The organism is Comamonas endophytica, assembly GCF_023634805.2.
In the GTDB taxonomy this organism is placed as follows: domain Bacteria; phylum Pseudomonadota; class Gammaproteobacteria; order Burkholderiales; family Burkholderiaceae_C; genus Comamonas; species Comamonas endophytica.
The window spans coordinates 401,692-517,034 of record NZ_CP106881.1 but is presented as its reverse complement, the minus strand read 5'-3'; the positions used below and the strand labels follow the sequence as shown (position 1 = coordinate 517,034).

Genomic DNA, 115,343 nt, shown 5'->3' with positions numbered 1-115,343 from the left:
CTGCCGTGCTGCCGATGAGTGGCAGGGGGCCAGACAAAGTTCCTTGCTGCGGCGCCTGCGCCGCAGCCGTTGCTAGTGCAGGAATTCCTCGATCAGCCCTGCCACGGCCTGTGGCTGGTCGTGGTGCAGCATGTGGCCCGCGTCCTCGATGCGCTGCGTGCGGCAGTCGCGCACGTGCTGCAGGCGCGCGTGATATTCATCGAGCGTGTAGCGGCCCTGGTACCACTGCGCCAGGCTGTCGCCTGCGGCCTCGACGGCCAGCGTCGGCGCGGTGATGGCGGCGTAGATGGCCAGCACCTCCTCCACGCGGAACAGGTACGGGTTGACCACCTTGTGCGCGGCGTCGCCCAGGATGTGCCAGCGCCCCTGCGCATCGGCGGCGGCCCAGTGCTGCGCCAGCCAGCGCGCCTTGTCGGCGTCCAGGCGGCAGTTGGTCCTGCGCAGCCGCTGGGCCACGCCATCGACGCTGTCGTAGGGCTTGAGGTCGAGTTCGCCACGCGCCAGCGCCTGCATTTCATCGAGCCACTGCGCATGGCGCGCGGGCGCCTCGCCGGCCGATGTCTGCGCCAGCCCGAAGCCCTCGAGATTCACCAGGCGCCGGATGCGCGCGGGCCGCACGCCCGCATAGAGCATGGCCACATTGCCGCCCATGCTGTGCCCGACAAGATCGACCGGCCGGCCCGGCGCGTAATGGTCCAGCAACTGGTCCAGGTCCGCGAGGTAGTCGACGAACGGGTAGTGGTCGACCGGCTCCCTGGGCCGCGTCAGGCCGAAGCCGCGCCAGTCGGGTGCGATGACGCTGCGCCCGGCCATGAACGCCGCGGAAAACGCATCGACGACGAACTGGTACGAGGCGCCCACATCCATCCAGCCATGCAAGAGCACCAGCGGCGCGGGCTTCCCGTCGGCTTGCGCACCCTCCCACACGCGCACGTGGTAGTCGATGCCGCGCAGCGGCAGGTGTTCGGAACGGCTGGGGCGTCGGGCGTCGTACATGGGGACATTATTTCCCGCGACCTGTGCGCCGGCAGTCGTGGCAGGGACATCGAGGCCCCCGGGAGTCCTTAAACTGGCGGCTTCCATTCCAAGCTCCCCGGAGAAATGCATGCACAAGGTTCAGTTAGGAAAAAGCGATCTGCAGGTCACGCCCATTTGCCTGGGCACGATGACCTTTGGCGAACAGGTGGATGAAGCCGCGGCGCATGCCATTCTCGACCGCGCGGTGGAACTGGGCATCAATTTCCTCGACACGGCCGAGATGTATGCCGTGCCGGCGCGCGCCGCCACCTACGGCGCGACCGAGACCATCCTCGGCAACTGGTTTGCCAGCCGCCCCGGCATGCGCGATCGGATGGTGCTGGCGAGCAAGGTGGCGGGGCCCTCGCGCGGCATGCCCTGGATCCGCGAGGGCCAGGGCATGACGGCGGCCGATATCGTTGCGTCATGCGAAGCCAGCCTGCGCCGTCTGCAGACCGACGTCATCGACCTCTACCAGATCCACTGGCCCGAACGCCATGTGCCGGCCTTTGGCGCGCTCTACTACGACCCGGCCAGGGAAGTCACGCAGACGCCGATCCGCGAGCAGCTGGAAACCCTGGCTTCCCTGGTGCGCCAGGGCAAGATCCGCAATGTGGGCCTGTCCAATGAAACGCCCTACGGCGTGCACGAGTTCGTGCGCCTGGCCGAGGAGCATGGCCTGCCGCGCGTGGCCAGCATCCAGAACCCGTACTGCCTGCTCAACCGCAGCTTCGACAATGCGCTCGACGAGACCTGCGACCGGCTCGACGTGTCGCTGCTGGCCTATTCGCCCCTGGGCGTGGGCCTGCTCAGCGGCAAGTACGACACGAGCGGCATCACCGGCCCCGATGCGCCCGAAGGCACGCGCCTGTCGTACGAATCGGTGCGCAAGCAGCGCTGGGGCCGGCCCGACGCGCTGGCTGCGGCGCGGCGCTACAACCAGCTCGCGCGCGACCACGGCCTCAGCCCCACGCAGATGGCGCTGGCGTTCTGCTACACCCAGCGCTGCGTGCGCAGCACCATCATCGGCGTGACCTCGCTGGCGCAGCTCGAGGAAGACTGCGCCGTCTGGGGCACGCAGCTGCCGGCCGAATTGCGCGCCGGGATCGACCAGTTGCGCTGGGAAATGCGCGATCCCGCGGTATGAGCAAGAAGTCCGTCCACGTGAGCGAGACCCCCGCCACGCAGCTGCTGCGCGCCCACGGGGTGGCGTTCACCGAACATCCCTACGAGTACCAGGAGCATGGCGGCACGGCGCACAGCGCGGCCAGCCTGGGCCTGGACGAGCACTGCGTGGTCAAGACGCTGGTCATGCAGGACCAGGACGCGAAGCCGCTGATCGTGCTGATGCATGGCGACCGCAAGGTCTCGACCAAGAACCTGGCGCGCCAGATCGGCGCCAAGTCCGTCGAGCCCTGCAAGCCCGAGGTCGCCAACCGGCACAGCGGCTACCTCGTGGGCGGCACCTCGCCCTTCGGCACGCGCCGCGCCATGCCGGTCTACATCGAGCAGAGCATCCTGGAGCTTGCGCGCATCGCCATCAACGGCGGGCGCCGCGGCTTCCTGGTGCAGATCGATCCCCGGGTATGTCTGGATCTGCTCGAAGCCCAGACGGTGAACTGCGCGCTGGCAGAATAGCGGTCGCGCGCGGCGGGTTCCCGCCACGCGCCTGTTTTTTGCCATACCGGCCCCTTGCGGCCAAGGACTCGAATTGAACGCGCTCTATCCCATTCTCGCCACGCTGGCCGCCTACCTGATCGGCTCGCTGTCGTTTGCCGTGATCGTCAGCCGCATCATGGGGCTGAACGACCCGCGCACCTACGGCAGCGGCAACCCGGGCGCGACCAACGTGCTGCGCTCGGGCAGCAAGCCCGCGGCCATCGCCACGCTGGTGCTCGACGCCCTCAAGGGCTGGCTGCCCGTGGCGCTGGTGCACTGGTTCGGCCGGCCCTGGGGCCTGGGCGACGGCACGCTGGCGGCGGTGGGCCTGGCGGCATTCCTCGGCCATCTCTACCCGGTGTTCTTCCGCTTCCAGGGCGGCAAGGGCGTGGCCACGGCACTGGGCGTGCTGCTGGGCATCAGCGGCTGGCTGGGCCTGGCCACCGCGCTGACCTGGGTGATCATCGCTTTCTTCTTCCGCTATTCGTCGCTGGCTTCGCTGGTGTCGGCGGTGTTCGCGCCGCTGTACTACGTGCTGTTCGGCGGCGTGCTCTGGTACGCCGAGGCGCCGGTGACGGCGGCCATCGTCGCCATGGGCCTGCTGCTGATCTGGCGCCACCGTGAAAACATCAAGCGCCTGATGGCCGGCAAGGAGTCGCGCCTGGGCAAGAAGGCTCCGGGCGCGGGCAAGGGCGGCTGAATCAGACCGCGGGCGCCTCGCCCGGCTCCTGTGCGCTCGCGGGCCGCGAGCGGCCGACATAGACCCCGAGCAGCGCCATCGTCTGGGGCGGGATGCGCCGCGCCAGATCCAGGCGCGCCAGCGCCGCGACGATGCGCGGCGCGCCGCGCGCGGTGTCGTGCAGCGCCGGTGTCTTGAAGGGCTGGCCCGTGCCGTCGAGCACGCGCGCCACCAGCGGCTGCAGGGGCCGGCTGCTGCGGCGCAGCACCACGGCGGTGTCCCCGTTGTCCAGCCGCACCAGCGTGCCCGGCGGGCACAGCCCGACGCTGCGCACCAGCGCATAGCCGACCTCATCCTCGGGCGTGGGCTCGCTGCCGACGATGACCCGCACCGAATCGGTGGCGCTGCGCGCGCCGCGCGACTTGCGCGGGCTGAGCATGGCGCCATAGCGGTCGACGCTGGCCAGGATGCGCGCCAGCCGCTCGGCCGCGCCCAGCTGCGCCAGCGGCGCCTTGGCCCGGGCACGCGGGTGGTGCGCGGCCACGGTGTCCAGCCACAGCGGATCGTCGACGAACAGCCGCACCAGCAGCGCCTGGCTCTCGAGCGCATGGCGCTCGATCTGAGCGCGCTGCGCCGCATTCGGCGGCTCGCGCTGCAGCGCCAGCTGGTCCTGCAGCTGCGTCATGCCGATGTTCATGGTGAAGGCCGCGCAGACCAGCGCCTGGCGCTCGTGCGCCGGCAGGCCCAGCGCGGGCGCCAGCACCTCGCACAGCGTGGCCGACACCAGCGCGTGCGAGGCGCTGTAGCCGGCGCTGGACTCGGCCGCGAGCTGGAACACCAGGTACAGCGCGGCGTCGCTGTCGTGCGCCACCAGCTCCTGCAGCCAGTCGGCCAGCTGGCGCAGCCGTGCCTCGAAGTTCTGCACCTGCAGCGGCGCCTCCAGCAGCAGCGACAGCGCCGCTTCGAGCTCCGCCCAGAGCCCACGCAGCTCTTCATGGTGCGCGTCGGCAGCAGGCGCGTTGGCGGCTTGGGGCAGGGCGATGGCTTGCATGTCAGCGCTTTTCCAGCACCATGCGGTCGCCCTGGCGCGTCATCTGGAATCCCGAGAGAAAACTGTTGCCCAGCAGCACGTAGGGCATGGACTGGGGCACGACCACGGCGTCGACGCCGCGCGCCTGCAGCCCGCCCACGCGCACCGAGTCCAGCCGCAGGCGCCAGCCGCGCACCGCGCCATTGGCCGTGCCCAGCTGCACCGTCTCGCCCTGCAGGTAGGTCAGGCCCAGGCGATCCGCCTCGGCGCGGCCGATGGCCACCGCGCTGGCGCCGGTGTCCACCAGGTAGCGCATCGGCCGGCCATTGATCTCGCCTTGCTCGGTGAAATGCCCGCGGCTGTCGGCAAACAGCACCAGCTGCTCGGGCCCTTCGCCCTCGGCTGAGCGCGCCCCGAGCTGCACCGGCGCCTCGCCCAGGCGCAGCTGCTGGCGCCGTCCGGCGATCTCGACCAGCGCCGTGTCGCGCCCGACCTCGAGCACACGCACCGCGCCGCGGCCCTCGCCCGCCGCCAGGCTGCGCGGCGCCGTGCCATCGATCACCAGCAGCGCCTTGCTGCCCAGGATGCCGGTCAGCGCCACGGATTGGGCGCCGGCCAGGAATGGCAGGGTGCACAACCCAAGCATGCAGGCACGGACAAGCGCAGGGCGCATCGCGTATTGCTCAGTCGCGGAAATTGTTGAAGGAAAGGGGCACGTCGTCGATCTCCTTGCGGATCAGCGCCATCGCCGCCTGCAGGTCGTCGCGCTTGGCACCGGTGATGCGCACCTTCTCCTCCTGGATCGCGGCCTGCACCTTGAGCTTGCTTTCCTTCATCAGCTTCTGCAGCTTCTTGGCCAGTTCGGACTCGATGCCGTTGCGCACTTTGACGACCTGCTTGAGCTTGTCGCCGCCGATCTTCTGCGCCTTCTGGATGTCGAGAAAGCGCACGTCGACGTTGCGCTTGGTCAGCTTGTTGCGCAGCAGGTCTTCCACCTGGGTCAGCTGGAAGTCCGCGTCGCCGTACATGGTGATTTCCTTGTCCTTGAGCTCCACGGCCGCCGAGGTGCCCTTGAAGTCGAAGCGGGTGGCGATCTCCTTGGAGGCGTTCTCCACCGCGTTCTTGACTTCCACAAAATCGGCTTCGCAAACGGTGTCAAAGGATGGCATGTGAATTTCTCTTTCCTGAAAGGTGTGGGGCGCGCGGCGGGCGGATGGCGGCAGGGGCGATCGGCCGGTGGCCAGCGGGGTCCGGGGCGCGGTGCGACAATCCATGAGATGTTAGTCGAGAAAAACGTACCCCTGCAGCATTGCAATACCTTTGGCATCGCCGCCCGCGCCCAGGCGCTGGTGCGCGTGCATTCGGAGGATGACCTGCGCGCCTTGCGCGCCGACCCGCTCTGGGGCCGCCAGCCGGTGCTGGTGCTGGGCGGCGGCAGCAACATCGTGCTGACCGGCGATGTCGAGCCGGTCGTGCTGAAGATGGAGATCAAGGGCATGCGCCTGGTGCGCGAGACACCTGCGGCGTGGATCGTCGAGGCCGGCGCCGGCGAGCGCTGGCACGACCTGGTGGCCTTCACGCTCGACCAGGGCCTGCCCGGGCTGGAGAACCTGGCGCTGATTCCCGGCACCGTGGGCGCGGCGCCGGTGCAGAACATCGGCGCCTATGGCGTCGAGCTGCAGGACCGTTTCGAGTCGCTCGATGCCGTCGATCTGGTGACGGGAGAGGGCTTCACGCTCGATGCCGCGCAGTGCGCCTTCGGCTACCGCGACTCGGTCTTCAAGCATGCGCCGGCGGACGCGCGCGGCATGGGCCTGGCGGGCCGCGCCGTCATCACGCGCGTGCGCTTCGCGTTACCGAAGGCCTGGAAACCCGAGATCGGCTACCTGGACATCGAGCGCAAGCGCGCCGAGGCAGGTGTCGAGCAGCCGACGGCGCGCCAGATCTTCGACTGGGTCTGCGAGATCCGCCGCGCCAAGCTGCCCGACCCCGAGGTGCTGGGCAATGCCGGCAGCTTCTTCAAGAATCCGACGGTCACGGCCGAGCAGTGCGCCGACATCATCGCGCGCGAGCCGCGCATCGTGCACTACCCGATGACCGACGGCAGCATCAAGCTGGCCGCGGGCTGGCTGATCGATGCCTGCGGCTGGAAGGGCAAGAGCATGGGCAAGGCCGGGGTCTACGAACGCCAGGCGCTGGTGCTGGTCAACCGCGGCAACCGGCATTCGGACAGCGCCAGCGTCACCGGCGGCGAGGTCATGACGCTGGCGCGCGCCATCCAGACCAGCGTGTACGAGCGCTTCGGTATCCGGCTCGAACCCGAGCCGGTCGTGGTCTGAATCCGGCGGCCCGCGATACATGCGAAAATAGCCCGTCTCCGCACGGCGGGATGTCCGGTCGGCATGGTGCTCCCCGGACAGCGTGGAAATTGCCTCCATAACGAACAGTCACACAGCGGTTTTCCCCGAACAGTGCCCAGCGAGATTCGAACATGTCAAGTTACAACCCTCCTTTTGAAATCCACGTCCACGGCCAGGTGGTGCTCACGGCCCAGACCAGCTTCGAGCAGCTGCAGGAAGCGCTCAAGCCGCTGTGGAGCTACGCCGGCGCGCGCTCGCTGGCCGATGGCGCGACCAGCGTCTATGAAGAAGAGCCGGGTATCCAGTTCGACGCGCGCGAGCATCGCCTGCAGATCTGCTGGACGGTGCGCGGCGACGACGACTTCCGCCAGACGCTCGACGAGATGTGCATGAGCCTCAACGAGCTGTCGGAGCAGGGCGCGGCCATCGAAGTCACGTTCTATGACACCGAGTTCGACGAAGAGGAAGAGGCCGAGGATGCCGAGTCGCGCGACGACTTCCTGATGCTGTTCGTCGGCCCCACGCCCGCGGCCATCATGCAGGTGCAGCGCGACCTGCTGGTGCAGGACGTGGTCAACATGATGGAGCGCCATTTCGACGGCGCCGAGCTCGGCGGCGTGGTCGCCGAGATCGACAAGCTGTTCTCGCTGCGCTTCGATGCGCTGGTGAACTCGCTGGAGATCGGCAAGCCCCCGCGCGGGCCCGGCGGCTCGGGTGGCTCCGGCCACGGCAGCGGCGGCAACCGCCGCCCGCGCCACCTGCACTGATGTCCGCGCGCGCGGCGCGTTCGCCGCAGCCGGGCAGCACGCCCATGGACCTTCCCTATCTGCGCTCCTATCCTGCGCAGCTGCAGGACCAGGTGCGCGCGCTGCTCGCGAGCGGCGGCACCGCCGCGCTGCTGCAGCGCAAATACCCCCAGGCGCATGCGCTGCGCACCGACAAGGCGCTGTACGAATACACCGCCGAACTCAAGGCGCAGCACCTGCGCAAGGGCGCAACGCTGCAGAAGGTCGCCTACGACAGCAAGATCCACGTGGTGCGCAATGCACTCGGGCTGCACACCAGCCGCGCGCTGGTGCAGGGCGGCAAGCTGTCGGCGCGCCACGAGATCCGCGTGGCCGCGATGTTCAAGAACACGCCCGAGGAATTCCTGCGCATGATCGTGGTGCACGAGCTGGCCCACCTGCGCGAGAAGGACCACGACAAAGCCTTCTATCAGCTGTGCTCCCACATGGAGCCGTCCTATCACCAGTACGAGTTCGATGTGCGGCTGTACCTGACCCATCTGGATGCGGGCGGCGCGCGTCTTTGGGGGCCGGCGCCAGCGCCGCAATAGCTCGCCCTTTCCCCTGGATATTGTCTTTGGCGCCGCGCGGTCGCCAGGCGCCGCCGCGCCTGACCGTGCCACCGATCGAAGCTCGGGGCGTGGAATGTCGACCGGTGCCTGCAGGCGATGCAGGCACAGCAGGCGTTTCCATTGCATGCCGGCCATCCCGGGACAAGCAGCGTTGACTTGATGCCGCTCAATAGGTAAAATCTATCATGTTTTGATTCAAATAGATTTATTCGAGGCTACGGACGCCATTCCATGCATGGTGGAAGCCTTGTGACTATAGAGAGCCTCATGATTTCTGTATCCACCCAGACCTTCGCGCCCATTGCGTTCCGGAATATGGCACTGCCAGAGGGCAACGAATTCCCGGCGCTCGCCGTTGCGTTGCAGCAAGATCCGCATCCCGACGACATGCAGCACGACGACTTCAGCGCTGCAGCAAATACCCCATTCCAGCTCACGCCTGCGCATGCAGCGAATGTGGACCAGGTGGATCCTCGGGGGTGGACGCCCTTGATGCATGCAGTGGAGCACCGCCAGCTTGCCGAAGTCGAAGCACTGCTGCACGCCGGAGCCGCCACCGATATCGCCGACCGCCGCGGTCGTACCGCAATTTTTCTGGCGGTGATGGGCGGCGATGTAGGCATCGTCCATGCACTGGTGCAAGCGCAGGCAAACGTCAACGTATTCGACGCAGACGGTGACACACCGCTCATGCTGGCCGCAAAGCGGGGCTACGCCGACATTGCCCTGGCACTGATGCGAGGCGGTGCACATGTGAATGCAAGCAATGATCTGGGGGCGACGCCGCTGATTTTGGCCGCAATGAATGGGCATGTGCGGATGGTGAGCTTGCTCCTCGAAGCTCGCGCCCCTGTCAATGCAGTCACTGTCCATGGTCTCGGCGCGCTGATGGTTGGCGTCCTGAGGAACCATGTGGAGGTGGTGAGTACGCTGGCGCAGCATGGCGCGTTCTTGGGCGCTGTCCCGGGCCAGCGGCCCTCACCGGTGATGTGGGCGGCATTGCACGATCGGCCCGAGATGCTGGCCGCGCTGTTGCGTGCCGGAGCAGATATCACCGCCCATATGCTGGTGGCGGTCCAAGACGGCGAGACCGGCATCGTGAAGGCCTTGCTGCGTGCCAACGCGGATGCCAACGGCGTCGACACCAATGGATACAGCGCATTGATGCTGGCAGCGATTCGGGGCTGCGCCGAGACGGTGAGCGCTTTGGTGGCGGCTGGAGCCTCCTCGAGGCCAATTTGGTGACCGCCATGCAAAGCGGCAGCTTCTTGCTGGTGACCCGCATGGTGCAGGCCGGGGCCCAGGTCAATGGCGACAATGGCAGCGGATTGTCATCGCTGCTGATCGCGGCCAGGCTGGGCCTGGCGGATGTGGTGATCTATCTGCTGGGCCAGGGCGCACGTGCCGACGCCGTCGACGATCACGGCATGACGGCCATCCACCATATGGCCCGAAGCGGCTGCGTCGATGCGGTCAAGGCGTTGCTGAAAGCGGGCAACGATGCCAACGCCGTCGCTGCGCAAGGCATCACGCCGCTCATGCTGGCCGCCCGCTATGGTCAGACCGATGTAGTGCGCCTGCTGGCCCTTGAAGGCGCCGCAGTGGAGGCAGTCGATGGTGCGGGAGACGCTGCAATCGCCTATGCGGCAAAGAACGCCAAAGTGGGTGTCGTCCAGGAACTGGTGAAACTTGGCGCAGATATCAATGCGTGTATGTCGGCAGCCATCGACGAAGGCAGCGATGCGGCCGCCCAAACGCTGCTGCAGGCCGGGGCGTGTGCCGGTGCCGTGCGTGCCGGCGAGACTTTTCTCATGTCTGCGGCGCGGCAGGGTCGTGACGCCATCGTGAAAATGTTGCTGAATGCAGGCGCTGACCGGGATGCGGCTGTCAACGGCTTGACTGCGCTGCTGATGGCGGCGGGCCGGGGGCATGCCGGTGTGGTGCGCGTGCTGTTGCAAGCCGGAGCGAACATCGATGCCGTGGATGGCGAGGGACACAGTGCGCTGATCGTTGCCATGAATGCAGGCCACGTTGGCGTCACGGACCTGCTGGCGGAAGCGGCATATGCGCGCCAGCCCCCGATCCCCCAGGGGCCCGCCTCGGCTGCCGCTGCCGCGGTCCCCGCCGCAGCGCGCCCGGGCGCCGCCGAACAGCGGGCTGCACCAGCCTGGTTGCCAATGCACTTCGGGGCCGATCCGCGCGTCGGGGCCGGCACTTCGACCATGCCGATGGCGGATCAAGCCCCGGCATCGCTGGATGACTGGAACGAATCGCTGCCACCCATCGGCAATTTCGACGAGTACGCCTGGAACCACCACGAGCAGGGCCATGCGCGGGTGCAACGACCGGACTCCGATGCCCGCTATCCCGCATGAGGCAGCCAGGCCGCGCTGTGCGCACACGTGCTTCAGTCCATGGGGTCGTGTCGGCACCGGTCGCCGCAGACGCACCGATCCCGGCAGCGCGCCAGGCGCCGGCCGGTAAATCGATGGACCGTCGTTGGATGGTTACGAATCTGTCCAACCCTTGCTTTTCAACCAAGTCCCATAACCGAGACCCAAAATGTTTTCTGCCTTTCAAATCGGCGCAACATTCCGCGCGGCTGGAGCCACAGATATGCCACGGCCAGCCGGGATTTTTGCCAACCAGATGGCGCTGCCCGTTACTGCGGTCCACGAGGCGGTGATGCATAGGACCCCGATGGCGGTGCATGCATTGTTGCGAGCTGGCGCCGATGTCCATGCCGTCGACAGCCAGGGCTGGACGGCATTGCTGCATGCGGTGGATCTCGGACGTCTGGACATGGTCGAGGTGTTGCTGGAGCACAGTGCGGATGCCAATGCCGTCGATCACACGCGTTTGCCCGTGATCTTTCACGCGGTTTATGTTGGCCGCGCCGATATCGTGCAAGCGCTGTTGTACGCCGGGGCCCAGGTGGATGGCACCGATCGGTACGGCATGACGCCACTGATCGTGGCTGCCTCACGGGGACACGCCGACATCGTTGCCGCCTTGCTGCAAGCCAAAGCGCGCATGCACACAGGCCAGACGCCACTGGTGATGGCGCTGGTAATGGCGGCGCGCCATGGTCATCAGGATGTCGTGGCAATGCTGGCGCGGGCTGGCGCGGATCTCCGATGGCATATGCGCATGAGCATCAACGACGCCGCCAGTTGGCGCGTCATGGCGGGGGCCGAGGCGAACGTGAATGGCGCAGGGGAAAAGGGCGCCAGGGTGTTCATGTTGGCAGCCTGGCATGGTCATGCCGCGCCGGTGGACATGGACGCGGATCTCCAGCCCAGACTGCCGGCCGCGCAGCGCAATGCCGACGTGGCCGCCGTGCGGACGCTGCTGCAGGCTCCTAGAGCGGATGGCAATGCCGTCGCGGCCGATGGCACCGCCGCGCCGATGCAGGCCGCGCTTGCCGGAAACCAGACTGTGGTGGATGCGCAGGGCAGGTCGATGCCCGCGCCAGGGATGGCTTCACTGCGCTCATGATGGCCGCGCGCCTGGGCCATCTCGACATCGCCAAGGCGCTGCTCGCCGCAGGCGCCGGCTTCACTGCGGTCGAGCAAAGCCAGCACTCCGCCGCAATGCTTGCGACCGGAAACGGGCACCTGCCTGTGGTCGAAGCGCTGCGGTGCGCCGGGGCCGATCTCGGTATCGAACTGCAACGGGCGCAAAGATCGGCAATCCCGCCATGATGGAAACCCTGCGTCGCGCCGGTGCGCGGATGAATCCTGTCAACGGCACAGGCTCGACCGCAGCGGGGGGCGCAATCGAGCCTGTGCAGCCTGAGGCCCACCGGCTTGCGCAGGCGGCTGGCGCGGCCGCTGGTGATCCGATGGTTGCCCCGGCCTCGCGGGAGGTGCAAGTGCAGCTCAGCCCGGTGCTTTTCGACGGCGAAAACATTCCGGATGCCGTTGGGGCATTGTGGTCAGAGGAAGCGCTGCTGGTTTCCCGCCGCAACTCTGCGTCCTCGATATCCCCGACGACGCACAGCAATGATCCCATCGGTGGTGTTTTTCTCCGCGAGGATGAGCTGCCGTGCTCCAGTTGGCCGCATGGGGTTCTCTGGGGATGACATGCTTCCTTCGTCCAACTTTGCAGCAATCCAGCCAGCCGGGAACCGCACCCATGGCGCCGGCAGCACAGCCGGTCCCCAGGCCGGCCAAGGCTTCACCCCCGCCGTTTTTCCGCATGACGGGGCGGGGCGCCTCAGCCGATGTCGATATGCGCGCAGGATCCCGCTGGCAGCCCGAGCCAGCGCTGCGCCGCCGCCTGCAGGCTGTTGAGCCCGCCGGTCGCGAACAGCTCGATCCGCGGCGCCAGGCCCTCGGGCGCGAGCAGTCCGGCCTGCTCCAGCAGGCGCCGCACCTGGCGCGCGACGGCGCTGCCGGTGTCGATCAGCGCGATGTCGGGGCCGAGCAGCGCGCGCAGCTCGTCCTTGACGAAGATGTAATGGGTGCAGCCCAGCACCAGGGTGTCGATCTCGCCGGCGTTGCGACCGAAACGGCCCAATGCCGCGGTGTGGCGCGCGCAGTGCGCCCAAAGTGCGCCGTCCTCCAGCCGCGCGGGCGCGGGCTGCTCGGTGGCCTGCTCGATGGCCAGGGCCAGCCCGTCGCAGGCCTGCACCGAAAAGCGCGTGTGCTGCGAATGCTCGGCCAGCAGGCGCGCGAAGCGCGCGCTGCCCACCGTGCCGCGCGTGGCCATCACGCCCACATGGTGCGTCTGGCTGCTTTGCGCCGCGGGCTTGAGCGCGGGCTCGACGCCGATCAGCAGCAGGTCGGGCATCTCGCGGCGCAATTGCTCGACGGCTGCGGCGGTGGCGGTGTTGCAGGCAATGACCAGCGCCTTGATGCCGTATTGCGCGCGCAGGTGGCGCGCGATGGCGCCCGTGCGCTGCTGCACGAAGGCCTCGTCGCGCTCGCCATAGGGTGCGTGGCCGCTGTCTGCGACATAGACCAGCTGCTCCTGCGGCAGCTCGCCGCGCAGCGCCTGCAGGACGCTGAGGCCGCCGATGCCGCTGTCGAAGATGCCGATGGGGAAGTGGTGCATGAGAGAGCGCAGGGAGTGCGGGCCCGGGCGGCCCGCGTGCAAGTATGCCGTGTCCGCAGGCGGCCTGCAGCAGGCCGCCGCGGGCTCAGGCGCCGGCCAGCGCGATGCCCTTGAATTCGCCGGTGGCGATCTTTTCCTTCCAGATCGCCGGGCCGGTGATGTGGGCGCTGGTGCCGCCCGCGTCGACGGCCACCGTGACCGGCATGTCGACCACGTCGAATTCGTAGATCGCTTCCATGCCCAGGTCGGCGAAGCCCACCACCTTGGCGTTCCTGATCGCCTTCGACACCAGGTAGGCGGCGCCGCCCACGGCCATCAGGTAGGCGCTCTGGTGCTGCTTGATGGCCTCGATCGCCACCGGGCCGCGCTCGGCCTTGCCGATCATCGCGATCAGGCCGGTCTTCTCCAGCATCATGTTGGTGAACGAGTCCATGCGCGTGGCCGTGGTCGGGCCGGCCGGGCCCACGGCTTCGCCACCCACCGGATCCACGGGGCCGACGTAGTAGATCACGCGGTTGGTGAAGTCCACGGGCAGGGGTTCGCCCTTGGCCAGCATGTCCTGGATGCGCTTGTGCGCGGCGTCGCGGCCGGTGAGCATCTTGCCGTTGAGCAGCAGGGTGTCGCCGGGCTTCCAGCTCGCGACTTCCTGCTTGGTCAGGTTGTTCAGGTCCACGCGCTTGCTTTTCTGCGTGTCGGGCGCCCAGTCGACCTTGGGCCACAGGTCCAGCGAAGGCGCGTCGAGGTAGACCGGGCCCGAGCCGTCCATCACGAAATGCGCGTGGCGCGTGGCGGCGCAGTTGGGGATCATCGCCACGGGCTTGGAAGCCGCGTGCGTCGGGTACATCTTGATCTTGACGTCGAGCACGGTGGACAGGCCGCCCAGGCCCTGGGCGCCGATGCCGAGGGCATTGACCTTCTCGTAGAGCTCCAGGCGCATCTCCTCCACCTGGTCGAGCTTCTCGCCGCGCTGCGACTTGGCCTGCAGCTCGTACATGTCGAGGTCTTCCATCAGGCTTTCCTTGGCCAGCAGCACGGCCTTCTCGGCGGTGCCGCCGATGCCGATGCCGATCATGCCCGGCGGGCACCAGCCCGCGCCCATCGTGGGGATGGTCTTGAGCACCCAGTCGACGATGCTGTCGCCCGGGTTCATCATGATCATCTTCGACTTGTTCTCCGAGCCGCCGCCCTTGGCCGCAACGGTGATGTCGACCGTGTTGCCGGGCACGATCTGCGTGAAGATCACGGCCGGCGTGTTGTCCTTGGTGTTCTTGCGCGCGAAGTGCGGGTCGGCCACGACGGAGGCGCGCAGCGTGTTGTCGGGGTGGTTGTAGCCGCGGCGCACGCCCTCGTTGATCGCGTCCTCGAGGCCGCCGGTGAAGCCTTCCCAGCGCACGTCCATGCCGATCTTCAGGAAGACGTTGACGATGCCGGTGTCCTGGCAGATCGGGCGGCGGCCGATGGCCGACATCTTCGAGTTGGTGAGGATCTGGGCCATCGCGTCCTTGGCCGCCGGGCTCTGCTCGCGCTCCCAGGCGCGCGCCAGGTGGGCGATGTAGTCGGCGGGGTGGTAGTAGCTGATGTACTGCAGGGCGCCTGCGATCGAATCGATCAGGTCCTGCTGGCGGATCGTGGTGGTCATCGTGGGTTTTCTAGAGAAGGTAACAGCGACAGCAACCCGGGATTATCCCGCGCTTCCTCGCCAAGCGTGGCAAAGCCCGGTAGTCTTCTATAACACTTGGACGCTCGGCACCGCCTTCGGGCACGCGCCACAGAGTGCAACGCCAGCAATCCATTGAGAATGGATATCATTCCCCGGTGGATTTTTTCCTCTCAACCCTCAGGAGACTTGTGGATGACGCAACCGGCTACGCGACAGGAACATGACACTTTCGGCCCCATCGAGGTGCCCGCCGACAGGCTCTGGGGGGCGCAGACGCAGCGCTCGCTGCTCAATTTCGACATCTCCGGCGAGCGCCAGCCGCGCGAGCTGATCCACGCGCTGGCGCTGGTCAAGCGCGTGTCCTCCCAGGTCAACCGCGAACTGGGCCTGCTCGAGGGCGCCAAGTCCGAAGCCATCATCGCGGCGGCCGACGAGGTGGTTGCCGGCCAGCACGAGGGCGAGTTCCCGCTGGTCGTCTGGCAGACGGGCTCGGGCACGCAGACCAACATGAACGTCAACGAGGTGCTGGCCAACCGCGCCAGCGAACTGCTGGGCGGGCAGCGCGGCGAGAGCCGGCTGGTGCATCCGAACGACGACGTCAACAAGAGCCAGTCGAGCAACGACGTGTTCCCCACGGCAATGCATGTCGCGGCCGTGCAGGCGCTGACGCACCAGCTGCTGCCGGCCATCGCCAAGCTGCAGGCCACGCTCGAGGAAAAGGCCAAGGCCTTCGACGGCATCATCAAGATCGGCCGCACCCATCTGCAGGATGCAACGCCGCTGACGCTGGGCCAGGAGTTCTCGGGCTACGCGGCGCAGCTGGCGCATGGCCAGGGCCATGTGCGCGCGGCCATTCCGCACCTGTGCGAGCTGGCGCTGGGCGGCACGGCCGTGGGCACGGGTTTGAATGCGCCGAACGGCTATGCGGGCGCGGTGGCGGCCGAGTTGGCGCAGCTCACGGGCCTGCCGTTCGTGACGGCGCCCAACAAGTTCGAGGCGCTGGCCAGCGTCGATGCGCTGGTGCATGCGCACGGCGCGCTCAAGACCCTGGCCGCGAGCTTGATGAAGATCGCCAACGACGTGCGCTGGCTGGCCAGCGGCCCGCGCAGCGGCATCGGCGAGCTGAGCATTCCCGAGAACGAGCCGGGTTCGTCCATCATGCCGGGCAAGGTCAACCCCACGCAGAGCGAGGCGCTGACCATGCTGGCGGCGCAGGTCATGGGCAACGACGTGGCGATCAACATCGGAGGTGCCTCGGGCAACTTCGAGCTCAACGTGTTCCGCCCGATGGTGATCCACAACTTCCTGCAGAGCGTGCGCCTGCTGTCGGACGGCATGCGCAGCTTCAACGACCACTGCGCCGTGGGCATCACGCCCAACGAGGATCGCATCGCCGAGCTGGTGCAGCGTTCGCTGATGCTGGTCACGGCGCTCAATCCCCACATTGGCTACGACAAGGCCGCCTATATCGCCAAGAAGGCGCACCGCGAAGGCACCAGCCTGCGCGAGGCGGCGGTGGCCAGCGGCCATCTGACGGGCGAGCAGTTCGACGCCTGGGTGGTGCCGTCGCAGATGGTGGGGAATACGGTGGGGTTTCATCAGGGGTGAGGCTGGCTTGGAGGGCTCGTTGAAGGTTGGACGGACCACTTCGTGGAATGACGTCCATGGCTCGACAGGCTCACCACGAACGGTTTTTTCCCGTTGTGAGTGTCCTCACACCGCCATGTCACCGAAGCCGAGGAAAAAAACCGTTCGTCCAGAGCCTGTCGAAGTATGAACGGCCCATCCACAAGAAAAGGGCGAACGGCGATGACGGGCATTGCTTCTGCTAAGGTGCCCCCTTGTTTCCGAAAGACATCCCATGCATTTCCCGCCCCTGCGCATCGCGCTGCTGACCTTCGCCGCGGCCCTTTCGGGCTGCTCCTATGTCAGCGAGATGCGCATGCCCTCGATGCCTTCGCTGCCCAGCTGGATCTCCAGCTCGACACCAGCACCCGTGGCGCCCGCGATGCAGCCAGCCGCACTGCAGCCCACCGACAAGACCGAGACCTGGCGCGGCACCTACCGCCAGCACGGCGATGCAGCGCGTTTCACCGAATGCCGCAGCGGCGCCGAAATGCCGGTGGCGCAGGCCGGCGACAAGGCGCTGCTCGATGCCGCCTATCTTGCCAGCCAGTCGGCGCCCGGCGCGCCGCTGCTGGTGGAAGTGCAGGGCCGCTGGGTGCTGCGCGCCCGCGCGGATGCTCCGCCATCGGCAAAGGAGCAGGAACTGGCGCTGCTGGTCGAGCGCTTTGTCTCGGTCTCAAGCCAAGGCTCGTGCGCAGGTTGGTGAAAGCCTCATGCCCGGCGTTCCAGTCCGGGCAGCCCCATGCCGAAGCGTTGGTTGAGATAGTGGATCGATGACTTGTAGGCCGCATCGGCCCAGCCCGAGCGCTGCGGGTTGTAGCCGTCGCTGACCAGCGCGACGTCCTCGCCCGGCAGCGGCTGCACGGCCCAGCGGAAGATGTCGCGGTTGCTGAAATGGTTACCGGAGCGCAGGTAATACCAGGCGTCGGGCCATTCGCGGAACACGGTCCGGCTGGGCGTGCCGATGTGCACCGGCCGCGTCACGCCGTTGTCGGCAAACAGATGGTTCAGGCCGATGGCGACCTCCCGCTCCAGTGCCTCGAGCGGGCCCTGCGCCAGCCGGGCCCAGAGATCGGCGCAGTCGGTCTGGTCGTTGTAGACCACGCGTATCGCGTTCTGCGTCGAGGCATATTCCTCCAGCGGGATCTCCACCGAGTTGATGCAGTGCCCCGTGGTCCAGGCGCGCCACACATGGCGCCCGTTGGCGGTGACGATGCCGCGCCACCAGGGCTCGCGGTACCACTGGGTGATGGTGGTGACGCGCACTCCGACCAGGGCCTGGAACTCGGCCTGGGCGCGGATGCTTTCGGCAATGCCGCCCTGGACCTGGCCCAACGCCACCGGCGGCAGCGCGATCACCAGCGTGCTGGCGGTGATGGCGCGCCGCGGCGTCTTGATGAGGTAGCCGGCGGGCGATTTGTCGATGGACTGCACGGCCTCGCCCAGATGCAGCTGCACCCCCAGGTCGCGCACGCGCTGCTCCATGCCACGCGTATAGGCCGACATGCCTCCCACCGGGTACAGGCTCTGGCAATGGCCGCTGGGGCAGATCGCGCCGGCATCGTTTTCCTCGTCGAGATAGTCGAGGTAGGCCTTGGCGCTGAGGTCGTATTCGTGATCGGCGCGGAAGCGGTAGGTGCCGTGCAGGAAGGCGCAGCCCTCAGCGCCGATGACCTTCTCGGCATAGGCGCGCAGATTCGGGTAATCGTCCACATGCCGGCGCTCGGGGCCGCGCAGCAGCTTCTCGTAGAGCTGGATCTCGTAGCCGCCGCGGCTGCGGTCCACGTCGAGCCCGGGAAACACGCGGATGAACTCGTCGTTGTTGGTGGCATACATGCCGCGCGTGAAGCCCAGCTCCTCGAGCATTTCGGGCTTCTGCAGGGGAATGCCCAGCTCCTCGGCCAGCTGCGTCAGCACGCTCTGGCCTTCCATGATGCGCCGCGCGCCGAGCTGCACGAAGGGGCCGGCGGCCTGTTCGTCGGATGCGGGAATATCGGACACGCGCCCGCCCAGGCAGGCGTCCTGCTCGAACAGGCACAGGCGCGGCCCGAAGCGTTCGGCCAGGCGCAGTGCCGTATGCAGGCCGGCCACGCCGCCGCCGATGATGGCGATGGCGCAATGCGCGGTGGTGTCGTCAGCGGCCAGCGCTGGCTGCGGCTGGGAAAGTTCTGCCGGGGCGGGCGCCACGGCGGCGGGGGCGTCCACTTCGCCGCCCAACAGAAGATGGCTCATGCCGAACATCCTTTCCTGGAGCTGCGGCAGTGTCTGCGCACCCGGCAGTCCAATCGGGAAAGTGTAGGGCGGCCCCGCGGCCGGGGCGGCGAAGGCTATGCCTGGCGCGAGGTTACTTGCCAGCCGCCGCCGCCTGGGCTTGCGCGATCCAGCCGTCGAAGGTGTCCTGGTGCGCCTCGATCCACCCCGCCACGTGGCGCTCGATGTCGCCCGGCTTGTTCTCGCCTTCGAACATGCGGTTGTTCTCGGCGTTGATGTCGTCGATCGGCAGCTGCATGATCTCGAACAGCTTGCCCGCCGCCGGGTTCTGCAGCGCCCATTGCTTGTTCGCCAGGATGTGCTGGCTGTTGGGCAGGAAGCCGTAGTTCTTGCCGTTGGGCAGCTTCGTGTCCTCGCCGCCCTGGGCGCCCGGGGTGGCGCTGAAGGGCACCTCCAGCCACATCACGTCGCTGCCGGGCTTGAGCTGGGCGCTGACCCAGAAGGGCGTCCAGGTGTAGTACAGGACGGGCTTGCCCGACTTGTAGCGCGAGATGGTGTCTGCGATCAGCGCCGAGTAGGTGCCCTGCTGGTGCGTGATGGTGCCGCGCAGCTGGAAGGCGTCGAGCTGGTGCTCGATGGCGGCCTCGCAGCCCCAGCCCGGGGTGCAGCCGGTCATGTCGGCCTTGCCGTCGCCGTTGGCATCGAACAGCGCGGCCAGCTTCGGATCCTTGAGCTGGCCGATCTGCGTGATGCCGTACTGCTCGGCGGTCTTCTTGTCGATCAGGTAGCCCTGGATGGCGCCGTCGGCAAAGGTGCCCTTGCGCGTGAGCTTGGCGTCGCCGCCGGCGTTCTTGTAGAAGCCTTCGTGCAGCGGAATCCAGTGGTTGGCCATGAAGGTCGCATCGCCGTTGGCGATGGCCAGATGCGCCGTGGGGTACTCGACTTCCTGCACCGGCTGCACGTCGTAGCCGAGCTTTTGCAGCGCCTTGACGACCAGCTGGGTCTGGAAGCTCTCCTCGGCGATGGAGCTCTTGAGCGGGAAGACCTTGACGCCCTTGCCGGGCAGCGCAGCGCCGCCCGAGTCCTGGGCTTGGGCCAGCAAGCCGAAGCCGGCCAGGCAGGTGGCCAGCAGCGCAGTGCGCAGGCGCGGGCGGGTGGGGAAATGGGACATGTGCGATTTCCTGTGTTCTGGGAGTGGCCCGGACGCGGCGGTCCGGGCAGGCCGCCATGGCGCAAGGCCATGGCGCGCGGGAGCGGGTCAGGCGCCGATGGCGTCGCCCATGGGGGCGGCCGATGCCGGGGCGCTGGCGCGGCTGCCGGCAGCCGCCGGCGCACGGCGCGCCGGGCGCAGCCGCAGCAGCCAGCCCAGCGGGCCGCGCTGGGTCCAGCGCTCGCCGCCGCGCTGGGACTTGCCCATGGCCTGGGTGATGCGGTCGAGTGCAATGGCCAGCAGCACGATGCCCAGGCCGCCGACGGTGGCCAGGCCCATGTCGAGGCGGCCGATGCCGCGCAGTACCATCTGCCCCAGGCCGCCAACGGCGATCATCGAGGCGATCACCACCATCGACAGCGACAGCATCAGCGCCTGGTTGATGCCGGCCATGATGGAGGGCATGGCCAGCGGCAGCTGCACCTTCCACAGCATCTGCAGGGGCGATGCGCCATAGGCGCGGCTGGCCTCGATCAGATCCGGGCGCACCTGGCGGATGCCCAGGTTGGTGAGGCGGATCAGCGGCGGCAGCGCGAACACGATGGTCACGATGACGCCGGGCACGTTGCCGATGCCGAACAGCATCACCACCGGCACCAGGTAGACGAAAGCCGGGGTGGTCTGCATCGCATCGAGCAGGGCCGCGTCCAGCGCTGCGCGCGGTCGCTGGATGCCAGCGCAATGCCCACGGGCAGGCCGATCAGGATGCAGAAGGCCAGCGAGGTCAGCACCAGCGACAGCGTGACCATCGCCTCGGGCCAGATGCCCAGCAGCGCGACGATGGCCAGCGAGACCAGCGTGCCCAGGGCAATGGCGCGGCCCGCGAACTGCCAGGCCAGCAGCACCATCAGGGCGATCATGACCATCGATGGCACGCTGGTGAGCAGGCCTTCGACGCCCGTCAACGTGGCATCGATGGGCGCGCGCACGGTCTGGAAAAACGGGCGGAAATGCGTGACGACCCATTCGAGGCCCTGGTTGATGCTGTCCTGCACCTGGGCCGAGTCGGCCATCCAGTGCTGCACGTCGAGCATCTGCGCCAGTGTGGCCGGGGCGTCGGCCTGGCCGTTCAGCGCATCATTGACCAGGCGCGGGCCGTCGAGCCAGTCGGTGTTGCCGGCGTCGAGCTGGCCGCTGTTGCCCAGCGTCCAGGGATCGGTGGCGACGGCGACATCGGGCACGTCGGCGGCGCTGCCGGAGGGCAGGTCGGTCAGCGGCATGGCGGACATGTCCATCACCGTGGAGTCGAGGGCGTCGGTGCTGACCTGGGCGACCTGCATGGGGGAGGAATGGTTGACGGTACTGCTCATGCGGCGCTCCCGGTGAGTTGAGTGGTCTGAGAAGGCGTTGCCGGCGGCAGCGGCGGCGTGTCGCGGTCGAGGAACTTGAGCAGCATGGTCTTGCTGACCACGCCCGCGAAGCGGCCATCGGGCTGCACCACGGGCAGCGCGCAGGGCGCGGCCGCGACCTGGCCGAACAGGTTGGCCACCGGTGCATCGACGGCAATCGAGGACACGTTGTCGAGGTACGCATGCTGCAGGCCCAGCGTGCCCACATGGCCGTCCAGCGCCTTGCGTAGCGATTCGGCCGAGACCGTGCCGAGATACTGCTGGCGCGGGTTCACCACATAGGCGAAATCGCGGTCCGAGTCCTCGATCATGCGCAGCGCCGGGCGGCAACCGCGGTCGGCGCGTTCGTTGACCACAGTGAGGGCGCGGCGCGCGATGTCGCCGGCCTTGAACACCGCCGCCGCATCGACGCCGCGGATGAAGTGGCGCACGTAGTCGTTGGCCGGGTTGCGCAGGATGTCGTCGGGCGTGCCGACCTGGATCACCTGGCCGTCCTTCATGATCGCGATGCGGTCGCCGATGCGCATGGCCTCGTCGAGGTCGTGCGAGATGAAGATGATGGTGCGGCGCTTGACCTGCTGCAGGCGCAGCAGCTCGGATTGCATCTCGGTGCGGATGATCGGGTCGAGCGCGGAGAAGGCTTCGTCCATCAGCAGGATCGAGGGGTCGGAGGCCAGCGCGCGCGCCAGGCCCACGCGCTGCTGCATGCCGCCCGACAGCTCGTCGGGGTAGCTCGCGCCCCAGCCGTCCAGACCCACCTGCTCCAGCGCGGCCTGGGCTGCGGCCTGCCGTTCGGCGCGGTCCACGCCGGCGAGTTCCAGCCCGAAGGCGGTGTTGTCGAGTACGCTCACATGTGGCAGCAGCGCAAACGACTGGAACACCATGGAGATGTCCTTGCGGCGCAGCGCGCGCAGCTCCTTGGGGCTGAGCGTGCCGATGTCGGTGCCGTCGACCAGGATGCGGCCGGCGGTGGGCTCGATCAGGCGGTTGAGCATGCGCACCAGCGTGGACTTGCCCGAGCCCGACAGGCCCATGATGACGAAGATCTCGCCGGCTTCGATCTGGAAGTCGGCGTCGAAGACGCCGATCGACTGGCCGGTGCGCGCCAGGATTTCCGCCTTGCTCAGGCCCTGTTCGACAAGCGCCAGCGCGTCCTGCGGCGCATTGCCGAATACCTTGAAGACATGATCGATGGTGATCTGTTTGGCCACTGTTTCTCTCTCCCTCGATTGGATTGAACACAGTCCAGCGCCTTGCATAAAGCGCTGGCGTGCATGGCCGAAGGCAGCACCTGATGCAGTGCCCGCTATAGGCGCGGGCATGGGCCGTGATGCATGTGCGCGGCACATGCGCCGGACCGGACGGTACCCGTCGGGACCGCAAGAGCCTGGCAAGACGCCGGGGCGTGGGGCGTGAAAACCTGTTTGCCATCGGCGATCCAGCGGTGGCGCGAAGCCACCCGGCTGGGCATCAGGACCACGATCGGCCCGATGACGGGGCTGCCAAGGCAACACCGCCTGAAGTGGATCGAAACGCTGAAAAACGCATCGATTACCTGCATGGCAGGTTGTAAACAAGCCTGTGATTCTATGAATTGAGTGCTTTTGTGTCAATAAATGGTTATTTTCACCTGTGCTATCACGCGTGCGTGATTCGCGCGCAAGGGCCGCGGCCGGGCGTAAAAAAACCCGCGCCGCGGATCGCGGGGCGGGTTTTTGCAGGGCGGCTGGCAGGCGTTCAGTGGCTGCGTTGGTGGTTGTTGCGCAGCAGGCGGTCGGTGAAGGCAATCGCCAGTGCGCTCAGCAGGAACGCGATATGGATCATCGTCTGCCACATCAGCACCTTGGGGTCGTAGTTGGCGGCGTTGATGAAGGTCTTGAGCAGGTGGATCGAGCTGATGCCGATGATCGACAGGCCGAGCTTGACCTTGAGCACCGTGGCATCGACATGGCTGAGCCACTCGGGCTGGTCGGGGTGGCCCTCGATGTTCAGCCGGCTGACGAAGGTCTCGTAGCCGCCGATGATCACCATGATCAGCAGGTTGGAGATCATGACCACGTCGATCAGCGCCAGCACGACCAGCATGATCACGGTCTCGTTCAAGCCGGTCAGCGGCGCGTCGGGCTTGTAGCCGATGCTCGTGACCAGCGCCTGCAGCGCTTCCTGGCTGCCGAACGCGGCCTCGATCAGGTGCCACAGCTCGAGCAGGAAGTGCCAGACGTAGACGCCTTGCGCCATGATCAGGCCCAGGTACAGCGGCACCTGCAGCCAGCGGCTGGCGAAGATGAAGGCGGGCAGCACACCCATCGCTGGCGTGGGCTTGGGGGAGGGGGTGGGGGAGTCCATGGCGTGTGGAAAGGCAAAGAAAGGGGTGCGCGATTGTATCGGTGCGCGCCCGCGCAGGGCGGCGCGGGGGGCCGGTGCTCCGGCGGCGCCGAGGGCCAATTGCCCGGGGCCCAAGTCAGTGACCTGTAAGACGGGCAGGCGACAGTCGCGGCACAATGGTCCGAGTTAGCCAAGGAGACACAACACACCATGAGCGCCTCGTCATCCGCGATTGAATCCGTGCTGGTTGAAAACCGCGTCTTTCCCCCGCCGCCGGCCTTTGCGCAGGCGGCGCGCATTTCCGGCATGCCCGCCTACCAGGCGCTGTGCGCCGAGGCCGAGGCCGACTACGAGGGCTTCTGGGCGCGGCTGGCGCGCGAGCACCTCGACTGGAACAAGCCGTTCAGCCAGACGCTGGACCGCTCCAACGCCCCGTTCTTCCAGTGGTTCGCCGATGGCGAACTCAACGCCAGCGCCAATTGCCTGGACCGCCACATGGGCACGCCCGTCGAGCACAAGACGGCGATCGTCTTCGAGGCCGATGACGGCACGGTGACCCGCCTGAGCTACCGCGAGCTGCTCGAGCGCGTGGGCCGCTTCGCCAACGCGCTCAAGGCCCAGGGCGTGCAAAAGGGCGACCGCGTGCTGATCTACATGCCGATGACCGTCGAGGGCGTGGTGGCGATGCAGGCCTGCGCGCGCATCGGCGCCACGCACAGCGTGGTGTTCGGCGGCTTCTCGGCCAAGGCGGTGCAGGAGCGCATCATCGATGCCGGCGCGGTGGTCGTTATCACCGCCAACTACCAGCTGCGCGGCGGCAAGGAGCTGCCGCTCAAGGCCATCGTCGACGACGCGCTGGCCTCGGGCGAATGCCCGAGCGTGCGCCGGGTGCTGGTCTACGAACGCACCGCCACGGCCTGCGCGATGACGCCGGGGCGCGACATCAGCTTCGACGAGGCGCTGGCCGGCCAGAGCACGGAATGCGCGCCGGTCGCGGTGGGCGCCGAGCACCCGTTGTTCATCCTCTACACCAGCGGCTCGACCGGCAAGCCCAAGGGCGTGCAGCACAGCACCGGCGGCTACCTGCTGTGGGCCAAGCTGAGCATGGAGTGGACCTTCGACCTGCGCGCCGACGACATCTTCTGGTGCACGGCAGACATCGGCTGGATCACGGGCCACACCTATGTCGCCTACGGCCCGCTGGCCGCGGGCGCGACGCAGATCGTGTACGAGGGCGTGCCCACCTACCCGGACGCGGGCCGCTTCTGGCAGATGATCGAGCGCCACCGCTGCACGATCTTCTACACCGCGCCCACGGCCATCCGTTCGCTGATCAAGGCCGCCGAGGCCGACGCCGCGGTGCACCCCGGACGCAGCGACCTGTCGAGCCTGCGCCTGCTGGGCAGCGTCGGCGAGCCGATCAACCCCGAAGCCTGGATGTGGTATCACCGCCATGTGGGCGGCGAGCGCTGCCCCATCGTCGACACCTTCTGGCAGACCGAGACCGGCGGCCATGTGATCACGCCGCTGCCCGGCGCGACGCCGCTGGTGCCGGGCTCGTGCACGCTGCCGCTGCCGGGCATCACCGCCGCCATCGTCGACGAGATGGGCAACGACATCGCCGACGGCACGGGCGGCATCCTGGTCATCAAGAAGCCCTGGCCCAGCATGATCCGCAACATCTGGAACGACCCCGAACGCTTCAAGAAAAGCTACTTCCCCGAGGAGCTCAAGGGCTACTACCTGGCCGGCGACGGCGCGGTGCGCAGCAGCGACCGCAGCTACTTCCGCATCACCGGACGCATCGACGACGTGCTCAACGTCTCGGGCCACCGCATGGGCACGATGGAGATCGAATCGGCGCTGGTGGCCAAGACCGACCTGGTGGCCGAGGCCGCCGTCGTGGGCCGCCCCGACGACGTGACGGGCGAGGCGATCTGCGCCTTCGTGGTGCTCAAGCGCGGCCGGCCCACGGGCGAGGAGGCAAAGCAGCTGGCCAAGGAGCTGCGCGACTGGGTGGCCAGGGAGATCGGCCCCATCGCCAAGCCCAAGGAAATACGCTTCGGCGACAACCTGCCCAAGACCCGCAGCGGCAAGATCATGCGCCGCCTGCTGCGCGCGCTGGCCAAGGGCGAGGCCATCACGCAGGACACCAGCACGCTGGAGAACCCGGCGATTCTCGAGCAGTTGGCCGAAAAAAATTGACACCCCCTGAGCCGCTCACGCCCTAGGCGGGCCCCGGCTTCCCCCTCTCATCCTTCGGTGGAGGGGGCGGCCCGCGCAGGGACGGCACCTTCGCTGCGGGGGGCCGCCTAGGTGCGGCCCTTGCTCGGCGCCCCCCTGCTGGATCGCGCCACTTTCATGGGTTGGGGTTTTTGCAAGGGTGTGAGGCTCGATATGCGGTGCAACGGTGATATGTAGGACGGCGCCACTCTTGCTGGAAAGGGCCACTCGGCAGGGCTTTGCATGGGTTACAAATGCAGGGCAGGCGGCCCACCCCGGGCCGCGCACCGACCGAGGAGAAGAACAGGCATGCATTTCCGAACCATCATCCTGGCCCTGATCGTGCTGGCCATCGCCGCGCTGGCGGCGCTCAACTGGCCGACGCTGGCCGCCTATTCCGCCGTCAACCTGGGCGTGACCACAGTGCAGGCGCCGCTGGGCGTGATCATGCTGGGCCTCACGGTGCTGCTGGCCATTTTCTTCATTGCCTATGTGCTGTCGCTGCAGACTTCGGTACTGCTCGAAACGCGCCGCCACAACAAGGAAATGCAGGCCCAGCGCGAGCTGGCCGACAAGGCCGAGGCCTCGCGCTTCACCGAGCTGCGCGCCGTGCTCGAAGCCCAGCATCTGCAGGGCCAGAACGCGGTGCTCGAACGCCTCGACACCATCGATGCCCGCGCCCAGGCGCGCGCCAAGGAGCTGGAGAACAGCAATGCCGCGTATATCGGCCAGCTCGAGCAGCAACTGCGCGACCGTCGCCCGGACGACCGCCTGTTCGTGCCTCCTTCGCGCGAATTCCCCTGAGCGCCAACGCGCTCGCGCCCATGAAAAAGCCGCCTCGAGGGCGGCTTTTCTGCGCGGAGACAGGCGCGATCACTTCTGCTGCATCACCCAGGCAGCGAGCTTCTTGGCATCGGCATCGTTCACCTGCGCGTTGGCGGGCATGGGCACGGGGCCCCAGACGCCGCCGCCGCCCTTGACGATCTTGGCGGCCAGCTTGTCGGTCGCATCCTTTTGATTGGCATACTTGGCCGCGACATCCTTGAAGGAGGGGCCCACGAGCTTCTTGTCGACGGCGTGGCAGGCCATGCAGTTCTTGGACTTGGCCAAGGCCAGGTCGGCCATGGCCGGGGCTGCCGCGCCGAGAGCCAGGGCCAGGGTGATCAGGGTGCGCTTCATCGTAAACTTTCCAGGGTGTCTTTGTTCTGCAGGAAATTGTAGTGGTGCATGCGCTTGGATGCGCCGCTGCGGACTTAGTTCCCGCAAGGAGTTGTGTATGTGGATGTTGCTGATTGCGCTGGTGCTGACCTTGTTGAGATTCCTGGAGGTCGGGCCGCTGGCCGCGGTGTCGTGGTGGTGGCTGCTGGTGCCCTACGGGATCACGGTGGCATGGTGGAGTTTCTCGGACGCGACGGGCCTGACCAAGCGCCGCGCCGCCGAGCGCGACGAGGCGCGCCGGCAAAGCCGCATCGAGCGGCAGAAGCAGGTGCTGAGTCCGCGCAAGCGGCGCTGAGCGCGCGCGCTCGCGCCTACCCCGCGGCGGGCGGCGGCAGGGCAGGTGCGACATAATTGGCGTCGTCCCACGTGCTTTCCCGCAACCATTTCAAGATCACCATGCCCGCATACCGTTCCAAGACTTCCACTGCCGGCCGCAACATGGCTGGTGCGCGCTCCCTGTGGCGTGCCACCGGCATGAAGGACGAAGATTTCAGCAAGCCGATCATCGCCATCGCCAATTCCTTCACCCAGTTCGTGCCCGGCCACGTGCATCTGAAGGACCTGGGCCAGCTGGTCGCGCGCGAGATCGAGGCCGCGGGCGGCGTGGCCAAGGAATTCAACACCATTGCCGTCGATGACGGCATCGCCATGGGCCACGACGGCATGCTGTATTCGCTGCCCAGCCGCGACATCATTGCGGACTCCGTGGAGTACATGGTGAACGCCCACTGCGCCGATGCGCTGGTGTGCATTTCCAACTGCGACAAGATCACGCCCGGCATGCTGATGGCCGCGATGCGCCTGAACATCCCGGTGATCTTCGTTTCGGGCGGGCCGATGGAGGCCGGCAAGGTGCGCCTGGCGAATCCGACGACGCACAAGATCGAGTTCAAGAAGCTGGACCTGGTGGACGCCATGGTGATGGCCGCCGACGACCAGTACACCGACGAGCAGGTGGCCGAAGTCGAACGCTCGGCCTGCCCGACCTGCGGCTCCTGCTCGGGCATGTTCACCGCCAATTCCATGAACTGCCTGACCGAGGCGCTGGGCCTGTCCCTGCCGGGCAACGGCACCGTGCTGGCCACGCATTCCGACCGCGAGCAGCTGTTCCTGCGCGCCGGCCGCACCATCGTCGAGCTGGCCAAGCGCTACTACGAAGGCAACGACGAGCGCGCGCTGCCGCGCTCGGTGGGCAAGAAGGCCTTCGAGAACGCGATCACGCTGGACATCGCGATGGGCGGCTCGACCAACACCATCCTGCACCTGCTGGCCATTGCCCAGGAAGCCGAGATCGACTTCGGCATGGCCGACATCGACCGCATGTCGCGCACCGTGCCGCAGCTGTGCAAGGTCGCGCCCAACACCAACAAGTACCACATCGAGGACGTGCACCGCGCCGGCGGCATCATGGCGATCCTGGGCGAGCTCGACCGCGCCGGCCGCCTGCACACCGACGTGCCCACGGTCTACGGCGCCTCGCTCAAGGACGCGCTGGACGAATGGGACATCGCGCGCGCGCCCAGCGAGGCGGTGCAGACCTTCTACAAGGCGGGCCCCGCCGGCATCCCCACGCAGGTGGCATTCAGCCAGAGCACGCGCTGGCCCAGCCTGGACCTCGACCGCGCCGAGGGCTGCATCCGCTCCTACGACCATGCGTTTTCCAAGGAAGGCGGCCTGGCCGTGCTGACGGGCAACATCGCGCTGGACGGTTGCGTGGTGAAGACCGCGGGCGTCGACGATTCGCTGCTGGTGTTCGAAGGCCGCGCCCATGTGACCGAATCGCAGGACGAAGCGGTGGAGAACATCCTGGCCGACAAGGTTGTGGCCGGTGATATCGTCATCGTGCGCTACGAGGGCCCGAAGGGCGGCCCGGGCATGCAGGAAATGCTCTACCCGACCAGCTACATCAAGTCCAAGGGCCTGGGCAAGGCCTGCGCGCTGCTGACCGACGGGCGCTTCTCGGGCGGCACCTCGGGCCTGTCGATCGGCCACTGCTCGCCCGAAGCGGCGGCTGGCGGCGCCATCGGCCTGGTGCAGGATGGCGACCGCATCCTGATCGATATCCCGAACCGCGCGATCAACGTGCTGGTCAGCGACGAGGAGCTCGCGCGCCGCCGCGAGGCGCAGAACGCCAAGGGCTGGAAACCCGCCAAGCCCCGCCCGCGCAAGGTGTCGGCCGCGCTCAAGGCGTATGCCAAGCTGGTGATGTCGGCGGACAAGGGGGCGGTGCGGGATCTGTCGTTACTGGACTGAGCTCGCAAACCGGAACCGTTCTCCCTGGGCTTTCCAAAGCGCTTGTTGACGCGTGGGCCGACAAGCCGTTCGTCCTGAGCCTGTCGAAGGATGAACGGCCCGCGTTCCAGGCATGAGGACAGGCCGTCCATGGTTCGACAGGCTCGCCACGGTTAGGGAGCAGGCTCACCATGAACGGTGAAAGGTAGGCCCACCACGAACGGCTCAGGCAGTGCCCCGTTCACGCAACTTTCACAGCCCCCGCCCGCGCCTACGGCACAATCAGTGCCATGCTCATCTACCCCCAAATCGACCCCGTCGCGCTGCAGCTCGGCCCCATTGCCGTGCACTGGTACGGCCTTACCTATCTGGCCGCCTTCGGCCTGTTCCTGTGGCTGGGCACCCGGCGCCTGCGGCATCCGCCGTTCTCGCGGCTCACGGGCGAGCAGGCCTGGTCGCGCAAGGACGTGGAGGACATCCTGTTCCTGGGCGTGGTCGGCGTGGTGATCGGCGGGCGCCTGGGCTACTGCCTGTTCTACAAGCCCGGCTACTACCTGTCGCATCCGCTGGAGATCTTCGCGGTCTGGCAGGGCGGCATGTCTTTCCACGGCGGCTTGCTGGGCGTGCTGGGCGCGATGACCTGGTTTGCGCGTTCGCGCCGCCGCCCCTGGCTGCAGGTGGCCGACTTCGTCGCGCCCTGCGTGCCCACCGGCCTGGCGGCAGGGCGCATCGGCAATTTCATCAATGGCGAACTCTGGGGGCGCTTTGCCAGCCCGGACCTGCCCTGGGGCATGGTGTTCGCGCACAGCGGCTCGATGCAGCCGCGCCATCCCTCGCAGATCTACCAGTTCCTGCTCGAAGGCCTGCTGCTGTTCGCGCTGCTGTGGCTATATGCGCGCAAGGAGCACCGCCAAGGCCAGGTGGCGGCGGCGTTCCTGGTTGGCTACGGCCTGCTGCGCTTCATCGCCGAATATTTCCGCGAACCCGATGACTACCTGGGCCTGCTGTCGATGGGCCTGAGCATGGGCCAATGGCTGTGCCTGCCGATGATGGCGGCTGGCGTGCTGCTGTGGCTGTGGGCGCAGCGCCAGCCGCAGCCCCAACCGCAACGTCCTGCCTGAAGCGTCGCCCAGGCGACAGCCGGCAGCCCGGGGCAGGGCAACCCATAATGGCGTGAGGGCCATGAGGATGCGATCCTCTGCCTCATCTGTCACCCGAGGACCTGCTGCATGAACCTGGCATCTGGATGGATTGCGCGTGGCGTGTCCAGGCTGCGCACCCCGCGACTGGCACCCGCGCCAGCCGCGCAGGCGCCCCCCGCGCCGCGTTCGACGCACGAGCGCCTCAAGGCCTCGCTGCGCCGTGGCACCGAGGCGCTGGCGCCGCGCGTGCTGCGCCGGCTGATGGACGATCTGCTGGCGGCCTCCGCGGAGCAGGCCAGCGAAGTCGAAGGCGGGCGCCGCGCCAAGGATGTCATCGACTGGTATGCCGCGGCCTCGCCCGAGGCGCGCCAGGATCTGTGGCTGCTGATCTGCGAGCAGTTCGGCCCCGATGCCGAGCGCCTGCAGCGCGCGCGCCAGCACTTCGACCAGGCCGAGTCCGCACTCGAGCGCAGCCAGGCCGAGATCGCGCTGCGCCGTGCGCTGGCTTCGGCGCGCACGCGGCTGCTGCAGCGCTTTGCCGTGCCGGCGGGGGGCATGCGCTTCCTGCTCGATCTGCGCGCCGAACTGCTGGCGCTGCCGCGCGCCGACCAGCGTTTCGCGGCGCTCGATGCCGAGCTCGAGCATCTGTTTTCCACCTGGTTCGACGTGGCCTTCCTGGAGCTCAAGCGTCTGAGCTGGGACTCTCCGGCATCGCTGCTCGAGAAGCTGATCCAGTACGAGGCGGTGCACGACATCCGCAGCTGGGCCGATCTGAAGAACCGGCTGGACAGCGACCGCCGCTGCTATGGCTTCTTCCACCCGCGCCTGCCGGGCGAGCCGCTGATCTTCGTCGAGGTGGCATTGGTCGACGACCTGTCCGACAGCATCACGCCGCTGCTCGACGAGAGCGCGGCCACGGCCGACATCAGCCGCGCCACCACCGCCATCTTCTATTCCATCAGCAACACCCAGGCGGGACTGCGCGGCGTGAGCTTTGGCGACTCGCTGATCAAGCATGTCGCGCAGACGCTCAGCGCCGAGTTCCCGCGCCTGCGCACCTTCGCCACGCTGTCGCCGATACCCGGCTTCCGCAGCTGGCTGGCCAAGCACGGCACCCCGCTGCTGGCGCGCATGGGCGACAAGCCGCGCAGCGAATTGGCGCGGGCACTTGGCGTGGAGCCCCAGGCGCAGCTCGATGCCGCGCTGCTGCTGCAAGCCGCCGAGAAGGCCGCGCAGCTGCCCGAGCAGTCGCCGGTGCGCCGCGCGCTGCTGTGGTGCGCGGCGCACTACCTGGGCAAGGAAAGCCACAACGGACGCCCGCTCGACCCCGTGGCGCGCTTCCACCTGGGCAACGGCGCGCGCGTCGAGCGCCTGAACTGGGGCGGCGATCCGTCGGCCAAGGGCGAGAAGCAGTCCTTCGGGCTGATGGTGAACTACCTCTACGACCTCAAGAAGATCGACAAGCACCGCGGCCTGCTGGCGCAGGGCCGGCTACCGGTATCACGCGACATAGAGATGCTGATGAAGGGCTGAAGTCGCAGCGCGCCGAACAACAACCACCAGGGGACACAAGCGATGGCGGATATCTCTTTGCAACGCCGCGATGCACTGCGCGCGGCCGCCGCGGCCATGGTCGCAGTGACGGGCCACAGCTGGGCGCAGAACCCAGGCTCGCCGGCATGGCCGACCAAGCCGGTGAATCTCGTCGTGCCCTTTCCCGCGGGCGGCGGCACCGATGCCTTTGCGCGCCCGCTGGCGGCGCAGTTCGCCAGGAGCACCGGCAAGACGCTGGTCATCGACAACCGCGGCGGCGCCGGCGGCACCGTGGGCGCGAGCTTCGCCGCCAAGGCGCCCGCCGATGGCTACAACTATTTCATGGGCGGCACGCACCATGTGATTGCGCCCTCGGTCTACGCGCGCCTGGACTATGACCTCGAGCGCGATTTCATCCCGCTGGCGCTGCTCGCCAGCGTGCCGCAGGTGGTCGTCGTCAACCCGCGCACCGTCACCGCCAAGACCATCCAGGAGTTGATTGCCGAGCTGCGGCGCAAGCCCGGCAGCTTCAACTATGCCTCGGCCGGCGCGGGCACCTCGCACCATCTCGCGGGCGAGCTGTTCAAGCTGCAGAGCAACACCTTCGTCACGCACATTCCCTACCGCGGCGCGGGCCCGGCGCTGCAGGACCTGATCGCCGGCAATGTCGACATGATGTTCGACGGCCTGGGATCCTCCGCCGCGCATATCAAGGGCGGGCGCATCAAGGCGCTGATGGTGTCGGGCACGAAGCGCAACCCTTCTCTGCCCGATGTGCCATGCGCTGCCGAAGTCGGCCTGCCCGACTACACCGTGACCACCTGGTACGGCATGTGGGCGCCCAAGGGCACGCCGGCCGAGCAGCAAGGCCAGATGATCGAGGAACTGCGCCGCCTGGGCCAGAACCCCGAACTCAAGGCCATCTGGGCGCAAAATGGCGCGGAGTACGGCGCGCTGACCAAGGAGCAGTTCGCGGCCATGGTCACGGGTGAAATCAAGCGCTGGGCCCAGGTGGTGAAGGCTTCGGGGGCGAAGGTGGAGTAGGAGCTGCCCGAGAGACGTATAGAACCGTTCGTCCTGGGCCTGCCTGGTCGGCCCCGTCGAAGGATCGAAAGACGTCCAATTGAAAGAGACCTCCATGGTTCGACAGGCTCACCACGAACGGTTTGGCCCGTTGGTTCGACAGGCTCACCACGAACGCTTTGAGCCGTTCGTCCTGAGCCTGTCGAAGGATGAACGTCCTTCCCTACAGTAAAGAGAACGTATGCCAAGTTCCTCCAATAGATGACCGGTGAAATAAAAATCCTCCCCCCCGATCCCTTCGGCATCGTCCGCGTGCAGCTGCACCACCCCGGCAAGCGCAACGCCATGTCCGTGCAAATGTGGCATCAGCTGCGCGCAGCCTTCGCGTCTTTCCAGGGTGACCAGCAATTGCGCTGCATATTGATCGAAGGCAGCGCCGAATCCGGCGAGGCCGCCTTCTGCGCCGGCGGCGATATCTCCGAATATCCGGCCTTCCGCTTCGACCCTGCGGCACTGCGCGATTTCCACGAGAACGCGGTATGGGGCGGCCTGTCGGCCATGCTGGACTGCGAGGTGCCGATCGTTGCAGCCATTGCCGGCGCCTGCATGGGCGCGGGCGTGGAGATCGCGGCCTGCGCCGATCTGCGTCTGGCCGCGCAATCCGCGCGCTTCGGGGCGCCCATCGCCCGCCTGGGTTTTCCCATGGCGCCGCGCGAAGCGGCGCTGGTGGCCACCGCGGCAGGTGCGCTCACGGCACGGCAGATGCTGCTGGAAGCCGCCACCTTCAGCGCCGCCGAGATGGCGCAGCGCGGCTTCGTCGGCACCGTGGTCGAAGATGCCGAGCTGCCATTCGCCGCGCACTCCAGCGCCCGGCGCATCGCGGCGCTGGCGCCGCAAGCCGCGCGGCGCAACAAGCAGATCCTGCGCGCGCTGCTGGCCGCGCCCCTGGCCGCGGCGCAGCAGCTCGCCGGGCAGGGCCGGCACGGCCTGCCCGGCGAAGATATCTATGCCTATGCCGATGGGGCCGAGCACCGCGAGGGCATTGCCGCCTTCCTGGCCAAGCGCGCCCCGGTCTTTTGAAACTTCAGCAAACTTGGATTCCCATGCCTTCCGACGACAATCTGTTCACCGCCTTGCGTGCCGCGTTTCCCGCGGACCTCGATGCCACGGCCATCGAAGCCATCGCTGCCGATGGCCAAAGCCGCCACTACAGCTGGCGCGATCTCGAGCAGGCCAGCGCGCGCATCGCCAATCTGCTCGATTCGCTGCAGCTGCCGCCGCGCAGCCGCATCGCGGTGCAGGTCGAGAAGTCGGTCGAGGCACTGCTGCTGTACCTCGCGACGCTGCGCGCCGGCCATGTGTTCCTGCCGCTCAACACCGCCTACCAGAGCGCAGAGATCGAGTATTTCATCGCCAATGCCGAGCCTGCGGTGGTGGTCTGCGCGCCAGCCAACTTCGGCTGGGTCTCGAAGATCGCCTTCAAGGCCGGAACGCACGCGGTGTTCACGCTGGGCGAGGACACCAGCGGCAGCCTGCTCGAGCGCGCCGCGCACCACAGCGATGCGCACGCGCCCGCGGCCAGCACGGCCGATGACCTCGCCGCCATCCTCTACACCAGCGGCACCACGGGCCGCAGCAAGGGCGCGATGCTCTCGCACGGCAACCTGCTGAGCAACGCGCAGGTGCTCAAGGACTACTGGGGCTGGCGCCCGGGCGACGTGCTGATCCACGCGCTGCCGATCTTCCACGTGCATGGGCTGTTCGTCGCCATCCATGGCGCGCTGCTCAACGGCAGCAAGATGATCTGGTTCGCGAAGTTCGATCCCGCGGCGGTGATCGCGCGCATGCGCGACGCCACCGTGTTCATGGGCGTGCCCACGCTCTATGTGCGCATGCTGGCCGACGCGCGCCTGACGCGCGAAGCCACGCAGCACATGCGGCTGTTCATCTCGGGTTCGGCGCCGATGCTGCCCGAAACCCACCAGGCCTGGCAGCAGCGCACCGGCCACACCATTCTCGAGCGCTACGGCATGAGCGAGACCATCATGCTGACTTCCAACCCCTGCGCCGCCGAGGCGGGCGAGCGCCGTCCCGGCACCGTGGGCTTCGCGCTGCCGGGCGTGCAGGTACGCGTGCTCACCGATGCGGGGCAGGCCGCAGCCGTCGATGAGATCGGCAATATCCAGGTGCGCGGGCCCAATGTCTTCAGCGGCTACTGGCGCATGCCCGAGAAGACCGCCGAGGAATTCACCGCCGATGGCTGGTTCAAGACCGGCGACGTGGGCCGCTTCGATGCGCTGGGCTATCTGAGCATCGTCGGGCGCAGCAAGGACCTGATCATCTCCGGTGGCTACAACGTCTATCCCGCCGAAGTCGAGAGCTTCATCAACGAAATGGCCGGCGTGGCCGAAAGCGCGCTGGTCGGTGTGCCGCATCCGGACTTCGGCGAGGTCGGGGTGGCGGTGGTGGTGCCCAAGTCCGGCGCCGAAGTGCAGCCCCAGGCGCTGCTCGATGCGCTCAAGGGGCAGTTGGCGAACTTCAAGATTCCCAAGCGCTGCTTCGTCGTGCCGGAGCTGCCGCGCAACACCATGGGCAAGGTGCAGAAGAATCTGCTGCGCGCGCAGTACCAGGAGCTGTTCGGCGCCTGATCGCTGCGTTCAGCGCAGGACCAGCACGGGAACCGTCGAATGCGTCAGTACATGCTGGGTCTCGCTGCCCAGCAGCAGGCGCTTGAGGCCCTTGCGGCCGTGCGAGGCCATGACGATCAGGTCGCAGGCGTGCTCCTTGGCCACGTCGATCAGCGTCTCGGCTACCAGGTCGGATTTCATCACGCTGGTCGTCACCACCACGCCGCGGGCCTCGCCCGTGGCCTGGATGTCGTTGAGCGACTGTTGCGCGCTGTGCACCCACTGGTCCTCGATGCGCTTCACGTCCTCGAGGCTGGTGTAGTCGCCGCCCTCAAGGAAACTGCGCGTATACAGCGGCACCACCTTGACGACGACGACGCTGGCCTTGCACAGCGCCGCCAGCGAGAGCCCGCTTTCCACCGCCTGTTCGGACAGCGGCGAGCCATCGGTGGCAATGAGAATGCGTTGGTACATAGGGCCTCCTTGAAAGAAACGTGGCTGGATCGCAGACAAAGCTTATCTGCGTTTGGGCGATTGATGAACAGCAGGGCGCACGGAAAACACTTCGATGGGTGGAGATATAGGCCGCCCATGCGCACCCTTTGCGCCCCTCCGACGCGCGCAAGGACCCGCGGCGTGCCAGGCGCCGCCGGCTTGATGCATTGGTTGCGTCGAAACGCGTCGAGGCGCGGCTTTTTTGTTGCATCATTTGCATCCGTATTGGCAAAACATCGGCACCGGTAACCAGATGCACGTTGGCGCTAAAGAAGTGGTCATAATTGCCGAAACAATTGGACAGTTGTGCAACCTTTTGTACGGTATCGCTTTCAAGTGTGAATTCTTCTGTCCTGATCAATCCGCAAGCTTTGCGGCTAGGCATGTACATCCAGCTGGAAGTCGGCTGGATGCGCCATCCCTTTCCCGTCAACAGCTTCCGTATTGTTTCCGATAGCCAGCTCCGGACCCTGCAGGCGCTGGGGCTCGAGGCCATCCGTTATTTTCCCGATCGAAGCGATATCGTGCCTGCCGAGGACACGGCGCCTGCCGCTGCAGCGCAGGACGCGCAGCGCGCCGAGGCCGCATCCGCAGGCGAGGCTCCCGCGGCTGCCGATCCCGCACCGGCTGCGCAGCCTGCGCTGTGGCAGCGCTGCAATGAGCGCTTTCGCGGCGCCGCGCGCGATTACCTGCGGGTCTTCGCCAGCGCCGGCACGGAGCCGGCACAGGCGCTGGAGCTGTGCGACAGCATGGTCCAGAGCTATCTGCACGACGTGCTGCCCGCGGGCGACCTGGTGATCCGCCTGCTGTCCGAAGGCTCCGGCAACCGCCAGGCCGAACATCCGATCAATGTCACGGCGCTGTGCCTGCTGCTGGGCCGGGCCCTGGGCATGGAGCCGGCGCAGCTGCACGAACTGGGCACGGCGGCCTTGCTGCATGACATCGGCAAGGACAGCACTCCCGGCACCGCGCCGCTCACGCGCGAACAATACGAGCGCCACGTCGGGGATTCGGTGGCGCTGGCGCTGGGCATGGGTGTGTCCAGCGATGTGCTCACGGCCATTGCCCAGCACCACGAATTTGCCGACGGCAGCGGTTTTCCGCTGCACCTGATCGACGAGGACCTGAGCACGACCGGCAAGGTGCTGTGCCTGGTCAATGCCTACGATCGGCTTTGCAATCCGGAATTCGCGCGGGGCGGGCTGACGCCGCACGAGGCGCTGTCGCAGCTCTATGCCCAGTTCCGCGAACGCTTCGATCCGGCGATGCTGCGGGTATTCATCCGCATGATGGGCGTGTACCCGCCAGGCTCGGTGGTGCAGCTTGCGGACGGGCGCTACGCGATGGTGGTTTCGGTCAACAGTTCGCGCCCGCTCAAGCCCGAGCTGCTGGTGTACGACGCCAGCGTGCCGCTGGCGCAGGCAAAGCCGCTGAATCTGGAGCAATGCCCGGACATCAGCATCCGGCGCAGCCTGCGCCTGGACCAATTGCCGCGCGAGGCGCTGAGCTATCTCTCGCCGCGCCAGCACATCTGCTATTTCTTCGAACGTGCGGTGGAGCCTTGCCAGCCATGAACCAGCCATTGCAAGCCCTCTGGCACCAGACGCTCGATGCGCTGCTCGAGGCGGTGTGGCTGATCGATGAGGACACGCTGTGCATCCGCTTTGCCAACCGTGCAGCGCAGCGGCTGACGGCCTATGACCGCGAGGACATGCAGGGCATGCCGGTGCAGGCGCTGGCCGCCACGCCGCAGGACCTGTGCCTCTGGGAAGACGCCAGCCAGTGGCGCAATGGCTCGCAGACGCTGACGCAGGTGCAGTGCCGCGACGGCACGCTGCGTCCGGTGGAGCAGCGCGTCGAACGCATCGACTGCCCCCTGGGTGGCGAGAACGGCTGGATCATGCTGAGCATGCTGGACCGCAGCGAGCAGGCGCACACCGAGCAGGAACTCGAGGGCCTGCTGTCGGACCTGCGCGCCACGCTCGACTCCACGGCCGACGGCATGCTGGTGTGCAGCCAGGATGGCGGCATCCGCGCATTCAACCATCGCCTGGCCGCCATCTGGGGGCTGCCGCAGCACATGCTGGTCCAGCGCAACGATGCCGGCATTCTCGAGTACATGGCCGCCAAGGTGCGTGACCGCCAGGCCTACCTGCTGCGGCTCGAGCAGCTTCAGCGCCAGCCGCTGCTCGAGAGCACCGACGTGCTGGAGCTCGAGAGCGGGCACATCATCGAGCGGCGCTCCGTGCCCCAGCTCAAGCGCGGCGCGCCCATCGGCCGCATCCACAGCTTTCGCGACATCACGCACGAGGTGGAGGTGCAGGCCGGCCTGAAACTGGCGGCGCGGGTGTTCGACTGCAGCCTGGATGCCATCTTCATTGCCGATGCCGCGCACCGGCTGGTGCGCGCCAATCCCGCCTGCCTGCGGCTGATGGGCGAGGGCGACTGGGCGGGGCGCGATGTGCGGGAGCTGTTCGGCAGCAGCGCTCCGGCCGACTGGTATGCGGCCGCAGCGCAGGAATGGCGCGGCGGCGGCTTCTGGCAGGGCAACCTGTGGCTCGAGCAGGGCGGGCAGCAGCGCTGCGCCGTACGGCTGTCGTGGGTGGCGCTGCGCGATGCGCAGGACATGGTCTTCCAGACCATTGGCTTCATGCGCGACCTGACGCAGCAGCGCCAGGCGCAGCAGCGCATCGAGGAGCTGGCCTTCAGCGACGCCCTCACGGGCCTGCCCAACCGCCTGTGCCTGTCCGCCCATGTGGAGCGGGCGCTGGCGCGCGCGGCGGACGGCCATGAGGTGTTCGCGATCCTGTTCATCGACCTCGACCGTTTCAAGATCATCAACGATTCGCTGGGCCACCAGTTTGGCGACCGCGTGCTGAAGCTGGTGGCCGAGCGGCTGCAGGGCTGCCTGCGCGCGGCCGACATGCTCTGCCGACTGGGCGGCGACGAATTCGTGCTCTACCTCGAGGGCTGCGACGAAACCCTGGCGGCCAGCGTGGCGCAGCGCATCCTGCGCGAGATGCTGCGTCCCTTCCTGCTGGATGGGCTGGGTTTCTCGGTGCAGTGCAGCATCGGCGTGTCCCAGTACCCCCACCACGGCCATACGCTCGACGAGCTCATCATGCAGGCCGATACCGCGATGTACCGGGTCAAGGAGCGCGGCCGCGGGCATTACAGCTTCTACCAGCCGCAGATGAACTCCGGCCTGCTGTCGCGCATGAAGCTCGAGCATGCGATGCGCCAGGCGCTGGAGCACGGCCGCATGGCGGTCTATTTCCAGCCGCAGGTGCATATAGGCAGCAACCGCATCGTCGGGGCCGAGGCCCTGCTGCGCTGGAACGATCCCGAATTCGGCATGGTCTCGCCCGGCGTGTTCATCCCCATGGCGGAGGAGTCGGGCTACATCGTGACGCTGGGCGCCTGGGTGCTCGAGCAATCGATTTGCGAAGCCGTGCGCTGGAGCGTTGGGGGGCGGCCGCTGAAGGTGTCGGTCAATGTCTCGGCGCTGGAGTTCCGCCAGCCCGACTTCGTCGAGCGGCTGCAGCAGCTGCTGTCGCGCCACGGCCTGCAGGCGCACCTGCTGGAGCTGGAGCTGACGGAAAGCATCCTGCTGCAGGATGCCCACGAGATGGCGGCACGCGTGCGCTCCATCGCCGAGCTGGGCGTGGGGCTGGTGATCGATGATTTCGGCACCGGTTATTCCAGCCTGGGCTATCTCAAGAAACTGCCGATCGCCAAGATCAAGATCGACCAGTCCTTCGTGCGCGGCCTGCCGCAGGACCCGGGCGACCGGGCCATCGTCAGCGCGATCATCAGCATGGGCAAGGCGCTGGGCACGGAGGTCGTCGCCGAGGGCGTGGAGACCAGCGCGCAGCGCGATTGTCTGCAGTCGCTGCAATGCCAGTTCTTCCAGGGATTCCTGTGTTCGCCCGGTTTGCCGGCCGAGGCTTTCGACGCCCGCATGCGTGAAATGGGTGTGCTGCAGGAAGACGACTGGCACTGCGGCGTGGTGGCCGACTCCGCCCTGCGCCTGCAAAGCGGCAGCCCGGAACGCCAGTAGCGTCCAGCCGCCGCAGGGCCTTTGCCACGCGGCGCCGCATTCGCCTGGCGCGGCCTGATGCAGCGCCGCGGGCGGCTGTCCCTGAGCAGAGCACTGCCGGAGCGACAGGGCCATCCAACGGGATTCTATTATCCTGATTTATCGGTTTCTGCTATTTGATAATCAAAAACAATTGATTTATATGCTTTGTTGCGAGTGTAGGTGAAAGCCGACTGGCATAAAACTTCATATCCCACATCTGCCAATTGCACTGCGGAATACATTGAATGCACATCTCGCTTTCGGGTGAATGTGTTTTCAATTCAGCGGGCTGTGCTTCAGAACCGCGTAGATAAAAAGGATTTTGTATGAACGAAGATCGAGTTTCAGGAAACTGGAAACAATTCAAGGGCAAGATCCGCGAGCAATGGGGCAAGCTTACCGATGACGACCTTGATGTCGTTGCCGGCAAGCGCGACCAATTCATCGGCAGGATCCAGGAGCGCCAGGGAGTGGCCAAGGAAGAGGCCGAGACCCAGCTGCGCGACTGGCAACAGCGCAATCCCGATTTCCGTTTCGACGAATAACGGTCTTTTTCGACATATTCCGTGCCAGGCATCAAGGGTGCATTCAAAGCTTGAATGCATATTCCCTGCCTGTCATGATCACAAGGAGATAATCATGAACTTCAAACAAAAACTCACCGCCATCGCTGCCGTTGCCTGCATGTCTTCGGTATTCGCCGCCACGCCTGCCGAGCACAAGGCCGCCAAAGACCAGATCAGCGCCGACTACAAGGCTGCCAAGGCCCAGTGCGACACCCTGTCCGGCAATGCCAAGGATGTCTGCGAGAAGGAGGCCAAGGGCCGTGAAAAGGTGGCCGAGGCCGAACTCGAGTACCGCGCCGATGCCAGCGAGCGCAACCGCCACAATATCGCCAAGGCCAAGGCCGATGCCGAATACGATGTGGCCAAGGAAAAGTGCGATGACCTGAAGGGCAATGCCAAGGACGTCTGCGAAAAGGACGCCAAGGCGGCGCACGTCAAGGCCACGGAAGCTGCCAAGATGAACACTTCCGGCAACGTGGGCCCCATGGGCAACGCCGGCACTGCGGCCATGCCGGCTGCAACCCAGCGCGGCACTACCACGGCTCCCGAAGCGCGCCGCGACGCCAGCCAGGAAAAAGTGCGCGAAGCCGAATACAAGGCCGCCCGCGAGCGTTGCGATGCACTGAGCGGTGACGTCAAGGACAAGTGCGTGGCCGACGCCAAGCGCATTCACGGCCAATAAATCCCGAGCTGATGCGCAGCGGGGCCTGAATCCGCTGCTTCAAGCCGCAGTCGCGCAGGGCGCGATTGCGGCTTTCTTGCGTATGCACCCCGCTGCGCTTGCTGCGGCGCGGCAGGGGGGTGATGGCTGCGGATGCCTGCCGGGACCGCGAAAAGCCCACGTGCATGGAGCGGCAAGCCAATGAAAACGGGCCGTGCAATGCACGGCCCGTCAGGGAAATTGGGTGTCTGCAAATTCCACCAGACCGGCATCCTGAACCGGGGTTCAGGTGGGCAAGGGCAGCTTGACGTTGGGTTCATCTGACGCGAGACGATCACGCTCACCAAGCGATGTACCAAGCCCGGGCTCAATGAGCATTGGTTCAAGGAAATATAAAGCCCAGCAGATTTGCAGACGACTTCATTGTAATGTGGATGCGCCAAGCTCGCCGCCGCAGGCGCAAATTTTTACAGCAGTTGCGGATCGTCTTCAAGCGCCTGGTCAAGGCGCTCGAGCAGAGCCACGATGCGCTGCGCGTCTTCCTGCTGCTGGATCATGGCCGCCTGCACCAAGGCGTCTTCGGCAGCAGTCGTCTCGACCGCCACCGGCTCGGCGACAACGGGAGCAGGAGCTGGCATGCGCTCTGCCGTGACGATGTCGAAAGCCATGTTGAGCGCGGTCAATACCGCCACGCGTTCACGCGAACGCACCTTGCCGGCGTCGCGAATGCGGGCCATAGTGTCGTTGACACGGGCCACGGCCTCGAGCAGGCGTTCCTCGTGTCCCTCGGGGCAGGTCAGGAGATAGTTCTGATGCAGGATCTGCACGTCAAGCTGCTTCATGTGCCGGCCTTTTCATTGCTGGGCAGGCGCTCGATCAGGGCATCGACACGGGCACGCGCGGCGCTCAGCCGCGAGCGCAGCGAATCGCGTTCCTGGGTCAGGGCCGCGACCTGTTCGGCCAGCAGGGCATTGGTGCGCTGAAGCTCCTCGTGGCGCAACAGAAGTCGCTCCACGCGGTCGGATATGAGGTCGAGGGGGGACGGGGCAGACATAGGAGGTCCAATTGTAGAACTTGCCGGCTGGAGATAGGCGTAAAAAAGCGTTCCTCCGGCCTGCGGGCGTGTGGAATATGCTTTGTCCTACAGCCTCGGAAGCATGCAAGTGCTCGCCAACTTGGGTCCTGCGTGGCTGGCATGAATCGGCAGCCAGGGCCGCACCGACGCCACTCGCGGCTACAATGGCCGGCGTTGGTGCTCATGCGTCCGCCTCCAGGATGCATAGTTCAACGGGAAGCAGGGAGGATGCGGCGCGCGGGCGCCGCTTTCGTGCCTGCGCTGCCCCCGCAACGGTCAGCGGATGAGCGTTTGCCCGCTCGGCTCTTCTTCACCGGCCACTGGCATCGCGCTGGGAAGGCCTGCAAGAGCTTCGCTCCGCCCAGCCCGGATACCGGCCAACGAAGTGCATCCGCCATGCCTGCATCGCGGATTGCTGGAACCCATTGCCGACGGGGAGGTCGGCGCCGGGTGGCTTCACGTTGATACTCATGCTTCACCCTGTTCACGGCGTCGTGCGCCGCCGCGCCCTGGCTGTCGCCAGCCTGCCATGGAGCAGCGCACCATGACGCCCGCGCGCTGCCCCGCATTGCTGATCACCGCGCCTGCCTCGGGCCAAGGCAAGACCACGCTGACGGCGGCGCTCGCGCGCCTGCATGCGCGCCAGGGGCGGCGCGTGCAGGTCTTCAAATGCGGGCCCGACTATCTCGACCCGCACTGGCACCAGCTGGCCAGCGGCGCCCCGGTGCATTCGCTGGACCTGTGGATGACAGGCGAGGCCGATGCGCGCGCGCGGCTGCACGCGGCGGCGCTGTCTGCCGATCTGATCCTCATCGAGGGCGTGATGGGGCTCTATGACGGCAGCCCCAGTGCCGCGGATCTCGCGCGCCGCTTCGGCATCCCGGTGCTGGCGGTGATCGATGCCGGCGGCATGGCCGCCACGCTGGGCGCCGTGGCCTACGGGCTGCAGCATTTCCAGCCGGGCCTGCGCTGGGCCGGCGTGCTGGCCAACCGCGTGGCCAGCGCGCGCCATGCGCAGCTGCTGCAGGCCGGGGTGCATGCCGACAGCCATTGGCTGGGCGCGGTGCAGCGCATTGCCGCCGATGCGGGCACGGCGCTGCTGCCCCAGCGCCACCTGGGCCTGGTGGCAGCGCAGGAACTCGCGGACGGCATGCAGCGGCTCGACTCCGCTGCCGATGCGCTCGAGGCCACGGCGCTGGGCCAGCGCAGCTGGCAGGACTGGCAGCAATGGACGGTGGAATTTGCGCCGCCGGCACCGGCAGCCGAGGCAGGCCAGCCCGAAGCGCTGGGCCCCTGGCTCGACGGCCGGGTGGTGGCCGTGGCGCGCGATGCGGCCTTCAGCTTCGTCTATCCCGCCAATCTGGAATGCCTGCGGGCCATGGGTGCGCAGCTGCGCTTTTTCTCGCCGCTGGCTGGCGAGAGGCTGCCGGCGTGCGATGCGCTGTGGCTGCCCGGAGGCTACCCCGAACTGCATGCCGCGCAGCTTGCGGCGCAGGGCGCGGTGCAGGCCGACATCCGTGCGCACTGGGAAGCGGGCAGGGCGATCTGGGCCGAGTGCGGCGGCATGCTGGCGCTGTGCGAAGGCATTGCCGGGAGCGACGGCCAGTGGACGCCGCTGTGGGGGCTGATGCCGGGCCGGGCGCAGATGCAAAAGCGCCTGGCAGGGTTGGGCATGCAGCAGCTGTCCACGCCCTGGGGGCTGCTGCGCGGCCACAGCTTCCACTATGCGCGGCTCGAGAGTGGCGCGCAGGTGCTGGGCCGCAGCCGCCGACCCGATGCGGATGCGGGCGCCGAAAGCGGGGAATGGCTCTATCGCCACGGCAGCCTGCATGCGAGCTTCTTCCACGCCTGGTTCGCCTCGCACCCGCGCGCGGTGGCGGCGCTGCTGGGCGCGCGCCAGGCGCTGGACGATCACAGGGAGGACACATGAGCATGGCGCGCAGCGAATTGATCCTGGGCGGGCAAAAGAGCGGCAAGTCGCGCCGCGCCGAGGCATTGGCCCAGGCCTGGCTGCTGGAGTCGCCCGCCCACAGCGCCTGCCTGCTGGCCACGGGCCTGGCATGGGACGAGGAGATGCGCGCGCGCATCGAACGCCACCAGCATGACCGTGCCGAGCGCGTGCCGGGAATGCGCACGCTGGAAGTGCCGCTGGACCTGGCGGGCGCGGTGCGCGCGCACAGCCAGCCGGGCTGCCTGCTGGTCATCGACTGCCTGACCATGTGGCTCACCAACTGGATGATGCCCATGCCGGGCCAGCCGCCGCGGAGTCAGGATTGGGCGGCGCAGCGCGCGGGTTTCCTGGCCGCGCTGGCCGAGGCGCCGGGCCCGGTGGTGCTGGTGGGCAACGAGATCGGCCTGGGCGTGATTCCGCTGGGCCGCGAGGTGCGCGCGTTTGTCGATGCGCTGGGCATGCTCAACCAGCAGGTGGCCGCTGTCTGCAGCCATGCCACTTTGATGTGCGCGGGCTTGCCCCTGGTCCTCAAGAGCCCTTGACTGATGACCGCTGAAACCAGCTTACATGAAGTGGAAAAGCAAGGCTTGCATCCGGCCTGGATGGCGCTTGCGTTGCTGCTGGGCAGCGGGGCGCTGATGGCGCTGGGCGCCGGGCTGGGCAGCAGCGGCTGGGAGGGATGGGGCGACCAGGGCGATCCGCTGGCCTGGCAGATCGTGCGCGACATCCGCCTGCCGCGCACGCTGGGCGCCTGGCTGGCTGGCGCGCTGCTGGGGCTGGCGGGTGCCGTGGCGCAGGGGGTATTCCGCAATCCGCTGGCCGATCCCTATCTGCTGGGCAGCGCCTCGGGCGCCTCGCTGGGCGTGGCGCTGGCCATGGCGGCGCTGGGCGCCTCGCCCTTCGCGCTGCAGGGCTTGCTGCGCCTGGGCATCACCGGCGCGGCCTTTGCCGGCGCCGCGGGCGCGGCGCTGCTGACGCTGGTGCTGGCACGGGGCGCGCACGACACGCTGCGGCTGCTGCTGGCCGGCGTGGTGGTCGGCGTGGTGCTGGGCGCGGCGGCGTCGATGGTCTTGCTGCTCAATCCTGCAATCATGCAGGCCATGCAGTCGTTCATGCTGGGCAGCACCGCCTTCGTGGGCTGGAGCGCCTGCGCGCTGATGGCCGCCGTGCTGGTCGCCGTGCTGCTTGCCGCCTGGTCGCTGGCGCGCGTGCTGGACGGCCTGGCGCTGGGCGAAGCCACGGCGCAGAGCCTGGGGCTGCCGCTGGCGCCGCTGCGCCTGCTGCTGATCGCGCTGCTGGCGCTGGCCACCGGCACGGCGGTGGCGCAATGCGGGCTGATTGCCTTTGTCGGCCTGGCCGCGCCGCATCTGGCGCGCTCGCTGGTGCGCGCCATGCACCGCTGGTTGCTGCTGCTGAGCGCCGGCATGGGCGCGGCGCTGCTGCTGGGCGCCGATCTGCTGGCGCGCTGGCTGCTCGCGCCGCAGGAATTGCCGGTGGGTGTGCTGACGGCGGTGCTGGGCGGCAGCTATCTGCTGTGGCTGATGCACCGGCGCAATCTGCGGGAGGCCGCATGAGCGTCCATGTGCCAGGTGCCGGATGGGCGCTGCAGGCCGAGCATCTGTCGGTGTCGCTGGGCGGCCTGCCGGTGCTGCGCGACCTCACGCTGCGCATCGCCGCGGGCCGCTGGACCAGCATCGTCGGCCCGAACGGCGCCGGCAAGTCGACGCTGCTGCGCGCGCTGGCCGGCATGGCGCAGGGCCAGGGGCAGGTGCTGCTGCTGGGCCGTGCGCTGGCGGACTGGAGCAGCCGCGAGCGTGCACGCACGCTGGCCTGGCTGGGACAGGACCAGGCGGTATCCCCCGAGATATCGGTCTATGACGCGGCGATGCTGGGCCGGCTGCCGCACCAGTCCTGGCTGGGCGCAGCTTCCGCGCAGGACCATGCCGCCGTGGAGCAGGCGCTGCGCCGGACGCAGAGCTGGGCTTGGCGCGGCCGCAGCCTGGGCCAGCTCTCCGGCGGCGAACGCCAGCGCGTGCTGCTGGCGCGCGCGCTGGCGGTGCAGGCCCGGGTGCTGCTGATGGACGAGCCCCTGGCCCATCTCGATCCCCCGCACCAGGCCGACTGGCTGGACTGCGTGCAGCAGCTCGTCGCGCAAGGCACCACGGTGGTCAGCGTGCTGCATGAGCTGTCGATGGCGCTGCAGGCGCAGGAACTGCTGGTGCTGGCGCAGGGCAGGGTGCTGCACCAGGGCGGCTGCGCCGATCCGGCCTCGCATGCCGCGCTGGAGCAGGTGTTCGCGCAGCGCGTCCAGGTGCGCGCCATCGATGGCCAATGGGTGGCCTTGCCGCGGCTGCTGCACAGGCGCGGTCCATGACCCGCTGCAGATAATTTTCGGATGCTGCCTGCGCGCAGCGTCCATCTCTCTCACGCAAACGAAAGTGCAAACCATGCAGATCGAACAAGCCCCCACCGAGAAGCCCTACACCAAGCCCGAAGGCCAGCGCCGCGGGCTGGTGCTGGTCAATACCGGCAATGGCAAGGGCAAGAGCACGGCCGCCTTCGGCCTGGCGCTGCGCGCCCACGGCCGCGGCAAATCGGTCAAGATATTCCAGTTCATGAAGGTGCCGACGGCGCGCTTCGGCGAGCACCGCATGTTCGAGCAGCTGGGCATGCCCATCGAGGGGCTGGGCGACGGCTTCAGCTGGAAGAGCCAGGACCAGGAGCAGTCGGCGCAGCTCGCGCGCGAGGGCTGGGAGCGCGCGCGCAACGCCATCATGTCGGGCGTGCACTTCATGGTGGTGCTCGACGAGATCACCTACCCGCTGATCTACGGCTGGCTGCCGCTCGAGCCGGTGCTGCAGACGCTGCGCGAACGTCCGCACGCAGTGCATGTGGTGCTGACGGGCCGGCGCTGCCCGCCCGAGATCATCGAGCTGGCCGACACGGTGACCGAGATGACGTTGGTGAAGCACGCATTCCAGGCCGGCATTCCCGCGCAGCGCGGCATCGAGGATTGACATTGCGACAATGGCTTGACCCACTGGCTTGAAGAAAAGGCGCGACCCATGACTTCCCATCCAAGCCCCGCTGCCGACCCGCTGCCCGGCGCCACGCTGGCCGCGCTGCCCTTCGACGAGGCGGCGCGCGCCGCCGTCTACCGCGCCATCCACGAGCGGCGCGACATGCGCCATTTCAGCGGCGGACGGGTGGAGGAGGCGGTGCTGCTGCGCCTGCTGCGCGCCGCGCACCATGCGCCCAGCGTGGGGTTCATGCAGCCCTGGCGCTTCGTGCGCGTGCGCAGCCGTGCGATGCGCGAGCGCATCCATGCGCTGGTCGAGGCCGAGCGGCTGTGCACCGCCGAGGCCCTGGGCGAGCGCGAGGGGGAGTTCATGCGGCTGAAGGTGCAGGGCGTGCTCGACGCTGCAGAAGTGCTGGTGCTGGCCATGCCGCCGGGGCGCGAACAGCATGTGTTCGGCCGGCGCACGCTGCCCGAGATGGATGTGGCCTCGGCCGCCTGCGCCATTCAGAACCTGTGGCTGGCCGCGCGCGCCGAGGGCCTGGGCATGGGCTGGGTGTCGCTGTTCGATCCCGAGGCGCTGGCGGCGCTGCTGGGCATGCCCGAAGGCAGCCGGCCGCTGGCGGTGCTGTGCCTGGGCCCGGTGCCGGCCTTCTATGCCGAGCCCATGCTGCAGCAGCAGAAATGGGCGCAGCGCGCGGCGCTGGCCGACATGCTCTTCGATGAAAGCTGGGGCCAGCCGGCCAGCGCCGGCAAAGACGCAGGCAGCAGCGATGTGGGCTGAGGGTGTGGGGGGAGCGGGCGCCGCGGCCGCGGCAATGCTGCTGGCACTGCTCATCGATCGTCTGTGGGGCGAGCCGCCTGCCCGGATGCATCCGGTGGTGGGCATGGGCCGGCTGTTGGGAGCCGGAGGCCGCTGGGCGGGTGCCAGCGAGGCGCGCGATCCTGATTTCAGGCGCTGGGCCATTGGCGCAGCGCTCTGGTGCCTGCTGGCCGCAGGAATTGCCGGCAGCTGCGCGGCGATGCAATGGCTGCTGGGCCAGGCACCGGTCTGGCTGGCCGTGCCGCTGCTGGCGCTGCTGCTCAAGCCGCTGTTTGCCTGGCGCATGCTGCAGGCCGAAGTGCAAGCGGTGGAAGCTGCGCTGCAGCAGTCACTGGAGGCCGGGCGCGAGCGCCTGTCGTGGCTGGTGAGCCGCGATGTCACGCAGCTGAGCGAATCCGAGGTGCGTGAAAGCGCGCTGGAGACGCTGGCCGAGAACCTCAATGATTCGGTGGTGGCGCCGCTGTTCTGGTTCGCGCTGCTGGGCCTGCCCGGCGCCGCGCTCTACCGCTTTGCCAACACCGCCGACGCCATGTGGGGCTACCCCGGCTGGCGCGGCGGACGCTACTGGCAGTGGGGCGGCAAGTGGGCCGCGCATGCCGACGACCTGCTGTCGTGGATTCCGGCGCGGCTCACCGCATTGCTGCTGGCGCTGGGCGCGGGCGGCCTGCCGCTGGCAAAGCTCTGGTGCGAAAGCCGGCGCACGCCTTCGCCCAATGGCGGCTGGCCGATGGCGGCGCTGGCGCTGGCGCTCGACGTGCGCCTGGGCAAGCCCGGTTCCTATGTGCTGCATGCCGCGGCCCGCCCGCCCGAGGCGCGGCATACGCAAAGCGCGCTGCAGCTGACGCGCCGCGCGGTGCATCTGCTGGCGGCGCTGACTGCGCTGGGCGGGCTCTGGAGTGCCTATGGCTGAAAACCTCCACGGCGGCACCGATGCGCTGGGCGTGCCCGCGCATGACTTCTCCACCAATGCCAACAGCTGCGGCCCCTGCCCGCAGGCATTGGCGGCACTGCGGGCCGCGCATGCGCAGCAGTATCCCGATCCGGCCTACACGGCGCTGCGCGCGCGCCTGGGCGCCTTCCATGGCGTCGATGCCGCGCGCATCCTGCTGGCCGGCAGCGCCAGCGAATTCATCTTCCGCATCACGGCCCACGCGGCGCGCCGCGGCATGCGCCATGTGCTGCTGCCCGTGCTCAGCTATGGCGACTACGCGCAGGCGGCGCGCGCCTGGGGCTTGGAATGCAGCGCGCCCACTCCTGGGCCGCAGGACGCTGCCACCCTGCAATGGGCCTGCGAACCCTCGAGCCCGCTGGGCCAGGCCGACCCGGCGCTGGCCCGCTGGCAGGCCGAAGCGGACGGTCAACTGCGCGTGCTGGACTGCGCCTACCAGCCGCTGCGCCTCGATGGCCGGCGCAGCGCCTTACCCGCCGGCGCCTGGCAGGTCTGGACCCCCAACAAGGCGCTGGGCATGACCGGCGTGCGCGCCGCCTATGCGGTGGCGCCCGAAGGGGCGCAGGCCGAGGTGGCGGCATTGCAGGCGCTGGCTGCCTCTTGGGTGGTGGGCGCGCATGGCGTGGCGCTGCTGGAGGCGTGGACCACTCCTGAGGTGCAGCAATGGATCGCGCACAGCCGCACCCAGCTCGCACGGTGGAAGGACGCGCAGATCGCGCTTTGCACCGCACTGGGTTGGCAGGTCGTTCCCGGCAGCCTGGCCAATTATTTCGTGGCGCGATGGCCGGCCGAGGATTGGCCGCGCATGGGCGCGCGCCTGGCCTGGCTGCGCCGCGAACACGGCATCAAACTGCGCGACACTTGCAGCTTCGGGCTGCCTGGCGCGGTCCGGCTGGGGGTGCTGCCCCCGGCATCGCAGCAGGCGCTGGGCCAGGCCTGGCGCGCGGCGCAGCTTCTCGACATGACGACATGAACAAAAACACCACCCATCTTCCGCTGCCCGTGCCGGGCCAGCGCCCCGCGCTGTGCGTCATGGTGCTGGGCACCAGCAGCGGCGCGGGCAAGAGCTGGGTCGCCACGGCGCTGTGCCGCTGGTACCGCAACCAGGGCTTCAAGGTCGCGCCCTTCAAGGCGCAGAACATGAGCAACCACGCGCGCGTGGTGCCCGCGCCCGGCGGCGGCTGGGGCGAGATCGGCACCGCGCAATACCTGCAGGCGCTGGCGGCGGGCTGCGCGCCAGAGGTACGCATGAACCCGCTGCTGCTCAAGCCCGAGGCCGACATGCGCAGCCAGGTGGTGCTGCTGGGGCAGGTGGACCAGGCCCTCACCCAGCTGCCCTGGCGCGAGCGCGGCAGGCATGTCTGGCCGCGCATCTCCAAGGCGCTCGATGCGCTGCGCAGCGAGAACGACGTGGTGGTGATCGAAGGCGCGGGCTCGCCCGCGGAGATCAACCTGCAGGCCAGCGATGTCGTCAACATGCGCGTGGCGCGCCATGCGCAGGCGCATTGCCTGCTGGTCAGCGACATCGACCGCGGCGGGGCGTTTGCCCATCTGTATGGCACCTGGGCGCTGCTGCAGGAGGAGGACCGGACGCTGATCCGCGGCTTCGTGCTCAACAAGTTCCGCGGCGATGCGCGGCTGCTGGCACCCGCCCCGCAGATGCTCGAGGCCCTGACGGGCGTGCCGGTCGTGGCAACGATTCCGCGGCTGGCGCAGCACGGCCTGCCCGAGGAAGACGGCGCACAGGACGCGGGCGCCGGCTACGGTGCCGCGGGAGCGCCGGTGCAAACCACGGTGGCGGTGGTGGCCTACCCGCGCGCCAGCAATCTCGACGAGTTCCAGCCGCTGTTGAACGTGCCCGGCGTGCGCCTGGTATGGGCGCGCAGCCCGGCGCAGCTGCACGGAGCCGACTGGGTGATCCTGCCGGGCTCCAAGGCCACGGCCAGCGACCTGCGCTGGCTGCGCGCGCAGGGGCTCGACGCCGCGCTGGCGGCGCATGTGGCCCAGGGCGGGCGGCTGTGGGGCATCTGCGGCGGACTGCAGATGCTGGGCGAGGCGCTGATCGATCTGCATGGTGTCGATGGCAACGAGGCGGGCCTGGGGCTGCTGCCGCTGGTCACGGCCTTCGACGTCGACAAGCAGCTGCTGCACGCCGAAGTGACCATGCCCCAGCTTGCTCCTCCCTGGCAGGCGCTGTCGGGGCTGGCGCTGCAGGTCTATGAAATCCACCACGGCCAGACCCGGCCGCGCGGCGACATGGTGGCAGCGGGCCAGGGCGTGCACGAATGCCTGCCGGGCCTGGTGTGGCAAAGCATCGACGGCCGTATCCTGGGCAGCTACTGGCATGGCCTGCTGGAAAACGCCAACCTGCTGCAGGCCCTGCTGGGCGCCAATGCACCTACGCTCGACAGCGTGTTCGACCGCTTGGCATCGGGGGTGGATGAATGGTTCGCACGTACGGCTGCGTCGGCCTGAAAAGAGGATGTAGGTTCACTCCTTCAACCTCAGGCGGGCTGGGCTGATAAGTCTGGCAAGGCAACGGCCTCAAGCTCTGGTTGTACCGACGAGGTTGCCCCGCAGCTTCATCTGTCCTACCCCTTCACTCTGAGGAACGCCACTATGACCATGCAATCGACCCTGTCCCGCTCCCTGCAAATGACCCTGTGTGCTGCTGCTGCGGCTTGCGCCATGGGTGCAGTCAATGCACAGACTCAGCCGCAAGCCAAGCTGGCTGAATCCTCGAGCACCCAGACTCCGGTGCAGGCTTCGCCCACGCTGGCCAAGAATCCCGATGCCCGCAAGGACATGCATGGCTCGACCCCCACGGCGCCTTCGCAATCGTCCATGGAAGCACAGCGCCCCACACAGGCTTCGCCCACCATCGCCCCCGCGCCTGACAGCGGCAAGAATGCACGCGGTACGCACTCGTCGACCAACCATGGTCCTTCGCAATCGCAGATGGAAGCCATGCGCCCATCGCAGGCTTCGCCTTCCACCGCTGGCTCCCCCACCGGCCGCTAAACAGTCCGGCGGCGCATGCCGCTGGCATAGGCGAAAGGCCCTTCGGGGCCTTTTCTCATGCCTGCCCCCGTGTATCCATCATGTTCACACCACCACTGTAGGCTCCCTCCTGCAGGCTCAGGCGGGATGAGCTGATAAGTCCGGGCAGCGAACTGCCCCAAGCTCTGGAACATGCTGCAGAGGCTGCATCCGGCCGCCTCCTGTCCCATCCACCCATTCAGGAGAAAACCCCATGAAATCCACTTGGTCCCGCTCCGTGCAGATGACTCTGTGTGCCGCTGCGATCTGCGCCATGGGCGCAGTGAATGCGCAGACTCCCCAGGCTCCGGCAAGTGTCGGCACGCCGCAATCGAGCACCCAGACCCCGTCCCAGGCTTCGCCCTCGCAGGCACGCGGCACCGAAGGCAACATGACGGAAGGCCGCAAGGGCGAGCGCCACCACCGTGCCCACAAGGGCGAGCGCCACAAGGGTGAGCATCAGCAGCGCCAGCGCGGCAAGTACGCAGACCCGCATCAGCACGAGGCCGCAGCCGTGCGCGCCGAGGAGCGTGCCGGCCGCCTGCGTGGCGGCGAGCAAGGCATGGACCAATACCAGCGCAACGCCCTAGCCCGCTGCGAAGTGTTCCGCGAGATGGAGGACCGCCAGTCGTGCGCCAACCGCGTGCGCTCCTCCGATGTCAGCGGCAGCGTGCGCGATGGTGGCGTGCTGCGCGAGTACACCGAGCAGGTGCCGGTGCGCAACTGAGGCATGCCTCGCGCATGAACCAAGGGCCCTGCGGGGCCTTTTTTCATGGCGCCGGCAAGACCCTGAACCTGGCGCAGGATGGCGTACGCTGCGGCCCCTGGCTGCCGCGGCCGGCGATACTTGCGGTTTTTGCACTTGCCCGCCGGCCGCTTCGCAATGACCCGTTTTTTGCCTGAAATTCCCTCCATCCACGACACCGCATGGAGTGCGCGCGTGCAAGCGCTGATCGACCAGAAGACCAAGCCGCTGGGCGCGCTCGGCCTGCTCGAGCGTCTGGCGCACCGGCTGGCCTGCATCCTGCATAGCGAGGCACCGCGGCTCGCGCAGCCGCAGATGCTGGTGTTTGCCGCCGACCATGGCCTGGCGGCGCGCGGCGTGTCGGCCTATCCGGTCGACGTCACCTGGCAGATGGTGCGCAATTTCCTGTCCGGCGGCGCGGCGGTGAGTGTCCTGGCGCGGCAAAACGGCCTGGACCTGCATGTGGTGGACTGCGGCGTGGCCCGCGAGATCGCCGCGCGCCCGCATGTCCCCGGCCAGCCGCGGCTGTGGCACTGCAAGGTGGCACATGGCACGCAGGACTGCTCGTCGGCGCCGGCGATGAGCGCCGCGCAGTGCGATGAAGCCATGCGCCATGGCGCGCTGCTGGTGCAGGCGCTGCCGGGCAACGCGGTGCTGCTGGGCGAGATGGGCATCGGCAATACCTCGAGCGCCTCGCTGCTGCTGGCGCGCCTGTGCGCGCTGGACGTGGCCCAAGTCACCGGCGCGGGCACCGGGCTCGATGCCGCGGGCGTGGCGCGCAAGGTGGCGGTGCTGCGCGAGGTGCTGGAGCTTCACCACGCGGCGCACGAGCCGCTGGAGGTGCTGGCGGCCATGGGCGGTTTCGAGATCGCGGCCATGGTGGGCGCGGTGCTGCAGGCAGCGCACGAGCGGCGCGTGATCGTGGTCGATGGCTTCATCACCACGGCCGCGGTGCTGGTGGCGAGCCGGCTGCGCCCCACCGTATTGGAGCGATGCGTATTTGCCCACCGCTCGGGCGAGCCCGGCCACACCATCGCGCTGCAGGCGCTGGGCGCCGAGCCGCTGCTGGACTGGGGCCTGCGCCTGGGCGAGGGCTCGGGCGCGGCATTGGCCTGGCCGCTGCTGGAATCGGCCTGTGCCATGCTGCGCGAGATGGCCAGCTTCGCGTCGGCCGGCGTGGACGGGCAGAAGGCCGAGGCCGAGGCCGAGGCAGCCTGAGGCATTCAGCGCGCCGGCTTGGCGCGCGCGGGCCGCTGCCGGCCTGCCACCGATTGCAGGTGATCGAGCAGTATCGGCACCAGCGGGTGCGCGGGCAGCGGGCGCCACATGGCCTGCAGCACGGACAGCGGGGTCTTGCCGGCGATCGGCCTGAACGCCAGTCCCTGCATGCCTGCGCGTTCCAGACAGGCCGGCACCAGGGACACGCCCTGGCCCGCGGCCACCAGCGACAGCACGGAAAGCCAGTGACGCACTTCATGGCGCAGCTCGGGATCGAAGCCCGCGCGCTGGCACATGCTGCGGATCACGCGGAAGTAATCCGGCGACACCGCCTCGGAAAACAGGATCATGCGCTCGTCGGCGAGCTCTGCCACCGGGATCCGCGCCTGGTGCGCCAGCCGGTGCGCGGCCGGAAGGCAGGCGATGAAAGCTTCGCTGACCATGGTCTGCGCGCTCATGCCGGGCGGCGGTGCCATGGTGTGCATCAGTCCCAGATCGATCTTGCCGCTTTGCAGCGCCGCCACCTGGTCGATGCTGTTGAGTTCATGCAGGTCCACGCGCACCTCGGGGTAGAGCAGGCGCATGCGTTCGAGTGCCTCGGGCAGGCCGCGGTACATGCTCGAGCCCACGAATCCCAGGCGCAGGCTGCCGGCCATGCCCTGCGCCACCGCACGCGTGTCCACCGCCGCGCGGCGCGTGCGCTCGAGGATGTCGCGCGCCTGCGCCAGCAGGTGCCGGCCCGCGTGCGTCAGTCGCACGCCGCGGCTGTTGCGCTCGAACAGCTGGGCATCGAGGGTGCTTTCCAGCTGCTTGATGGCGATGCTCAGCGGCGGCTGCGAGATGCAAAGCCGCTTGGCCGCGCGGCTGAAATGCAGCTCCTCGGCCAGCACCACGAAGTACTGCAGTTGGCGAGTTTCCAGCGGGATCATGCGACGATCAATTCGGTTCAAATATGAATCGATACTTTAATAATATTTGACGCGAATGGCATTGATTTCCAGAATTTGTCCATGCGGTCCTCGATGGCCGCACGGCTTTCGAGGAGACAAATACACATGAGCGCTGCCCATTCCCCTGCCATCAGCGTTGCCGCGCATCCCGTGCCCGACCGCCATGGCAGCAATCTCTACACGACGGACGCCCAGTTCACGCCACTGCTGCAGCTGTACCTGCCGCCCGATGTCAACGCGCATCTGCAGCCTTACCTCAAGCGCATGGGGGAGCTGGCAGGCGGCCGCCTCGACGAGCTGGCGCTGGTGGCCGACAAGAACCCGCCCACGCTCTCGCACCGCACGCGCACCGGCCGCGACGCGCAGCGCATCGACAAGCACCCGGCCTACGTGGAGATGGAGCGCGTGGCCTATGGCGACTTCGGCCTGGCGATCATGTCGCACCGCGAGGGCGTGCTGGGCTGGAAGGGCAGGCTGCCGCCGCTGGCCAAATACGCCCTGACCTATCTGTTCGTTCAGGCGGAGTTCGGCCTGTGCTGCCCGCTGTCCATGACGGACTCGCTGACGCGCACGCTGCGCAAGTTCGGCGCGCCGCAACTGGTCGACAAATACTGGGCGCAGCTCACCGCCACGGATTTCGAGGAGCAGGCGCAGGGCGCGATGTTCATGACCGAACAGGCGGCCGGCTCCGACATCGCCAACACCCAGACCCTGGCCGCGCCGCATGCCGACGGCTCCTGGCGCCTGACGGGCGACAAATGGTTCTGCTCGAACCCGGACGCGGCCTTTGCCATGGTGCTGGCGCGCGTCGAAGGCGATCCCGCGGGCATGAAAGGAGTGTCGCTGTTCCTGCTGCCGCGCCTGCTCGACGACGGCAGCGCCAACCACTACCGCATCATCCGCCTGAAGGAAAAGCTCGGCACGCGCTCCATGGCCAGCGGCGAGATCACGCTCGACGGCGCCGTGGCGTATCTGGTGGGCGAGCAGGGGCGGGGCTTCGCGCAGATGGCCGACATGGTGAACAACTCGCGCCTGTCGAACGGCGTGCGCGCCGCCGGCATGATGCGCCGCGCCGTGGCCGAGGCCGAGTACATCGCGCAGGAGCGCCACGCCTTCGGCAAGGCGCTGCAGGACATGCCGCTGATGCGCCGCCAGCTCGACAAACTGCGCATCCGCTCGGAGCAGGCGCGCACCATGGTGCTGCAGACGGCGCAGGCGCTGCAGCGCTCCGACGCGGGCGAGGAGGGCGGCTACGCGCTGCTGCGCATCCTCACGCCACTGATCAAGTTCCGCGCCTGCCGCGACGCGCGCAAGGTCACGGGCGATGCGATGGAGATGCGCGGCGGCTGCGGCTACATCGAGGAATGGAGCGACCCGCGCCTGGTGCGCGATGCCCACCTGGGCTCGATCTGGGAAGGCACGAGCAACATCGTGGCGCTGGACGTGCTGCGCGCCATCCGCCGCGAGAACTCGCTCGCGGCGCTGCAAGCCCACGCGGCCGGGCTGCTGCAGGAGACCGATGCCGCGCCCGCGTTCAAGCAGGCGCTGCAGTCTGCGTTCGAGCGCGCGGCGGCGTTTGCCGCGGCCGCCGTCGAAGCCAATGGCGAGGGCGAGCGCCTGGCGCGCACCGCGGCCTCGGCGCTCTACAACAGCTTCACGGCCATCGCCATGGCCTGGGAGGCGAGCCGCACCGGCAGCGCCGAGCGCCTGCGCTGGGCGCAGCTGGTGCTGGTGCACCGCGTGCTGCCGCGCGATCCGCTGCAGGACATGGAGATTCCCCGAGACTGGCTGCAGTAAGGGGAGGGCCGCGCAGGCGAAGGCCGCCGCGGCGGCATGCAATGGTGATAGCAATACAAACAATGGAGACAAGACAAATGACCGCACATCGAATCCTGCTGGCCTGCGCGCTGGCCTGCAGCGCCGCCACCCCGGCGCTGGCCCAGGGCGAGGCCTTCCCGTCCAAGCCCATCAACTTCGTCGTGCCCTTCCCGCCGGGCGGTCCCACAGATGCGATGGCACGCACGCTGGCCGCGGCGCTGACCGAGGAGATCGGCCAGAGCGTGGTCGTGGAGAACAAGGCTGGCGCGGGCGGCAACATCGGCGCCGATGCGGTGGCGCGCGCCAAGCCCGATGGCTACACCATCATGTTCGGCACCTCGGGGCCGCTGGCCATCAACAAGAGCCTCTACAGCAAGATCACCTACGATCCCGCGACCAGCTTCGCGCCGATCATCCGCGTGGGCCATCTGCCCAATATCCTCGTGGTGCACCCGAGCGTCAAGGCGGCCAACCTCAAGGAGCTGATCGCGCTCGACAAGTCCAAGCCGCAGAGCCTGAACTATGCGTCTTCGGGCAATGGTGCCTCGTCGCATCTGGCGGGCGTGCTGTTCAACCGCATGGCCGGCACCACGCTGCAGCATGTCCCGTACAAGGGCACGGGCCCGGCGCTCAACGACCTGATCGCGGGACAGGTGCAGATGAGCTTCACCGACATCCTCACGGCGATGCCCTATATCAAGTCGGGCCGCCTCAAGGCCATTGGCGTGGCGACCGAAAAGCGCTCGCAGGCCATGCCCGAGATCCCCTCGATTGCGGAGCAGGGCTTGCCGGGCTATGACGTCAGCGTGTTCTTTGGCGTGGTCGCGCCCGCGGGCACGCCCGCCGATCGCATCGCCAGGCTCAACAGCGCCTTTGTCCATGCGTTGAAAAGCGACAAGGTGCGCGCCACCTTTGCCGCGCAGGGCCTGGAGTCGGCGGCCGACCAGACGCCTGAGGGCCTGGCGCGCTTCATCAAGGAGGAGATGGCGAAGTGGAAGACGGTGGTCGATGCCTCGGGCGCCAAGCTGGATTGAAACGCCCATGGAGCAGCAGGAAGATTCGATGGAAAAGACAATAGCCCCCGCGGCCGGTGCGTTGCAGGGCATCCGCGTGCTGGACCTTTCGCGCATCCTCGGCGGCCCGCTGTGCGGGCAGATCCTCGGCGACCATGGCGCCGATGTGCTCAAGGTCGAGCCGCCCGCCGGCGACGACACGCGCGCCTGGGGCCCGCCGTTCCAGGACGGCGTGGCCTCCTATTACCATGGCCTGAACCGCAACAAGCGCATCCAGTTCCTGGACCTGGCCTCGACAGAGGGCCGGGAAAAGGTGCTGGCGCTGATGGCCCAGGCCGATGTGCTGATCGAGAACTTCAAGATCGGCACGATGGAGAAATGGGGCATCGGCTACGAGCAGCTGCGCGAGCGCTTCCCAAGCCTGGTCTGGTGCCGCGTCAGCGGCTTCGGCGCGGACGGCCCGCTGGGCGCCTGGCCCGGCTATGACGCGGCGATCCAGGCCATGACCGGCCTGATGAGCGTCAACGGCGAGCGCGACGGCGGCCCGCTGCGCGTGGGCCTGCCGGTCGTGGACATGGTGACTGGCATGAACGCGGTGATCGGCGTGATGCTGGCGCTGCACGAGCGCCAGCGCAGCGGGCAGGGCCAGCTGGTCGATGCCGCGCTCTACGACAGCGGCATCTCGCTGCTGCATCCGCATGCGGCCAACTGGTTCATGGACGGCAGGCAGCCGCAGCGCTCGGGCAACGCGCACCCCAACATCGCGCCCTATGACGTGCTGCAGACCGGCTCCATCCCGGTGTTCTTCGCCGTCGGCAACGACCGGCAGTTCCGGCTGCTGTGCGAGCACATCGGCTGCGCGGCGCTGGCGCAGGACGAGCGCTTTGCCACGGCCGGGCAGCGCTCCATCCACCGCGATGCGCTCAAGCCGCTGCTGGAAGAAGCGCTGGCGGCCTTCGAGGGCGATGCGCTGGCCACCGAGCTGATGGGGATCGGCGTGCCCGCCGCGCCGGTGCAGCCCGTCGATGCCGCGCTCGAGCACCCGCACACGCTGCACCGCCAGCTGCGCGTGCGGATGCCGGGCTACCAGGGGGTGGGCGCGCCGGTCAAGCTCTCGCGCACGCCGGCCACCTACCGGCATGCGCCGCTGACGCCCGGCGACAGCTTCGAATAGGCGTTTCGGGCTCAGGGCGCCGGGGTCTTGGGCTCGAAGTCGCAGTACTGCGCCACGATGCATTCCCAGCAGCGCGGCTTGCGCGCCTGGCAGACATAGCGGCCCAGCAGGATCAGCCAGTGGTGCGAGTCCACCGCGTACTCGGCGGGCACGCGCGCCATCAGCTGCCGCTCCACCGCCAGCGGGTTGGCGCCGGGCGCCAGTCCCGTGCGGTTGCTGACGCGGAAGATATGCGTGTCCACGGCCATCGTCGGCTCTCCAAAGGCGACGTTGAGCACCACGTTGGCGGTCTTGCGGCCCACGCCCGGCAGGTCCTCGAGCTCCTCGCGCGTGCGCGGCACCTGGCCGCCATGGCGCTCGATCAGCCGGCGGCAGGTCTCCAGCAGATGCCGCGCCTTGCTGCGGTAAAGGCCGATGGTCTTGATATGCGACTCCAGCCCCTCGAGGCCCAGATCGAGGATGGCCTGCGGCGTGTTGGCGACGGGAAACATCCTGCGCGTGGCCTTGTTGACGCCCACATCGGTGGCCTGCGCCGACAGCAGCACGGCCGTGAGCAGCTCGAACACCGTGGTGTATTCGAGCTCGGTGTTGGGCATCGGATTGGCCGCCTTGAGCGTGGCGAAAAAGGGAGCGATCTGCGCAGTCTGCATGGAAAAACCGGCGGCAAATGGACATTGTCGGCCAAAACCCGGCACCCGCGCGGGTGCGCCGCCGCGCGGCATCGCGCGCGGCTTTGGAATTTGGTGAAGAATGCTGGGTTGGCGCCTTCCATGGCCGCCATTGAATATCGTTGAATGGAACCCCTTACTATGCAATTCGCCGAGCGCCTGAACCAGGTGGAGACTTCCGCCATCCGTGAGCTTTTCAAGCTGCTGGGCAAGCCCGGCATCATCAGCTTCGCCGGCGGTTTTCCCGACAGTGCGCTGTTCGATGTCGAAGGCATCCGCGCCGCCACCGAGGCCGCGCTGGACGAGGAACCCGGCGCCGCGCTGCAGTATGGCGCCACCGAGGGCCATCAGCCGCTGCGCGAGGAGCTCGCCAGGCTGATGGCCGCCAAGGGCGTGAGGGATGTCGCGGCCGGCGACCTGCTGGTCACCACCGGCAGCCAGCAGGCGCTGGACCTGCTGGGCAAGACCATGATCAGCCCGGGCGACAAGGTGATCGTCGAGGGCCCGACCTTCCTGGCCACCATCCAGTGCTTTCGCCTGTATGGCGCCGAAGTGATCAGCGCGCCCATTGACGAGCAGGGCGTGGATGTCGAAGCGCTCGAGAAGCTGATGGCCGAGCACCAGCCGAAGATGGTCTATCTGATCCCGACCTTCGGCAACCCCAGCGGCGCCACGCTGAGCCTGGAGCGCCGCCGCAAGGTGCTGGAGCTGGCCGTCAAGTACCAGACGCTGGTGGTGGAGGACGACCCCTATGGCGACCTGTACTTCGACGCCGCGCCGCCGCCGAGCCTGCTGGCGCTGTCCTCGGAAGTGCCCGGCAGCCGCGCCTGGCTGGCCCACTGCGGCAGCCTGAGCAAGGTGCTGAGCCCGGGCCTGCGCGTGGGCTGGCTGGTGGCGCCCACCGCGCTGCGCGAGCGGGCCGTCATGTGCAAGCAGTTCAGCGATGCCCATACCAGCACCTACGCGCAGGCCACCGCCGCGCAATACCTCAAGGCCGGCGGCATGCCGGCGACGCTGGCGCGCGTGCGCGCGGTCTATGCCGAGCGCGCGCGCGCCATGGGCGAGGCGCTGCGCCGCGAACTGGGCGACGCCGTGAGCTTCGTCGCGCCGCAGGGCGGCCTGTTCCTGTGGGTCAGGCTCACGGGCGCGCGCGGCCAGCTCCAGGATGCGAATGTGCTGGCCAAGCGCGCCATCGAGCAGGGCGTGGCCTTCGTGCCCGGCGCGCCCTTCTTCGCGCAGAACCCCGATGCCTCGACCTTCCGACTGTCGTTCGCCACGGCCGACGTGGCGAAGATCGAGGAGGGCATGGCGCGCCTGGGCCAGGCATTGCGGGCGCAGGCATGAGCGACCAAGAGCGCATCACCGAGCTGGAGATCAAGGCCAGCTATGTCGAGGACACGCTCGACCAGCTGAACATGACCATCTACCGGCAGCAGCAGCAGATCGATGCGCTGATCGCCGAGGTGCGCAATCTGCGCCAGCAGATGCCTGAGAGCGGGGGAGGTGCGCGCAATCTCAGGGATGAATTGCCGCCGCATTATTGAGGTGTCACTTGCACCCTTTGGCCCCCAGGTGAACGGCTGAGCCGGATTGCCACGGTTGGTGCCTTGTTTGTAGGGCAGGCCGTCCATGGTTCGACGGGGTCGCCCAGGCAGGTCCACCACGAAGGGCTTGACAGGGCGCTTCGTCCAGCTGAACCGTTCGTCCTGAGCCTGTCGAAGGATGGACGTCCTTCCCCAGGCAACCCTGCGCGCCCAGCCAGCGGCAGGGCATCCCCCTCCATTTCCCCGCATCCACCTCGCCTTTTGGACTACACGCGGGTCCAAGCTCCTCATGCACTCTGGTGTTGCGCGCGGATGGAGAGATCCGCTGCAGCGAGCGCGCCGGCAGCATCCCTGCAGCCGGCCCGTGTCTTGATCCAACGATTTCTGCAGGAGCACACATGACCACAGGCGACAAGAACCTCAATCTGGACCCCATCACCGACGAACCCGGCGCCCATCCCGTGGGCACCGGTGTTGGCGCAGGCGGCGGTGCCCTGGCGGGCGCGGCCGCAGGGGCCATTGGCGGGCCTGTGGGCGCCGCCGTGGGCGCGGTGGTCGGCGCAGTGGCCGGCGGCCTGGCGGGCCACAGCGTGGCGGAAGGGCTCAATCCCACGGCCGAGGAAGCCTACTGGAAGGGTGCCTACGACAAGCAGGACCATTACCGCGAGGGCTACACCTATGACGACTACGCCCCGGCCTACCGCGCCGGCTGGGAAAGCCGCGCCGCGGGCCATGACCGCTGGGAGCAGGTGCGCGACGATTGGTCGCAGCGCTGGGATGGCGTGCAGCGCCAGCATGGCTCGCGCCTGAAGTGGGACGAAGCCGAGCCGGCTGCCCGCGCCGCCTGGGATCGCGCCAACCAGTATTACGTGTTCAACAAGCAGGAGTGAGGGCCAACGAGGGCTGGTGACTAACCGGCCTTCGATCCCGGCGATGCAGCGCTCTCAGGCGGGTGCATGCCGGGCATGGGCTCCAGCCAGCCGGCCGCGGCGGTGATCACGCAATGCGTGAGCCGCTGCAGGCCGGCTTGCGCATTGCGCGCATGCGCCCAGTACAGGGGCACATCCACGCCGGTATCCGGCAGCACTTCCACCAGCGTGCCGGCATCGAGGTAGCGCTGGATCAGCACCGTGGGCTGCATGGCCCAGCCCACCCCCGCTTCGCAGGCGCGCACGAAGGCATAGGCCGAGGGCAGCCAGTGCTTGGGCGGGCCATGGCGCGAGGCCAGCCCCTGGGCCTGCAGCCACCGGTCCTGCATGCTGTCCTTGCGGTCGTAGCTCAGCATCGGCGCGCGCGCCACCGCTTCGGGCGTCACGCCCTGGGCGAAGTGCTGCTGCATGAATTCCGGGCTGGCGGCCGCGACGTAGCGCATCGAGCCCAGCGGCCAGGTGTTGCAGCCGGTGATGCTGGTGGAGGTGGCGGTGACCGCGGCCATGACCGCGCCTTCCTTGATGCGCTTGGCCGTGTGGTCCTGGTCGTCGATGCTGATGTCGAGCAGCTCGTTGCCTTCGCGCGTGAAGGCCGCCATCGCGTCCATGAACCACGACGACAGCGAATCCGCGTTGACGGCCAGCTTGAGCGTGGGCGGCATGAACTGGCCCTCGGCCACCAGCGCCGGGTTGGTGCGGCGCAATTCGTTTTCCAGCAGCGCCACCTGCTCGACATGCAGGCACAGCCGGCGCCCCGCCTCGGTCCCGGTGCAGGGCTGGCCGCGCAATACCAGCACCTGGCCCACGCGTTCCTCCAGCAGCTTGATGCGCTGCGAGACCGCCGAGGGCGTGATGTGCAGCTTGCGCGCGGCGCGCTCGAAGCTGCCTTCGCGCACCACCGCGGCCAGGGCTTCCAATCCGGCGTAGTCGAGCATTAGCTTGTCTTAGGATGTTTCAATTGGTTTAATTTTACTTAATTTATTCGGGGAACGACAATTTCCCTTATGTGGACCTCGTTGATTTCTTCCTCCTGGCTGGCCGGCTTCACGGTCTGCCTCTCGCTCATCATCTCGATAGGAGCGCAGAACCTCTATGTGCTGCGCCAGGCCGTGCAGGGCCGCCACGTCCGTGCCTGCGTCGCCTGGTGCGTGCTCAGCGATGCACTGCTGATTGCCATTGGCGTTGCCGGCATGTCGCAGCTGATCGCGCGCGAGCCCACGCTGGCGCACCACCTCTCGGTGGGGGGCGCGCTGTTCCTGCTGGCCTACGGCCTCTACGCCCTGTGGCGCGTGGCGTTTGCCGCCGACGTCGCGCTGCAGGGGCCGGCCGCGGCGCAGCGCGGGCTGCTGGGCGTGCTGGGCACGCTGGCCGTGATCACCCTGTTCAATCCGCATGTCTACCTGGACACCGTGCTGCTGGTGGGCAGCATCGGCGCGCGCCAGGAAGGCGCGCTCAAGAGCGTGTTCGTGGCCGGCGCGGCCTGTGCCAGCCTGCTGTGGTTTGCGCTGCTGGCCAGCGCCGGGCGGCGCATGCAGCACTGGTTTGCGCATCCGCTGGCTTGGCGCGTGCTGGATGGGGCCACCGGGCTGATGATGCTGGCACTGGCGTGGTGGGTGTGGAGCGGCAGCCAGGCCCCGGCCGCGCTCAACGCGGCCTGAACGCCGCCAGCGTGTCCGCCAAGCCCTGGCGCAGCAGCGCCAGATCCAGCCCCACGGCAACGAACTGCGCACCCAGCGCGAGGTAATCCTGCGCACGTTCCCGGTCGGGCATGAGGATGCCCGGCGCCTTGCCGCAGGCGCGGATGCGCACCAGTGCATCGCGTATGGCGCTTTCCACTTCCGGGTGCCGGTGGTTGCCCGGATGGCCCATGCTGGTCGACAGGTCCGAGGGGCCGATGAAGATCCCGTCCACACCTTCCACGGCCGCGATGGCCTCGATTTCGGCCAGCGCCTCGCGCGTCTCCACCTGGACCAGCACGCAGGTCTGCTCGTGCGCATGCAGCACGTAGTCCGCCTCGCGCCCGAAATTCGAGGCGCGCATCGCGCCGCCCAGGCCGCGCAGGCCGCGCGGCGGGAAGCGCGTCGCGGCCACCGCGGCCTGCGCCTCGCGCGCGTTCTGCACGAAGGGAACCAGCAGCGTCTGGGCGCCGAGGTCGAGAAAGCGCTTGATCAGCACCGGATCGTTCCACGCCGGCCGCACCACGGGCGTGGTGACGATGCCGCCGGCGGGGCGCGCGGCCGCGGCCGCCTGCAGCTGCTGGAGCATCTGCGGGATGTCGACGGGCGCGTGTTCGGTGTCGAGCAGCATCCACTCATAGCCCGCGCCCGCGACCAGTTCGCTGACGTAGGGCGAGGGCAGGCTGGACCAGATGCCGATCTGCGCGCGGCCCTGCTGCAAGGCCTGTTTGAAGAGATTGATGGGTGGCATGTCGTGTGAGAGAGCAAAAAGTGGTGTGTTCCTGGCGGCTCATTCCATGGTGATTCCCGCGCGCTGGATCACCTGCTGCCAGCGCCCGGATTCCGCCTGCCGGCGCGCCGCGAAGTCTTCGGGCGAGCTGGCAACGACTTCCATGCCCAGCGCCGCGAGCTTTTGCGCCATGGCCGGCGCGTGCAGCGATTGCTGCAGCACCTCCAGCAGCTGGCGCCGCACCGCCGGCGCGAGTCCGCGCGGCGCGGCCACGCCCTGCCAGGACTGGATCTCCATGTCCGGCACCCCGGCTTCCGCCATCGTCGGCACCTGGGGCAGAACCGGAGAACGCACGCGTCCGGTCTGGCCCAGGGCCTTGAGCTTGCCGCTGGTGATGTGGGGCAGCACTGCGTTGATGTTCTGGAACGACGCGTCGACCTGCGCGCCCAGCAGGTCGTTGATGGCGGGAGCGCCGCCCTTGTAGGGTACATGCAGGCCCTGGATGCCGGTGCGCTCGAGAAACAGCGCCGCCGCCAGGTGATCGGAGGCGCCGCTGCCCGAATTGGCGAAAGTCAGCTTGCCGGGATGGGCCTTGCCATGCGCGATCAGCGCACCCACCGTATCGAAGGGCGCGTTGGCCGGGACCACCAGCACGTTGGCGATCTGCACCGCCACCGTGAGCAGGTCGAAGTCCTTGGCGGGATCGAAAGCCAGCTTCTTCGTGAACAGGTGCGGGACCACGGCAAACGGCCCCGGCGGGCCGATCACCAGCGTGTAGCCGTCCGCAGGCGCGCGGGCCACGGCGGCAAAGCCGATGGTGCCCGTGGCCCCGGGCCGATTCTCGACGATGACCGAGGACTTGAGCCGGCCCTGCATCTCATGTGCGATGGCGCGGCCGATCCAGTCCACCGTGCCGCCCGCGGGAAAGGGCACGACCAGCGTGATGGGTCTGGCGGGCCAGGGCGGCGTCTGTGCGGCGGCCGGCAGCGCCAGCGTGGCGGCGCCGGCATAGGCCAGGAAATCGCGTCGGTGCAGTGGCATTCTTGTCTCCTTTGGATTGTTATGGAATCGATGCAGGGCGGGCGCGCCCGGCGTTCAGAGTGCGCGGCGCGGCTTGCCGCTTTCGCGCAGGCGCAGATCGGCGCGCGCGCGCACCGCCGGGTTCAGCGCGGTGCCCAGGCCCGGCGCCGTGGGCGCCAGCGCCGTGCCCTGGCTCAGCACCGGAAGTTCGGTCACCAGATCGCGGTACCAGGTGGCCAGCGTGGCGCGCACCACCTCCTGGAAGATGGCGGTGGGCGCATGCACGGCCAGGTGCAGCCCGGCCATCAGCGTCACCGGGCCGGTGCAGTCATGCGGGGCGATCGGCTTGGAGTAGGCCTGCGCCAGCGCGGCGATCTTGCGGCCCTCGGTCAGCCCGCCGCACCACGCGAGGTCCAGCATCACGATGTCGAGCGCATCGGCCGCCAGCAGATCGCGGAACTGCTTGGCGCTGCCCAGCGTCTCGCTGCCGCAGACCGGCGTGCGCGTGCGCCGGCGCAGGTCGGCCAGCGCGGGGGCGTCGTCCATCTTGCACAGCGGGTCCTCGGCCCAGTAGACGTCGAATTCCTCCAGGCCCTGGCAGATGCGCGCCGCCGCATGGGTGCCGAACAGGCTGTGCAGCTCGCACATGATCTCGATTCGGTCGCCCACCGCCTGGCGGATCTTGCGAAAGGGCTCCAGCCCCTGCTTGAGCTGCTCGAGCGTCAGCAGCTGGCCATTGCTCGCAGGTGCGTAGATGTCGAAGGGCCAGATCTTCATGGCCCGGTAGCCTTCGTCCAGAAGGCTTTCGGCCAGCGCGCCCGCATCGCGCATGAAAGCGATCTGGTCGTCGTAGGGGCCGGCCGGGTGGTCCGCCTGGGCGACGTCGCGGCGCGCGGCGCCCGCGGTGTTGAAGCGGTAGCCGGCGCAGGTGTTGTAGACGGGAATGGCGTCGCGCACCCGCCCGCCCAGCGCGGTATGCACCGGCACGCCCAGGCGCTGGCCTGCGAGGTCCCAGAGTGCGAGATCGACGGCGCTGGCGGCGCGGGTCTCGGCGCTGCTGCTGTGAAAGCCCAGGTAGGGCGTCATCAGATGGTGCGAGACGGCCTCGATCTGCTGCGCGTCGCGGCCGATCAGCCAGGGCGCGACCTGCGCGTGGAGCACGGCCTCGACGGCTTCTGCGCCGCGAAACGACTCGCCCAGGCCCGTCAGGCCGTCATCGGTTTCGATCTCCACCCAGATCAAGTTGGGGTGCTCGTCGATGCGCAGGGTGCGCAAGGCGGTGATGGTGCTCATGGGTCTCCTGGTGTCATGCGGGCCGCCGGCCCTGGATGTGTGGACGCAGTGTCCGAGTGCGTCTTCCAGTTGTCAAAATGAAGCTGAATCTGTCTGACAGCTTTGTGCCGGCGGCATGCCATTGCGCCGCTTTCTGGAAAAATCGCGGTTCCCGTCACTCGCCACGCACCCATGGACCCAGAAGCCTTGCCGCCGGCTTTGAGCCTGCATGCCTACCACCAGGTCATGAACCTGATGGCCGCGGGCAGCTACGGCGCCCACCAGCGCCTGCCCAGCGAGGCGCGGATGGCGCAGTCCATCGGCGTTTCGCGCCCGGTGCTGCGCCAGGCACTCGAACGGCTGCGCAGCGAGGAGCGCATCTATTCGCGCAAGGGTTCGGGCCACTACGTGGGCGACATGGCGCACAAAGCCGCCGTGCCCTTTGGCGCCTTCTCCAGCATCGCCGACGTGCGCGACTTCCTGCAGTTCCGCATGAACATCGAGGTGGAAAGCGCGGCCCTGGCGGCGCAGGCGGGCCAGACGCAGCATGTCCAGATCAAGATGGCGCACCACCGCATGCAGGCTGCGCTGGCCAGCCGGCAGCCGGGCATCGAGGAAGACCTGGCCTTCCATATCGCGGTCGCCCAGGCCAGCGGCAACCGCTTCTATCTGCTGACCATGCAGGCGCTGGCCGAACAGATGCGCTTCAGCGTGCAGCTGATCAGGGATCTGTCGAAGCGCTCGCCCATGAAGACCGCCGCGGTCCTGCAGGAGCATGCCGAGATCGAGGCGGCGATTGCCGCGCGTGATCCGCTGCGTGCGCGCGAGGCCATGCGCGCGCACCTCGCGGCCGGCATAGAGCGGCTGTTCGGCCCAGGGCGGCCCGACGCGCCGGCACCGCGCTGAGCCGCCAAAAGCAAAGCCGCCGGCAGTGCGCGGGGCACGGCCGGCGGCTGGCGGGGAGGGCAGGCTCAGAACGCGGGAACGACCGCGCCCTGGTATTTGTCCTGCAGGAACTTCTTCACGTCCTCGCTGTGCAGCGCCTGGATCAGCTTGGCGATCTCCGGGCTGCCCGCGCGGTCCTTGCGCGCGGCAACGATGTTGGCGTAGGGCGAGTCCTTGCCCTCGATGAACAGCGCGTCCCTGGTGGGATTGAGCTTGGCTTCGATCGCGTAGTTGGTGTTGATCAGCGCCAGGTCCACATCGGCCAGCGCCCGCGGCAGCAGCGGCGCCTCGAGTTCCCGGAAGCGCAGCTTCTTCGGATTCTTCACCACATCCAGCGCCGTGGGCGTGAGGCTGCTCGGGTCCTTCAGCTCGATCAGGCCCTGCCTGGCCAGCAGCAGCAGCGCGCGGCCACCATTGGAGGGATCGTTGGGGATGGCGACGGTTGCGCCTTCCTTGAGCTCGTTGATGTTCCTGATCTTGCGCGAGTAGGCACCGAAGGGCTCGACGTGGATCTTGCCGTTGGGTACGGCCACCAAAGAGCTCTTGCGGTCCTTGTTGTAGCTGTCGAGGTAGGGCTGGTGCTGGAAGAAGTTGGCGTCCAGCAGCTTGTCTTCGACGGCCGCATTGGGCTGCACATAGTCGCTGAATTCGCGCACCTGCAATTCCACGCCCTGCTTCTTCAGCGCGGGCTTGATGTGGTTGAGGATTTCGGCATGGGGCACGGCGGTGGCCGCAACCTTGAGCACCACGTCGGCTGCCTGGGCAGTCAGAGCCAGGCTGGCCAGGGCGATCGCGCTAAGAGCTTTCTTCAGCATGACAAGGCTTCCTTGAAGAGATGGAGGGAGGGGTCTGCACCAAAACAGTGAACACGCAGTGCAGAAAGCGCTAGTTTAGTGACCATCAGGCACGGGATACGTAGGAGAAAGCCATTCTGGTTATAAGAATGTGGTTTTATATGCATGCCAGTGTTTTCATGCGGGTGCTCCGCCTGATTTGGTTCTGTGACAAAACGCGTCTTTCCTTGATAATCGCGCACAGGCGTCCGTTGTGCGGGCTCAGAGCCCGCCTGATGACGCCCAGATTCAAAGGTGTTCGACAAGCAGGTGCGCCGGGCCTCATATCCCGGCAATGCCTGCGCTGCCCCCGCAACGGTGGGCGAAATCCCAGGTCCTCACGCTGGCCCCCAGGCTGGCAGTCACTGCGTGCTCTTGGCGCGCGGGAAGGCGAGGGCTGAGCTGGCGCATTCGACATGCGCCAGCGTTTCGCGAGCCCGGAGACCGGCCTTTGTGATCGCTTCGGACGCCGCGGGAGTGCGCATGTCTGGACAAACAGCTGAAGCAATGGCGGCGCACGGGCGTGGCCAGGCCTGGCTGCGGGTTCATGCAGGCGCGCGCTGCGGCGGGTTTTGGTCCTTGGGCTTCGCGGGTGAGCGAAGCCTCGCCTTGAAATCATCGTATGCACTTGCCTCGTTCGCGGCACGCGCTCAGACGCGCTGCCCTGCCTTCCTTTCCCTTGTCTTGCCGTCCGGCCCTGCTGTCTTTGCTGGCCTGGGCCACGCTGGCGGGTCCAGCGGCCCATGCGGCGGGTGAAGACCCGACGACGCTCGCTGATGTGTTCGTCACCGCCACGGCGCGCCCCGAAGGGCGCCTGCGCATCGCCGCCACCACCCAGACCATCGACCGCGCCGATATCGAGCGCTCCTCGGCACGCTCGGTGACCGATCTGCTGGCCGAGCACGCGGTGGGCTTTCTCAGTGAATGGACCGCCGCCCAGACCTCGATGAACCTGCGCGGCGCGGCCACCGACGGCCAGGGGCGCGACTACCGCGGCCAGGTGCTGGTGTTGCTCAACGGTCGGCGCGCCGGCACGGCCAACCTCTCCAAGCTCAGCCTGTCGGATGTGGAGCGCATCGAGATCGTGCGCGGCCCGGGCTCGGTGGTCTATGGCAGCCAGAACATGGGCGGGGTGATCAACATCATCCTGCGCACCGGCGCCAGCGGCGGCGGCAACCGCGCTTCCGTCGTGGGCGGCGGCAGCGGGCTGTGGCGCGCCGACACGCAGATCAGCGGCGCCAGCGAGCGCTGGGACTGGTATGTGGGCGCCAATGCCGGCGGGCGCGACGACTACGATTCGGGCCGCGGCGGCGGCGAGATGAGGAACACCAGCTACAAGCGCCGCGGCGCCAGCGGCGCGCTCGGCTGGCAGCTGGCCGACCTGCACCGCGTGGAACTGCAGCTGCGCACCGACGGCATCTACAACGCTGGCTTCCGTGGCTCCGGCGCCAACATCTTCAGCCGCGACAACCGCTACAACCAGTCAGCCGATCTGCGCTACGAGGGCGCATTGCCCGGCGGGCGGGTGAGCTGGCTGGCGCATGCCTATGCGTTCACCGACGTCGACGAGTTCAACTGGGCCTCGCCCGTGATCCGGTCGGGCACCAGCGCCGTGCCCGGCACCGCGCGCGACTACAACCACCGCCAGCTCGATGCCACCGGCCTGCGCCTGCAGCCGCGCCTGCGCCTGAGCGACAGCAACGACCTGCTGCTGGGCTTCGATTACGAGAAGAACCGGCTGCGCTCGGACCGCGAGCGCAATGCCATGCCCGGCGGGCCCGCGGGCCAGGTCGCGCCCTATGACACCAACCAGACCGAGCACACCCACGCGCTGTATCTGGAGGATGCACAGACCTTCTTCGGCGACCGCCTGACGCTGCGCGCCGGGCTGCGCCGCACCTGGGGCGAGACGCGCTTCGACCAGACGCCGAATGTGCCGCTGGCCGTGACCACTGCGCGCGACTACGGCAAGACCACCTGGTCCACAGGCGCGGTCTGGAAGGTCAGCGACAGCTGGGCGCTGCGCGCCGGGGCCTCCACCGGTTTCCGCGCGCCCACGGCCAGCGAGCTGTCGGCCGACTTCACCGCGGTGGGCGGCGGGCGCAGCTTCGGCAATCCGAACCTCAAGCCCGAGTCCAGCCGCCAGCTGGAAGTCGGCACTACCCTGCGCCAGGGTTCGTTGACGGTTGACGCCGCGCTGTTCCAGAACACCATCTCGGACCGCATCATCACCGTCTCGCGCGGCCCGGCGACCAACACCTCGGACTACGCCAACAATGCCGCCGATATCGTCGCGCGCGGGCTGGAGCTCAGCGCGCGCAGCGAGATCGGCCGGTTGGCCAGCGGTCCGGTGCTCAGCGTCTTCGGCAATAGCTACTACCATTTCGAGATGAAGGACAAGGGCGCGGCCGCCTCGGCCAACACCGACCGCGTGCAGCGCATGTACCAATACGAGGCCGCGGTCGGCCTGCGCCTGGCGCGCGGCATGGACCGCAACCCGGGCGACTGGAGCGCACAGCTCACGGCGCTGCTGCGCGGGCCCATGTGGTACGACACCGAGGAGAACCTGCTGATCCCGCAGGGCGAGCCGAGCAGCACCTTCATTCACCGCAAGGGCGCGTTCACCGTGTGGAACCTGCGCGGCGAATACCGCGTGAGCCGCGGCATGAAGCTGTTCGCGGGCATCAACAACGTCTTCGACCTGAACCGCCATCCGATCTTCATCGCGCTCGACAAGCGGCCGTGCATCGCCAACCCGATCTTCCAGAACGGCGGCTGCGGCACTTCGATGCCGGGGCGCGAATGGCTGATCGGGCTGCAGGCCGATTTCTGACCATGGGCATCGCACGGCGCGGACTGCTTGGCGCACTGGGCTGCGGCGCGTTGCTGGGCAATGCAGTGGCTTCTTCACCCTTACGCCTGCGCGATGCGCTGGGCCGGGAGGTGGTGCTGCCTGCTCCGGCGCAACGCATCGTGACCATCTTTTCCTCGAACACCGAGCTGGTGGCTGCGCTGGGGCTGACCAGGCGCATCGTCGGCATCGAGGAATTCACGCGCTTTCCCCCCGAGGTGGCCCGGCTGCCGCGGGTGGGCGGGCGCCTGGGCTTTTCGGTCGATGCGGTAGTGGCGCAGCGCCCTGACCTGGTGATCGTCACGCCCGCGCGCCAGGCCGCGCACCAGCTGGTCGATCCCATGGAGCGCATCGGCGTGCCGGTCATGGTGCTGCTGAGCCGCAGCCTGGGCGAGGTGATCGGCAATGTGCGCCTGGTGGCCAAGGCCGCCGGCGTCGAGGCGCGTGGCGAGGCGCTGGCGGCATCGCTGGAGCAGCGCCTGCACGCCGTCGACGGGCAGATGGCGGGCCGGGCCGCACCGCGCGCTTTGATGGTCACCGGGCGCATGGGCAACGGCATGCTGCTGGTCGCGCGACCCGGCACCTATACCCATGAGGCGATGCTGCGCGCGGGTGCACGGCATGCGCTGCCGGGCATCGGCACGCTGGCGCAGGTATCGCCCGAGGCGGCACTGGCGTGCGATCCCGATGTGCTGCTGTTTGCCGGCGCGCAGGCGGGGCTCGACGAACTGGCGCGCCGCCCCGGCTGGCGCGACATGCGCGCGGTGCGCGCGCAGCGGGCCATCACCGTGGCGCGCGCCGAATTCCTGATTCCCGGCCCGCGCACCTTCGATGGGATCGAATCCCTCGCGCACCGGTTGCTGCAGCTGCAGCGCAAAGGATGGAAATGAAAATCCGCTGGCCCGCATGGGCACTGCTGGCGCTCGGCCTGGTGCTGGGCATCTTTGCCGGCCATGAATGGGCCGCGCCCGCCGAACTCTGGAGCGCGCTGACCGAGCGCGACACGCTGCGCGCGCGCCTGCTGTGGGAGTGGCGCATGCCGCGCGTGCTGGCCGCGGCCTGTGTGGGCGCGCAGCTGGGCCTGTCGGGCGCGGTGTTCCAGGGGGTGTTCCGCAATCCGCTGGCCGAGCCGTATCTGCTGGGGGCCTCGGGCGGGGCGGCATTGGGCGCCACGGTAGCGCTGCTGGTGCCGCTGGGCCTGCCGCAGTCGTGGCTCCTGCCCGTACTGGCCTTTGCCGGGGCATGGGGCGCGACGCTGCTGGTGCTGGGCGTGGCGCGTGTGGCCGGGGCGCTTGACGCGGCGGGCATGCTCCTGGCGGGCGTGGCCATGGCGGCGATGCTGGGCGCCATACGCTCCTTTCTGATGCTGGCGCTGTCCGACGAGACCGTGAGCCTGCAGGTGGTGATGAGCTGGGTGCTGGGCGGAATTCAGACGCCGACCTGGAGCGGGCTGGGCTGGATGGCGCTGATCACGCTGGGCTGCCTGGCCGCCACGCAGACGCTGGCGCGCGGGCTGGACCTGCTGGGGCTGGGCGATGCCGCGGCGCAATCCTTTGGCCTGGATGTCGCGCGCTTCGTGCCGCGCGCCGTGCTGCTGGGCTCGCTGGTGGTGGCGGCGGCGGTGGCCTATGGCGGGCTGGTGGCGTTCGTCGGCCTGGCCGCGCCGCATATCGCGCGCTGGTGGGTGGGCCCGCTGCACCGCTGGGTGCTGCCGGCCAGCGCGCTGGCGGGGGCGGTGATCGTGACGCTGGCCGATGCCATCGCGCGCAGCGTGCTGCCGCCGGCGGAGGTGCCGCTGGGGCTGATCACGGCGGTGGCGGGCGGGCCATTCTTCATCGCGCTGCTGGCGCGCCGACTGCGCTCGCATGGAGGCCGCGCATGAGCGATACCGCGATGCTGCGTGCCGTCGATATCTGTGTGGAACGCCAGGGTCGCCGGCTGCTCGATGGCGTCTGCCTCGATCTGCCGGCGCAAGGCGCGGTGGCGCTGGTCGGGCCGAACGGCGCGGGCAAGTCCACGCTGCTTCAGGTACTGGCCGGGCAAATGGCGTCCAACAGTGGCATGGTGCGGCTCGATGGCGCGCCGCTTTCAACGCTGAGCGTGCCTGTGCGTGCCCGCCACATCGGCTACATGCCCCAGCGTTTCGAGCCGCATTGGGATGTGACGCTGCAGGAGCTGATGCGGATGCGCGTGCCCGATGCGACCCAGGCGCTGGCGCAGGCCCGGCTGCAGCCCCTGGCTGCGCGGCGCTGGAGCCAGCTGTCGGGCGGCGAGCGCGCGCGCGGCCTGCTGGCCGCGGTGCTGGCCACCGATCCGCCAGTGCTGCTGGCCGACGAGCCGGGCGCGGCGCTCGATGTGCGGCACCGGCTGGCGCTGGTGCAGGCGCTGGCGCGGCGCGGGCGCGAGCGGCTGGTTGTGGTGGTGATGCACGATCTGGATCTGGCCTTCGAGTGCTTCGAACGGGTGATCGTCTTGCATCAGGGCCGCGTGGCCATGGATGGGGCGCCTGCCGCGCTGCTGCAGGATCCGCAACTGGACCAGGTGTTTGGCGTGCATTTCCAGCGCATCGCGGTGCCGCCGCACACGCTGCTGCGCGCGCGCAGCCAGGAGCCGTACGATGCGCATTGACATCGCCGGCTGGACGCGCGAAGCGATGGCCGGTGACCCCAAGGCCTTTGCCGCGATCTTCGAGCGCGCCGACCGTTGGGGCTTCGACGGCGTGTGGTTCAGCGAATTCCGCGTGCCGCAAAGCGACTGGCAGTATCCCTCGCCGCTGCTGCTGGCCGCGGCCCTGCTGGCGCGCACCGAGCGGCTGCGCGTGGGCACGGCGGTGCTGGTGCTGCCGCTGCACCACCCGTTGATGCTGGCCGAGGAAATCGCGCAGCTGGATTTCCAGAGCGGCGGCCGCATCGACGTGGGCATTGGGCGCGGCACGGAGCCGGCAGCGCTGCAATGCCTGGAGATCGACCCGTCCAGCACGCGCGAGCGCTTCGAGCAGGGCGCGCGCATCCTGCGCGATGCATTGCGCGGCGACACCGTGGCTTCGAGCGGACTGTGGAAGTTCGCGCCGCGCCGGCTGATGGCGCTGCCCGTTCAGCGGCCCCATCCACCGATCTACATCGCCGGCTCGACGCCCGAGACGCTGGCGTTTGCACTGGCGCAGGATCTGCCGCTGCTGCTGAGCCTGGAGCCGCCCGAGGGGGCGCAGCTGAAGCGGCTGGCCGAGGTTGCCCGGCAGCAGGGCGGCGATGCGCAGGCGCTGCTGGCGCGTTCGTCGCTGGCGCGCTATGTCTGCATTGGCCCCAGCGCAGCGCAGGTGCGCCAGCAGCTCGAAGGCCTTTGGGAAAGGCTTTATGCGCGCCGCATGCACTTTGCCGGCAAGCGCGGCGTGGCGCCCGCCGGTGTGCCGCCCATCGATCGCCAAAAGGTGCTGCGCGAGCAATTCATCCATGGGACGCCGGAGCAATGCCATGCGCAGATCCGCGCGCTGCAGTCGGCCACGGGCATCGGCAGCCTGCGCTGCGTCTTCAACGCCAATGGCCTGTGGAGCAACCAGGCGGCGCTGGCCGCGATGCAGCTGTTTGCGCAGGAGGTGCTGCCCGCATTGCAGCGCGACTGAAGCACAATCGGCCTATGGACTCCGAACAACTCCAGCGCCTGCTGACAGTGCAGATGCCCTATGGCAAATACCAGGGCCGCTGCATTGCCGACCTGCCCGGCCACTACCTGATGTGGCTGGCGCGCGAAGGCTTTCCGCGCGGGGAGCTGGGGCAGCTGCTGGCGCTGATGTATGAGCTCGATCACAACGGGCTGGGGTATTTGCTGGAGCCGTTGCGGGGGTGAGGGGGCTTGGGGGTCGACAGGCTGCACTCAGGGAAGGGTGCTGCTACGTCTATAGGACAGGACGTCCATGGTTCGACAAGCTCACCACGAACGGGGGAAATCGCTCGTCCTGAGCCTGTCGAAGGATGAACGGCCTGCCTCGGAAATATTGGACGGTACCAATCCCCGCCTGGACGCCAACAAAAAAGGAGCCCAAAGGCTCCTTCATCGTAGGCATCCGGGGCAAAGCCCGGAACAAGCTTACTTCACCGCAGCGCGCGCCGCCTCGGCCTTCGCCTTGGCTTCATCCGCCTTGCGCTGCAGCTCGGCCGCTTCGGCTTCGGCCGCCTTGGCCTCGGCGGCCTTGGCTTCGGCCGCCTTGTCGCCCGAGGGGCCGGCAATGGCGTTGCCCACCATGCTGCCGGCCACGGCGCCAACGGCGGCGGCACCCATGGTGCCCATCATGCCGGGGCCACGGGCAGGTGCCGCTGCAGCTGCAGGCGCTGCGGCTGCAGCAGGTGCAGCAGCGGGAGCCGCAGCAGCCGGAGTGGCCGGACGCGCTGCCGCGGTGGGCGCGGCCACCGGCGCGGGCGCGGGGGCGGTGCGGCCGATGGTGGCGGGGCGGACCGACTTGGAGCCGCCCATGCGTTTGGCGTGTGCCAGGCTCGGCGCGAGCAGGGCGGCGCAGGTCATGGCAAGCACGGAAACAGTGGCGCGGTAGGAAATGTTCACGGAAATTCCTCTATGAGAAGTCAACAGGGAAGATGACCCATGTGAAGCCCGGAGCCGGACCGCGGAATGCGGCCAGGACCTCAGGCTCACGGTACATACATGGGGGAACTGCGCCGGAATGCAAGCGGGGCCGCAAAAAAAGGCCGCGCAGGTGCAGCGCAGGGCGCGCGCGTGGAGGAAATCGTTGTGTGCGCGCAGCCGTCGATTCTAGAGGCAGGTGCGCAGGGCGCCGCGGCAAATGGCTTGGCGCGGCGCGGGGTATCAGCGCAGGATCTCGAGCAGACGGTCCAGGCCGCCCTCGTTGATGGCGATCTGCGCCTCGGCGCGCACGCGCGGCTTGGCGTGGAAGGCCACCGACAGGCCGGCGGCGCCCATCATCGGCAGATCGTTGGCGCCATCGCCCACGGCAATGCATTGCGCCGGAGCGATGCCCATCAGCGACGCCACTTCCAGCAGCGTGCGGCGCTTTTCCGCGCCGTCGCAGATGTCGCCCCAGGGCTGCTCGACCATGGTGCCGGTCAGCACGCCATTTTCCATGGCGAGCACATTGGCGCGCACGAAGTCGATGTCCAGCAGTCCGCGCACGTATTCGGCGAAGTAGGTGAAGCCGCCCGACACCAGCAGCACCTTCAGGCCTGCGCGCTGGCAGGCCTCGACCAGCGCCTGCGCGCCCGGCGACAGGCGCAGCCGCTCGCGGCGCACGCGCTCCATGTCGGCTTCGGTCACGCCGCGCAAGAGCGCCACGCGCTGGCGCAGGCTTTCCTTGAAGTCGGCGATCTCGCCGCGCATCGTGGCTTCGGTGATGGCCGCGACCTCGGCCTTCTTGCCCGTGGCATCGGCAATCTCGTCCACGCACTCGATGTTGATCAGCGTCGAGTCCATGTCGAAGGCAATCAGCCTGTAATCGCTCAGGCGCAGTGGCACGGGGGTGCGCTGGACCATCAGGCCCGGGGCAAATTCGGTAGCGGCGCTCATTTATGGGGCGGAAAAAGGGAAATGGAGTAAAGGCCGGCGCGCAGGCACCGGCATGGGGACTGCATTATCGCCTTGACCAGCCGGCGCGTTCCTCATTGCGGCGTGAGGCCCGCGGCCTTCACCAGTTCGGCGTGCAGCCTGATCTCCTCGGCAATGGTCTGCTGCAGCTGCTGCGAAGTGGTGGGCGCGACTTCCATGCCGCTTTCGCCCAGTTTCGCCTTGATGTCTCCCGCCAGGATGCCATGCACCGCGCGCTGCAGCCTGTCGATCACCGGCTGCGGTGTCTTTGCCGGCGCCAGCAGGCCTACCCAGGCCGACAGGTTCAGATCGGCAAAGCCGCTTTCGGCCATGGTGGGCGTGCCGGACAAGACGGAAGAGCGCTGCGGGGCGAGGATGCCCAGCGCATGCAGCTTGCCTGCCTGCAGATGCGGCAGCGCCTCGGGCAGCACCGCGAACAGCATGTCGACATTGCCCGCCAGCGTGTCGTTCACGGCGGGCGCGCCGCCCTTGTAGGGCACGTGCAGCATGCTGGCCCGGGTGCGGGTCTCGAACATCAGCGCCGCCAGATGCTGCGGGCTGCCGTCGCCCGAGGAGGCATAGGTCAGCTTGCCCGGTGCTGCCTTGGCAGCGGCCACGACGGCCGCAACGCTGGGGAATTTCTGCTTGTCCTTCACCACCAGCACCATCGGCTGGTTGACCAGCTTGGTGAGCGGCACGAAGTCGGCCTGCGGGTCGTAAGGCAGGGACTTGAAGATCGCCTTGTTGGTGGTGAGAAAGGACGCGGGCGACACGGTGAGCGTGTAGCCGTCGGCCGGCGCGCGCGCCACCGCCGGCAGGCCGATCTGGCCCGAGGCGCCGGCGCGGTTTTCCACCACGAAGGGCTGGCCCAGCTCGGCCGCGAGCTTCTGGCTCACGGCGCGCGCGATCATGTCGGCACTGCCGCCGGCCGGCAGCGCGACCATGACCTTGACTGGATGATCGGGGTAGGCGCCCTGGGCCAATGCGGGTGCAGCTGCCAGCGTCGCGATCAGTGCGCAGGCCAGGGAGGGAATTAGGCGTCGAATCGGCATGGGAGGCTTTCCAAAAGAACCAGGCAGCTTGCCTGCCCGGTGCTTTTGCAATTCCTGTGCCAATGCGCCTGCCTGGTCCTTGGGGCTTCAGGCCACCGCAGCCTCGGCCTTGAGCGGCTGCCCCAGGCTGCGCAGCACGTCGCGCACCAGCTGGGCGCGCGCCATCGGGTCGGGCAGCTCGCGCTCGATGCGCAGCTTCTCGTTGCCCGCGAGCTTGATGTGCTTGTTCTTCTGGATCAGCGCGATGATGTTCATCGGATCGATAGGCGGCTGCGGCTTGAAGGTGATGGTGATGACGCCCGGCGCCGCATCGACCTTCAGCACGCCATAGGGCTGGCTCAGCACGCGCAGGCGGTGCACGTCGATCAGCGTCTGCGCCTGCGGCGGGAGCTTGCCGAAGCGGTCGACGATTTCCTCCAGCAGGTTGTCGATCTGCTCGCTGGTCCTGGCCGTGGCCAGCTTCTTGTAGAACGACAGCCGCAGGTGCACGTCGCCGCAGTAGCTGTCGGGCAGCAGCGCCGGCGCATGCAGGTTGATGTCCGTGGAGGCCGACATCGGCGCCAGCAGATCCGGCTCCTTGCCCTCCTTGAGCGAGCGCACGGCCTCGGCCAGCATCTCGTTGTAGAGCTGAAAGCCCACCTCGAGCATGTTGCCGCTCTGGTTCTCGCCCAGCACCTCGCCCGCGCCGCGGATCTCCAAGTCGTGCATCGCCAAATAGAAGCCGCTGCCCAGTTCCTCCATCTGCTGGATCGCGTCGAGACGCTGCTGCGCCTGCTTGGTGAGGCTCTCGATCTCCGGCACCATCAGGTAGGCATAGGCCTGGTGGTGGCTGCGGCCCACGCGCCCGCGCAGCTGGTGCAGCTGCGCCAGGCCGAACTTGTCGGCGCGGCTGATGAGGATGGTGTTGGCGCTGGGCACGTCGATGCCGGTCTCGATGATGGTCGAGCACAGCAGGATGTTGTAGCGCTGGGCGACGAAGTCGCGCATGACGCGCTCGAGCTCGCGCTCGGGCATCTGTCCATGGGCCACGGCGATGCGCGCCTCGGGCAGGATCTCTTCCAGCTTCTGGCGCCGGTTCTCGATGGTCTCGACCTCGTTGTGCAGGAAGTAGCACTGGCCGCCGCGCTTGAGTTCGCGCAGCACGGCTTCGCGAATGACGCCCGTGCCCTCGTTGCGCACGAAGGTCTTGATCGCCAGGCGCCGCTGCGGCGCGGTGGCGATGACGCTCAGGTCGCGCAGGCCCTCGAGCGCCATGCCCATGGTGCGCGGAATGGGCGTGGCGGTGAGCGTGAGCACGTCGACCTCGGCGCGCAGCGCCTTCATCTGCTCCTTGTGGCGCACGCCGAAGCGGTGCTCCTCGTCGATGATCAGCAGGCCCAGGTCGTGGAAGTGCGTGGACTCCGACAGCAGCTTGTGCGTGCCCACCACGATGTCCACCGTGCCGTCGGCAATGCCCTTGATGGCCGCCGTGATCTCCTTGCCCGAACGGAAGCGCGAGACCTCGGCCACGCGGATCGGCCAGCGCGCGAAGCGGTCGACCAGCGTGCGGTAGTGCTGCTCGGCCAGCAGCGTGGTGGGCGCGAGGAACGCCACCTGCTTGCCGCCCGTGACGGCAATGAAGGCCGCGCGCAGCGCGACTTCGGTCTTGCCGAAGCCCACGTCGCCGCAGACCAGCCGGTCCATCGGCTGCGGGCTGAGCATGTCGTGGATCACCGCGTGGATCGCCGCCTTCTGGTCGGCGGTTTCCTCGAAGCCGAAGTCGTTGGCGAAGGTCTCGTAGTCCTGCGGGCTGTAGCGGAAGGCATGGCCTTCGCGCGCCGCGCGCCGCGCATAGATGTTGAGCAGCTCGGCGGCCGAGTCGCGTACCTGCTCGGCGGCCTTGCGCTTGGCTTTTTCCCATTGGTTGCCGCCGAGCTTGTGCAGCGGCGCGTCCTCGGGCGACATGCCGGTGTAGCGGCTGATCAGTTGCAGCTGGCTCACAGGCACGTAAAGCACCGCGTCGCCGGCATAGGCCAGGTGCAGGAATTCCTGCAGCGCCGGGCTGCCGTCGGGGTTTCGCTGGCCCACATCCATGTTGACCAGGCCCTGGTAGCGGCCGATGCCATGCTGGCTGTGCACCACCGGGTCTCCGACCTGCAGCTCCGACAGGTCCTTGATCAGCGCCTCGACATCGCTGACCTGCTCCTGCTTCTTGCGCCGGCGCGTGGTCGGCCCGGCGGCGAACAGCTCGGTTTCGGTGATGAAGTCGATGCCGGCCGTGTTCCAGTGGAAGCCCGCGGCCAGCGGCGCGGTGGCGATGCCGATCTTCTCGCTGGTGTCGGCCTCGAACTGCGCCAGCGAGTCGAAGGCCGGCGGGTTGAGCTGCGAGGCACGGAAGAAATCCAGCAGGCTCTCGCGCCGGCCGTCGCTCTCGGCCAGCAGCAGCAGGCGCTGCGAAGTCTGGCGCAGATGCGCGTGCAGGCGCGCCAGCGGGTCCTCGGCGCCGCGCACCACCGACAGCTCGGGCAGCGGCTGGAACTCGCCGCTGGCCAGCTGGTCCGCGGGCACCTCGGCGCCGCGCACGGCCAGCTGCGCATATTCCTTGGCGCGCAGATAGAACTGCTCGGCGCTCAGGAACAGGGACTCGGGCGGCAGCGCCGGGCGCTCGGGGTCGCCCTGCACCAGCCGGTAGCGCTCCCTGGTGTCCTGCCAGAAGCGCTGGAACGCGGGCTCCAGGTCGCCATGCAGCACGACGGTGGCCTGCTCGCCCAGATAGTCGAACACCGTCGCCGAGTCCTCGAAGAACAGCGGCAGGTAGTACTCGATGCCGGCCGTGGCCACGCCATTGCCCATGTCCTTGTAGACGCGGCTGCGCGTGGGGTCGCCCTCGAGCAGCTCGCGCCAGCGGCTGCGGAACAGCGCGCGCGCGTCGTCGTCCATCGGGAACTCGCGCCCGGGCAGCAGGCGCACCTCGGGCACCGGGTAGAGGCTGCGCTGTGTGTCGGGGTCGAAGGTGCGTATCGAGTCGATCTCGTCGTCGAACAGGTCCACGCGGTAGGGCACGGCCGAGCCCATGGGAAACAGATCGATCAGCCCGCCGCGCACCGCGTATTCGCCATGGCTCACGACCTGCGAGACATGCGAGTAGCCGGCCAGCGTCAGCTGCGCCTTGAGCTTGGCCTCGTCGAGCTTCTGCCGGACCTTGAAGTGGAAGGTGTAGCCGGCCAGAAAGCTCGGCGGCGCGAGGCGGTACAGCGCGGTGGTGGCGGGCACCAGCACCACGTCGGCGCCGGTCGCCTGGTCATGCTGGCTGATGCGCCACAGCGTCGCCAGCCGCTCGCTGATCAGGTCCTGGTGCGGGGAGAAGGTGTCGTAGGGCAGGGTCTCCCAGTCGGGAAACAGCGCGCAGCGCAGCCCGGGCGCAAAGAAGGCCAGCTCCTCCATCAGCCGCTGCGCATCGCTGGCGTCGGCCGTGACGATGGCCGTGACGCGGCCCGCGGCCTTCTCGCGGGTGCCCAGGCGGGCCAGCAGCAGCGCGTCGGCGCTGCCCACGGGGCGGGGAAGGGTGAATCGTTTGCCGGGGGAGAGTTTGGGCAGTTCCATGCGGTAGATCGTGGGCTGGGCGCGGTTCAGGATGCAATTGCCGATTCTAGAATGGCGCCCATGACCGATTTGCTGCCGCCTTCAATTGACCCATCCGCCAAAGCTGCTAACCCCCAGGACAAGGCAGCTGCGCGGCTCTGGGCCTTCGTGCCCTGCGCCGGCGTGGGCGCGCGCGCCGTGGCCCATGGCGCGCGGCCCGATCTGCCCAAGCAATACCAGCCGGTGGCGGGGCAGCCGCTGGTGCTGCATACGCTGGCGGCGCTGGCCGGCGTGACGCGGCTGGCCGGCACGCTGGTGGGCGTGGCGGCGGGCGATTCCTTTTTCTTGCAGATGACGGCCGCGCAGCCGCAATCCTGGACCACTGCGCCCTGCGGCGGCCCGACGCGCGCCGAGACCGTGCTGGGCGGGCTGGCCGAACTGAAGGCGCGTGGGGCCGACGACGGCGACTGGGTACTGGTGCACGATGCCGCGCGCTGCCTGCTCACGCCGGCCATGGTGGACCGCCTGATCGATGCCTGCCTCGACGACCCCGTGGGCGGCCTGCTGGCGCTGGCGCTGCCCGATACGCTGAAGTCGGCGCGCTCCGAAGGCGGCGTGCCGCGCGTTGCCGCCACGCTCGAGCGCAGCGACAAATGGCTGGCGCAGACGCCGCAGATGTTCCGGCTGGGCACCTTGCGCGCCGCGCTCGGGGCGATGGGCGCGGCCGCCACAGACGAGGCCAGCGCCATCGAGGCGTCGGGGCGCTCGCCGCGGCTCGTGGCCGGCAGCGCGCAGAACTTCAAGGTCACCTATCCCGAGGACTTCGCGCTGGCCGAGGCCGTGCTGCAGGCCCGCGCGCGCGTTGGATAATCGGGTTTTCAAGACGGATCGACAATGACCATTCAATTCCGGATCGGAGAGGGCTGGGACACCCATGCCCTGGTGCCAGGGCGCAAGCTGATCATCGGCGGGGTCGAGGTGCCGCACAGCATGGGCCTGCTCGGGCATTCCGATGCCGACGTGCTGCTGCATGCCATCACCGACGCGCTGCTCGGCGGCGCGGCGCTGGGCGATATCGGCCGGCATTTCCCCGACACCGATGCGCAGTTCAAGGGCGCGGATTCGGTGGCGCTGCTGGTCGAGGCCGCGCGGCGCGTGCGCGCCGCGGGCTACGAGATCGGCAACATCGACAGCACCGTCATTGCCCAGGCACCCAAGCTTGCGCCTTTCATCGCCGCGATGTGCACGCGCATCGCGCAGGCGCTGGGCCTCGAGCCCGATCAGGTCAACGTCAAGGCCAAGACCGCCGAGAAGCTGGGCCCGGTGGGCCAGCTGCAGGCCATGGAGGCACGCGCCGCGGTGCTGCTTTTCAGGTCCGCTGCGGCGGGCGCGGAGGCAGGTGGCGCTTGACCTGCGGGCGGCGCAGGCGCTGCTCGGGGTTCTTGCCGCCCGGCAGGCTCGAGGCGCGCTGCAGCTGGATATGGGCCGCCAGCCCGCCGGATGAAGCATTCGACAGCGCGAACACGCCGCCCATGCGCTGCACCGTCTTGTCGACGATGGACAGGCCCAGGCCGGCGCCGGCCGCCGCGGTGCGTGCCGAGTCGCCGCGGAAGAAGGGCTGCGTGAGCCGCGCCAGCTGCTCGGGCGGCACGCCGCGGCCGTGGTCGCGGATGCGCACCACGACCCAGTGCTCGCGCGCCTTGGCCGTGACCTCGACCTGGGTGGTGTCGGTATCGGCGCTCTTGCCGTAGCGGCGCGCGTTCTCCAGCAGGTTCGAGATGACGCGCGCCAGCTCGATCTCGTCGGCCAGCACATACAGGTCCTCGGCCACGTTCATGGTGATCTGCAGCTCGCGATGGTCCTGCACCGCGTAGACGCAGGACGACACCACGGCATGCAGATGCACGGTGGTCAGGGTCACGTGGTCGGGGCGCGCGTAGTCGAGGAATTTGTCGATGGTCGCATCGAGCTGCACGATGTCGGCCACCATGTGGTCGCGTGCCACGTCGTCGGCCACGCTCATCTCGGTTTCCAGCCGCAGCCGCGCCAGCGGCGTGCGCAGGTCGTGCGAGATGCCGGCCAGCATCACGGCGCGGTCCTGCTCGAGCTTGGAGAGCTTCTGCGCCATGCGGTTGAAGCCGATGTTGACCTCGCGGATCTCGCTGGTCACCGCCTGCTCGTCGAGCTGGCTGGCGTCGAAATCGCCATCGCGCACGCGGTTTGCGGCGTCGCTGAGCTGCTTGAGCGGCCGGTTGATGAGCCGCGCGATCACCGCCGCACCGGCCAGCGACAGCACGCCGGCGGTGATCAGCCACACCAGCCAGGTGCGCCCGCCCGCGGGGCTGAAGCGCGAGCGGTCCATCAGCAGCCAGTTCGGGTCGCCATTGATGTCGAAGCCGACCCACAGGCCGGCCTCGCCGTTGACGCTGCGCGCAACGATGGTGCCTGGCCCGAGGCGTGCGGTGAGTTCCTCGTTGAGCCGCCCGCCCAGCGTGCCCTGGTCGAGCAGTTCGAACTTGTCGCCCGGCTCGCGCGGCAGGATGCGGACGCCTTCCTGGTCGGCCATGGTCTTGATCAGCGACACGCGCGCGATCGCATCGGCGTGCACCAGCGCCGCGCGGCTCAGGTTGACGAGCGACGCCACCTGCTGCGCGGTATGCAGCGTGCGCGGCTCGAACTCGAAGGCGCGCAGGGTCTGCAGCCAGGCCAGGATGCTGCCGATCAGCAGCAGCGCCAGCAGGCAGAAGGTGCGCCAGAACAGGTTCAGGTTCAACCGCGAGCGCAAGCGCGCCCCGCCATGGCCGTGCGGATAATCCAGCGGCACCGGACTGGTGGCGTCCGGCACGGGGGCGGTGGATGCGTTCATCGGTGGCATGTTGCCTGACTGCGGTAACTAGAGGAAACCAGGGAAACCAGGGGTTCAGTTGTTGCCATCCGGCACGAACACGTAGCCCACGCCCCACACGGTCTGGATATAGCGCGGCGCCGCTGGATCCTCCTCGATGAGCTTGCGCAGGCGCGACACCTGCACGTCGAGGCTGCGGTCGAAGGGCTCGAACTCGCGGCCACGTGCCAGCAGTGCCAGCTTCTCGCGCGACAGCGGCTGGCGCGGGTGGCGCACCAGGGCCTTGAGCATGGCGAATTCACCGGTCGTGAGCGGCAGTTCCTCGCCGTTCTTCTGCAGCACGCGAGTGCCCAGGTCGAAGGCGAAGGGGCCGAAGCTGACGATCTCGTTGTCGCCCGAGGGCGCGCCAGGGGCCTCCTGCGGAGGGCGGCGGCGCAGGACGGCATGGATGCGCGCCAGCAGTTCACGCGGGTTGAAGGGCTTGCCCAGGTAATCGTCGGCGCCGACTTCCAGGCCGACGATGCGGTCCACGTCCTCGCCCTTGGCGGTCAGCATGATGATCGGCGTGCGGTCGTTCGCCGCGCGCAGGCGCCGGCAGATGGACAGGCCGTCTTCGCCCGGCATCATCAGATCCAGCACGATCAGGTCCACCGTTTCGCGCAGCAAGATGCGGTTCAAGGCCTTGCCGTCCTCGGCAATCATGATCTCGAAACCTTCCTGGGTCAGGTAGCGGCGCAGCAGATCGCGGATCCGCGCATCGTCGTCGACAACCAGGATCTTGTCGGTGCGGTTGGTCTGTGTGCCCATGTTTTTCGTCCTCGGTCCAATTTGTAACAGAGGCCATTCTGACCAGCTTGATCCTGAAAATGCGCAGTTTTGAGCACACCCTGACTAAATGTTACAAATCTTGCCCGAAGCGTCCAATCATGTGAATCCGGCTTACACCTATATGCGTGCCGGGCTGCCAGAGGACCTGCGGAGAGCCGCTATGCTTTGGCGGCTCAACTTTCGAGGAAGATGCATGAAGAAAATGTCCCAATGGATCGTCGCAGGGGTATTGTGCGCAGGCGCCGGCATGGCGGCCGCGCAGGCGTTGCCCGAACCCGCCAACGTGCTGCAGCTGTCGAGCTCGGGCACCGTCGAGGCGACGCAGGACCTGCTGGTCATGACGCTGGCCGCGACTCGCGAAGGCAGCGATGCGTCGGCGGTGCAGTCGCAGCTGCAGCAGGTGCTGGATGCGGCGCTGGCTGTGGCCCGGCGCCAGGCACAACCCGGACAGCTCGATGTGCGTACCGGCACGTTCGGCATCTACCCGCGCAACAACCGGGACGGCAAGATCACCGGCTGGCAGGGCCGGGCGGAGCTGGTGCTGCAGGGGCGCGATTTCGACCGCATCACGCGCACCGCGGCCCAGGTCGACGGCATGCAGGTGGCACAAACCGGCTTTGCGCTGTCGCGCGAAGCGCGCGCCAAGGTCGAGGGCCAGGCCCAGGCCGAAGCCATCCAGAGCTTCCAGGCCAAGGCCCGCGCCATGGCGCAGGCCTTCGGCTTCGAACGCTTCACGCTGCGCGAGGTCAATGTCAACAGCAACGATTCGGGCTTCTCGCCCCGCGTGGCGATGATGTCCAAGGCCGGCATGGCGGCCGAGGCGGCGCCGATTCCCGTCGAGGCGGGCAAGACCCAGGTGGTGGTGAACGTGTCTGGTTCGGTGCAGATGCTGAAATAAGCCCCAGGCTTGCTCACACATGAGCAGGTCTCAGCCCTGTACTGAACCGTTCGCCCTGAGCTTGTCGAAGGGCCGTCCATGGTTCGACAAGCTCACCACGAACGGTTTCAGCAGCTGATGGCCTGAAGAAGAGATGGCCTGAAGTACCTTGGCCCTTACTGCGCCGCCCAGCCCCCGTCCATATTCCAAGCCACCCCGCGCACATTGGCGCCCGCCGGCGAGCAGAAGAACACCGCCAGCGCCCCCAATTCCTCGGGCGTGGTGAACTGCAGCGAAGGCTCCTTCTCGGACAGCAGCTGCTTCGTCGCCTCCTCGATGCTGATGCCCTGGTCGGCCGCCTTGGCATCGACCTGCTTTTGCACCAGCGGCGTGAGCACCCAGCCGGGGCAGATCGCGTTGCAGGTGATGCCCGTGGTCGCGTTCTCGAGCGCACAGACCTTGGTCAAGCCAATCAGGCCATGCTTGGCCGCCACATAGGCCGACTTCTGCGCCGAGCCCACCAGCCCGTGCACCGAGGCGACATTGATGATGCGGCCCCAGCCCCGGCCGTTGTCGGCGGCCTGCATCGCCGGCAGCACCAGGCGCGTGGCGTGGAAGGCACTGGAGAGGTTGATGGCAATGACCGCGTCCCAGCGCTCGGGCGCGAATTCCTGGATCGGCGCCACGTGCTGGATGCCGGCGTTGTTCACCAGGATGTCGACCTGCCCGAAATTGCGCACGCTGTAGTCGACCATGTCCTCGATATCGGCCACGCGCGACATGTCGGCGCCATGGTAGGCGACCTTGGCGCCATGCGCCTGGCCCGCGGCCTGCACCTCGGCGCGCGGCCCCTCGACGTCGCCGAATCCGTTGAGCACGACATTGGCGCCCTGCTGCGCGAGCGCCCGGGCGATGCCCAGGCCGATGCCGCTGGTTGATCCGGTGACAAGAGCAGTTTTGCCTTTCAGCATGGAAGGTCTCCAATTGAATTACGATGCATTATCGAACCGTGCTGCTGATTGTGCCCCCATGAATGAACCTACGCTGAATTACGTACTGTGCCCCGGTGCCGCCACCGCAGCCCAGGGAGCGGGGAACGATGCCGCCGATATGCACCGCATGGCCTACTGGGAGTGGAATGCCACCGGCAATCCCGAGCATCCGCATGTGATCGTCTGCGTGCATGGCCTGTCGCGTCAGGCGCGCGATTTCGACGTGCTGGCGCGCGCCCTGAGCCGCCATGCGCGCGTGGTCTGCCCCGATGTCGCGGGCCGCGGCCAGAGCGACTGGCTGGCCGATCCGATGGATTACGTCCAGCCGCGCTATGCGTCCGACATGCAGGCGCTCGTCGCGCAGCTGCAGGCGCGCAGCCCGATCCAGACGCTGGACTGGGTCGGCACCAGCATGGGCGGCCTGATCGGCATGCTGCTGGCCAGCCGGTCGGACTTTTCCTCGCCCGTGCCGATCCGCCGCTTGGTGCTCAACGACATCGGCCCGCGCGTGCAGTGGCAGGCGCTGCTGCGCATCGGGGAGTATCTGGGCAAGCCGCTGGTCTTCACATCGCTGCAGCAGGCGGCCGAGGCGCTGCGGCTGATTTCCGCGGGCTTCGGGCCGCACACCGAGCAGCAGTGGCTGGACCTGACGGCGCCCATGCTCAAGCCGCGCATCGAAGGCGGGCTGGAGCTGCATTACGACCCGGATATCGCCATTGCCTTCCAGGCCATGAACCCCGATATGGCGCTGGCCAGCGAGGCCTGGATGTGGTCTGCCTATGACAGCATCCAGGCGCAGACCCTGCTGATCCGCGGCGCGCAATCCGATCTGCTGTCGGTGGAGACGGCCCACGCCATGGCCGGGCGCGGCCCGCGCGCGCGCTGCGTCACCTTGCCCGGCATAGGGCATGCGCCGACGCTGGTGGCCGCTGATCAGGTGGCGCTGGTGGCGCAGTTCCTGCTGCCCGGCTGGACACCCGAGCACGACGAGGCAGCGGAGCCGGCCCTTGCGGGAGCAGGCGCATGAAAAGCGGCTTGACCATCGCCCCCGGCACGGAGGAGGGGGGCAGCGTCCCCCAGCTGATCAAGGCCACCGCCAGCAGCGTGCCCGACCAGGCCGATGCGCTGGCGCGCGCGCGCGCCTTTGCCGAGCCGCTGCTGGCGGGCGAAACCATGGCCTCGGGCGAGAACACGCTGGCCCATGCCGACGCGGTGGCCGCCATCCTCAAGGGCATCGGCGGCTCCGAGACCATGCAGGCGGCCTGCTATCTGGTGCACGCGAGCTTCCACCTGAACCGGCCGCAGGAGGTGATCTCCAAGGCCTTCGGCGAGAATTTCGCGACGCTGGCGGTGGAGACCACCAAGCTGATGCGCGTGCAGCAGCAGGCGCGCAATGCCGAGAACAGCTCCCAGCATGTCGATGACGCGGCGGCGCAGACCGAGACCGTGCGCAAGATGCTGCTGGGCTTCTCGCGCGACCTGCGCGTGGTGCTCCTGCGCCTGGCCTCGCGCCTGCAGACGCTGCGCTTCTATGCCGCCAGCAAGAACCCGGTGTCGCCCAGCACCGCGCGCGAGGCGCTGCACGTGTTCGCGCCGCTGGCCAACCGTCTGGGGATCTGGCAGATCAAGTGGGAGCTCGAGGACCTGTCCTTCCGCTTCCTGGAGCCCGACACCTACCGCGAGATCGCGCGGCTGCTCGACGAGAAGCGCACCGAGCGCGAGGTCTTCATGGAGCAGCTGCGCAGCCGCCTGGAAAGCGACCTGCGTGCCTACAGCATCAGCGCCACCGTGCAGGGCCGGCCCAAGCACATCTACAGCATCGTCAAGAAGATGCGCGGCAAGTCGCTGAACTTCGACCAGGTGTTCGACATCCGCGCGCTGCGCGTGGTGGTGCCGACCATCAAGGACTGCTACACGGCGCTGTCGTGGGTGCACGAGCGCTTCACGCCCATCGAGGCCGAGTTCGACGACTACATCGCGCGGCCCAAGGCCAATGGCTACCAGTCGCTGCACACCGTGGTGCGCGACGAGAACGGCCGCGCGATCGAGATCCAGATCCGCACCCAGGCCATGCACGACCATGCCGAAAATGGCGTGGCGGCGCACTGGGCCTACAAGGAGGCCGGTGCCAAGGGCTATGCGGGGGTCAGCGCCAGCAGCGAATACGACGCCAAGATCGCGGTGCTGCGCCAGCTGCTGGCCTGGGGCAGCGATCTGGCGGGCACACCTTCGCACCGCGGGCTGTTCGAAGACCGCATCTATGTGCTCACGCCCGATGCGGCGGTCATCGAGCTGCCCCAGGGCGCCACGCCCGTGGATTTCGCCTACTCGGTGCACACCAGCCTGGGCCACCGCTGCCGCGGCGCGCGCGTCGATGGCGCGATGGTGCCGCTGAACACGCCGCTGCAAAACGGCCAGACCGTGGAGATCACCGCCGTCAAGGAGGACCGCCCCTCGCGCGACTGGCTCAATGCGGACCTGGGCTATCTCGTCAGCCACCGTGCGCGCGCCAAGGTGCGCGCCTGGTTCAATGCCCAGGCCACCCACGAGACAGTGGCGCGCGGGCGCGAAGCCGTCGAGAAGCTGCTGCAGCGCGAAGGCAAGACCTCGGTCAAGCTCGACGACCTCGCGGTGCAGCTGGGCTTCAAGTCTGCCGATGCGCTGTTCGAGGTGGTGGGCAAGGACGAATACTCGCTGCGCAACATCGAGGCCGTGCTGCGCCCGCCCGAGCCCGAGGAGGAGGAGGAAGCCTTCTCGCCGGTGCGCAAGGCGCGCGGCAGCGACACCGTGCCCAAGGGCGGGGTGCTGGTGGTGGGCATCGACTCGCTGATGACGCAGCTGGCCAAGTGCTGCAAGCCCGCGCCCCCTGACGACATCCGCGGTTTCGTCACGCGCGGCAAGGGCGTGAGCGTGCACCGCAGCGACTGCTCCAACTTCCGCGAGATGGCCGCGCGCAACAGCGAGCGCGTGATCGACGTGGACTGGGGCACGCCCAAGGCGGCGGCGGGTGCCGCGGTCTACCCGGTTGACGTATCGGTCGAGGCCACCGACCGCCAGGGCCTGCTGCGCGACATCTCCGATGTCTTCGCACGCGAGAAGACGAATGTCATCGGCGTGCAGACCCAGTCGGTGAAGGGCACGGCCTGGATGACCTTCACGGTGGAGGTGTCCGACTCGGGCCGGCTGAACCGGGTGCTCGGCATCGTGGCCGGCGTTTCCGGGGTGCGCGCCGCGCGCCGGCGCTGAAAAAAGGGCTGCGCACGCAAAAAAGTCCTCAGCATCGAGAAAACGGGTTTTTCCCGATGCTATACTTATTGAATCGAACAACAGGCGCGTAGCTCAGCTGGTTAGAGCACCACCTTGACATGGTGGGGGTCGTTGGTTCGAGTCCAATCGCGCCTACCAGTTGACCATTGGTACCAAGCCTTCCAGATCCACGATCTGGAAGGCTTTTTGTTTTTGCGGCATGTCCGCGGCACTGCTTGCCAGATCGATGCGCATTGGCAGTAAATGCTTGTAACATTTTCACTGGATGAATGACAATCCATCCATCTTGGGTTTCATTCAACAAGCGGTGCAAGAGCCTGCCGGATCGTTATTTCGAGCACTGGTGCAGAGTGTGGGAAAGCGGGTGCTGGGGGTGAGCGTGGCATCGCTGGCCGCCACCGCGTGGCTGGCGCTATCGCTGACCCGGGAGGTCGCGCAGCAGGTTATCCTGCTGGCGCTCGATCGGTCCATGGAGCGGCTGTGCCTGCTGATCGAGGCTACCGAGATGACGGCGGTTCGGTGGAGCGGGTGGCGCGCGAATCCGGTTTTTCCGCCGGCACGGCAGGGCCGCTGCGTTCAGCGCTGGAAATGTCCCTTTCGGCGCTACGTCAAGGCGCTGCATGACCGGCAAGGCCAGCTGATCGGCGCGCTGGATGTCGACTTCGACACTGCAGCAGCCCGAAGCCCGTGCAATCCAGAAACTGCGATGGTCCGAAGCGGATCACTGGATTGCCAGCAGGACGATGGAGCTCAAGGGCGGGCAGCGATGGACGGTGGTGGCCAGCCGGCCGGCACTGCTGACCGCCGATCCGCTGCGCACCCAGCGCTACCAGATGGCCGGCATGGCGCTGGCCCTGGCGCTGGGCCTGATGCTGGTGGCGGCACGGATGGCGCGGCGTATCGGCCGGCCTTGCGGAACTGGAGCAAAGCGTCCAACGCGTGGGGAAATCCGGAACGGCGCAAGGGCTGGTCCTGGCGGCTTCTTCCGCCCAGTACAAGGAAACGCTGCGCCTGGGCCATGCGCTGCAGCGCATGGCCACCGCCTTGCGGCTGCGCGAAACGCAGCTCGCGGCGCAGGCGGTGGAGCTCCTCCAGGAGCGCGACTACGGCGATGCGGTGCTCAGCAGCCTGCCCGGGGTGTTCTACCACTGCGACGAAAATGCCCGGCTGCAGCGCTGGAACCGCAACCTCGCATCCTGCGCGCGCACCACTGCGACGAGATCCAGGCTATCACTTCAGCAAACCGGTGCCGGCGCAGGAGTTCGAGGCGATGGTCCGGCAGGGACGCAGGCTGCATCTCGGCGGCGCCGCATGACGTGGGCGCCACGGCCGGTGTCCCGGCGCCTGCGGCCGCGGTCCGCTATCTGCAGATCCTGTACCGGCCACTGTCCAGATGGAAGTGGTCGGCGTGCGCTTGGTTGTATTCCGGACCCAGCACGCCGTTGAAGAAGCGGCATGCGCCCTGGTGCACCTCGCGCAGGAAGGTGGCGGCGGGCGCGTCGCCCTGCCACTGGCGCGCCACGCTGATGCGCCGGCCGTCGTCGAGCGTGAAGCCGGCGATGTCCAGGGCGTTGGCGGTCGCATGCTGGCTGCGGTTGCCAGCCTCTCGACCATAGACATTGCGGCAGGAGTAGCTGCCCAGATGCTCGATCCTGCGCACGCCGGTGCCCAGCGTCGCCTGGGCGGCGGGCTGCAGCACATGACGCTCCCACAAGGCAAGCGATGCCGCGGCAGGGCAGCTCAAGGTGAAGCTGGAGCTCAGCGCGATGGAAGTCTGGCGCACCTGGATGGCATTGCTGAAGCCGCAGCCCTGTCCGGTGTCGCGGTCCGGCACGGCCTGGTAGCGCCAGGGCGTGCCGGACATGAAGGCCTGGCATGCGGCCGGGTCGGACTTCAGGCGCTGCAGCTTGTAGCCGGTGAGCCAGCCGGGCGCCGTATCGAAGCTCAGGGGCACCCATGGGTTGAGATGGTCAGGAAGAGTCCAGAAGCGGTCGTGCGACCAATATCCGATTCCGAAGGCAAGCAGCAAGGCAGCAAGAAATTTCATCCTCCGGATCATCCGCGACCGGGAATGTCACGGGCGAAGTACGCGGCACGGTCTTACAGAAAGCGCCTGGACTTCGAAGCCGGCGAAGTAAAGAAGCATGCAAGAGACGGACAACTGGTTTGCATCTGTCTATTGGTATTAGCTATTGAGGCAATAGGCTTAATTGCAGGTCGCGCAATTGCATTTGAGCGGCAGCACGTTTCCAATTGCTACATTCCCAAGCCAGCTGCCGTGCCGCAAATAGGAAAAGGATGGCGGCGGACGTAGGAGGTTGGAGCTGGTGCCTGGCAGCAATAGCGAGCTGTTGGCATTGTCTGTCTTTGAAACATATAAAGGATGATTTTGGACGCAATTGCTCACAATTCGTGTGCTACGCTTGCGTTCGAAACCATTCCTTCGGGTGGTATGCACGAGGAACCGAACCATCGGCACGGCAACTGCATCGGCAAGTTTTCCAGCTGCGGATTTCAGGCGCTGCACCGCCAGCGTCTCCAGGCCGTCGGCCTGTGCGCTGCATGCGTCTGGAATGGATGCCCGGGCTGCGCCGTGCATTGGCAAAGCCGGTGCGAAGCGACCGGCCGCTGCAAGCGCCGGGCGCCTCGTCGATTCCGTCGTGCCGGATTGGGTGACATCGAGACGCCTGTGGTTCCAGCTATATCGACAACGGTGACCCAGGGACTCCGGGCGGGCAGTACCGTCCCCAGGTTCCAGGCATGGCCGGGCCGCGTCGCATTGCGCGGCCGGGGCCCAATATCAAAGGGATAGAAGTAAATGAAGTTCAAGCAGATTGCCCAGGTGGCGGCATCGTTGGGTCTGGCGTCGGGCGCCGCGGGAAGCTGGGCGCAGGACACGTTGACCATGCAGCAGGCCGATGCCCAGGGCCTGGCCGTGCAGAAGGTGGTCGAGAAGGTGTTGATGACGCACCCCGAGATCCAGGTGCGCTTCCAGGATCTGAACTCCTCCCTGGAAGGCCAGAACGTCGCGCGCGGCGCGCTGCGGCCGCAGGTCACCGCCCAGGGTTGGGTGGGCCGCGAATGGCGCAGCAATACCGAGGCCGGGGCCGACTCGGACTGGAACCGCAACGGCTGGAATCTCCAGTTGCGCCAGCTGATCTTCGATGGCTTCACCACCAACAGCGGGGTGCGCCAGCTGGGTTTCGAGAAGCTGTCCAAGTTCTACGACCTGCGGGCGACGACCGAGTCGCTGGCCAACGAGGCCGTCGGTGCCTATCTGGATGTGCAGCGCTACCGAGAGATGGAACGGCTTGCGCGCGACAATTTCACCACGCACCAGGTGACGCTCGGCCAACTGCGCGAGCGCCAGCAGTCGGGGGTGGGGCGGGGCGTGGACCTGGAGCAGTCCAGTGGCCGCGTATCTCTGGCCCAGTCCAACCTGATGACCGAGACCAACAATCTCAACGACGTGATGCAGCGCTACCGACGCGTGGTCGGCGAGTACCCGGCGGCGGACCTTGCGCCGGTGCCGGAAGTCACCGACCGGCTGATCGTGCCTGCCGTGACCCGGGATTTTGGCGATGCGCTGCGCGCCAACCCCCAGCTGCTGTCCAAGCAGGCCCTGTTCCAGGCCGCGCAGGCGGGGCAGAAGGCGGCGCAGGGCGCGCACCTGCCCAAGGTCGAGTTCGTGGCTTCCACCGGCCGCGATCGCGAACAGTCGACGCCTGCGTACTGGAACCAGCAGAGTTCGCGGGTGCAGGTCATGTTGACCTACAACCTGTCGCGTGGCGGTGCGGACGAGGCACGCGTTCGCCAGACCATTGCACAGGGCTATGCGGCCCAGGACCTGCGCGACTACACCTGCCGCAATCTGGCGCAGGAAATGTCCATCACCTGGAACAATATCGCGCGCCTGCGCCAGCAGACGCCGTTCCTGCAGGAGCACGTGCTGTCCACGTCGAAGGTGCGCGTCGCGTACCAGCAGCAGTTCAGGATCGGGCAGCGCTCGCTGCTGGACCTGCTCAACACGGAAAACGAACTGTTCGATGCGCAGCGCGCGCTGGTGAACGCGCAGTACGACCTGAAGAAAGCCGAGTACCAGTGGCTGGCGCTGTCGAGCGAGATCCTGCCGGTGCTCGGTCTGGCCCAGCCGCATTCCACGAGCCGTCCCGATGAGCAGCAGGCGCTGACGCTGCCCGACGATATGCTGCGCAGCTGCAATGCTTCCGTGCCCGACACCACGAATCTGATGCCCGTGTCCGCGACGGTCTCGGAGAATGTGGCGCCCGTGCAGACGGCACAGGCGGCACAGCCTCTGCTGAAGATGACGCGCAGGATCGCAATTCCTTAACCTTCAAGCCATACCCCATGGACAAAAGCAATTCGCCAGCTTCGGAAGACTCTCGGCGCGAGTTATCGGCGCTGGATGCGGACTTCATCCGTGTCCTGGAGGATCTGATCGAGGCCCTGCTGGCCAATGGCACGCTGCGCCTGACGGACCTGCCGCCGCAGGCGCTGGAGAAACTGAACCAGCGCAAGCGGGTGCGCCAGCGGGTGCGCGGCTCGCTGGATCTGATCGATGACGACGAAGAGCTTTTGTGAGGGGATGGGTGCAGATGCCTGATTCAGAATTCGAGATGCCTGAAGATCCATCGGCAACGGCCAAGGGCCCGGGGCCCATGCCCGAGGCCGGCGGCGGGGCGCATTCCGATCCGCTGCTGGAATGCCTGGTGCAGCTGACCCATCTGCATGGCAATCCCTATTCCGCGCAGGCGCTGAGCAATGGCCTGCCGCTAGTCGACCAGCGGCTGACGCCCTCGCTGCTGGCACGCGCCGCGGCGCGCGCGAATTTCACCACGCGCATCGTGCAGCGCGGGATCGAGGGCGTGCCCGAGGGGCTGCTGCCGGCGATACTGATCCTCGACGGCAACCGTGCCTGCCTGCTGCTCAAGATGCTGGACAACGGCCGGCTGCTGGTGCAGTACCCCGAGATCGACAGCCCGGTCGAGGTCGATCGCGCGGCGCTGCTGCAGGACTACACCGGCATGATGTGCTTCGTGCGCCCGCAGTTCCGCTTCGAGCAGCGCTCGGTGCAAAAGGGGCTGGAGCCGCGCAGCGGCCACTGGTTCTGGGCCGTGGTGCTGGACAACCGGCGCCTGTACCGCGACGCGCTGCTGGCGGCGATCCTGATCAACCTGTTCGCGCTGGCCATGCCGCTGTTCAGCATGAACGTCTACGACCGTGTCGTGCCCAACAACGCGGTCGAGACGATGTGGGTGCTGGCCATCGGCATCTCGCTGGTGCTGGTCTTCAATTTCGTGCTGAGCACGGCGCGCGCCTACGTGGTCGATTCGGCCAGCAAGCGCGTGGACGTGCAGCTGTCGGCGCAGATCATGGAGCGCGTGCTCGACCTGCGCATGGAGGCCCGCCCGGCCTCCGTGGGCTCCTTTGCCGCCAACCTGCGCTCCTTCGAGTCGGTGCGCGATTTCATTGCCTCGGCCAGCCTGACGACGCTGGTCGACCTGCCTTTCGTGCTGCTGTTCCTGCTGGCGCTGCTGTGGATTTCGCCGTGGATGCTGATTCCTCCGGTGGTGGCGATCCTCGCCATCCTGGCGGTGTCCTTCTGGGCACAGGCGCGCATGGAAAGCCTCACGCTCAAGACCTTCCAGGCGGCGTCGCAGCGCAATGCGCTGCTGGTCGAGTCGCTGACCAATCTGGAGGCCGTGAAGACGCTCAATGCCCAGAGCGGCGTGCAGCGCCTGTGGGAGAGCTCGACCCAGTACATCGCGTACATGGGCGGCAAGATCAAGTTCATCTCCTCGGGCACGGTGAACTTCGTGCAGGCCATGCAGCAGCTGGTGAGCGTGGCGGTGGTGATCATCGGCGTGTACCAGGTGCAGGATTCGGCGCTGTCGATGGGCGGCATCATCGCCGCGTCGATGATTGCCGGGCGCACCCTCGCGCCCTTCGGCCAGGTGGCGGGGCTGATGATGCAGTTCCACAATGCGCGCACCTCGCTGCATTCCATCGACAACTACATGAAGATGCCGGTGGAGCACGGGCCGGAGCGCGAATACGTGGCGCGGCCGGACCTGCGCGGCGCCATCGAATTCCGCAACGTCAGCTTCAACTATCCAGGCAGCGACCAGGCCGCTCTCGCGGGCGTGAGCTTTTCCGTCAAGCCCGGCGAACGCGTGGGCCTGATCGGCCGCATCGGCTCGGGCAAGACGACGCTGGAGAAGCTGGTGCTGGGCCTGTACCAGCCCACCGAAGGCGCGGTGCTGATCGATGGCGTGGATGCGCGCCAGATCGATCCGGTGGACCTGCGCCGCGCCATCGGCCATGTGCCGCAGGACCCGATGCTGTTCTACGGCAGCCTCAAGCACAACCTGCTGATCGGCGCGCCGCAGGCGGGCGAGCGCGAGATGCTGCACGCGGCGCGCATTGCCGGCGTGGATGATTTTGCGGCGCACAACCCCAAGGGCTACGGCATGAACATCGGCGAGCGCGGCGAGTCGCTTTCGGGCGGCCAGCGCCAGTCGATCGCGGTGGCGCGCGCCCTCATCAACGATCCTCCGATCCTGCTGCTCGACGAACCCAGCAGCAACCTGGACAACCAGAGCGAAGCCCAGCTCAAGCGCCGGCTGCAGGAAGCCTCCGAAGGCAAGACGGTGCTGCTGGTGACGCACCGCACGGCGCTGCTGACCCTGGTGGACCGCCTGATCGTGATCGACGGCGGCCGCATCGTCGCCGATGGCGCCAAGGACCAGGTCATCGAAGCCCTGAAGCAAGGCCGCATTGGCGCAACCGGAGGCCGGGCATGAAGCAGGACAAAACAACTCCCGCCGGGCAGGCGGTGACAACCGGCGCGAAGAGGAAGACGGCGCTGCGCGAGCGCTCGCAGCAGCTCTCCCACTGGCTGCTCGACGACAGCCGGAGCGTGGGCACGCACGACAGCGGCGACCTCAAGGCCGATGCCCAGTGGGCAGCGGGCCAGCAGGAGGCGCGCGGATCGCGGCTGCTGATCTGGGTATCGCTGCTGGCGCTGCTGGCGCTGCTGCTGTGGGCAGCCTTCGGCCATATCGACGAGGTGGTGCGCGGGCAGGGCAAGGTCGTGCCCTCGCGCCAGGTGCAGGTGGTGCAAAGCCTCGATGGCGGCATCGTCCAGGAGATCCTGGTGCGCCCGGGCGAGCGCGTGGAAAAGGACCAGGTGCTGCTGCGCATCGATCCCACGCGCTACAGCTCCTCGCTGGGCGAGAACCGCGCCGAACTGCTGGCACTGCAGGCCAAGGCCGCGCGGCTGCAGGCGCTGGCCTCGGGCGAGGCCTTCAATGTGCCGCCCGCGCTGCAGACGGCCGCGCCGCAGATCGTGGAGCAGGAGCGGCGCCTGTGGGAGACCCGCACGCAGGAGCTCAACGCCACCGTCAACATCGCGCGCGACCAGCTGCGCCAGCGCCAGCAGGAGCTGCGCGAGAGCCAGGCCAACCGCGACCAGGCGACGTCGAGCTGCAACCTGACCTCGGAAGAGCTGCGGGTCACGCGGCCGCTGCTGCAGAGCGGGGCGGTGTCCGAAGTCGATCTGTTGCGGCTGCAGCGCGACGTGGCGCGGTTTTGCGGCGAGGCCCGTGCGGCCGGCGCGCAGATCGGCCGCATCCAGGCGGCCATCCAGGAAGCCGAACGCAAGATCCAGGAGTCTGAGCTGACGGCGCGCAACCTGGCGCGTGCCGAACTGTCCGAAACCCGCGGCAAGCTGGGCACGCTCGAGCAGGGCCAGCTGGCGCTGCAGGACCGCGTGCGGCTCGCGGAAGTGCGTTCGCCGGTGCGCGGCACCGTGAACACGCTGATGGCCAACACCGTCGGCGGCGTGGTGCAGCCGGGCAAGGACATCCTGGACATCGTGCCGCTCGACGACACGCTGCTGATGGAGGTGCAGATCAATCCGCGCGACATCGGCTTCCTGCACCCGGGCCAGGAGGCCGAGGTGAAGTTCTCCGCCTATGACTTCGCGATCTACGGCGGGCTGCAAGGCCGGCTCGAGCAGATCGGCGCCAACACCGTCACCGACGAGAAGGGCAATTCCTTCTATGTGGTGAAGGTACGCACCGACAGGGCCACGGTGGGCGACGACTCGCGCCCGATCATTCCCGGCATGCAGGCCGACGTGCACATCCTCACCGGCAAGCGCACGCTGCTGCAGTACCTGCTCAAGCCCATCCTGCGCACCAAATCCAATGCATTGACCGAGCGCTGAACCCGTGCGCACAGAGAAGAATCAGCCGAGCATGACCGACGTGCAAAGTCCCTTGCCAGATAACCGTATGAATGCATTGCCGGTGCTGATGCTGACCCAGGACGCCGCGCTGTGGCATGGCTGGCAGCGGATTGCCGGCCCCCAGTGGCTGCCGGCGCGCGGCCAGCGCCTGGCCGACCTGCAGCGCTGGACGCAGCAGGGCCGCAGCCTGGTGGTGCTCGATGCCGCGCTGCCCCAGCTGCCGGCAGCCGGCGATGCGCAGTGGAGCGCACTGCTGCAGGACGCGAGGGTCCTGGTGCTGAGCAACCGCCCGAGCGATGAGGAGGGGCGCCAGCTGCTGGCCAAGGGCGCTTGCGGTTATGGGCATGCGCAGTCCAGTGCCGAAACGCTCTCGCAGATGCTGCAGAGCATGGCGGGCGGCAACATCTGGATGGGGCGCTCGCTGCTGCAGCGCCTGCTGCGCGATGTGGATGCGCGCCTGCCCGAGCCCCGGAACCACTGGGCCGTGGCGTTGTCTCCGCGCGAGCAGGAGGTGGCGCGCTATGCCTCGCTGGGCGAGAGCAACGCGGAGATTGCCGCTCGCATGTCGATCAGCGAGCGCACGGTGCGCGCGCATCTGTCGGCGGTCTTCGAGAAGCTGCAGGTCAGCGACCGCCTGATGCTGGCACTCAAGGTGCACGGCATAGGGCGTCAGCAGACGGCCTGAACGCGCGCGCTGGAATTTCTTCTTTGGAACCCAAGCCCGGCTTATGCGGCGCTTGGGTTTTTTCGTTCCAGGCCCACGAAGCTGCGTGTATTGGCCGCGACGCCAATAGCGCAACTGTAGGCCCACACCTACTATTCATCCAAATATGGGAGAAGTGCCGACCGCCTGGCGCTTCCCCGGTTCCTACTGGAGTTTCAGAGCACCATGGCCGCAGCACAAACCGTTCTCGTCACGCAACTCACCGGACAAGCCTGGATCCGGGGCACCGACGGCAGCCTCACCCCGATCCATGAAGGCATGCGCATTCCCGCGGACGCGGTGATCGTGACCTCCTCGGGCGGCTCGGTGCAGCTGCAGGCCGACGGCCAGCCGCCGCTGATCGTGGGTGAGAACCAGGAGCTGGTGCTGACTGCGGACCTGGTGAATCCGCCGCTGCCGCAGGAAGCCGCGGTCGCTGCACCGGTGCCCGCCGAGATCGACCAGATCATCGCGGCCATCAATGCCGGCCAGGATCCGTTCGAGCAGCTCGACCCCACCGCCGCAACGCTGGGCGGCGGCAGCGAGGGCGGCAGCACCTTCGTGCGCCTGGCCCGTATCCTGGAAAGCACTTCGCCCCTGGCGCTGGCCTTCGACACGCCCACCGCCACGGCCACCGAAGTCCCGCTTTTCAGCGGCGCGGCCGAAGTTCAGGACGATGGGCAGGACGCCGCGCAGCCGGCTCCGGCGCCGGCCACGCCCCAGGCCAATGCCGATGCCGGTTCGGTGCTGGAAGATGCCGCCCAGCCGCTGCTGGGCAACGTGCTGGCCAACGACACGCTGGGCGCGGGCACCCTGGCCGAGCACCAGGTGGCATTGGCGGGCAACGGCCGGGGCCAGTATGGCCAGATCACGCTGAATGCCGACGGCAGCTACAGCTATCAACTCGACAATTCGCTGCCATCGGTGCAGTCCCTTGCCGCGGGCGAAACGGCCACCGAAAGCTTCACCTACACGCTGGTCGACGCCAACGGCGTCAGCTCTTCCGGCAGCCTGACCGTGACCATCGTCGGCACCAACGATGCGCCCGTGCTGTCGGGCCAGGTGGCCATCGTGGTGTCGGAAGACCAGGCCACACCGGTGACCGGCCAGCTGACGGTGACCGATGTCGATGCCAGCGACACCCATATCTGGACCGTGGCCAACGGCGGCCAAGGCCAGTATGGCAATTTCACGGTGGACCAGACCGGCCGCTGGACCTATGTGCCAGGCGCCGGCAATGCGGATGTGCAGGGCCTCACGGCCGGCCAGCAGCTCACCGACACCATCACCGTCACCGTGAGCGACGGCCAGGGCGGCACGGCCACGCAGACCGTCACTGTGACCATCGAAGGCGCGGATGACGGCGCGGTGGTTGTTCCGGCTACCCCTGGCTCCGATCTGGGCTCGGTGACCGAAGACGGCACGCTGACCACCCGCGGCAAGCTCAATGTCACTGATCCCGATGCGGGCCAGGCAGTGTTCGTTGCGCAGAACGTTGCGACGACCTACGGCCAGTTCATCATCGGCACCGATGGCACCTGGACCTATACGCTGAACAATGACAACCCCGCCGTTCAGGCACTGGGCGCTGGCCAGACCCTGACCGAGACGCATGAAGTGCGCACGGCAGATGGCACCACGGCCAACGTTGTGATCACCATCAATGGCACCAATGACGTGCCGACGCTGGGCACCGGCGTGGCTTCCGTCACCGAAGATGTGGCGGTGAGCAATGGCCAGTTGGTGACTTCGGGTTCTGTCACGATTACAGACATCGATGCGGGCCAGAGCAGCTTCCAGCCTGCTGCCGTGTTCAACGGCACGGACACGGCACTGGGCACGCTGGTGTTCAATACCGATGGTAGCTACAGCTACTCGGTCGACAACAGCAAGGTGCAATACCTCAAGACCGGTGAATCGGTGGTGGAAACCTATACCGTCACCAGCATCGATGGCTCGGCCAGCACGACCATCAGCATCACCATCAATGGCGCAGATGACGGCGCTGTGATTGTTCCGGCTACCCCTGGCTCAGATCTGGGCTCGGTGACCGAAGACGGCACGCTGACCACCAGCGGCAAGCTGAATGTGACGGATCCCGACGCCGGCCAGTCGGTGTTCGTTGCGCAGAACGTTGCGACGACCTACGGCCAGTTCATCATCGGCACCGATGGCACCTGGACCTATACGCTGAACAATGACAACCCCGCAGTGCAGGCACTGGGCGCTGGTCAGACCCTGACCGAGACGCATGAAGTGCGCACGGCCGATGGCACCACGGCCAATGTCGCGATCACCATCAATGGCACCAATGACGTTCCGACGTTGGGCACTGGTGTGGCTTCCGTCATCGAAGATGTGGCGGTGAGCAATGGCCAACTCGTGACTTCGGGCGTGGTGTCCATCAGCGATATCGACGGCGGCCAGAACAGCTTTCAGCCGACTGCCGTGTTCAACGGCACGGGTTCTGCACTGGGCACGCTGGTGTTCAATACCGACGGCACTTACAGCTACTCGGTCGACAACAGCAAGGTGCAATACCTCAAGACCGGTGAATCGGTGGTGGAAACGTACACCGTCACCAGCATCGACGGCTCGGCCAGCACGACCATCAGCATCACGATCAATGGCGCTGACGATGGGGCGGTGATCGTCCCCGGCGTTCCCGGTGGCGATGTGGGTTCTGTGACTGAAGACGGTGCGCTGTCGACCAGCGGCAAGCTCAATGTCACTGAACCCGACGCCGGCCAAGCGGTGTTCGTTGCGCAGAATGTCACGACGACCTACGGCCAGTTCACTATTAGCACCGATGGCGCCTGGACTTACCAGCTGAACAACGACAACCCCGCAGTGCAGGCACTGGGCGCCGGCCAGACCCTGACGGAAACGCGTGAAGTGCGCACGGCCGATGGCACGACGGCCAATGTGGTTATCACCATCAATGGCACCAATGACGTGCCCACATTGGGCACGGGTGTGGCTTCGGTAACGGAAGACGTTGCGGTGGCCAATGGCCAACTCGTGGCTTCGGGCGTGGTGTCCATCAGCGATATCGACGGCGGCCAGAACAGCTTCCAGCCTGCTGCCGTGTTCAATGGCACCGGTACAGCCCTGGGCACGCTGGTGTTCAATACCGACGGCACTTACAGCTACTCGGTCGACAACAGCAAGGTGCAATACCTCAAGACCGGTGAATCGGTGGTGGAAACGTACACCGTCACCAGCATCGACGGCTCGGCCAGCACGACCATCAGCATCACGATCAATGGCGCAGATGACGGCGCGGTGATTGTTCCGGCAACGCCCGGCTCAGATCTGGGCTCGGTGACCGAAGACAGCACGCTGACCACCAGCGGCAAGCTCAATGTGGTGGATCCCGATGCAGGCCAGGCGGTGTTCGTTGCGCAGAACGTTGCGACGACCTACGGCCAGTTCATCATCGGCACCGGTGGCACCTGGACCTATACGCTGAACAATGACAACCCCGCAGTGCAGGCACTGGGCGCTGGTCAGACCCTGACCGAGACGCATGAAGTGCGCACGGCCGATGGCACCACGGCCAATGTCGTGATCACCATCAATGGCACCAACGACGTTCCGACGCTGGGCACTGGTGTGGCTTCCGTCACCGAAGACGTTGCGGTGAGCAATGGCCAGCTGGTGACTTCGGGCGTGGTGTCCATCAGCGATATCGACGGCGGCCAGAACAGCTTTCAGCCGACTGCCGTGTTCAACGGCACGGGTTCTGCACTGGGCACGCTGGTGTTCAATACCGACGGCACTTACAGCTACTCGGTCGACAACAGCAAGGTGCAATACCTCAAGACCGGTGAATCGGTGGTGGAAACGTACACCGTCACCAGCATCGACGGCTCGGCCAGCACGACCATCAGCATCACGATCAATGGCGCTGACGATGGGGCGGTGATCGTCCCCGGCGTTCCCGGTGGCGATGTGGGTTCTGTGACTGAAGACGGTGCGCTGTCGACCAGCGGCAAGCTCAATGTCACTGAACCCGACGCCGGCCAAGCGGTGTTCGTTGCGCAGAATGTCACGACGACCTACGGCCAGTTCACTATTAGCACCGATGGCGCCTGGACTTACCAGCTGAACAACGACAACCCCGCAGTGCAGGCACTGGGCGCCGGCCAGACCCTGACGGAAACGCGTGAAGTGCGCACGGCCGATGGCACGACGGCCAATGTGGTTATCACCATCAATGGCACCAATGACGTGCCCACATTGGGCACGGGTGTGGCTTCGGTAACGGAAGACGTTGCGGTGGCCAATGGCCAACTCGTGGCTTCGGGCGTGGTGTCCATCAGCGATATCGACGGCGGCCAGAACAGCTTCCAGCCTGCTGCCGTGTTCAATGGCACCGGTACAGCCCTGGGCACGCTGGTGTTCAATACCGACGGCACTTACAGCTACTCGGTCGACAACAGCAAGGTGCAATACCTCAAGACCGGTGAATCGGTGGTGGAAACGTACACCGTCACCAGCATCGACGGCTCGGCCAGCACGACCATCAGCATCACGATCAATGGCGCAGATGACGGTGCAGTGATTGTTCCGGCTACCCCGGGCTCCGATCTGGGCTCGGTGACCGAAGACGGCACGCTGACCACCAGCGGCAAGCTGAATGTGACCGATCCCGACGCAGGCCAGGCGGTGTTCGTTGTGCAGAACGTTGCAACGACCTATGGCCAGTTCACCATCGGCACCGATGGCACCTGGACCTATACGCTGAACAATGACAACCCCGCCGTTCAGGCACTGGGCGCTGGTCAGACCCTGACGGAAACGCGTGAAGTGCGCACGGCAGATGGCACGACGGCCAATGTCGTGATCACCATCAATGGCACCAATGACGTGCCGACGCTGGGCACCGGCGTGGCTTCCGTCACCGAAGATGTGGCGGTGAGCAATGGCCAGTTGGTGACTTCGGGTTCTGTCACGATTACAGACATCGATGCGGGCCAGAACAGCTTCCAGGCCGCTGCCGTGTTCAATGGCACGGGCACGGCACTGGGCACTCTGGTGTTTAACACCGACGGCAGCTACAGCTACTCGGTCGACAACAGCAAGGTGCAATACCTCAAGACCGGTGAATCGGTGGTGGAAACCTATACCGTCACCAGCATCGATGGCTCGGCCAGCACGACCATCAGCATCACGATCAATGGCGCAGATGACGGCGCGGTGATTGTTCCGGCAACGCCCGGCTCAGATCTGGGCTCGGTGACCGAAGACAGCACGCTGACCACCAGCGGCAAGCTCAATGTGGTGGATCCCGATGCAGGCCAGGCGGTGTTCGTTGCGCAGAACGTTGCGACGACCTACGGCCGGTTCACCATCGGCACCGATGGCACCTGGACCTATACGCTGAACAATGACAACCCCGCAGTGCAGGCACTGGGCGCTGGTCAGACCCTGACCGAGACGCATGAAGTGCGCACGGCCGATGGCACGACGGCCAATGTGGTTATCACCATCAATGGCACCAACGACGTGCCCACATTGGGCACGGGTGTGGCTTCGGTGGCGGAAGACGTTGCGGTGAGCAATGGCCAACTCGTGACTTCGGGCGTGGTGTCCATCAGCGATATCGACGCCGGCGAGAACAGCTTCCAGCCCGCTGCCGTGTTCAATGGCACGGGTACGGCGCTGGGCACGCTGGTGTTCAACACCGATGGTAGCTACAGCTACTCGGTCGATAACAGCAAGGTCCAGTACCTCAAGACAGGCCAGTCGGTTGTTGAAACCTACACCGTCACCAGCGTCGATGGCTCGGCAACGACCACCATCGCTATCACCATCAATGGCGCTGATGACGGTGCGGTGATTGTTCCGGCAACCCCTGGTTCCGACCGTGGCACGGTGACCGAAGACGGCCAGCTCACCACCAGCGGCAAGCTGAATGTGACGGATCCCGATGCGGGCCAGGCGGCGTTCACGCCGCAAACCAATGCGGCCGGTACCCATGGCAGCTTCTCGATCGATGCCAGCGGCAACTGGAGCTATGCGCTAAACAACAGCGACAGCGCGGTTCAGCAGCTGGGCGCCAATGAAACGCTGACAGAGCGATTCACGGTCACGACCATCGATGGCACCACCGCCATCGTCACCGTAACCATTCAAGGTACCAACGACATCCCGGTTCTGTCCGGCGAACTCACGGGCACCGTGACCGAAGACGGCACGCAGACTGCCAACGGGCAGCTGAGCACCAGCGATGTCGATGCCAACGACACCCATAGCTACAGCGTGATCGGCAGCGCCACTGGCACCTATGGCAGCTTCAGCGTCGACAGCACCGGCAAGTGGACTTACCAGCTCGACAACGCCGCAGCGCAGGCACTCAAGGCTGGCGACACGCGTACCGAGACCTATACGGTCCAGGTCAGCGACGGCCATGGCGGCACCGACACCCAGTCGGTGACGGTGACCATCAACGGCAGCGATGACGGCGCCGTGGTGACGCCTGCGACGCCGGGTTCCGACCGTGGCACCGTGACCGAAGACGGCCAGCTCACCACCAGCGGCAAGCTGAATGTGACGGATCCCGATGCGGGCCAGGCGGCGTTCACGCCGCAAACCAATGCGGCCGGTACCCATGGCAGCTTCTCGATCGATGCCGACGGCAACTGGAGCTATGCGCTGAACAACAGCGACAGCGCGGTTCAGCAGTTGGGCGCCAATGAAACGCTGACAGAGCGATTCACGGTCACGACCATCGATGGCACCACCGCCATCGTCAGCGTGACCATTCAAGGTACCAACGACATCCCGGTTCTGTCTGGCGAACTCACGGGCACCGTGACCGAAGACGGCACGCAGACTGCCAACGGGCAGCTGAGCACCAGCGATGTCGATGCCAACGACACCCATAGCTACAGCGTGATCGGCAGCGCCACTGGCACCTATGGCAGCTTCAGCGTCGACAGCACCGGCAAGTGGACTTACCAGCTCGACAACGCCGCAGCGCAGGCACTCAAGGCTGGCGACACGCGTACCGAGACCTATACGGTCCAGGTCAGCGACGGCCATGGCGGCACCGACACCCAGTCGGTGACGGTGACCATCAATGGCAGCGATGACGGCGCCGTGGTGACGCCTGCGACGCCGGGTTCCGACCGTGGCACCGTGACCGAAGACGGCCAGCTCACCACCAGCGGCAAGCTGAATGTGGTGGATCCCGATGCGGGCCAGGCAGCGTTCACGCCCGTGACAGGCCAGGCTGGCAACCATGGCAGCTTCTCGATCGACGCCAGCGGCAACTGGAGCTATGCGCTGAACAACAGCGACAGCGCGGTTCAGCAGTTGGGCGCCAATGAAACGCTGACAGAGCGATTCACGGTCACGACCATCGATGGCACCACCGCCATCGTCAGCGTGACCATTCAAGGTACCAACGACATCCCGGTTCTGTCCGGCGAACTCACGGGCACCGTGACCGAAGACGGCACGCAGACTGCCAACGGCCAGCTGAGCACCAGCGATGTCGATGCCAACGACACGCATAGCTATGCCGTCGTTGGCAGCGCCACCGGCACCTACGGCAGCTTCAGCGTCGACAGCACCGGCAAGTGGACTTACCAGCTGGACAATGCCGCAGCGCAGGCGCTCAAGGCTGGCGACACGCGTACCGAGACCTATACGGTCCAGGTCAGCGACGGCCACGGCGGCACCGACACCCAGTCGGTGACGGTGACCATCAATGGCAGCGATGACGGCGCCGTGGTGACGCCTGCAACCCCTGGCTCCGACGGTGGCACGGTGACCGAAGACGGCACGCTGACTACCAGTGGCAAGCTGAATGTGACGGATCCCGATGCGGGCCAGGCGGCGTTCACGCCGCAAACCAATGCGGCCGGTACCCATGGCAGCTTCTCGATCGATGCCAGCGGCAACTGGAGCTATGCGCTAAACAACAGCGACAGCGCGGTTCAGCAACTGGGTGCCAATGAAACGCTGACAGAGCGATTCACGGTCACGACCATCGATGGCACCACCGCCATCGTGACTGTGACCATTCAGGGCACCAACGACATCCCGGTTCTGTCCGGCGAACTCACGGGCACCGTGACCGAAGACGGCACGCAGACTGCCAACGGGCAGCTGAGCACCAGCGATGTCGATGCCAATGACACCCATAGCTACAGCGTGATCGGCAGCGCCACTGGCACCTACGGCAGCTTCAGCGTCGACAGCACCGGCAAGTGGACTTACCAGCTCGACAATGCCGCAGCGCAGGCACTCAAGGCTGGCGACACGCGTACCGAGACCTATCAGGTCCAGGTCAGCGACGGCCATGGCGGCACCGACACCCAGTCGGTGACGGTGACCATCAATGGCAGCGATGACGGCGCCGTGGTGACGCCTGCAACCCCTGGCTCCGACGGTGGCACGGTGACCGAAGACGGCACGCTGACTACCAGTGGCAAGCTGAATGTGACGGATCCCGATGCGGGCCAGGCGGCGTTCACGCCGCAAACCAATGCGGCCGGTACCCATGGCAGCTTCTCGATCGATGCCAGCGGCAACTGGGGCTATGCGCTGAACAACAGCGACAGCGCGGTTCAGCAGCTGGGTGCCAATGAAACGCTGACAGAGCGCTTCACGGTCACGACCATCGATGGCACCACCGCCATCGTCACCGTGACCATTCAGGGTACCAACGACATTCCGGTTCTGTCTGGCGAACTCACGGGTACCGTGACCGAAGACGGCACGCAGACTGCCAACGGGCAGCTGAGCACCAGCGATGTCGATGCCAACGACACCCATAGCTACAGCGTGATCGGCAGCGCCACTGGCACCTATGGCAGCTTCAGCGTCGACAGCACCGGCAAGTGGACCTACCAGCTCGACAACGCCGCAGCGCAGGCGCTCAAGGCTGGCGACACGCGTACCGAGACCTATACGGTCCAGGTCAGCGACGGCCATGGCGGCACCGACACCCAGTCGGTGACGGTGACCATCAATGGCAGCGATGACGGCGCCGTGGTGACACCTGCAACCCCTGGCTCCGACGGTGGCACGGTGACCGAAGACGGCCAGCTCACCACCAGCGGCAAGCTGAATGTGGTGGACCCCGATGCAGGGCAGGCGGCGTTCACGCCGCAAACCAATGCGGCCGGTACACATGGCAGCTTCTCGATCGATGCCGACGGCAACTGGAGCTACGCCCTGAACAACAGCGACAGCGCGGTTCAGCAGCTGGGCGCCAATGAAACGCTGACAGAGCGCTTCACGGTCACGACCATCGATGGCACCACCGCCATCGTCACCGTGACCATTCAGGGTACCAACGACATTCCGGTTCTGTCCGGCGAACTCACGGGCACCGTGACCGAAGACGGCACGCAGACTGCCAACGGCCAGCTGAGCACCAGCGATGTCGATGCCAACGACACCCATAGCTATGCCGTCGTTGGCAGCGCCACCGGCACCTACGGCAGCTTCAGCGTCGACAGCACCGGCAAGTGGACTTACCAGCTCGACAATGCCGCAGCGCAGGCACTCAAGGCTGGCGACACGCGTACCGAGACCTATCAGGTCCAGGTCAGCGACGGCCATGGCGGCACCGACACCCAGTCGGTGACGGTGACCATCAATGGCAGCGATGACGGCGCCGTGGTGACACCTGCAACCCCTGGCTCCGACGGTGGCACGGTGACCGAAGACGGCACGCTGACTACCAGTGGCAAGCTGAATGTGGTGGACCCCGATGCAGGCCAGGCGGCGTTCACGCCGCAAACCAATGCGGCCGGTACATATGGCAGCTTCTCGATCGATGCCGACGGCAACTGGGGCTATGCACTGAACAACAGCGACAGCGCGGTTCAGCAGCTGGGCGCCAATGAAACGCTGACCGAGCGCTTCACGGTCACCACCATCGATGGCACCACCGCCATCGTCAGCGTGACCATTCAAGGTACCAACGACATCCCGGTTCTGTCTGGCGAACTCACGGGCACCGTGACCGAAGACGGCACGCAGACTGCCAACGGGCAGCTGAGCACCAGCGATGTCGATGCCAACGACACGCATAGCTATGCCGTCGTTGGCAGCGCCACCGGCACCTACGGCAGCTTCAGCGTCGACAGCACTGGCAAGTGGACCTACCAGCTGGACAACGCCGCAGCGCAGGCGCTCAAGGCTGGCGACACGCGTACCGAGACCTACCAGGTGCAGGTCAGCGATGGCAATGGCGGCACCGATACCAAGGACATCACCGTCACCATTCTTGGTGCCGATGACGGCGCCGTGGTCACGCCAGCCGCTCCAGGTTCCGACCGTGGTACGGTGACCGAAGACGGCCAGCTCACAACCAGCGGCAAGCTGAATGTGGTGGACCCCGATGCGGGGCAGGCAGCGTTCATGCCGCAAACCAATGCGGCCGGTACACATGGCAGCTTCTCGATCGACGCCAACGGCAACTGGGGCTATGCACTGAACAACAGCGACAGCGCGGTTCAGCAACTGGGCGCCAATGAAACGCTGACAGAGCGATTCACGGTCACGACCATCGATGGCACCACCGCCATCGTCACCGTGACCATTCAGGGCACCAATGACATCCCGGTTCTGTCCGGCGAACTCACGGGCACCGTGACCGAAGACGGCACGCAGACTGCCAACGGGCAGTTGAGCACCAGCGATGTCGATGCCAACGACACGCATAGCTATGCCGTCGTTGGCAGCGCCACCGGCACCTACGGCAGCTTCAGCGTCGACAGCACCGGCAAGTGGACCTACCAGCTCGACAACGCCGCAGCGCAGGCGCTCAAGGCTGGCGACACGCGTACCGAGACCTACCAGGTGCAGGTCAGCGATGGCAATGGCGGCACCGATACCAAGGACATTACCGTCACCATCCTTGGTGCCGATGACGGCGCCGTGGTCACGCCAGCCGCTCCAGGTTCCGACCGTGGTACGGTGACCGAAGACAGCCAGCTCACCACCAGCGGCAAGCTCAATGTGACGGATCCCGATGCGGGCCAGGCAGCGTTCACGCCCGTGACAGGCCAGGCTGGCAACCATGGCAGCTTCTCGATCGATGCCAACGGCAACTGGAGCTACGCACTGAACAACAGCGACAGCGCGGTTCAGCAACTGGGCGCCAATGAAACGCTGACCGAGACCTTTGAAGTCACGACCATCGATGGCACCACCGCCATCGTCACCGTGACCATTCAGGGCACCAACGACATTCCGGTTCTGTCCGGCGAACTCACGGGTACCGTGACCGAAGACGGCACGCAGACTGCCAACGGGCAGCTGAGCACCAGCGATGTCGATGCCAACGACACGCATAGCTATGCCGTCGTTGGCAGCGCCACCGGCACCTACGGCAGCTTCAGCGTCGACAGCACTGGCAAGTGGACCTACCAGCTGGACAACGCCGCAGCGCAGGCGCTCAAGGCGGGCGACACGCGTACCGAGACCTACCAGGTCCAGGTCAGCGACGGCCATGGCGGCACCGACACCCAGTCGGTGACGGTGACCATCAACGGCAGCGATGACGGCGCCGTGGTGACGCCTGCGACGCCGGGCTCCGACCGTGGCATCGTGACCGAAGACGGCACATTGAACACCAGCGGCAAGCTGAATGTGGTGGACCCCGATGCCGGCCAGGCGGCGTTCACGCCGCAAACCAATGCGGCTGGTACACATGGCAGTTTCTCGATCGACGCCAACGGCAACTGGGGCTATGCGCTGAACAACAGCGACAGCGCGGTTCAGCAGCTGGGCGCCAATGAAACGCTGACAGAGCGATTCACGGTCACGACCATCGATGGCACCACCGCCATCGTCACCGTAACCATTCAAGGTACCAACGACATCCCGGTTCTGTCCGGCGAACTCACGGGCACCGTGACCGAAGACGGCATGCAGACTGCCAACGGGCAGCTGAGCACCAGCGATGTCGATGCCAATGACACGCATAGCTATGCCGTCGTTGGCAGCGCCACTGGTACCTACGGCAGCTTCAACGTCGACAGCACCGGCAAGTGGACTTACACACTGGACAGCGCCGCAGCGCAGGCGCTCAAGGCTGGCGACACGCGTACCGAGACCTACCAGGTGCAGGTCAGCGATGGCAATGGCGGCACCGACACCCAGTCGGTGACGGTGACCATCAACGGCAGCGATGACGGCGCCGTGGTGACGCCTGCGACGCCGGGTTCCGACCGTGGCACCGTGACCGAAGACGGCCAGCTCACCACCAGCGGCAAGCTCGATGTGGTGGACCCCGATGCCGGCCAGGCGGCGTTCACGCCGCAAACCAATGCGGCCGGTACACATGGCAGCTTCTCGATCGATGCCGACGGCAACTGGAGCTACGCCCTGAACAACAGCGACAGCGCGGTTCAGCAGCTGGGCGCCAATGAAACGCTGACAGAGCGCTTCACGGTCACGACCATCGATGGCACCACCGCCATCGTCACCGTGACCATTCAGGGTACCAACGACATTCCGGTTCTGTCCGGCGAACTCACGGGCACCGTGACCGAAGACGGCACGCAGACTGCCAACGGCCAGCTGAGCACCAGCGATGTCGATGCCAACGACACCCATAGCTATGCCGTCGTTGGCAGCGCCACCGGCACCTACGGCAGCTTCAGCGTCGACAGCACCGGCAAGTGGACTTACCAGCTCGACAATGCCGCAGCGCAGGCACTCAAGGCTGGCGACACGCGTACCGAGACCTATCAGGTCCAGGTCAGCGACGGCCATGGCGGCACCGACACCCAGTCGGTGACGGTGACCATCAATGGCAGCGATGACGGCGCCGTGGTGACACCTGCAACCCCTGGCTCCGACGGTGGCACGGTGACCGAAGACGGCACGCTGACTACCAGTGGCAAGCTGAATGTGGTGGACCCCGATGCAGGCCAGGCGGCGTTCACGCCGCAAACCAATGCGGCCGGTACACATGGCAGCTTCTCGATCGATGCCGACGGCAACTGGAGCTACGCCCTGAACAACAGCGACAGCGCGGTTCAGCAGCTGGGCGCCAATGAAACGCTGACAGAGCGCTTCACGGTCACGACCATCGATGGCACCACCGCCATCGTCACCGTGACCATTCAAGGCACCAACGACATCCCGGTTCTGTCTGGTGAACTCACGGGCACTGTGACAGAAGACGGCACGCAGACTGCCAACGGGCAGCTGAGCACCAGCGATGTCGATGCCAACGACACCCATAGCTACAGCGTGATCGGCAGCGCCACTGGCACCTATGGCAGCTTCAACGTCGACAGCACCGGCAAGTGGACTTACACACTGGACAACGCCGCAGCGCAGGCGCTCAAGGCTGGCGACACGCGTACCGAGACCTATACGGTCCAGGTCAGCGATGGCCATGGCGGTACCGATACCAAGTCGGTGACGGTGACCATCAATGGCAGCGACGACCGCGCCGTGGTGACGCCTGCGACGCCTGGTTCCGACCGTGGCACGGTGACCGAAGACGGCCAGCTCACCACCAGCGGCAAGCTGAATGTGGTGGATCCGGATGCCGGCCAGGCCGTGTTCGTGGCGCAAAACAATGTCACGGCCACCTATGGCAAATTCGGCATCGACGCCAGCGGCAACTGGAAATACGAGCTGAACAACAGCCATGCCGCAGTGCAGGCCCTGGGCGCCGGCAAGACGCTGACCGAGACACGTGAGGTCACCACGGCCGACGGCACCAAGTCCAGCGTCGTGATCACCATCCAGGGCACCAACGACGTGCCCACGCTGACCGGAAGCATGAAATCGCTGTCCGAAGATGGAGAAACGGTGCAAGGCAAGCTGCAGACCTCGGGTGTGGTCGCGATCTCCGATGTCGATGCCGGCGAGAGCAGCTTCAGGCCCGGCGCAGCCTTCACCAGCAGCACCGCCACCAATGGCGCGCAGCTGGGCACGCTGGTGTTCGACACCAACGGCAGCTACAGCTACTCGGTGGACAGCAGCAAGGTCCAGTACCTCAAAGCCGGAGAGTCGGTGGTGGAGACCTATACCGTCACCAGCCTGGATGGTTCGGCAACGACCACCATCCAGATCACCATCGACGGTTCCGATGATGGCGCCGTCGTCACCGGCGACGACATTGCTGCCCTCAAGGAAGATACCAAGACCGATGCCAGCGGCAAGCTGAGCGTCACCGACGCCGATGCCGGCCAGTCCTTCTTTGCCGAGCAGCGCGACGTGTCGGTTCAGTATGGCAAGTTCACCATCACCAGGGATGGCAACTGGACCTACCGCCTGAACAACGAGGACCCGGTCATTCAGCGCCTGGGCGAAGGCCAGCGCCTGACCGAGACCGTCACCGTGCGCACGGCCGATGGCACGCCGGCACAGGTCTATGTGACCATCACCGGCACCAACGACCTGCCGCAGCTGAGCCAGGCGGACAAGACGATCACCGAGAATCCCAACGCGGCTGGCGGTGTTCTGACGGTAGTCGATTCGCTGACCATCACCGACGCGGACGAGGGCCAGGCCAAGTTCCAGTCAGGCGCAGTGTTGAGCCGGGTGGAAGGCTCGGTGCTCGCTGCCAACACGGCATTGGGTGTGCTCACGTTCAATGCCGATGGCAGCTATCGTTACTCGGTCGACAACAGCAAGGTGGACTATCTGAAGACCGGCGAGTCGGTGGTGGAGACCTATACGGTCACCAGCTTCGATCGCACCACGACCAGCACCATCGTCATCCGCATCCAGGGCGCGGATTCCGGCGCGGTGATCACGCCCGCCACCCCGGGCTCCGACAAGGGCTCCGTGACCGAGGACGGCCAACTGGTTGCCAGCGGCAAGCTGGATGTCGTCGATCCCGATGCCGGACAGGCAGTGTTTGTGGCGCAGAACAACGTCACGACCACCTATGGCAAGTTCAGCATCGACGCCAGCGGCAACTGGAGGTACGAGCTGAACAACAGCAACGCAGCGGTGCAGGCACTGGGTGCCGGTCAGGTCCTGACCGAGACGCGTGAGGTCGTCACGGCCGACGGCACCAGGTCCAGCGTCGTGATCACCATCAACGGCACCAATGACATCCCGTCGCTGGGCACGGCCACGGGCGCGGTGAAGGAAGACGTGGGCGTGGTCGGCGGCAAGCTGGTCACCTCGGGATCGGTCACGATCTCCGATGTCGATACCGGCGAGAGCAGCTTCAAGGCCGGCGCCGCCTTCACCGGCAGCACCGCGGCCAATGGAGCGCAGCTGGGCACGCTGGTGTTCGGCACCGACGGCACCTACAGCTATTCGGTCGACAACAGCAAGGTCCAGTACCTCAAGACCGGCGAATCGGTGGTGGAGACGTACACCGTCACCAGCAAGGACAACTCCGCCAGCACGACCATCACCATCACCATCCACGGCACCGACGATGGCGCGGTGATCAGGCCCGCCACCCCCGGCTCCGACAAGGGCTCGGTGACCGAGGACGGCCAGCTGGCTGCCAGCGGCAAGCTGGATGTCGTCGATCCCGATGCCGGCCAGGCCGTGTTCGTGGCGCAGAAGAATGCCACGACCACCTATGGCACTTTCAGCATCGACACCCAGGGCAACTGGACCTACACGCTGAACAATGCCAATCCGGTGGTGCAGGCCCTGGGCGCTGGTCAGGTCCTCACCGAAACCCGCGAGGTCACCACTGCCGACGGTAGCAGGTCCAGCGTTGTGATCACCATCAACGGCACCAACGACGTTCCCACCCTGGGCACCAGCACACGCTCCGTGACGGAAGACGTGGGCGTGGTCGGCGGCAAGCTGGTCACCTCGGGATCGGTCACGATCTCCGATGTCGATAGCGGCGA

93 protein-coding genes, 1 tRNA gene, 1 pseudogene and 2 riboswitches (1 of these 97 running past the window's edge) are annotated in these 115,343 nt (G+C 67.2%); of the genes and pseudogenes, 64 read left to right on the top strand and 31 right to left on the bottom strand.

All coding sequences use genetic code 11. From position 1 onward, the window contains the following. Positions 1-72: 72 nt before the first annotated feature. Positions 73-996 carry an alpha/beta fold hydrolase gene (locus tag M9799_RS02220; protein ID WP_231044390.1) on the bottom strand — a complete coding sequence of 308 codons (924 nt, stop codon included), beginning with the start codon at positions 994-996 and terminating at the stop codon, positions 73-75. A 109-nt stretch (positions 997-1,105) separates the two neighbouring features. Between M9799_RS02220 and M9799_RS02215 the strand changes: the two genes are divergently transcribed. The 3 genes from M9799_RS02215 (at position 1,106) to plsY (ending at position 3,376) form a co-directional block, all read left to right on the top strand. Next, entirely contained in the window at positions 1,106-2,164 is a 1,059-nt protein-coding gene (locus tag M9799_RS02215; protein ID WP_231044391.1) for an aldo/keto reductase, read from the top strand. Next, positions 2,161-2,655, top strand: coding sequence for a Cys-tRNA(Pro) deacylase (gene ybaK / locus M9799_RS02210; protein ID WP_231044392.1), 495 nt, complete (start codon positions 2,161-2,163; stop codon positions 2,653-2,655). The genes M9799_RS02215 and ybaK overlap by 4 nt, the downstream gene beginning before the upstream one ends. Before the next feature lie 73 nt (positions 2,656-2,728). Next, the gene (plsY, locus tag M9799_RS02205; protein ID WP_231044393.1) at positions 2,729-3,376 is read left to right on the top strand and encodes a glycerol-3-phosphate 1-O-acyltransferase PlsY; all 648 of its coding nucleotides are present in this window, start codon (positions 2,729-2,731) and stop codon (positions 3,374-3,376) included. Between the two features lies 1 nt (position 3,377). Here plsY and M9799_RS02200 read toward each other — a convergent pair whose 3' ends face one another. Genes M9799_RS02200 through M9799_RS02190 form a run of 3 tightly spaced genes read right to left on the bottom strand, consistent with a single transcriptional unit; the run spans position 3,378 to position 5,554 of the window. Continuing rightward, positions 3,378-4,406, bottom strand: a complete 1,029-nt coding sequence (locus M9799_RS02200; RefSeq protein WP_231044394.1) for an HD-GYP domain-containing protein — start codon at positions 4,404-4,406, stop codon at positions 3,378-3,380. Position 4,407: 1 nt separating this feature from the next. Beyond that, positions 4,408-5,058, bottom strand: coding sequence for a retropepsin-like aspartic protease family protein (locus M9799_RS02195; protein ID WP_231044395.1), 651 nt, complete (start codon positions 5,056-5,058; stop codon positions 4,408-4,410). 10 nt (positions 5,059-5,068) lie between these two features. After that, positions 5,069-5,554, bottom strand: a complete 486-nt coding sequence (locus M9799_RS02190; RefSeq protein ID WP_231044396.1) for a YajQ family cyclic di-GMP-binding protein — start codon at positions 5,552-5,554, stop codon at positions 5,069-5,071. 108 nt (positions 5,555-5,662) lie between these two features. Between M9799_RS02190 and murB the strand changes: the two genes are divergently transcribed. The 8 genes from murB to M9799_RS02150 all read left to right on the top strand — a co-directional run bounded on the left by murB (position 5,663) and on the right by M9799_RS02150 (position 12,186). Continuing rightward, positions 5,663-6,724, top strand: coding sequence for a UDP-N-acetylmuramate dehydrogenase (gene murB, locus M9799_RS02185; RefSeq protein ID WP_231044397.1), 1,062 nt, complete (start codon positions 5,663-5,665; stop codon positions 6,722-6,724). Between the two features lie 152 nt (positions 6,725-6,876). Then, positions 6,877-7,512: a DUF6806 family protein gene (locus tag M9799_RS02180; RefSeq protein WP_231044398.1), complete on the top strand. Its 636-nt coding sequence runs from the start codon at positions 6,877-6,879 to the stop codon at positions 7,510-7,512. Next, positions 7,512-8,081, top strand: a complete 570-nt coding sequence (locus M9799_RS02175) for a M48 metallopeptidase family protein (protein ID WP_231044399.1) — start codon at positions 7,512-7,514, stop codon at positions 8,079-8,081. The genes M9799_RS02180 and M9799_RS02175 overlap by 1 nt, the downstream gene beginning before the upstream one ends. Positions 8,082-8,369: 288 nt before the next feature. Next, positions 8,370-9,347, top strand: coding sequence for an ankyrin repeat domain-containing protein (locus M9799_RS02170; RefSeq protein ID WP_263725584.1), 978 nt, complete (start codon positions 8,370-8,372; stop codon positions 9,345-9,347). 5 nt (positions 9,348-9,352) lie between these two features. Next, positions 9,353-10,477: an ankyrin repeat domain-containing protein gene (locus M9799_RS02165; protein WP_263725876.1), complete on the top strand. Its 1,125-nt coding sequence runs from the start codon at positions 9,353-9,355 to the stop codon at positions 10,475-10,477. Positions 10,478-10,664: 187 nt separating this feature from the next. Beyond that, complete coding sequence (locus M9799_RS02160; RefSeq protein ID WP_231044401.1) at positions 10,665-11,600, top strand: ankyrin repeat domain-containing protein; 936 nt, start codon at positions 10,665-10,667, stop codon at positions 11,598-11,600. Further along, positions 11,600-11,806 carry an ankyrin repeat domain-containing protein gene (locus M9799_RS02155; protein WP_231044402.1) on the top strand — a complete coding sequence of 69 codons (207 nt, stop codon included), beginning with the start codon at positions 11,600-11,602 and terminating at the stop codon, positions 11,804-11,806. Before M9799_RS02160 ends, M9799_RS02155 begins: the two co-directional genes overlap by 1 nt. Further along, on the top strand, positions 11,803-12,186 hold the full coding sequence (locus tag M9799_RS02150) for a hypothetical protein (RefSeq protein ID WP_231044403.1): 384 nt from the start codon (positions 11,803-11,805) through the stop codon (positions 12,184-12,186). The genes M9799_RS02155 and M9799_RS02150 overlap by 4 nt, the downstream gene beginning before the upstream one ends. Before the next feature lie 134 nt (positions 12,187-12,320). Here the strand turns inward: M9799_RS02150 and murI are convergent, their stop codons facing one another. Together murI and M9799_RS02140 are read right to left on the bottom strand one after the other, a co-directional pair. After that, positions 12,321-13,160 (bottom strand): glutamate racemase, encoded by an 840-nt coding sequence (gene murI, locus M9799_RS02145; RefSeq protein WP_231044404.1) that lies wholly within the window; start codon positions 13,158-13,160, stop codon positions 12,321-12,323. Between the two features lie 85 nt (positions 13,161-13,245). Further along, positions 13,246-14,799 carry a fumarate hydratase gene (locus tag M9799_RS02140; protein ID WP_231044405.1) on the bottom strand — a complete coding sequence of 518 codons (1,554 nt, stop codon included), beginning with the start codon at positions 14,797-14,799 and terminating at the stop codon, positions 13,246-13,248. A 213-nt stretch (positions 14,800-15,012) separates the two neighbouring features. Between M9799_RS02140 and fumC the strand changes: the two genes are divergently transcribed. After that, the gene (gene fumC, locus M9799_RS02135; protein ID WP_231044406.1) at positions 15,013-16,428 is read left to right on the top strand and encodes a class II fumarate hydratase; all 1,416 of its coding nucleotides are present in this window, start codon (positions 15,013-15,015) and stop codon (positions 16,426-16,428) included. A gap of 253 nt (positions 16,429-16,681) precedes the next feature. Further along, positions 16,682-17,152, top strand: coding sequence for a hypothetical protein (locus tag M9799_RS02130; RefSeq protein WP_231044407.1), 471 nt, complete (start codon positions 16,682-16,684; stop codon positions 17,150-17,152). Positions 17,153-17,157: 5 nt separating this feature from the next. Here M9799_RS02130 and M9799_RS02125 read toward each other — a convergent pair whose 3' ends face one another. The 5 genes and pseudogenes from M9799_RS02125 to M9799_RS02105 all read right to left on the bottom strand — a co-directional run bounded on the left by M9799_RS02125 (position 17,158) and on the right by M9799_RS02105 (position 23,562). Next, positions 17,158-18,678: an FAD-dependent oxidoreductase gene (locus tag M9799_RS02125; RefSeq protein ID WP_231044408.1), complete on the bottom strand. Its 1,521-nt coding sequence runs from the start codon at positions 18,676-18,678 to the stop codon at positions 17,158-17,160. A gap of 112 nt (positions 18,679-18,790) precedes the next feature. After that, positions 18,791-19,828 (bottom strand): glycine betaine/L-proline ABC transporter substrate-binding protein ProX, encoded by a 1,038-nt coding sequence (gene proX, locus M9799_RS02120; protein WP_231044409.1) that lies wholly within the window; start codon positions 19,826-19,828, stop codon positions 18,791-18,793. Between the two features lie 87 nt (positions 19,829-19,915). Beyond that, positions 19,916-21,177 (bottom strand): annotated as a pseudogene (proW, locus tag M9799_RS02115) (glycine betaine/L-proline ABC transporter permease ProW). After that, positions 21,174-22,427, bottom strand: coding sequence for a glycine betaine/L-proline ABC transporter ATP-binding protein ProV (proV, locus tag M9799_RS02110; RefSeq protein ID WP_231044410.1), 1,254 nt, complete (start codon positions 22,425-22,427; stop codon positions 21,174-21,176). Before proV ends, proW begins: the two are co-directional and overlap by 4 nt. 526 nt (positions 22,428-22,953) lie before the next feature. Next, positions 22,954-23,562 carry a TIGR00645 family protein gene (locus M9799_RS02105; RefSeq protein ID WP_231044411.1) on the bottom strand — a complete coding sequence of 203 codons (609 nt, stop codon included), beginning with the start codon at positions 23,560-23,562 and terminating at the stop codon, positions 22,954-22,956. 189 nt (positions 23,563-23,751) lie between these two features. On the opposite strand from M9799_RS02105, the gene acs reads away from it, so the two are divergent. Both acs and M9799_RS02095 read left to right on the top strand, forming a co-directional pair. Continuing rightward, positions 23,752-25,746: an acetate--CoA ligase gene (acs, locus tag M9799_RS02100; RefSeq protein WP_231044412.1), complete on the top strand. Its 1,995-nt coding sequence runs from the start codon at positions 23,752-23,754 to the stop codon at positions 25,744-25,746. Between the two features lie 327 nt (positions 25,747-26,073). Continuing rightward, on the top strand, positions 26,074-26,568 hold the full coding sequence (locus M9799_RS02095; RefSeq protein WP_231044413.1) for a LapA family protein: 495 nt from the start codon (positions 26,074-26,076) through the stop codon (positions 26,566-26,568). Positions 26,569-26,637: 69 nt separating this feature from the next. Here the strand turns inward: M9799_RS02095 and M9799_RS02090 are convergent, their stop codons facing one another. After that, positions 26,638-26,943 (bottom strand): c-type cytochrome, encoded by a 306-nt coding sequence (locus M9799_RS02090; RefSeq protein WP_231044414.1) that lies wholly within the window; start codon positions 26,941-26,943, stop codon positions 26,638-26,640. Between the two features lie 97 nt (positions 26,944-27,040). On the opposite strand from M9799_RS02090, the gene M9799_RS02085 reads away from it, so the two are divergent. The 7 genes from M9799_RS02085 to M9799_RS02055 all read left to right on the top strand — a co-directional run bounded on the left by M9799_RS02085 (position 27,041) and on the right by M9799_RS02055 (position 35,560). Next, positions 27,041-27,277, top strand: a complete 237-nt coding sequence (locus tag M9799_RS02085) for a TIGR04438 family Trp-rich protein (RefSeq protein WP_231044415.1) — start codon at positions 27,041-27,043, stop codon at positions 27,275-27,277. A gap of 101 nt (positions 27,278-27,378) precedes the next feature. After that, positions 27,379-29,235, top strand: a complete 1,857-nt coding sequence (gene ilvD / locus M9799_RS02080; protein ID WP_231044416.1) for a dihydroxy-acid dehydratase — start codon at positions 27,379-27,381, stop codon at positions 29,233-29,235. Between the two features lie 269 nt (positions 29,236-29,504). Further along, a complete protein-coding gene (lgt, locus tag M9799_RS02075) occupies positions 29,505-30,335 on the top strand; it encodes a prolipoprotein diacylglyceryl transferase (protein ID WP_231044417.1) in 831 nt (276 codons plus the stop codon). A 108-nt stretch (positions 30,336-30,443) separates the two neighbouring features. Next, the gene (locus M9799_RS02070) at positions 30,444-31,889 is read left to right on the top strand and encodes a malonyl-CoA decarboxylase (protein WP_231044418.1); all 1,446 of its coding nucleotides are present in this window, start codon (positions 30,444-30,446) and stop codon (positions 31,887-31,889) included. Positions 31,890-31,931: 42 nt separating this feature from the next. Then, a complete protein-coding gene (locus M9799_RS02065) occupies positions 31,932-32,933 on the top strand; it encodes a Bug family tripartite tricarboxylate transporter substrate binding protein (protein WP_231044419.1) in 1,002 nt (333 codons plus the stop codon). A gap of 240 nt (positions 32,934-33,173) precedes the next feature. Then, a complete protein-coding gene (locus M9799_RS02060) occupies positions 33,174-33,992 on the top strand; it encodes an enoyl-CoA hydratase/isomerase family protein (protein WP_231044420.1) in 819 nt (272 codons plus the stop codon). 23 nt (positions 33,993-34,015) lie between these two features. Next, positions 34,016-35,560, top strand: coding sequence for a malonate--CoA ligase (locus tag M9799_RS02055; protein WP_231044421.1), 1,545 nt, complete (start codon positions 34,016-34,018; stop codon positions 35,558-35,560). Between the two features lie 9 nt (positions 35,561-35,569). Here M9799_RS02055 and M9799_RS02050 read toward each other — a convergent pair whose 3' ends face one another. Further along, positions 35,570-36,013, bottom strand: coding sequence for a universal stress protein (locus tag M9799_RS02050; RefSeq protein WP_231044422.1), 444 nt, complete (start codon positions 36,011-36,013; stop codon positions 35,570-35,572). Positions 36,014-36,417: 404 nt separating this feature from the next. On the opposite strand from M9799_RS02050, the gene M9799_RS02045 reads away from it, so the two are divergent. The 4 genes from M9799_RS02045 (at position 36,418) to M9799_RS02030 (ending at position 41,363) form a co-directional block, all read left to right on the top strand. Continuing rightward, positions 36,418-37,608: a cyclic di-GMP phosphodiesterase gene (locus tag M9799_RS02045; protein ID WP_231044423.1), complete on the top strand. Its 1,191-nt coding sequence runs from the start codon at positions 36,418-36,420 to the stop codon at positions 37,606-37,608. Further along, positions 37,605-40,094 carry a sensor domain-containing protein gene (locus tag M9799_RS02040; RefSeq protein WP_231044424.1) on the top strand — a complete coding sequence of 830 codons (2,490 nt, stop codon included), beginning with the start codon at positions 37,605-37,607 and terminating at the stop codon, positions 40,092-40,094. Before M9799_RS02045 ends, M9799_RS02040 begins: the two co-directional genes overlap by 4 nt. A 347-nt stretch (positions 40,095-40,441) precedes the next feature. Beyond that, positions 40,442-40,660 carry a CsbD family protein gene (locus M9799_RS02035; RefSeq protein ID WP_231044425.1) on the top strand — a complete coding sequence of 73 codons (219 nt, stop codon included), beginning with the start codon at positions 40,442-40,444 and terminating at the stop codon, positions 40,658-40,660. A gap of 94 nt (positions 40,661-40,754) precedes the next feature. Then, positions 40,755-41,363, top strand: a complete 609-nt coding sequence (locus M9799_RS02030; RefSeq protein ID WP_231044426.1) for a hypothetical protein — start codon at positions 40,755-40,757, stop codon at positions 41,361-41,363. Between the two features lie 446 nt (positions 41,364-41,809). Here M9799_RS02030 and M9799_RS02025 read toward each other — a convergent pair whose 3' ends face one another. Together M9799_RS02025 and M9799_RS02020 are read right to left on the bottom strand one after the other, a co-directional pair. Then, positions 41,810-42,184 (bottom strand): cell division protein ZapA, encoded by a 375-nt coding sequence (locus M9799_RS02025; RefSeq protein ID WP_231044427.1) that lies wholly within the window; start codon positions 42,182-42,184, stop codon positions 41,810-41,812. Continuing rightward, positions 42,181-42,396: a DUF904 domain-containing protein gene (locus M9799_RS02020; protein ID WP_231044428.1), complete on the bottom strand. Its 216-nt coding sequence runs from the start codon at positions 42,394-42,396 to the stop codon at positions 42,181-42,183. The genes M9799_RS02025 and M9799_RS02020 overlap by 4 nt, the downstream gene beginning before the upstream one ends. 179 nt (positions 42,397-42,575) lie before the next feature. Continuing rightward, a riboswitch (cobalamin riboswitch) is annotated at positions 42,576-42,813 on the top strand. Between the two features lie 133 nt (positions 42,814-42,946). On the opposite strand from M9799_RS02020, the gene M9799_RS02015 reads away from it, so the two are divergent. The 12 genes from M9799_RS02015 to cobT all read left to right on the top strand — a co-directional run bounded on the left by M9799_RS02015 (position 42,947) and on the right by cobT (position 54,158). Continuing rightward, on the top strand, positions 42,947-44,347 hold the full coding sequence (locus M9799_RS02015; protein WP_231044429.1) for a cobyrinic acid a,c-diamide synthase CobB: 1,401 nt from the start codon (positions 42,947-42,949) through the stop codon (positions 44,345-44,347). Between the two features lie 2 nt (positions 44,348-44,349). Beyond that, complete coding sequence (locus tag M9799_RS02010) at positions 44,350-44,910, top strand: bifunctional adenosylcobinamide kinase/adenosylcobinamide-phosphate guanylyltransferase (protein WP_231044489.1); 561 nt, start codon at positions 44,350-44,352, stop codon at positions 44,908-44,910. A 60-nt stretch (positions 44,911-44,970) separates the two neighbouring features. Beyond that, on the top strand, positions 44,971-45,942 hold the full coding sequence (locus M9799_RS02005) for a FecCD family ABC transporter permease (protein WP_318530290.1): 972 nt from the start codon (positions 44,971-44,973) through the stop codon (positions 45,940-45,942). Next, on the top strand, positions 45,939-46,742 hold the full coding sequence (locus tag M9799_RS02000; RefSeq protein ID WP_231044431.1) for an ABC transporter ATP-binding protein: 804 nt from the start codon (positions 45,939-45,941) through the stop codon (positions 46,740-46,742). Before M9799_RS02005 ends, M9799_RS02000 begins: the two co-directional genes overlap by 4 nt. Positions 46,743-46,815: 73 nt before the next feature. After that, on the top strand, positions 46,816-47,385 hold the full coding sequence (gene cobO, locus M9799_RS01995; RefSeq protein WP_231044432.1) for a cob(I)yrinic acid a,c-diamide adenosyltransferase: 570 nt from the start codon (positions 46,816-46,818) through the stop codon (positions 47,383-47,385). 48 nt (positions 47,386-47,433) lie between these two features. Beyond that, the gene (gene bluB / locus M9799_RS01990) at positions 47,434-48,168 is read left to right on the top strand and encodes a 5,6-dimethylbenzimidazole synthase (RefSeq protein WP_231044433.1); all 735 of its coding nucleotides are present in this window, start codon (positions 47,434-47,436) and stop codon (positions 48,166-48,168) included. Beyond that, positions 48,158-49,117 (top strand): adenosylcobinamide-phosphate synthase CbiB, encoded by a 960-nt coding sequence (gene cbiB / locus M9799_RS01985; RefSeq protein WP_231044434.1) that lies wholly within the window; start codon positions 48,158-48,160, stop codon positions 49,115-49,117. The genes bluB and cbiB overlap by 11 nt, the downstream gene beginning before the upstream one ends. Beyond that, complete coding sequence (locus M9799_RS01980) at positions 49,110-50,129, top strand: aminotransferase class I/II-fold pyridoxal phosphate-dependent enzyme (protein WP_231044435.1); 1,020 nt, start codon at positions 49,110-49,112, stop codon at positions 50,127-50,129. The genes cbiB and M9799_RS01980 overlap by 8 nt, the downstream gene beginning before the upstream one ends. Continuing rightward, on the top strand, positions 50,126-51,631 hold the full coding sequence (locus M9799_RS01975) for a cobyric acid synthase (protein ID WP_231044436.1): 1,506 nt from the start codon (positions 50,126-50,128) through the stop codon (positions 51,629-51,631). Before M9799_RS01980 ends, M9799_RS01975 begins: the two co-directional genes overlap by 4 nt. Before the next feature lie 213 nt (positions 51,632-51,844). Then, entirely contained in the window at positions 51,845-52,177 is a 333-nt protein-coding gene (locus M9799_RS01970) for a hypothetical protein (RefSeq protein WP_231044437.1), read from the top strand. Between the two features lie 232 nt (positions 52,178-52,409). After that, positions 52,410-52,922, top strand: a complete 513-nt coding sequence (locus tag M9799_RS01965; protein ID WP_231044438.1) for a hypothetical protein — start codon at positions 52,410-52,412, stop codon at positions 52,920-52,922. Between the two features lie 156 nt (positions 52,923-53,078). Then, positions 53,079-54,158, top strand: a complete 1,080-nt coding sequence (gene cobT, locus M9799_RS01960) for a nicotinate-nucleotide--dimethylbenzimidazole phosphoribosyltransferase (protein WP_231044439.1) — start codon at positions 53,079-53,081, stop codon at positions 54,156-54,158. 5 nt (positions 54,159-54,163) lie between these two features. Here the strand turns inward: cobT and M9799_RS01955 are convergent, their stop codons facing one another. Further along, positions 54,164-55,078 carry a LysR family transcriptional regulator gene (locus M9799_RS01955; RefSeq protein ID WP_231044490.1) on the bottom strand — a complete coding sequence of 305 codons (915 nt, stop codon included), beginning with the start codon at positions 55,076-55,078 and terminating at the stop codon, positions 54,164-54,166. Between the two features lie 135 nt (positions 55,079-55,213). On the opposite strand from M9799_RS01955, the gene M9799_RS01950 reads away from it, so the two are divergent. The 3 genes from M9799_RS01950 (at position 55,214) to M9799_RS01940 (ending at position 59,113) form a co-directional block, all read left to right on the top strand. Next, positions 55,214-56,905 (top strand): acyl-CoA dehydrogenase family protein, encoded by a 1,692-nt coding sequence (locus tag M9799_RS01950; protein ID WP_231044440.1) that lies wholly within the window; start codon positions 55,214-55,216, stop codon positions 56,903-56,905. A 77-nt stretch (positions 56,906-56,982) separates the two neighbouring features. Continuing rightward, entirely contained in the window at positions 56,983-57,960 is a 978-nt protein-coding gene (locus M9799_RS01945) for a Bug family tripartite tricarboxylate transporter substrate binding protein (protein WP_231044441.1), read from the top strand. Between the two features lie 7 nt (positions 57,961-57,967). Beyond that, positions 57,968-59,113: a CaiB/BaiF CoA transferase family protein gene (locus M9799_RS01940; RefSeq protein WP_263725582.1), complete on the top strand. Its 1,146-nt coding sequence runs from the start codon at positions 57,968-57,970 to the stop codon at positions 59,111-59,113. An 11-nt stretch (positions 59,114-59,124) separates the two neighbouring features. Here M9799_RS01940 and nth read toward each other — a convergent pair whose 3' ends face one another. Further along, a complete protein-coding gene (nth, locus tag M9799_RS01935) occupies positions 59,125-59,763 on the bottom strand; it encodes an endonuclease III (RefSeq protein ID WP_231044443.1) in 639 nt (212 codons plus the stop codon). Positions 59,764-59,922: 159 nt separating this feature from the next. Between nth and M9799_RS01930 the strand changes: the two genes are divergently transcribed. The 3 genes from M9799_RS01930 to M9799_RS01920 all read left to right on the top strand — a co-directional run bounded on the left by M9799_RS01930 (position 59,923) and on the right by M9799_RS01920 (position 62,215). Then, entirely contained in the window at positions 59,923-61,125 is a 1,203-nt protein-coding gene (locus M9799_RS01930; RefSeq protein ID WP_231044491.1) for an aminotransferase-like domain-containing protein, read from the top strand. Next, positions 61,122-61,325 carry a SlyX family protein gene (locus M9799_RS01925; protein ID WP_231044444.1) on the top strand — a complete coding sequence of 68 codons (204 nt, stop codon included), beginning with the start codon at positions 61,122-61,124 and terminating at the stop codon, positions 61,323-61,325. The genes M9799_RS01930 and M9799_RS01925 overlap by 4 nt, the downstream gene beginning before the upstream one ends. A gap of 398 nt (positions 61,326-61,723) precedes the next feature. Then, on the top strand, positions 61,724-62,215 hold the full coding sequence (locus M9799_RS01920) for a hypothetical protein (RefSeq protein WP_231044445.1): 492 nt from the start codon (positions 61,724-61,726) through the stop codon (positions 62,213-62,215). A gap of 20 nt (positions 62,216-62,235) precedes the next feature. Here M9799_RS01920 and M9799_RS01915 read toward each other — a convergent pair whose 3' ends face one another. Further along, positions 62,236-63,189, bottom strand: coding sequence for an HTH-type transcriptional regulator ArgP (locus M9799_RS01915; protein WP_231044446.1), 954 nt, complete (start codon positions 63,187-63,189; stop codon positions 62,236-62,238). A gap of 69 nt (positions 63,190-63,258) precedes the next feature. Between M9799_RS01915 and M9799_RS01910 the strand changes: the two genes are divergently transcribed. Further along, positions 63,259-63,912, top strand: coding sequence for a LysE/ArgO family amino acid transporter (locus M9799_RS01910; protein WP_231044447.1), 654 nt, complete (start codon positions 63,259-63,261; stop codon positions 63,910-63,912). Here the strand turns inward: M9799_RS01910 and M9799_RS01905 are convergent. The 3 genes from M9799_RS01905 to M9799_RS01895 are packed head-to-tail and all read right to left on the bottom strand — an operon-like array spanning position 63,899 to position 66,973. Next, positions 63,899-64,681, bottom strand: a complete 783-nt coding sequence (locus M9799_RS01905; protein ID WP_231044448.1) for an aldolase/citrate lyase family protein — start codon at positions 64,679-64,681, stop codon at positions 63,899-63,901. The genes M9799_RS01910 and M9799_RS01905 overlap by 14 nt on opposite strands. Positions 64,682-64,720: 39 nt before the next feature. Further along, on the bottom strand, positions 64,721-65,701 hold the full coding sequence (locus M9799_RS01900) for a Bug family tripartite tricarboxylate transporter substrate binding protein (RefSeq protein ID WP_231044449.1): 981 nt from the start codon (positions 65,699-65,701) through the stop codon (positions 64,721-64,723). Between the two features lie 54 nt (positions 65,702-65,755). Continuing rightward, the gene (locus tag M9799_RS01895) at positions 65,756-66,973 is read right to left on the bottom strand and encodes a mandelate racemase/muconate lactonizing enzyme family protein (protein ID WP_231044450.1); all 1,218 of its coding nucleotides are present in this window, start codon (positions 66,971-66,973) and stop codon (positions 65,756-65,758) included. Positions 66,974-67,144: 171 nt separating this feature from the next. On the opposite strand from M9799_RS01895, the gene M9799_RS01890 reads away from it, so the two are divergent. Next, positions 67,145-67,858, top strand: coding sequence for a FadR/GntR family transcriptional regulator (locus M9799_RS01890; RefSeq protein WP_231044451.1), 714 nt, complete (start codon positions 67,145-67,147; stop codon positions 67,856-67,858). A gap of 65 nt (positions 67,859-67,923) precedes the next feature. On the opposite strand, the gene M9799_RS01885 is transcribed toward M9799_RS01890, so the two are convergent. Then, on the bottom strand, positions 67,924-68,712 hold the full coding sequence (locus tag M9799_RS01885; protein ID WP_231044452.1) for a MetQ/NlpA family ABC transporter substrate-binding protein: 789 nt from the start codon (positions 68,710-68,712) through the stop codon (positions 67,924-67,926). A 254-nt stretch (positions 68,713-68,966) separates the two neighbouring features. Next, a riboswitch (cobalamin riboswitch) is annotated at positions 68,967-69,197 on the top strand. 212 nt (positions 69,198-69,409) lie between these two features. Between M9799_RS01885 and M9799_RS01880 the strand changes: the two genes are divergently transcribed. From M9799_RS01880 to M9799_RS01855, 6 genes are read left to right on the top strand one after another with little or no spacing between them, the layout of a single operon-like run. Next, the gene (locus M9799_RS01880) at positions 69,410-71,563 is read left to right on the top strand and encodes a TonB-dependent receptor (RefSeq protein ID WP_231044453.1); all 2,154 of its coding nucleotides are present in this window, start codon (positions 69,410-69,412) and stop codon (positions 71,561-71,563) included. 2 nt (positions 71,564-71,565) lie between these two features. Further along, entirely contained in the window at positions 71,566-72,471 is a 906-nt protein-coding gene (locus tag M9799_RS01875) for an ABC transporter substrate-binding protein (RefSeq protein ID WP_231044454.1), read from the top strand. Further along, entirely contained in the window at positions 72,468-73,463 is a 996-nt protein-coding gene (locus M9799_RS01870) for a FecCD family ABC transporter permease (protein WP_231044455.1), read from the top strand. Before M9799_RS01875 ends, M9799_RS01870 begins: the two co-directional genes overlap by 4 nt. Next, positions 73,460-74,209, top strand: a complete 750-nt coding sequence (locus M9799_RS01865) for an ABC transporter ATP-binding protein (protein ID WP_231044456.1) — start codon at positions 73,460-73,462, stop codon at positions 74,207-74,209. The genes M9799_RS01870 and M9799_RS01865 overlap by 4 nt, the downstream gene beginning before the upstream one ends. Beyond that, complete coding sequence (locus M9799_RS01860) at positions 74,199-75,200, top strand: LLM class flavin-dependent oxidoreductase (RefSeq protein ID WP_231044457.1); 1,002 nt, start codon at positions 74,199-74,201, stop codon at positions 75,198-75,200. Before M9799_RS01865 ends, M9799_RS01860 begins: the two co-directional genes overlap by 11 nt. Before the next feature lie 14 nt (positions 75,201-75,214). Further along, positions 75,215-75,424 carry a DUF3820 family protein gene (locus M9799_RS01855; protein WP_231044458.1) on the top strand — a complete coding sequence of 70 codons (210 nt, stop codon included), beginning with the start codon at positions 75,215-75,217 and terminating at the stop codon, positions 75,422-75,424. A 240-nt stretch (positions 75,425-75,664) separates the two neighbouring features. Here M9799_RS01855 and M9799_RS01850 read toward each other — a convergent pair whose 3' ends face one another. The 4 genes from M9799_RS01850 to mfd all read right to left on the bottom strand — a co-directional run bounded on the left by M9799_RS01850 (position 75,665) and on the right by mfd (position 81,762). Continuing rightward, a complete protein-coding gene (locus M9799_RS01850; protein ID WP_231044459.1) occupies positions 75,665-76,135 on the bottom strand; it encodes a hypothetical protein in 471 nt (156 codons plus the stop codon). Between the two features lie 261 nt (positions 76,136-76,396). After that, on the bottom strand, positions 76,397-77,110 hold the full coding sequence (serB, locus tag M9799_RS01845; RefSeq protein WP_231044460.1) for a phosphoserine phosphatase SerB: 714 nt from the start codon (positions 77,108-77,110) through the stop codon (positions 76,397-76,399). Between the two features lie 92 nt (positions 77,111-77,202). Beyond that, on the bottom strand, positions 77,203-78,180 hold the full coding sequence (locus M9799_RS01840) for a Bug family tripartite tricarboxylate transporter substrate binding protein (RefSeq protein ID WP_231044461.1): 978 nt from the start codon (positions 78,178-78,180) through the stop codon (positions 77,203-77,205). Between the two features lie 87 nt (positions 78,181-78,267). Further along, a complete protein-coding gene (gene mfd / locus M9799_RS01835; protein ID WP_231044462.1) occupies positions 78,268-81,762 on the bottom strand; it encodes a transcription-repair coupling factor in 3,495 nt (1,164 codons plus the stop codon). A gap of 60 nt (positions 81,763-81,822) precedes the next feature. On the opposite strand from mfd, the gene ispD reads away from it, so the two are divergent. Both ispD and ispF read left to right on the top strand, forming a co-directional pair. Further along, positions 81,823-82,611, top strand: a complete 789-nt coding sequence (gene ispD / locus M9799_RS01830) for a 2-C-methyl-D-erythritol 4-phosphate cytidylyltransferase (RefSeq protein WP_231044463.1) — start codon at positions 81,823-81,825, stop codon at positions 82,609-82,611. A gap of 24 nt (positions 82,612-82,635) precedes the next feature. Continuing rightward, the gene (gene ispF, locus M9799_RS01825; protein WP_231044464.1) at positions 82,636-83,151 is read left to right on the top strand and encodes a 2-C-methyl-D-erythritol 2,4-cyclodiphosphate synthase; all 516 of its coding nucleotides are present in this window, start codon (positions 82,636-82,638) and stop codon (positions 83,149-83,151) included. Here the strand turns inward: ispF and M9799_RS01820 are convergent. Together M9799_RS01820 and ompR are read right to left on the bottom strand one after the other, a co-directional pair. Next, entirely contained in the window at positions 83,111-84,607 is a 1,497-nt protein-coding gene (locus M9799_RS01820) for an ATP-binding protein (RefSeq protein WP_231044465.1), read from the bottom strand. The two genes, ispF and M9799_RS01820, sit on opposite strands and share 41 nt — an antisense overlap. A 54-nt stretch (positions 84,608-84,661) precedes the next feature. Further along, a complete protein-coding gene (ompR, locus tag M9799_RS01815; protein WP_175504360.1) occupies positions 84,662-85,393 on the bottom strand; it encodes an osmolarity response regulator transcription factor OmpR in 732 nt (243 codons plus the stop codon). Positions 85,394-85,607: 214 nt separating this feature from the next. Between ompR and M9799_RS01810 the strand changes: the two genes are divergently transcribed. Next, on the top strand, positions 85,608-86,312 hold the full coding sequence (locus M9799_RS01810; protein ID WP_231044466.1) for an SIMPL domain-containing protein: 705 nt from the start codon (positions 85,608-85,610) through the stop codon (positions 86,310-86,312). Positions 86,313-86,467: 155 nt separating this feature from the next. Here M9799_RS01810 and M9799_RS01805 read toward each other — a convergent pair whose 3' ends face one another. Next, positions 86,468-87,262, bottom strand: a complete 795-nt coding sequence (locus M9799_RS01805; protein WP_231044467.1) for a 3-hydroxybutyrate dehydrogenase — start codon at positions 87,260-87,262, stop codon at positions 86,468-86,470. Positions 87,263-87,320: 58 nt separating this feature from the next. On the opposite strand from M9799_RS01805, the gene M9799_RS01800 reads away from it, so the two are divergent. The 3 genes from M9799_RS01800 (at position 87,321) to M9799_RS01790 (ending at position 90,688) form a co-directional block, all read left to right on the top strand. Continuing rightward, entirely contained in the window at positions 87,321-88,310 is a 990-nt protein-coding gene (locus M9799_RS01800; protein WP_231044468.1) for an alpha/beta fold hydrolase, read from the top strand. Next, positions 88,307-90,529 carry a RelA/SpoT family protein gene (locus M9799_RS01795; protein WP_231044469.1) on the top strand — a complete coding sequence of 741 codons (2,223 nt, stop codon included), beginning with the start codon at positions 88,307-88,309 and terminating at the stop codon, positions 90,527-90,529. Before M9799_RS01800 ends, M9799_RS01795 begins: the two co-directional genes overlap by 4 nt. Before the next feature lie 82 nt (positions 90,530-90,611). Beyond that, a tRNA-Val gene (locus M9799_RS01790) sits at positions 90,612-90,688 on the top strand. 1,222 nt (positions 90,689-91,910) lie between these two features. Here M9799_RS01790 and M9799_RS01785 read toward each other — a convergent pair. Both M9799_RS01785 and M9799_RS01780 read right to left on the bottom strand, forming a co-directional pair. Further along, entirely contained in the window at positions 91,911-92,597 is a 687-nt protein-coding gene (locus M9799_RS01785) for an extensin-like domain-containing protein (protein WP_250621344.1), read from the bottom strand. A 159-nt stretch (positions 92,598-92,756) separates the two neighbouring features. Further along, positions 92,757-93,149, bottom strand: a complete 393-nt coding sequence (locus M9799_RS01780) for a hypothetical protein (RefSeq protein WP_231044471.1) — start codon at positions 93,147-93,149, stop codon at positions 92,757-92,759. A 219-nt stretch (positions 93,150-93,368) separates the two neighbouring features. Between M9799_RS01780 and M9799_RS01775 the strand changes: the two genes are divergently transcribed. The 6 genes from M9799_RS01775 to M9799_RS01750 form a co-directional block, all read left to right on the top strand. Continuing rightward, positions 93,369-94,901, top strand: a complete 1,533-nt coding sequence (locus tag M9799_RS01775) for a TolC family outer membrane protein (protein WP_231044472.1) — start codon at positions 93,369-93,371, stop codon at positions 94,899-94,901. A 17-nt stretch (positions 94,902-94,918) separates the two neighbouring features. Continuing rightward, complete coding sequence (locus M9799_RS01770; RefSeq protein ID WP_231044473.1) at positions 94,919-95,152, top strand: hypothetical protein; 234 nt, start codon at positions 94,919-94,921, stop codon at positions 95,150-95,152. A gap of 77 nt (positions 95,153-95,229) precedes the next feature. Then, positions 95,230-97,374, top strand: a complete 2,145-nt coding sequence (locus M9799_RS01765) for a type I secretion system permease/ATPase (protein ID WP_231044492.1) — start codon at positions 95,230-95,232, stop codon at positions 97,372-97,374. Beyond that, positions 97,371-98,801: an HlyD family type I secretion periplasmic adaptor subunit gene (locus M9799_RS01760; protein ID WP_231044474.1), complete on the top strand. Its 1,431-nt coding sequence runs from the start codon at positions 97,371-97,373 to the stop codon at positions 98,799-98,801. Before M9799_RS01765 ends, M9799_RS01760 begins: the two co-directional genes overlap by 4 nt. A 67-nt stretch (positions 98,802-98,868) precedes the next feature. Beyond that, complete coding sequence (locus M9799_RS01755) at positions 98,869-99,507, top strand: response regulator transcription factor (protein ID WP_231044475.1); 639 nt, start codon at positions 98,869-98,871, stop codon at positions 99,505-99,507. Positions 99,508-99,711: 204 nt separating this feature from the next. Beyond that, a protein-coding gene (locus tag M9799_RS01750; RefSeq protein WP_263725581.1) for a VCBS domain-containing protein crosses the window boundary here: on the top strand, positions 99,712-115,343 show its 5' portion. 2,755 nt of this gene lie beyond the right edge of the window; 15,632 of the gene's 18,387 nt are visible here — the first part of the coding sequence; it begins with the start codon at positions 99,712-99,714; its stop codon lies beyond the right edge, outside the window.

Excerpts from the sequence above, each read along its gene's own strand:
- M9799_RS02220 (WP_231044390.1), bottom strand. The coding sequence starts at position 996 with ATGTACGACGCCCGACGCCCCAGCCGTTCCGAACACCTGCCGCTGCGC.
- M9799_RS02215 (WP_231044391.1), top strand. The coding sequence starts at position 1,106 with ATGCACAAGGTTCAGTTAGGAAAAAGCGATCTGCAGGTCACGCCCATT.
- ybaK (WP_231044392.1), top strand. The coding sequence starts at position 2,161 with ATGAGCAAGAAGTCCGTCCACGTGAGCGAGACCCCCGCCACGCAGCTG.
- M9799_RS02200 (WP_231044394.1), bottom strand. The coding sequence starts at position 4,406 with ATGCAAGCCATCGCCCTGCCCCAAGCCGCCAACGCGCCTGCTGCCGAC.
- M9799_RS02195 (WP_231044395.1), bottom strand. The coding sequence starts at position 5,058 with ATGCGCCCTGCGCTTGTCCGTGCCTGCATGCTTGGGTTGTGCACCCTG.
- M9799_RS02190 (WP_231044396.1), bottom strand. The coding sequence starts at position 5,554 with ATGCCATCCTTTGACACCGTTTGCGAAGCCGATTTTGTGGAAGTCAAG.
- murB (WP_231044397.1), top strand. The coding sequence starts at position 5,663 with ATGTTAGTCGAGAAAAACGTACCCCTGCAGCATTGCAATACCTTTGGC.
- M9799_RS02180 (WP_231044398.1), top strand. The coding sequence starts at position 6,877 with ATGTCAAGTTACAACCCTCCTTTTGAAATCCACGTCCACGGCCAGGTG.
- M9799_RS02175 (WP_231044399.1), top strand. The coding sequence starts at position 7,512 with ATGTCCGCGCGCGCGGCGCGTTCGCCGCAGCCGGGCAGCACGCCCATG.
- M9799_RS02170 (WP_263725584.1), top strand. The coding sequence starts at position 8,370 with ATGATTTCTGTATCCACCCAGACCTTCGCGCCCATTGCGTTCCGGAAT.
- M9799_RS02165 (WP_263725876.1), top strand. The coding sequence starts at position 9,353 with ATGCAAAGCGGCAGCTTCTTGCTGGTGACCCGCATGGTGCAGGCCGGG.
- M9799_RS02160 (WP_231044401.1), top strand. The coding sequence starts at position 10,665 with ATGTTTTCTGCCTTTCAAATCGGCGCAACATTCCGCGCGGCTGGAGCC.
- M9799_RS02155 (WP_231044402.1), top strand. The coding sequence starts at position 11,600 with ATGGCCGCGCGCCTGGGCCATCTCGACATCGCCAAGGCGCTGCTCGCC.
- M9799_RS02150 (WP_231044403.1), top strand. The coding sequence starts at position 11,803 with ATGATGGAAACCCTGCGTCGCGCCGGTGCGCGGATGAATCCTGTCAAC.
- murI (WP_231044404.1), bottom strand. The coding sequence starts at position 13,160 with ATGCACCACTTCCCCATCGGCATCTTCGACAGCGGCATCGGCGGCCTC.
- M9799_RS02140 (WP_231044405.1), bottom strand. The coding sequence starts at position 14,799 with ATGACCACCACGATCCGCCAGCAGGACCTGATCGATTCGATCGCAGGC.
- fumC (WP_231044406.1), top strand. The coding sequence starts at position 15,013 with ATGACGCAACCGGCTACGCGACAGGAACATGACACTTTCGGCCCCATC.
- M9799_RS02130 (WP_231044407.1), top strand. The coding sequence starts at position 16,682 with ATGCATTTCCCGCCCCTGCGCATCGCGCTGCTGACCTTCGCCGCGGCC.
- M9799_RS02125 (WP_231044408.1), bottom strand. The coding sequence starts at position 18,678 with ATGAGCCATCTTCTGTTGGGCGGCGAAGTGGACGCCCCCGCCGCCGTG.
- proX (WP_231044409.1), bottom strand. The coding sequence starts at position 19,828 with ATGTCCCATTTCCCCACCCGCCCGCGCCTGCGCACTGCGCTGCTGGCC.
- M9799_RS02105 (WP_231044411.1), bottom strand. The coding sequence starts at position 23,562 with ATGGACTCCCCCACCCCCTCCCCCAAGCCCACGCCAGCGATGGGTGTG.
- acs (WP_231044412.1), top strand. The coding sequence starts at position 23,752 with ATGAGCGCCTCGTCATCCGCGATTGAATCCGTGCTGGTTGAAAACCGC.
- M9799_RS02095 (WP_231044413.1), top strand. The coding sequence starts at position 26,074 with ATGCATTTCCGAACCATCATCCTGGCCCTGATCGTGCTGGCCATCGCC.
- M9799_RS02090 (WP_231044414.1), bottom strand. The coding sequence starts at position 26,943 with ATGAAGCGCACCCTGATCACCCTGGCCCTGGCTCTCGGCGCGGCAGCC.
- M9799_RS02085 (WP_231044415.1), top strand. The coding sequence starts at position 27,041 with ATGTGGATGTTGCTGATTGCGCTGGTGCTGACCTTGTTGAGATTCCTG.
- ilvD (WP_231044416.1), top strand. The coding sequence starts at position 27,379 with ATGCCCGCATACCGTTCCAAGACTTCCACTGCCGGCCGCAACATGGCT.
- lgt (WP_231044417.1), top strand. The coding sequence starts at position 29,505 with ATGCTCATCTACCCCCAAATCGACCCCGTCGCGCTGCAGCTCGGCCCC.
- M9799_RS02070 (WP_231044418.1), top strand. The coding sequence starts at position 30,444 with ATGAACCTGGCATCTGGATGGATTGCGCGTGGCGTGTCCAGGCTGCGC.
- M9799_RS02065 (WP_231044419.1), top strand. The coding sequence starts at position 31,932 with ATGGCGGATATCTCTTTGCAACGCCGCGATGCACTGCGCGCGGCCGCC.
- M9799_RS02060 (WP_231044420.1), top strand. The coding sequence starts at position 33,174 with ATGACCGGTGAAATAAAAATCCTCCCCCCCGATCCCTTCGGCATCGTC.
- M9799_RS02055 (WP_231044421.1), top strand. The coding sequence starts at position 34,016 with ATGCCTTCCGACGACAATCTGTTCACCGCCTTGCGTGCCGCGTTTCCC.
- M9799_RS02050 (WP_231044422.1), bottom strand. The coding sequence starts at position 36,013 with ATGTACCAACGCATTCTCATTGCCACCGATGGCTCGCCGCTGTCCGAA.
- M9799_RS02045 (WP_231044423.1), top strand. The coding sequence starts at position 36,418 with ATGTACATCCAGCTGGAAGTCGGCTGGATGCGCCATCCCTTTCCCGTC.
- M9799_RS02040 (WP_231044424.1), top strand. The coding sequence starts at position 37,605 with ATGAACCAGCCATTGCAAGCCCTCTGGCACCAGACGCTCGATGCGCTG.
- M9799_RS02035 (WP_231044425.1), top strand. The coding sequence starts at position 40,442 with ATGAACGAAGATCGAGTTTCAGGAAACTGGAAACAATTCAAGGGCAAG.
- M9799_RS02030 (WP_231044426.1), top strand. The coding sequence starts at position 40,755 with ATGAACTTCAAACAAAAACTCACCGCCATCGCTGCCGTTGCCTGCATG.
- M9799_RS02025 (WP_231044427.1), bottom strand. The coding sequence starts at position 42,184 with ATGAAGCAGCTTGACGTGCAGATCCTGCATCAGAACTATCTCCTGACC.
- M9799_RS02020 (WP_231044428.1), bottom strand. The coding sequence starts at position 42,396 with ATGTCTGCCCCGTCCCCCCTCGACCTCATATCCGACCGCGTGGAGCGA.
- M9799_RS02015 (WP_231044429.1), top strand. The coding sequence starts at position 42,947 with ATGGAGCAGCGCACCATGACGCCCGCGCGCTGCCCCGCATTGCTGATC.
- M9799_RS02010 (WP_231044489.1), top strand. The coding sequence starts at position 44,350 with ATGGCGCGCAGCGAATTGATCCTGGGCGGGCAAAAGAGCGGCAAGTCG.
- M9799_RS02005 (WP_318530290.1), top strand. The coding sequence starts at position 44,971 with ATGGCGCTTGCGTTGCTGCTGGGCAGCGGGGCGCTGATGGCGCTGGGC.
- M9799_RS02000 (WP_231044431.1), top strand. The coding sequence starts at position 45,939 with ATGAGCGTCCATGTGCCAGGTGCCGGATGGGCGCTGCAGGCCGAGCAT.
- cobO (WP_231044432.1), top strand. The coding sequence starts at position 46,816 with ATGCAGATCGAACAAGCCCCCACCGAGAAGCCCTACACCAAGCCCGAA.
- bluB (WP_231044433.1), top strand. The coding sequence starts at position 47,434 with ATGACTTCCCATCCAAGCCCCGCTGCCGACCCGCTGCCCGGCGCCACG.
- cbiB (WP_231044434.1), top strand. The coding sequence starts at position 48,158 with ATGTGGGCTGAGGGTGTGGGGGGAGCGGGCGCCGCGGCCGCGGCAATG.
- M9799_RS01980 (WP_231044435.1), top strand. The coding sequence starts at position 49,110 with ATGGCTGAAAACCTCCACGGCGGCACCGATGCGCTGGGCGTGCCCGCG.
- M9799_RS01975 (WP_231044436.1), top strand. The coding sequence starts at position 50,126 with ATGAACAAAAACACCACCCATCTTCCGCTGCCCGTGCCGGGCCAGCGC.
- M9799_RS01970 (WP_231044437.1), top strand. The coding sequence starts at position 51,845 with ATGGGTGCAGTCAATGCACAGACTCAGCCGCAAGCCAAGCTGGCTGAA.
- M9799_RS01965 (WP_231044438.1), top strand. The coding sequence starts at position 52,410 with ATGAAATCCACTTGGTCCCGCTCCGTGCAGATGACTCTGTGTGCCGCT.
- cobT (WP_231044439.1), top strand. The coding sequence starts at position 53,079 with ATGACCCGTTTTTTGCCTGAAATTCCCTCCATCCACGACACCGCATGG.
- M9799_RS01950 (WP_231044440.1), top strand. The coding sequence starts at position 55,214 with ATGAGCGCTGCCCATTCCCCTGCCATCAGCGTTGCCGCGCATCCCGTG.
- M9799_RS01945 (WP_231044441.1), top strand. The coding sequence starts at position 56,983 with ATGACCGCACATCGAATCCTGCTGGCCTGCGCGCTGGCCTGCAGCGCC.
- M9799_RS01940 (WP_263725582.1), top strand. The coding sequence starts at position 57,968 with ATGGAGCAGCAGGAAGATTCGATGGAAAAGACAATAGCCCCCGCGGCC.
- nth (WP_231044443.1), bottom strand. The coding sequence starts at position 59,763 with ATGCAGACTGCGCAGATCGCTCCCTTTTTCGCCACGCTCAAGGCGGCC.
- M9799_RS01930 (WP_231044491.1), top strand. The coding sequence starts at position 59,923 with ATGCAATTCGCCGAGCGCCTGAACCAGGTGGAGACTTCCGCCATCCGT.
- M9799_RS01925 (WP_231044444.1), top strand. The coding sequence starts at position 61,122 with ATGAGCGACCAAGAGCGCATCACCGAGCTGGAGATCAAGGCCAGCTAT.
- M9799_RS01920 (WP_231044445.1), top strand. The coding sequence starts at position 61,724 with ATGACCACAGGCGACAAGAACCTCAATCTGGACCCCATCACCGACGAA.
- M9799_RS01915 (WP_231044446.1), bottom strand. The coding sequence starts at position 63,189 with ATGCTCGACTACGCCGGATTGGAAGCCCTGGCCGCGGTGGTGCGCGAA.
- M9799_RS01910 (WP_231044447.1), top strand. The coding sequence starts at position 63,259 with ATGTGGACCTCGTTGATTTCTTCCTCCTGGCTGGCCGGCTTCACGGTC.
- M9799_RS01905 (WP_231044448.1), bottom strand. The coding sequence starts at position 64,681 with ATGCCACCCATCAATCTCTTCAAACAGGCCTTGCAGCAGGGCCGCGCG.
- M9799_RS01900 (WP_231044449.1), bottom strand. The coding sequence starts at position 65,701 with ATGCCACTGCACCGACGCGATTTCCTGGCCTATGCCGGCGCCGCCACG.
- M9799_RS01895 (WP_231044450.1), bottom strand. The coding sequence starts at position 66,973 with ATGAGCACCATCACCGCCTTGCGCACCCTGCGCATCGACGAGCACCCC.
- M9799_RS01890 (WP_231044451.1), top strand. The coding sequence starts at position 67,145 with ATGGACCCAGAAGCCTTGCCGCCGGCTTTGAGCCTGCATGCCTACCAC.
- M9799_RS01885 (WP_231044452.1), bottom strand. The coding sequence starts at position 68,712 with ATGCTGAAGAAAGCTCTTAGCGCGATCGCCCTGGCCAGCCTGGCTCTG.
- M9799_RS01875 (WP_231044454.1), top strand. The coding sequence starts at position 71,566 with ATGGGCATCGCACGGCGCGGACTGCTTGGCGCACTGGGCTGCGGCGCG.
- M9799_RS01870 (WP_231044455.1), top strand. The coding sequence starts at position 72,468 with ATGAAAATCCGCTGGCCCGCATGGGCACTGCTGGCGCTCGGCCTGGTG.
- M9799_RS01865 (WP_231044456.1), top strand. The coding sequence starts at position 73,460 with ATGAGCGATACCGCGATGCTGCGTGCCGTCGATATCTGTGTGGAACGC.
- M9799_RS01860 (WP_231044457.1), top strand. The coding sequence starts at position 74,199 with ATGCGCATTGACATCGCCGGCTGGACGCGCGAAGCGATGGCCGGTGAC.
- M9799_RS01855 (WP_231044458.1), top strand. The coding sequence starts at position 75,215 with ATGGACTCCGAACAACTCCAGCGCCTGCTGACAGTGCAGATGCCCTAT.
- serB (WP_231044460.1), bottom strand. The coding sequence starts at position 77,110 with ATGAGCGCCGCTACCGAATTTGCCCCGGGCCTGATGGTCCAGCGCACC.
- M9799_RS01840 (WP_231044461.1), bottom strand. The coding sequence starts at position 78,180 with ATGCCGATTCGACGCCTAATTCCCTCCCTGGCCTGCGCACTGATCGCG.
- mfd (WP_231044462.1), bottom strand. The coding sequence starts at position 81,762 with ATGGAACTGCCCAAACTCTCCCCCGGCAAACGATTCACCCTTCCCCGC.
- ispD (WP_231044463.1), top strand. The coding sequence starts at position 81,823 with ATGACCGATTTGCTGCCGCCTTCAATTGACCCATCCGCCAAAGCTGCT.
- ispF (WP_231044464.1), top strand. The coding sequence starts at position 82,636 with ATGACCATTCAATTCCGGATCGGAGAGGGCTGGGACACCCATGCCCTG.
- M9799_RS01820 (WP_231044465.1), bottom strand. The coding sequence starts at position 84,607 with ATGAACGCATCCACCGCCCCCGTGCCGGACGCCACCAGTCCGGTGCCG.
- ompR (WP_175504360.1), bottom strand. The coding sequence starts at position 85,393 with ATGGGCACACAGACCAACCGCACCGACAAGATCCTGGTTGTCGACGAC.
- M9799_RS01810 (WP_231044466.1), top strand. The coding sequence starts at position 85,608 with ATGAAGAAAATGTCCCAATGGATCGTCGCAGGGGTATTGTGCGCAGGC.
- M9799_RS01805 (WP_231044467.1), bottom strand. The coding sequence starts at position 87,262 with ATGCTGAAAGGCAAAACTGCTCTTGTCACCGGATCAACCAGCGGCATC.
- M9799_RS01800 (WP_231044468.1), top strand. The coding sequence starts at position 87,321 with ATGAATGAACCTACGCTGAATTACGTACTGTGCCCCGGTGCCGCCACC.
- M9799_RS01795 (WP_231044469.1), top strand. The coding sequence starts at position 88,307 with ATGAAAAGCGGCTTGACCATCGCCCCCGGCACGGAGGAGGGGGGCAGC.
- M9799_RS01785 (WP_250621344.1), bottom strand. The coding sequence starts at position 92,597 with ATGAAATTTCTTGCTGCCTTGCTGCTTGCCTTCGGAATCGGATATTGG.
- M9799_RS01780 (WP_231044471.1), bottom strand. The coding sequence starts at position 93,149 with ATGCACGGCGCAGCCCGGGCATCCATTCCAGACGCATGCAGCGCACAG.
- M9799_RS01775 (WP_231044472.1), top strand. The coding sequence starts at position 93,369 with ATGAAGTTCAAGCAGATTGCCCAGGTGGCGGCATCGTTGGGTCTGGCG.
- M9799_RS01770 (WP_231044473.1), top strand. The coding sequence starts at position 94,919 with ATGGACAAAAGCAATTCGCCAGCTTCGGAAGACTCTCGGCGCGAGTTA.
- M9799_RS01765 (WP_231044492.1), top strand. The coding sequence starts at position 95,230 with ATGCCCGAGGCCGGCGGCGGGGCGCATTCCGATCCGCTGCTGGAATGC.
- M9799_RS01760 (WP_231044474.1), top strand. The coding sequence starts at position 97,371 with ATGAAGCAGGACAAAACAACTCCCGCCGGGCAGGCGGTGACAACCGGC.
- M9799_RS01755 (WP_231044475.1), top strand. The coding sequence starts at position 98,869 with ATGAATGCATTGCCGGTGCTGATGCTGACCCAGGACGCCGCGCTGTGG.